Source organism: Spirosoma areae, assembly GCF_054781775.1.
The window spans coordinates 1-115,343 of sequence record NZ_BAAGTT010000043.1; the positions used below are offsets into that span (position 1 = coordinate 1).

Annotated in this window: 114 protein-coding genes, 1 tRNA gene and 2 pseudogenes (1 of these 117 running past the window's edge); 42 read left to right on the forward strand and 75 right to left on the reverse strand. The window is 49.1% G+C overall.

Features of this window, described 5'->3' with window-relative positions; genetic code table 11:
- Positions 1–608: 608 nt before the first annotated feature.
- Positions 609–728 carry a DinB/UmuC family translesion DNA polymerase gene (locus tag ACYVI1_RS26105; RefSeq protein ID WP_460913941.1) on the forward strand — a complete coding sequence of 40 codons (120 nt, stop codon included), beginning with the start codon at positions 609–611 and terminating at the stop codon, positions 726–728.
- 376 nt (positions 729–1,104) lie between these two features.
- On the opposite strand, the gene ACYVI1_RS26110 is transcribed toward ACYVI1_RS26105, so the two are convergent.
- From ACYVI1_RS26110 to ACYVI1_RS26130, 5 genes are all read right to left on the reverse strand, one after another.
- Entirely contained in the window at positions 1,105–1,314 is a 210-nt protein-coding gene (locus ACYVI1_RS26110; RefSeq protein ID WP_460913943.1) for a hypothetical protein, read from the reverse strand.
- A gap of 668 nt (positions 1,315–1,982) precedes the next feature.
- Positions 1,983–2,552, reverse strand: coding sequence for a DNA/RNA non-specific endonuclease (locus tag ACYVI1_RS26115; RefSeq protein ID WP_460913945.1), 570 nt, complete (start codon positions 2,550–2,552; stop codon positions 1,983–1,985).
- A gap of 715 nt (positions 2,553–3,267) precedes the next feature.
- Positions 3,268–3,343 (reverse strand) — tRNA-Gly (locus tag ACYVI1_RS26120).
- Between the two features lie 147 nt (positions 3,344–3,490).
- Positions 3,491–5,215, reverse strand: coding sequence for a hypothetical protein (locus ACYVI1_RS26125; RefSeq protein WP_460913946.1), 1,725 nt, complete (start codon positions 5,213–5,215; stop codon positions 3,491–3,493).
- Between the two features lie 16 nt (positions 5,216–5,231).
- On the reverse strand, positions 5,232–6,485 hold the full coding sequence (locus tag ACYVI1_RS26130; protein ID WP_460913947.1) for a hypothetical protein: 1,254 nt from the start codon (positions 6,483–6,485) through the stop codon (positions 5,232–5,234).
- Between the two features lie 170 nt (positions 6,486–6,655).
- Between ACYVI1_RS26130 and ACYVI1_RS26135 the strand changes: the two genes are divergently transcribed.
- The 3 genes from ACYVI1_RS26135 to ACYVI1_RS26145 are packed head-to-tail and all read left to right on the forward strand — an operon-like array spanning position 6,656 to position 10,024.
- Complete coding sequence (locus tag ACYVI1_RS26135; protein WP_460913949.1) at positions 6,656–7,276, forward strand: hypothetical protein; 621 nt, start codon at positions 6,656–6,658, stop codon at positions 7,274–7,276.
- Between the two features lie 22 nt (positions 7,277–7,298).
- Entirely contained in the window at positions 7,299–8,462 is a 1,164-nt protein-coding gene (locus ACYVI1_RS26140; protein WP_460913951.1) for a helix-turn-helix domain-containing protein, read from the forward strand.
- A 47-nt stretch (positions 8,463–8,509) separates the two neighbouring features.
- A complete protein-coding gene (locus tag ACYVI1_RS26145; protein WP_460913953.1) occupies positions 8,510–10,024 on the forward strand; it encodes a S41 family peptidase in 1,515 nt (504 codons plus the stop codon).
- Positions 10,025–10,195: 171 nt separating this feature from the next.
- Here the strand turns inward: ACYVI1_RS26145 and ACYVI1_RS26150 are convergent, their stop codons facing one another.
- Positions 10,196–10,957: a hypothetical protein gene (locus ACYVI1_RS26150; RefSeq protein WP_460913954.1), complete on the reverse strand. Its 762-nt coding sequence runs from the start codon at positions 10,955–10,957 to the stop codon at positions 10,196–10,198.
- Between the two features lie 140 nt (positions 10,958–11,097).
- On the opposite strand from ACYVI1_RS26150, the gene ACYVI1_RS26155 reads away from it, so the two are divergent.
- The 4 genes from ACYVI1_RS26155 to ACYVI1_RS26170 all read left to right on the forward strand — a co-directional run bounded on the left by ACYVI1_RS26155 (position 11,098) and on the right by ACYVI1_RS26170 (position 12,304).
- Positions 11,098–11,226, forward strand: a complete 129-nt coding sequence (locus ACYVI1_RS26155) for a HepT-like ribonuclease domain-containing protein (protein ID WP_460914222.1) — start codon at positions 11,098–11,100, stop codon at positions 11,224–11,226.
- Between the two features lie 125 nt (positions 11,227–11,351).
- The gene (locus ACYVI1_RS26160) at positions 11,352–11,567 is read left to right on the forward strand and encodes a hypothetical protein (RefSeq protein WP_460913955.1); all 216 of its coding nucleotides are present in this window, start codon (positions 11,352–11,354) and stop codon (positions 11,565–11,567) included.
- A gap of 102 nt (positions 11,568–11,669) precedes the next feature.
- Complete coding sequence (locus ACYVI1_RS26165; protein WP_460913956.1) at positions 11,670–11,900, forward strand: DUF2281 domain-containing protein; 231 nt, start codon at positions 11,670–11,672, stop codon at positions 11,898–11,900.
- The gene (locus tag ACYVI1_RS26170) at positions 11,900–12,304 is read left to right on the forward strand and encodes a type II toxin-antitoxin system VapC family toxin (RefSeq protein WP_460913958.1); all 405 of its coding nucleotides are present in this window, start codon (positions 11,900–11,902) and stop codon (positions 12,302–12,304) included. Before ACYVI1_RS26165 ends, ACYVI1_RS26170 begins: the two co-directional genes overlap by 1 nt.
- Before the next feature lie 84 nt (positions 12,305–12,388).
- Here the strand turns inward: ACYVI1_RS26170 and ACYVI1_RS26175 are convergent, their stop codons facing one another.
- Positions 12,389–14,236, reverse strand: a complete 1,848-nt coding sequence (locus ACYVI1_RS26175) for an outer membrane protein assembly factor BamB family protein (protein WP_460913959.1) — start codon at positions 14,234–14,236, stop codon at positions 12,389–12,391.
- Positions 14,237–14,317: 81 nt separating this feature from the next.
- Entirely contained in the window at positions 14,318–15,562 is a 1,245-nt protein-coding gene (locus ACYVI1_RS26180) for a DUF5018 domain-containing protein (protein ID WP_460913961.1), read from the reverse strand.
- 319 nt (positions 15,563–15,881) lie between these two features.
- On the opposite strand from ACYVI1_RS26180, the gene ACYVI1_RS26185 reads away from it, so the two are divergent.
- From ACYVI1_RS26185 to nfi, 3 genes are all read left to right on the forward strand, one after another.
- Positions 15,882–17,846, forward strand: coding sequence for a sensor histidine kinase (locus tag ACYVI1_RS26185; RefSeq protein ID WP_460913962.1), 1,965 nt, complete (start codon positions 15,882–15,884; stop codon positions 17,844–17,846).
- A 22-nt stretch (positions 17,847–17,868) separates the two neighbouring features.
- The gene (locus ACYVI1_RS26190; RefSeq protein WP_460913963.1) at positions 17,869–18,615 is read left to right on the forward strand and encodes a LytR/AlgR family response regulator transcription factor; all 747 of its coding nucleotides are present in this window, start codon (positions 17,869–17,871) and stop codon (positions 18,613–18,615) included.
- Between the two features lie 63 nt (positions 18,616–18,678).
- A complete protein-coding gene (gene nfi, locus ACYVI1_RS26195) occupies positions 18,679–19,368 on the forward strand; it encodes a deoxyribonuclease V (RefSeq protein ID WP_460913964.1) in 690 nt (229 codons plus the stop codon).
- Between the two features lie 61 nt (positions 19,369–19,429).
- Here nfi and ACYVI1_RS26200 read toward each other — a convergent pair whose 3' ends face one another.
- From ACYVI1_RS26200 to ACYVI1_RS26295, 20 genes are all read right to left on the reverse strand, one after another.
- On the reverse strand, positions 19,430–19,717 hold the full coding sequence (locus ACYVI1_RS26200; protein WP_460913965.1) for a DUF5615 family PIN-like protein: 288 nt from the start codon (positions 19,715–19,717) through the stop codon (positions 19,430–19,432).
- Positions 19,714–19,947, reverse strand: a complete 234-nt coding sequence (locus ACYVI1_RS26205) for a DUF433 domain-containing protein (protein ID WP_460913966.1) — start codon at positions 19,945–19,947, stop codon at positions 19,714–19,716. The genes ACYVI1_RS26200 and ACYVI1_RS26205 overlap by 4 nt, the downstream gene beginning before the upstream one ends.
- A 115-nt stretch (positions 19,948–20,062) precedes the next feature.
- Positions 20,063–22,213, reverse strand: a complete 2,151-nt coding sequence (locus ACYVI1_RS26210) for a 3-hydroxyacyl-CoA dehydrogenase NAD-binding domain-containing protein (RefSeq protein WP_460913968.1) — start codon at positions 22,211–22,213, stop codon at positions 20,063–20,065.
- A 104-nt stretch (positions 22,214–22,317) separates the two neighbouring features.
- Positions 22,318–23,526: an acetyl-CoA C-acetyltransferase gene (locus ACYVI1_RS26215; protein WP_460913970.1), complete on the reverse strand. Its 1,209-nt coding sequence runs from the start codon at positions 23,524–23,526 to the stop codon at positions 22,318–22,320.
- Between the two features lie 173 nt (positions 23,527–23,699).
- Complete coding sequence (locus ACYVI1_RS26220; RefSeq protein ID WP_460914225.1) at positions 23,700–24,695, reverse strand: hypothetical protein; 996 nt, start codon at positions 24,693–24,695, stop codon at positions 23,700–23,702.
- Between the two features lie 26 nt (positions 24,696–24,721).
- Positions 24,722–26,296, reverse strand: a complete 1,575-nt coding sequence (locus tag ACYVI1_RS26225; RefSeq protein WP_460913971.1) for a flavin monoamine oxidase family protein — start codon at positions 26,294–26,296, stop codon at positions 24,722–24,724.
- Positions 26,297–26,384: 88 nt separating this feature from the next.
- Complete coding sequence (locus ACYVI1_RS26230; protein ID WP_460913972.1) at positions 26,385–27,557, reverse strand: pyridoxal phosphate-dependent aminotransferase; 1,173 nt, start codon at positions 27,555–27,557, stop codon at positions 26,385–26,387.
- A 379-nt stretch (positions 27,558–27,936) separates the two neighbouring features.
- Positions 27,937–28,404: a lipocalin family protein gene (locus tag ACYVI1_RS26235; protein WP_460913973.1), complete on the reverse strand. Its 468-nt coding sequence runs from the start codon at positions 28,402–28,404 to the stop codon at positions 27,937–27,939.
- A gap of 307 nt (positions 28,405–28,711) precedes the next feature.
- Complete coding sequence (locus ACYVI1_RS26240) at positions 28,712–29,182, reverse strand: hypothetical protein (RefSeq protein WP_460913975.1); 471 nt, start codon at positions 29,180–29,182, stop codon at positions 28,712–28,714.
- 143 nt (positions 29,183–29,325) lie between these two features.
- Complete coding sequence (locus ACYVI1_RS26245) at positions 29,326–30,714, reverse strand: M20/M25/M40 family metallo-hydrolase (protein ID WP_460913978.1); 1,389 nt, start codon at positions 30,712–30,714, stop codon at positions 29,326–29,328.
- A gap of 87 nt (positions 30,715–30,801) precedes the next feature.
- Complete coding sequence (locus ACYVI1_RS26250) at positions 30,802–31,338, reverse strand: hypothetical protein (protein ID WP_460913979.1); 537 nt, start codon at positions 31,336–31,338, stop codon at positions 30,802–30,804.
- Between the two features lie 6 nt (positions 31,339–31,344).
- On the reverse strand, positions 31,345–31,677 hold the full coding sequence (locus ACYVI1_RS26255; protein ID WP_460913980.1) for a type II toxin-antitoxin system PemK/MazF family toxin: 333 nt from the start codon (positions 31,675–31,677) through the stop codon (positions 31,345–31,347).
- A complete protein-coding gene (locus ACYVI1_RS26260; protein ID WP_460913981.1) occupies positions 31,662–31,904 on the reverse strand; it encodes an AbrB/MazE/SpoVT family DNA-binding domain-containing protein in 243 nt (80 codons plus the stop codon). The genes ACYVI1_RS26255 and ACYVI1_RS26260 overlap by 16 nt, the downstream gene beginning before the upstream one ends.
- A 166-nt stretch (positions 31,905–32,070) precedes the next feature.
- On the reverse strand, positions 32,071–34,146 hold the full coding sequence (locus ACYVI1_RS26265) for a plastocyanin/azurin family copper-binding protein (RefSeq protein WP_460913983.1): 2,076 nt from the start codon (positions 34,144–34,146) through the stop codon (positions 32,071–32,073).
- A gap of 14 nt (positions 34,147–34,160) precedes the next feature.
- Positions 34,161–34,490: a tRNA-binding protein gene (locus ACYVI1_RS26270; RefSeq protein WP_460913985.1), complete on the reverse strand. Its 330-nt coding sequence runs from the start codon at positions 34,488–34,490 to the stop codon at positions 34,161–34,163.
- A gap of 55 nt (positions 34,491–34,545) precedes the next feature.
- Positions 34,546–36,237, reverse strand: a complete 1,692-nt coding sequence (locus tag ACYVI1_RS26275; protein WP_460913986.1) for a PA14 domain-containing protein — start codon at positions 36,235–36,237, stop codon at positions 34,546–34,548.
- A 148-nt stretch (positions 36,238–36,385) separates the two neighbouring features.
- A complete protein-coding gene (locus ACYVI1_RS26280) occupies positions 36,386–36,886 on the reverse strand; it encodes a molybdopterin-dependent oxidoreductase (protein WP_460913987.1) in 501 nt (166 codons plus the stop codon).
- 100 nt (positions 36,887–36,986) lie between these two features.
- Positions 36,987–37,337 carry a winged helix-turn-helix domain-containing protein gene (locus tag ACYVI1_RS26285; RefSeq protein WP_460913989.1) on the reverse strand — a complete coding sequence of 117 codons (351 nt, stop codon included), beginning with the start codon at positions 37,335–37,337 and terminating at the stop codon, positions 36,987–36,989.
- Between the two features lie 28 nt (positions 37,338–37,365).
- Positions 37,366–37,611, reverse strand: coding sequence for a hypothetical protein (locus tag ACYVI1_RS26290; protein ID WP_460913991.1), 246 nt, complete (start codon positions 37,609–37,611; stop codon positions 37,366–37,368).
- A 239-nt stretch (positions 37,612–37,850) separates the two neighbouring features.
- Positions 37,851–38,603 (reverse strand): protein NO VEIN domain-containing protein, encoded by a 753-nt coding sequence (locus tag ACYVI1_RS26295; RefSeq protein WP_460913992.1) that lies wholly within the window; start codon positions 38,601–38,603, stop codon positions 37,851–37,853.
- Positions 38,604–38,873: 270 nt separating this feature from the next.
- Between ACYVI1_RS26295 and ACYVI1_RS26300 the strand changes: the two genes are divergently transcribed.
- Entirely contained in the window at positions 38,874–40,241 is a 1,368-nt protein-coding gene (locus tag ACYVI1_RS26300; protein WP_460913994.1) for a cytochrome ubiquinol oxidase subunit I, read from the forward strand.
- 75 nt (positions 40,242–40,316) lie between these two features.
- Positions 40,317–41,345, forward strand: coding sequence for a cytochrome d ubiquinol oxidase subunit II (gene cydB, locus ACYVI1_RS26305; protein ID WP_460913995.1), 1,029 nt, complete (start codon positions 40,317–40,319; stop codon positions 41,343–41,345).
- Between the two features lie 8 nt (positions 41,346–41,353).
- Here the strand turns inward: cydB and ACYVI1_RS26310 are convergent.
- From ACYVI1_RS26310 to ACYVI1_RS26320, 3 genes and pseudogenes are all read right to left on the reverse strand, one after another.
- Positions 41,354–41,791 (reverse strand): annotated as a pseudogene (locus ACYVI1_RS26310) (putative toxin-antitoxin system toxin component, PIN family).
- A 3-nt stretch (positions 41,792–41,794) separates the two neighbouring features.
- The gene (locus tag ACYVI1_RS26315; RefSeq protein ID WP_460913996.1) at positions 41,795–42,034 is read right to left on the reverse strand and encodes a hypothetical protein; all 240 of its coding nucleotides are present in this window, start codon (positions 42,032–42,034) and stop codon (positions 41,795–41,797) included.
- A 112-nt stretch (positions 42,035–42,146) separates the two neighbouring features.
- Positions 42,147–43,193, reverse strand: a complete 1,047-nt coding sequence (locus ACYVI1_RS26320) for an AraC family transcriptional regulator (protein ID WP_460913997.1) — start codon at positions 43,191–43,193, stop codon at positions 42,147–42,149.
- A 119-nt stretch (positions 43,194–43,312) separates the two neighbouring features.
- On the opposite strand from ACYVI1_RS26320, the gene ACYVI1_RS26325 reads away from it, so the two are divergent.
- Positions 43,313–43,825 carry a nuclear transport factor 2 family protein gene (locus ACYVI1_RS26325; RefSeq protein ID WP_460913999.1) on the forward strand — a complete coding sequence of 171 codons (513 nt, stop codon included), beginning with the start codon at positions 43,313–43,315 and terminating at the stop codon, positions 43,823–43,825.
- A gap of 71 nt (positions 43,826–43,896) precedes the next feature.
- Here ACYVI1_RS26325 and ACYVI1_RS26330 read toward each other — a convergent pair whose 3' ends face one another.
- The 4 genes from ACYVI1_RS26330 to ACYVI1_RS26345 form a co-directional block, all read right to left on the reverse strand.
- A complete protein-coding gene (locus tag ACYVI1_RS26330; protein WP_460914000.1) occupies positions 43,897–44,472 on the reverse strand; it encodes a ribonuclease HII in 576 nt (191 codons plus the stop codon).
- Between the two features lie 84 nt (positions 44,473–44,556).
- Positions 44,557–45,627: a VWA domain-containing protein gene (locus tag ACYVI1_RS26335; protein ID WP_460914228.1), complete on the reverse strand. Its 1,071-nt coding sequence runs from the start codon at positions 45,625–45,627 to the stop codon at positions 44,557–44,559.
- 4 nt (positions 45,628–45,631) lie between these two features.
- Positions 45,632–46,621: a hypothetical protein gene (locus ACYVI1_RS26340; RefSeq protein WP_460914002.1), complete on the reverse strand. Its 990-nt coding sequence runs from the start codon at positions 46,619–46,621 to the stop codon at positions 45,632–45,634.
- On the reverse strand, positions 46,618–47,484 hold the full coding sequence (locus tag ACYVI1_RS26345) for a DUF58 domain-containing protein (protein ID WP_460914003.1): 867 nt from the start codon (positions 47,482–47,484) through the stop codon (positions 46,618–46,620). Before ACYVI1_RS26345 ends, ACYVI1_RS26340 begins: the two co-directional genes overlap by 4 nt.
- A gap of 86 nt (positions 47,485–47,570) precedes the next feature.
- On the opposite strand from ACYVI1_RS26345, the gene ACYVI1_RS26350 reads away from it, so the two are divergent.
- From ACYVI1_RS26350 to ACYVI1_RS26360, 3 genes are all read left to right on the forward strand, one after another.
- Entirely contained in the window at positions 47,571–47,951 is a 381-nt protein-coding gene (locus tag ACYVI1_RS26350) for a DUF4296 domain-containing protein (RefSeq protein WP_460914004.1), read from the forward strand.
- Positions 47,948–49,321, forward strand: coding sequence for a protoporphyrinogen oxidase (gene hemG, locus ACYVI1_RS26355; RefSeq protein ID WP_460914005.1), 1,374 nt, complete (start codon positions 47,948–47,950; stop codon positions 49,319–49,321). The genes ACYVI1_RS26350 and hemG overlap by 4 nt, the downstream gene beginning before the upstream one ends.
- 74 nt (positions 49,322–49,395) lie before the next feature.
- Positions 49,396–50,208 (forward strand): polyprenol monophosphomannose synthase, encoded by an 813-nt coding sequence (locus ACYVI1_RS26360; RefSeq protein ID WP_460914007.1) that lies wholly within the window; start codon positions 49,396–49,398, stop codon positions 50,206–50,208.
- A gap of 344 nt (positions 50,209–50,552) precedes the next feature.
- On the opposite strand, the gene ACYVI1_RS26365 is transcribed toward ACYVI1_RS26360, so the two are convergent.
- The 4 genes from ACYVI1_RS26365 to ACYVI1_RS26380 are packed head-to-tail and all read right to left on the reverse strand — an operon-like array spanning position 50,553 to position 53,110.
- Positions 50,553–50,813 carry a DUF167 domain-containing protein gene (locus ACYVI1_RS26365; RefSeq protein ID WP_460914008.1) on the reverse strand — a complete coding sequence of 87 codons (261 nt, stop codon included), beginning with the start codon at positions 50,811–50,813 and terminating at the stop codon, positions 50,553–50,555.
- A 5-nt stretch (positions 50,814–50,818) separates the two neighbouring features.
- On the reverse strand, positions 50,819–51,718 hold the full coding sequence (locus ACYVI1_RS26370; RefSeq protein WP_460914010.1) for an SDR family oxidoreductase: 900 nt from the start codon (positions 51,716–51,718) through the stop codon (positions 50,819–50,821).
- Between the two features lie 33 nt (positions 51,719–51,751).
- On the reverse strand, positions 51,752–52,459 hold the full coding sequence (locus ACYVI1_RS26375; protein WP_460914012.1) for a peptidylprolyl isomerase: 708 nt from the start codon (positions 52,457–52,459) through the stop codon (positions 51,752–51,754).
- A gap of 24 nt (positions 52,460–52,483) precedes the next feature.
- Positions 52,484–53,110, reverse strand: coding sequence for an ABC transporter ATP-binding protein (locus tag ACYVI1_RS26380; protein ID WP_460914013.1), 627 nt, complete (start codon positions 53,108–53,110; stop codon positions 52,484–52,486).
- A gap of 135 nt (positions 53,111–53,245) precedes the next feature.
- On the opposite strand from ACYVI1_RS26380, the gene purN reads away from it, so the two are divergent.
- Together purN and ACYVI1_RS26390 are read left to right on the forward strand one after the other, a co-directional pair.
- Entirely contained in the window at positions 53,246–53,827 is a 582-nt protein-coding gene (gene purN, locus ACYVI1_RS26385; protein ID WP_460914015.1) for a phosphoribosylglycinamide formyltransferase, read from the forward strand.
- On the forward strand, positions 53,824–54,243 hold the full coding sequence (locus ACYVI1_RS26390) for a hypothetical protein (RefSeq protein ID WP_460914017.1): 420 nt from the start codon (positions 53,824–53,826) through the stop codon (positions 54,241–54,243). The genes purN and ACYVI1_RS26390 overlap by 4 nt, the downstream gene beginning before the upstream one ends.
- 54 nt (positions 54,244–54,297) lie before the next feature.
- Here ACYVI1_RS26390 and ACYVI1_RS26395 read toward each other — a convergent pair whose 3' ends face one another.
- Both ACYVI1_RS26395 and ACYVI1_RS26400 read right to left on the reverse strand, forming a co-directional pair.
- Positions 54,298–54,531 (reverse strand): DUF4834 domain-containing protein, encoded by a 234-nt coding sequence (locus ACYVI1_RS26395; protein ID WP_460914019.1) that lies wholly within the window; start codon positions 54,529–54,531, stop codon positions 54,298–54,300.
- 236 nt (positions 54,532–54,767) lie between these two features.
- Positions 54,768–56,306, reverse strand: coding sequence for a M28 family peptidase (locus tag ACYVI1_RS26400; protein WP_460914021.1), 1,539 nt, complete (start codon positions 56,304–56,306; stop codon positions 54,768–54,770).
- A gap of 143 nt (positions 56,307–56,449) precedes the next feature.
- On the opposite strand from ACYVI1_RS26400, the gene ACYVI1_RS26405 reads away from it, so the two are divergent.
- Positions 56,450–58,210 carry a DUF6044 family protein gene (locus ACYVI1_RS26405; RefSeq protein WP_460914022.1) on the forward strand — a complete coding sequence of 587 codons (1,761 nt, stop codon included), beginning with the start codon at positions 56,450–56,452 and terminating at the stop codon, positions 58,208–58,210.
- Positions 58,211–58,272: 62 nt separating this feature from the next.
- Here the strand turns inward: ACYVI1_RS26405 and ACYVI1_RS26410 are convergent, their stop codons facing one another.
- On the reverse strand, positions 58,273–59,169 hold the full coding sequence (locus ACYVI1_RS26410) for a LysR family transcriptional regulator (RefSeq protein WP_460914023.1): 897 nt from the start codon (positions 59,167–59,169) through the stop codon (positions 58,273–58,275).
- Positions 59,170–59,350: 181 nt separating this feature from the next.
- A complete protein-coding gene (locus tag ACYVI1_RS26415) occupies positions 59,351–59,863 on the reverse strand; it encodes a DUF2480 family protein (protein WP_460914024.1) in 513 nt (170 codons plus the stop codon).
- 193 nt (positions 59,864–60,056) lie between these two features.
- Between ACYVI1_RS26415 and dnaN the strand changes: the two genes are divergently transcribed.
- Both dnaN and ACYVI1_RS26425 read left to right on the forward strand, forming a co-directional pair.
- On the forward strand, positions 60,057–61,178 hold the full coding sequence (gene dnaN, locus ACYVI1_RS26420; RefSeq protein ID WP_460914025.1) for a DNA polymerase III subunit beta: 1,122 nt from the start codon (positions 60,057–60,059) through the stop codon (positions 61,176–61,178).
- Between the two features lie 96 nt (positions 61,179–61,274).
- Positions 61,275–62,522: a TCR/Tet family MFS transporter gene (locus tag ACYVI1_RS26425; protein WP_460914027.1), complete on the forward strand. Its 1,248-nt coding sequence runs from the start codon at positions 61,275–61,277 to the stop codon at positions 62,520–62,522.
- Here ACYVI1_RS26425 and ACYVI1_RS26430 read toward each other — a convergent pair.
- The 7 genes from ACYVI1_RS26430 to ACYVI1_RS26460 all read right to left on the reverse strand — a co-directional run bounded on the left by ACYVI1_RS26430 (position 62,519) and on the right by ACYVI1_RS26460 (position 68,884).
- On the reverse strand, positions 62,519–63,076 hold the full coding sequence (locus tag ACYVI1_RS26430; protein ID WP_460914028.1) for a YceI family protein: 558 nt from the start codon (positions 63,074–63,076) through the stop codon (positions 62,519–62,521). The genes ACYVI1_RS26425 and ACYVI1_RS26430 overlap by 4 nt on opposite strands.
- A 4-nt stretch (positions 63,077–63,080) precedes the next feature.
- Positions 63,081–63,767, reverse strand: a complete 687-nt coding sequence (locus ACYVI1_RS26435; RefSeq protein ID WP_460914030.1) for a hypothetical protein — start codon at positions 63,765–63,767, stop codon at positions 63,081–63,083.
- A gap of 79 nt (positions 63,768–63,846) precedes the next feature.
- Positions 63,847–64,359: a QcrA and Rieske domain-containing protein gene (locus ACYVI1_RS26440; protein WP_460914031.1), complete on the reverse strand. Its 513-nt coding sequence runs from the start codon at positions 64,357–64,359 to the stop codon at positions 63,847–63,849.
- A 206-nt stretch (positions 64,360–64,565) separates the two neighbouring features.
- Positions 64,566–66,152, reverse strand: coding sequence for a porin family protein (locus tag ACYVI1_RS26445; protein ID WP_460914032.1), 1,587 nt, complete (start codon positions 66,150–66,152; stop codon positions 64,566–64,568).
- Complete coding sequence (locus ACYVI1_RS26450; RefSeq protein ID WP_460914034.1) at positions 66,133–66,708, reverse strand: RNA polymerase sigma factor; 576 nt, start codon at positions 66,706–66,708, stop codon at positions 66,133–66,135. The genes ACYVI1_RS26445 and ACYVI1_RS26450 overlap by 20 nt, the downstream gene beginning before the upstream one ends.
- An 88-nt stretch (positions 66,709–66,796) precedes the next feature.
- Complete coding sequence (locus ACYVI1_RS26455; RefSeq protein WP_460914036.1) at positions 66,797–67,636, reverse strand: hypothetical protein; 840 nt, start codon at positions 67,634–67,636, stop codon at positions 66,797–66,799.
- Positions 67,637–67,735: 99 nt separating this feature from the next.
- Complete coding sequence (locus tag ACYVI1_RS26460) at positions 67,736–68,884, reverse strand: App1 family protein (RefSeq protein WP_460914037.1); 1,149 nt, start codon at positions 68,882–68,884, stop codon at positions 67,736–67,738.
- A 65-nt stretch (positions 68,885–68,949) separates the two neighbouring features.
- On the opposite strand from ACYVI1_RS26460, the gene ACYVI1_RS26465 reads away from it, so the two are divergent.
- The 9 genes from ACYVI1_RS26465 to ACYVI1_RS26505 all read left to right on the forward strand — a co-directional run bounded on the left by ACYVI1_RS26465 (position 68,950) and on the right by ACYVI1_RS26505 (position 74,235).
- On the forward strand, positions 68,950–69,318 hold the full coding sequence (locus tag ACYVI1_RS26465; protein ID WP_460914038.1) for a Rid family detoxifying hydrolase: 369 nt from the start codon (positions 68,950–68,952) through the stop codon (positions 69,316–69,318).
- Between the two features lie 92 nt (positions 69,319–69,410).
- Positions 69,411–70,949, forward strand: coding sequence for a glutamate--tRNA ligase (gene gltX / locus ACYVI1_RS26470; protein ID WP_460914039.1), 1,539 nt, complete (start codon positions 69,411–69,413; stop codon positions 70,947–70,949).
- Between the two features lie 179 nt (positions 70,950–71,128).
- Entirely contained in the window at positions 71,129–71,428 is a 300-nt protein-coding gene (locus tag ACYVI1_RS26475; protein WP_460914042.1) for a hypothetical protein, read from the forward strand.
- Between the two features lie 125 nt (positions 71,429–71,553).
- Positions 71,554–72,330, forward strand: a complete 777-nt coding sequence (locus ACYVI1_RS26480) for a TIGR00266 family protein (RefSeq protein WP_460914044.1) — start codon at positions 71,554–71,556, stop codon at positions 72,328–72,330.
- A 45-nt stretch (positions 72,331–72,375) separates the two neighbouring features.
- Entirely contained in the window at positions 72,376–72,504 is a 129-nt protein-coding gene (locus ACYVI1_RS26485; protein ID WP_460914231.1) for a DUF4160 domain-containing protein, read from the forward strand.
- 114 nt (positions 72,505–72,618) lie between these two features.
- Positions 72,619–73,005 carry a hypothetical protein gene (locus tag ACYVI1_RS26490; RefSeq protein WP_460914046.1) on the forward strand — a complete coding sequence of 129 codons (387 nt, stop codon included), beginning with the start codon at positions 72,619–72,621 and terminating at the stop codon, positions 73,003–73,005.
- Positions 72,983–73,273 carry a hypothetical protein gene (locus tag ACYVI1_RS26495; RefSeq protein ID WP_460914047.1) on the forward strand — a complete coding sequence of 97 codons (291 nt, stop codon included), beginning with the start codon at positions 72,983–72,985 and terminating at the stop codon, positions 73,271–73,273. Before ACYVI1_RS26490 ends, ACYVI1_RS26495 begins: the two co-directional genes overlap by 23 nt.
- 92 nt (positions 73,274–73,365) lie before the next feature.
- Complete coding sequence (gene gldD / locus ACYVI1_RS26500) at positions 73,366–73,953, forward strand: gliding motility lipoprotein GldD (protein WP_460914048.1); 588 nt, start codon at positions 73,366–73,368, stop codon at positions 73,951–73,953.
- A 63-nt stretch (positions 73,954–74,016) separates the two neighbouring features.
- A complete protein-coding gene (locus ACYVI1_RS26505; RefSeq protein ID WP_460914050.1) occupies positions 74,017–74,235 on the forward strand; it encodes a Kazal-type serine protease inhibitor family protein in 219 nt (72 codons plus the stop codon).
- Positions 74,236–74,238: 3 nt separating this feature from the next.
- Here the strand turns inward: ACYVI1_RS26505 and ACYVI1_RS26510 are convergent, their stop codons facing one another.
- From ACYVI1_RS26510 to ACYVI1_RS26525, 4 genes are all read right to left on the reverse strand, one after another.
- Positions 74,239–75,849 (reverse strand): acyl-CoA carboxylase subunit beta, encoded by a 1,611-nt coding sequence (locus ACYVI1_RS26510; protein ID WP_460914052.1) that lies wholly within the window; start codon positions 75,847–75,849, stop codon positions 74,239–74,241.
- Positions 75,850–75,903: 54 nt separating this feature from the next.
- Complete coding sequence (locus tag ACYVI1_RS26515) at positions 75,904–76,488, reverse strand: Uma2 family endonuclease (protein WP_460914053.1); 585 nt, start codon at positions 76,486–76,488, stop codon at positions 75,904–75,906.
- A gap of 64 nt (positions 76,489–76,552) precedes the next feature.
- Positions 76,553–77,563 carry an MlaD family protein gene (locus ACYVI1_RS26520; RefSeq protein ID WP_460914054.1) on the reverse strand — a complete coding sequence of 337 codons (1,011 nt, stop codon included), beginning with the start codon at positions 77,561–77,563 and terminating at the stop codon, positions 76,553–76,555.
- A 195-nt stretch (positions 77,564–77,758) separates the two neighbouring features.
- Positions 77,759–78,643 (reverse strand): N-acetylmuramoyl-L-alanine amidase family protein, encoded by an 885-nt coding sequence (locus ACYVI1_RS26525; RefSeq protein WP_460914055.1) that lies wholly within the window; start codon positions 78,641–78,643, stop codon positions 77,759–77,761.
- A 94-nt stretch (positions 78,644–78,737) separates the two neighbouring features.
- Between ACYVI1_RS26525 and ACYVI1_RS26530 the strand changes: the two genes are divergently transcribed.
- The 5 genes from ACYVI1_RS26530 (at position 78,738) to ACYVI1_RS26550 (ending at position 85,346) form a co-directional block, all read left to right on the forward strand.
- Positions 78,738–82,496 (forward strand): putative LPS assembly protein LptD, encoded by a 3,759-nt coding sequence (locus tag ACYVI1_RS26530; protein WP_460914057.1) that lies wholly within the window; start codon positions 78,738–78,740, stop codon positions 82,494–82,496.
- 71 nt (positions 82,497–82,567) lie between these two features.
- Complete coding sequence (locus ACYVI1_RS26535) at positions 82,568–82,816, forward strand: hypothetical protein (protein WP_460914059.1); 249 nt, start codon at positions 82,568–82,570, stop codon at positions 82,814–82,816.
- Positions 82,817–82,870: 54 nt separating this feature from the next.
- Positions 82,871–84,568 carry a gliding motility-associated ABC transporter substrate-binding protein GldG gene (gene gldG, locus ACYVI1_RS26540; protein ID WP_460914060.1) on the forward strand — a complete coding sequence of 566 codons (1,698 nt, stop codon included), beginning with the start codon at positions 82,871–82,873 and terminating at the stop codon, positions 84,566–84,568.
- 66 nt (positions 84,569–84,634) lie between these two features.
- On the forward strand, positions 84,635–84,859 hold the full coding sequence (locus tag ACYVI1_RS26545) for a hypothetical protein (RefSeq protein WP_460914061.1): 225 nt from the start codon (positions 84,635–84,637) through the stop codon (positions 84,857–84,859).
- On the forward strand, positions 84,825–85,346 hold the full coding sequence (locus tag ACYVI1_RS26550; protein ID WP_460914063.1) for a DUF6169 family protein: 522 nt from the start codon (positions 84,825–84,827) through the stop codon (positions 85,344–85,346). Before ACYVI1_RS26545 ends, ACYVI1_RS26550 begins: the two co-directional genes overlap by 35 nt.
- Positions 85,347–85,359: 13 nt before the next feature.
- On the opposite strand, the gene ACYVI1_RS26555 is transcribed toward ACYVI1_RS26550, so the two are convergent.
- The 7 genes from ACYVI1_RS26555 to ACYVI1_RS26585 all read right to left on the reverse strand — a co-directional run bounded on the left by ACYVI1_RS26555 (position 85,360) and on the right by ACYVI1_RS26585 (position 94,270).
- A complete protein-coding gene (locus ACYVI1_RS26555) occupies positions 85,360–87,024 on the reverse strand; it encodes a complex I subunit 4 family protein (protein WP_460914064.1) in 1,665 nt (554 codons plus the stop codon).
- A gap of 65 nt (positions 87,025–87,089) precedes the next feature.
- A complete protein-coding gene (locus ACYVI1_RS26560) occupies positions 87,090–88,994 on the reverse strand; it encodes an NADH-quinone oxidoreductase subunit 5 family protein (protein ID WP_460914066.1) in 1,905 nt (634 codons plus the stop codon).
- Between the two features lie 61 nt (positions 88,995–89,055).
- On the reverse strand, positions 89,056–89,658 hold the full coding sequence (locus tag ACYVI1_RS26565; RefSeq protein WP_460914067.1) for a 2OG-Fe(II) oxygenase: 603 nt from the start codon (positions 89,656–89,658) through the stop codon (positions 89,056–89,058).
- The gene (gene nuoK / locus ACYVI1_RS26570; protein ID WP_460914070.1) at positions 89,655–89,966 is read right to left on the reverse strand and encodes an NADH-quinone oxidoreductase subunit NuoK; all 312 of its coding nucleotides are present in this window, start codon (positions 89,964–89,966) and stop codon (positions 89,655–89,657) included. The genes ACYVI1_RS26565 and nuoK overlap by 4 nt, the downstream gene beginning before the upstream one ends.
- A complete protein-coding gene (locus ACYVI1_RS26575) occupies positions 89,953–90,510 on the reverse strand; it encodes an NADH-quinone oxidoreductase subunit J family protein (RefSeq protein ID WP_460914071.1) in 558 nt (185 codons plus the stop codon). Before ACYVI1_RS26575 ends, nuoK begins: the two co-directional genes overlap by 14 nt.
- A gap of 71 nt (positions 90,511–90,581) precedes the next feature.
- Positions 90,582–91,784 carry a 4Fe-4S dicluster domain-containing protein gene (locus tag ACYVI1_RS26580; protein ID WP_460914074.1) on the reverse strand — a complete coding sequence of 401 codons (1,203 nt, stop codon included), beginning with the start codon at positions 91,782–91,784 and terminating at the stop codon, positions 90,582–90,584.
- Between the two features lie 80 nt (positions 91,785–91,864).
- Positions 91,865–94,270: an alpha-ketoacid dehydrogenase subunit alpha/beta gene (locus ACYVI1_RS26585; protein ID WP_460914076.1), complete on the reverse strand. Its 2,406-nt coding sequence runs from the start codon at positions 94,268–94,270 to the stop codon at positions 91,865–91,867.
- 247 nt (positions 94,271–94,517) lie between these two features.
- Between ACYVI1_RS26585 and ACYVI1_RS26590 the strand changes: the two genes are divergently transcribed.
- The 3 genes from ACYVI1_RS26590 to ACYVI1_RS26600 all read left to right on the forward strand — a co-directional run bounded on the left by ACYVI1_RS26590 (position 94,518) and on the right by ACYVI1_RS26600 (position 97,440).
- Positions 94,518–94,967: a DUF1573 domain-containing protein gene (locus ACYVI1_RS26590; RefSeq protein ID WP_460914078.1), complete on the forward strand. Its 450-nt coding sequence runs from the start codon at positions 94,518–94,520 to the stop codon at positions 94,965–94,967.
- A gap of 302 nt (positions 94,968–95,269) precedes the next feature.
- Positions 95,270–96,175: a prohibitin family protein gene (locus ACYVI1_RS26595; RefSeq protein WP_460914079.1), complete on the forward strand. Its 906-nt coding sequence runs from the start codon at positions 95,270–95,272 to the stop codon at positions 96,173–96,175.
- A 116-nt stretch (positions 96,176–96,291) separates the two neighbouring features.
- Positions 96,292–97,440 carry an acyltransferase family protein gene (locus tag ACYVI1_RS26600; RefSeq protein ID WP_460914081.1) on the forward strand — a complete coding sequence of 383 codons (1,149 nt, stop codon included), beginning with the start codon at positions 96,292–96,294 and terminating at the stop codon, positions 97,438–97,440.
- A gap of 53 nt (positions 97,441–97,493) precedes the next feature.
- Here the strand turns inward: ACYVI1_RS26600 and ACYVI1_RS26605 are convergent, their stop codons facing one another.
- The 7 genes from ACYVI1_RS26605 to ACYVI1_RS26635 all read right to left on the reverse strand — a co-directional run bounded on the left by ACYVI1_RS26605 (position 97,494) and on the right by ACYVI1_RS26635 (position 106,988).
- Positions 97,494–98,414, reverse strand: coding sequence for an alpha/beta hydrolase (locus tag ACYVI1_RS26605; RefSeq protein WP_460914083.1), 921 nt, complete (start codon positions 98,412–98,414; stop codon positions 97,494–97,496).
- Between the two features lie 70 nt (positions 98,415–98,484).
- Positions 98,485–99,723 (reverse strand): serine hydrolase domain-containing protein, encoded by a 1,239-nt coding sequence (locus tag ACYVI1_RS26610; protein WP_460914085.1) that lies wholly within the window; start codon positions 99,721–99,723, stop codon positions 98,485–98,487.
- A 148-nt stretch (positions 99,724–99,871) separates the two neighbouring features.
- The gene (locus tag ACYVI1_RS26615; protein ID WP_460914088.1) at positions 99,872–101,392 is read right to left on the reverse strand and encodes a capsule assembly Wzi family protein; all 1,521 of its coding nucleotides are present in this window, start codon (positions 101,390–101,392) and stop codon (positions 99,872–99,874) included.
- 41 nt (positions 101,393–101,433) lie between these two features.
- Entirely contained in the window at positions 101,434–102,813 is a 1,380-nt protein-coding gene (locus tag ACYVI1_RS26620) for a sugar transferase (protein ID WP_460914090.1), read from the reverse strand.
- A 191-nt stretch (positions 102,814–103,004) separates the two neighbouring features.
- Entirely contained in the window at positions 103,005–104,534 is a 1,530-nt protein-coding gene (locus ACYVI1_RS26625; RefSeq protein ID WP_460914092.1) for a capsule assembly Wzi family protein, read from the reverse strand.
- Between the two features lie 167 nt (positions 104,535–104,701).
- Positions 104,702–105,235: a T9SS type A sorting domain-containing protein gene (locus ACYVI1_RS26630; RefSeq protein ID WP_460914094.1), complete on the reverse strand. Its 534-nt coding sequence runs from the start codon at positions 105,233–105,235 to the stop codon at positions 104,702–104,704.
- A gap of 1 nt (position 105,236) precedes the next feature.
- Positions 105,237–106,988, reverse strand: coding sequence for a TMF family protein (locus ACYVI1_RS26635; protein WP_460914096.1), 1,752 nt, complete (start codon positions 106,986–106,988; stop codon positions 105,237–105,239).
- 350 nt (positions 106,989–107,338) lie between these two features.
- On the opposite strand from ACYVI1_RS26635, the gene ACYVI1_RS26640 reads away from it, so the two are divergent.
- From ACYVI1_RS26640 to ACYVI1_RS26650, 3 genes and pseudogenes are all read left to right on the forward strand, one after another.
- Positions 107,339–107,755, forward strand: a complete 417-nt coding sequence (locus ACYVI1_RS26640) for a hypothetical protein (protein WP_460914099.1) — start codon at positions 107,339–107,341, stop codon at positions 107,753–107,755.
- A 23-nt stretch (positions 107,756–107,778) separates the two neighbouring features.
- On the forward strand, positions 107,779–108,048 hold the full coding sequence (locus ACYVI1_RS26645; protein WP_460914234.1) for an IS1-like element transposase: 270 nt from the start codon (positions 107,779–107,781) through the stop codon (positions 108,046–108,048).
- Positions 108,049–108,319: 271 nt separating this feature from the next.
- Positions 108,320–108,436 (forward strand): annotated as a pseudogene (locus ACYVI1_RS26650) (IS1 family transposase); the annotation flags it as partial.
- A 101-nt stretch (positions 108,437–108,537) separates the two neighbouring features.
- Here the strand turns inward: ACYVI1_RS26650 and ACYVI1_RS26655 are convergent.
- The 7 genes from ACYVI1_RS26655 to ACYVI1_RS26685 all read right to left on the reverse strand — a co-directional run.
- Positions 108,538–110,037 (reverse strand): right-handed parallel beta-helix repeat-containing protein, encoded by a 1,500-nt coding sequence (locus ACYVI1_RS26655; protein ID WP_460914101.1) that lies wholly within the window; start codon positions 110,035–110,037, stop codon positions 108,538–108,540.
- Positions 110,038–110,140: 103 nt separating this feature from the next.
- The gene (locus ACYVI1_RS26660) at positions 110,141–111,370 is read right to left on the reverse strand and encodes a WcaI family glycosyltransferase (protein ID WP_460914102.1); all 1,230 of its coding nucleotides are present in this window, start codon (positions 111,368–111,370) and stop codon (positions 110,141–110,143) included.
- Position 111,371: 1 nt separating this feature from the next.
- Positions 111,372–112,121, reverse strand: a complete 750-nt coding sequence (locus ACYVI1_RS26665) for a glycosyltransferase family 2 protein (RefSeq protein ID WP_460914104.1) — start codon at positions 112,119–112,121, stop codon at positions 111,372–111,374.
- A 4-nt stretch (positions 112,122–112,125) separates the two neighbouring features.
- Positions 112,126–113,328: an O-antigen polymerase gene (locus ACYVI1_RS26670; protein ID WP_460914106.1), complete on the reverse strand. Its 1,203-nt coding sequence runs from the start codon at positions 113,326–113,328 to the stop codon at positions 112,126–112,128.
- Positions 113,329–113,332: 4 nt separating this feature from the next.
- On the reverse strand, positions 113,333–114,199 hold the full coding sequence (locus ACYVI1_RS26675) for a glycosyltransferase (protein ID WP_460914107.1): 867 nt from the start codon (positions 114,197–114,199) through the stop codon (positions 113,333–113,335).
- Positions 114,200–114,240: 41 nt separating this feature from the next.
- Positions 114,241–114,987: a glycosyltransferase family 2 protein gene (locus tag ACYVI1_RS26680; RefSeq protein WP_460914109.1), complete on the reverse strand. Its 747-nt coding sequence runs from the start codon at positions 114,985–114,987 to the stop codon at positions 114,241–114,243.
- A gap of 3 nt (positions 114,988–114,990) precedes the next feature.
- Positions 114,991–115,343: the 3' end of a glycosyltransferase family 4 protein gene (locus tag ACYVI1_RS26685; RefSeq protein ID WP_460914111.1), read on the reverse strand. Its footprint extends 781 nt past the window's final position; only the last 353 of its 1,134 coding nucleotides appear in the window; its start codon lies beyond the right edge, outside the window; it ends in the stop codon at positions 114,991–114,993.

Sequence of the window (115,343 nt, forward strand, 5' to 3'; positions counted from 1 at the left end):
TATTCGTTGAGTGCCATTGATGAGTATTTCGTTATCGTAACACGAAGCCGATAAGCTATGAACTCGAAATCATCAATGATTGGCCCCTGGACACTACTGCTGCTGGTCACTGGCCTGTTGGTAGTAGCTGTGGCCCTACTGGTTATTGGGTGGCTGCTGTAGAGCCATATTTACTAGTGTTCTTTAAACGTTAAGTGGTCGGGTAAAGTTTGTGTAACTTGATTCTTGCCTCTTTATTGGTGAACTGCCAGTTGGCTTTGGCTTGTCTATGATTGCGTTTGGTTTGCCACGCATTGACTTCCCGGACCAACTCGTCTTTGGTAGCGATGTGTCGGTTTAAACAATCTCGTTGCAAGACTGACAATTCGATTTCGGCCATGCCGGTCTCGCAAAAGGGGCTGAGAAGGTAAACTGTTAGGCCAATGCCAAACCGCATAGGCAGTTGCCTCACAGGGATTATGGTGTTTGTGATTGTGTTGTTGCTCACAGTAGGCATACTGCTACTGGATCACCTGACGTAAAAAAATGATTGGACGGCAACGAAGCGACGATAACTCACTGATCTGTACCGCCGTCTTTCTGGTGCTGATGGCATTGGAGGCTTGTAAGTGAAACACAATAAAGCCAGTCTGGGGCGGTCAGTCACGCAAAAGGTGAAGTATACCGACTTTCAGCAGATCACGCGTAGTCACACCGCATTGAGTCCAAAAGCTGACCAAGCGAAGTAGGCCCAGATTAGCATTGATATACTCTCGTCTCTCTTACCCCTACCGAAAGGCGTTCGTCTGTTGGGTATCGCTCTGTCGAGCCTGCAAGTTGTATCAACGACCCCACCAGGAGGGCAGTTAGCATTAGACTTAGAATAGCGACAATCCATCAAAAAGCCTAAAGTGACCTACCCGGCAAAACCGACAGAACCCCTTTTGTCGGTTTTGTCGGGTAGGTACCCTAAGCATTCTGGAAAAAAGTGCTACGATTCACTTACTTTATCCAAACAGCCAGCAGGCAATGTTTGGTCAGGAATGAGATTACGACATGTCTCGAAGCAGACCTTTTCCAAGAAGCTGATAAATGCCAACCACACCAGTTGGCGATTCCCATCGATTAGTTGTAGGAGAGTGAATAAGTTGGCCGAGTAATCAGGTAGGCGTTCGGGCTGGACTCTAATGGCCTCGCTCCATCGGGATTTCCCATCGCCATATTATCGTCACGGGCGGGTAGGGCGTTAGCCGGAACGGGGACTGATGGTTGCTTAAACTGGTCGAGCGCAGTAATCACCAGAAGATAAAAGCAATGCCGAGAAAACGTTTTCATTACGTGAACAAAAAAAGGCTGGGGGAACTACCCAACCGACCCTATGAGCTGGAAATGAGACTTATATAACGCCGACTGACCTGGCAGCGGCTGAAAAAGGCGGAGGGGATTAGCTAAGAAATCCAGTGACTTGCGCTAAATAGTTACTACTATAAGTCAAAAAGCCACTTCATGGACGGGATTTTCTAGTAAGCCTTATTAACTAAAGCGTGCCACCCTGGCGTGGTCAGATTTCACCAGGTCGATGCCTACATATCTATCTGGGCGGTTAGCAGTTGGCAAGCGACTTGGTTGTGACTTACTCATGGGACTCAAGTCCAAAGAGCGTCATCAGGGCCAAAACCACATGACTGGGTAGGCGGCACAGGTTGGTTTTCGCCCTGATCAACGATTTAACTTCTAACCCGGTGCAGGGTATTTAATCACTACTTAACGAATGATAGAAGGGGTATGAATGATGCAGAAGCAAAAAATAGGATAATCAACATTTTATCGACGGAAAGCTTGACAGCTAACCAATTAAAGAGTCACCTTGCCATCCCTAACCCGCTGTTCAATCGCTTAATCAGTGCGTTAATTACAGAGCGCAGAATACGTTATACAGGCAGGGTGGGTGAGGAGAATATCTATGAACTGACCGAGGCTGGCAAGTCACCGTCTCAACCTGGTCATTGAATAAGCCTCAAACAACCTTCAATATCAACCTGACCCCGGTAGCCTGACCAGGCCTGCTCACCTGTGGCATTGGTGTTGGGCATCCAGACTGCAATAACCCGCGTCTGGGCGCTTACCCGGTTCACATCGTCCGAACCTACCGATAGCGCGACAATCACCTTCCAGAGCGCAGCAGGAGCAGGAACGCTTAGTTTGCCAGCGGCTATAGACGTAGCCTTGCCATTATCGCCCTCACCACCTTTGCCCCACGTTCCGGCAATGATGTGGAGTTCATTACCCTGAGCAACCAGCCCCCGACAGTACTCTTCCAAGCGAAACCAGCCTTGCCGGTTATGTTGAGGTGCCTGGGGTATGATGTTGGTTAGCAGAAACGTAGTTCTGTTTTCCTCCGCCGTGCTATCTCGGTCATCTGACGGGCAGAGGTGGCCTCTGTCAAAGCCTGTATTTGTATAATCCGCGTGTCGAGCCTGATACCAGCCAGTAGGCAGCGACTGGTCGGGAATGAAGTTGCCCGTATAGCGCTTGGCTGATCCTTTACAGGCGGCTGAGAGGTGCCAACTCACCAGTTGGCGACACCCGTCAATTGGTTATATGAAAGAGAATACGTAGGCCGGGTAATCAGGTAGGCGTTCGGACTGGATTCTGAGGGTCTCGCACTATCGGGATTGCCCATCGCCATGTTGTCGTCACGAGCAGACGTGGCATTAGCCGGAATGGGAACGGATGGCTGTTTACACTGACTGAATGCAGTAGCTAAGGAGATGATCAGCTAAAGTTTAACAGTCTTCTTCATCAAAAACATAATTTCCGTACACCAGCCCGTACACAGCAGAAATAAGAAATGCCTAACTATCACATAATGAGATAGTTAGGCATTTACTGAGTACCAGGAGCGGGAGTCGAACCCGCACGGGCTTGTGGCCCACAGGATTTTCATACCAACTACAGCTTTCGCTGCTTGCTGCCCAATGCAGCAATTTGTGGTCTGGACTTTCTCTTCACCGTATCCCCTTTTCGAGAACGTAGGTGCCGCCTTTAAAGTCTCTACACCTTCCACACCAACTTTCATTGGCGGGCTTGGCTCGGGATTGCCAATCAATTTCCTGATAAGGTTTCCCCGAATTTAAGCGGTTCTACTGCGAACATTTCCATTCGCGCACTCAAATCTGTCTAAGTCCGGCGTGTCTACCAATTCCACCATCCCGGCATTTGCCTGATTCGACCAATAGTCAAACTTCGGTAGTTACGAAAAAAGCACCGTTGGTCGGTGCCTTATCGTGGAGCGAAAGACGGGGTTCGAACCCGCGACCTCGACCTTGGCAAGGTCGCGCTCTACCAGCTGAGCTACTTTCGCAAACCAATTGCGCCAGCGTTTTGGCGAATTGTGGATGCAAATTTAGGCTATTTTCGGCGTATGTCAAGTTTTGCCCTTAAAAAAAATTTCAGACTGCTTAGGCAAACGCATATTGAAAACTGATTCTGAACAACTTAACGCTGTGATTTAAAGAAGCGAATCATTCACCTGCGTGTCGAACACGCCCGTCAGAACACGCCCGTTTCGCTTTACCTGAACCCAGATGCGGTAATGACCGGCACGTGGGAACGCATACGGAAACTCAACCATGTTGGCCGTTTTCATGGCGTGGTTCATGCCGGGCATTGCTGCTGCCAGCAACCGGTTTTTTTCGGGTTCGGGCATTGTTTTGAGTTTGGCCACATACGCATCAATACTATCGCGGAAGCGAACCGCATCGGGATAATGAAACGTTCGGGCCGTGTCGGCGATGCGGTTCACGAAGGAGCCTTCTGCCGCCATCGAATAGGTTCCAACCGGGTGCAGGTGAATATAAACCGTGCCATCGGAACGTAAAATGACCGCATGGCCGCCCATGCCCAGGTAAGGCTCTACCGGCGCGGCCTTCCCCAACGAATCAGCAACGGCGAATTTCAGCGTATATAGTTTGCCCGATTCGAGAACCTGTGCCGGTTTATCCATCCAGAGCATCGTTGAACCGTCGGCAAGTTTGGTACTGGCTCCGGGTTTTCCGCAAACAACCATGTCATTATCTAAGTGCGGTACGTTTACCGCATTCGCTTTCACGCCCATCGGTTCAACTACAAGCCAACTGTCATCAGGGTCAGATGGCTTGGCGGCTGCAGCGGCCCCGGCGTTAATTTTTAGCGAAGGCACATCAATGGTATCGGTCAGGGTTTCGGTAAAGCCACTTCGATACACCACGTCAGCATAGAGCAAGTATTTACCACCCGGCAGCGGGGGCAGCGTAGCTTCATAATTGAGCGTGTCGCGCCGGTTTGGGTGCAGGTGCGCGAACGCATCCAGGCCGGGTATCCTGACCAAAAAGGCGTGCATCAGTTTGCCGTGGTCGGGCAGCAGGAAGCTAAAAAACGTTCGCCGTTGGGGTCCAAAACCGGTAGTGTCGAATTGAATCGAGACTTGCCGCTGGGCATTGGTGATTTTCACTGATGCGCGAACAGGCGTGGGCTTATATAACTGAATGGTTCGGTATTCCTGGGCGGTATCGTTCCACCATGAGCGCCAGCCGGCCAGTATCAGCGCCACTACAACTAAACCAACACCCATGCCTACGACGCGCCGACGCCGGAGCGTTGCCGGTGCAGGCTGATTGGGGGCAGAAACTCCATCGGCATTGCTGGCGCCTATGATCGTGACTAACATCACGACCAGCAAAAGGCCCATAGCCGCCAGGCCCCAGCCCGTTCCGGCGGGCATATCCCGCAGCGCTGTTGCTACAGCCACCACCGGCACGATAACCTGCTGCTTGCCATCAGGGCCATCGATACTTAATTCAACACTCGACGAGCCGGAACTCATAAGCCATAAATCGGCTTCGTAGCGATTGTCGCCAACCGGCACCAGCACGTCGTGGGTTGGTGCGCCTTTATTGCCCGAACGGAAAAAGATGGGTCTTGCGCCGATGCTACTCACGCGCCCCTGCTCGACAAATACGGTGACTTTAGCGGTTCCCGGCACCACGTCGGGCGGATTTATGCTAATCAGCAATCGGTAGTTACCTGCCTGCTTCTGAACAATCACCCCCGAACTGCCAACGTGGGCGGTTGCAATGAGTGAATGACTGAAGGATAGAATGAGTGAATAAAAAAGCACAAGCCATTTCACCCGAATCTTACTCCTTGTCTTACCAGGTATTGATTGCAAAAACGTTTCACTCTTTCGCTCTTTCATTCTTTCGCTCTTTAACTTATCGCGCTATGCGTTTCATCCAGTTGCCCCAAAACAAGCCAATACGAGCGGAAAGGACAGCATAGAGCAGGGCTTTCCCAAAACCAAGCCAGAAATCAGCCACCGACTCGATGTTCCAGGGCGGAAATGCGTAGCGATATTCCCACTCCGGCGGGCTGTCATACGTCCAGGAAGACGAGAGGAAAAATCCATTGCGGGCGAGGGGCGATGTGGTCAGGAATTCGCCGAAAGGCCATTGGACAGCCAGCAGAATAACCATAAAAGCAATACCATATAGCCCGGCCAGTACCCAATCGTTTAGTTTACGTTTTCCTTCAGCTTTTGGTGTGTCAAACCGGTGCATCAGCCAGTCGAGGGCCAGCCCCGGTATAATCAGCAACAGCGGAAACATAAATGGCTGGTAGTGCGTAATGGGGTTTAGCACGGGTCCAAGCCGGGGTGTTGCCGGAAAGTTCTGAAGCAGCCAGCTTGGCAGCAACATAGACAGCATGTAAACACCGGCAATGATGGTGATAGGCCAGCGCAGTAACGAGGCCCTTCCCACTGCCAGCAGATAAAAGGGGAAAATAATGGCCGATATAGCGTAATAGCTGGAATGGTGTGATTCGCGCATTCCTACCGACTCAGACAATAAAGTATACAGCATCACCAAAAGTAGCCCTGCCGCTACGCCGAACAACCATTTCAGGCGGTTAGACCGCAGGTGGCCCTCAGCCAATTGGTTAATGGTATTAGTGCGATACTGATTCTGGAGCGACAACACACCCACCATGGCCCCAAACTGCACGGTCATAATGCCGATGGCCAGAATCGTGTGTGGGGGAGTAAGAATCTGAACGTCAAGCCCGTAGGTATTGTGCCACCAGTCATCGAATGGGGCCGACGTGAGCATGGCTAAAGCACCCCATACGCAGAACATAGCCCCCAGCGGTCCGTAGAAAACACCCCAAAACGGAACGGCAGACGACCGGCCCGGATGATTTTTGGTGAGCGTGAGGTTCAGTATCTGGTAGGCAGAGAACAAACCCGATATAACCGCCCCAACGTAGATAACCATGTGTGGAGGAGCAAACAGACCATCGCGGCCAATGCTCATGTGCCACATAATATCCCAGAGCAATCCCATCACAATGCAAAAGGACGAGAAAACAACGGCGTAAATGTAGGTGGGTATGCCCAGCCGCCAGTCGATAGTGATTCCATCTGACTGGGCTTGAAGGGGTTGCAGTGAAGAAGGGATGGACGATTGCATAGATAAGCTGACGGGAGAGTTTGATCAAAAAGATGCAGAAAATTACGAAAAGGTTGCTGATTATACCAGTGGCTTTATACGGCCCGCAGCCTGCACCTGAGCCAACGGGACAAGAACCAGCCGATTAATCACGTTATTTGTATAAAATTAGTATCACTTACCCCTCCGATATGCTCCCTTTTGATTCACCGGCACAAGTGTCGTGGTTGGCAACCCGAACGTTGCTTGTTGGGCTTTGTCTGTTCATGAGCGCGTGTGTACCCGACTTTTTGCTATCGGACTCTGACTGGGTGGTTATCGAAGCGGGCGAACATGAACCCAACCCCAAGCGCAAAGTCGGCCTGCTCATTAGCCCCGGCACCATATCGGCAGAGGTCACTTTTGATAGTTCCTGCATTTATGATGTTGGAGCAACCGACGCCGACGACTGGAATAAGGTTATTGGGTTAGGGTTTGTCGGGTCGAAAGATCAGGCATTGGGTGGTGTACCCCCACACCAGGTTGATGGCGCCCGTGTGGGCTGGCGCTGGAACCCAAAGCGGGGCCGCATTGACCTCGGCGCGTATATTTACGTTGAAGGCAAACGCACCGACTTCAAAGTAGCCGAAGTAGCACTGAATACACCGACGCGCATGACCATCAAGATTGATTATGATCGGAAGGTGTATCAGGTCCTGGGCGGTCAGGCGGTGCCGTTCACGCACGATAAATCCTTTGCCTACAGCACCGGGCTGTATTTTGGGGGTAATCAACCGGCCCCGCACCGGGTTCGGGTCAAGATTGTGGATTAGAAGTAATTATCCACGTCTGATTATGACCATTGCTCCACTCGACCTGATCTTACTGCTTGGCTCGCTACAGGGGTTTATTCTGGCTGCATTGTTATGGAGTAATCGCAAAGGCAATTCGTTGTCGAATCGGTTACTGGCTGTATTAATTGGCTTGCTGGCGCTGATGAGTCTGGCGGTCGGTATACCCGTTGCTAATCGCTGGATAAGCTTTGCACTGGATTTTCTGCCCCTGATTATGGTAATGCCCCTGGGGCCGCTCATCTATTTTTATACAAAATCCGTATTGAATCCAGCGTTTACCATTGGCTGGCGTGAACGACGCCATTTCTACCCAGTGGTGCTGGATTGGGGAAGTAAGTTCATTGGCTGGGTTTTCATGGGTGGCGTACTTCTCGGTTTTTTTCGGGAGCAGGAAGGCCCGGCCTGGGGCCATATGATGAATGAATACGATACCTACGTGGACATTCCGCGCTGGCTGTCGGTAACAGTTTATTTAGTGCTGACGAGGCAATTCCTAAACCAGCGTAAACGGGCGGACAACGTTGGGAATGCCGGGAGCCTGCAACCGACGTTACAGTGGCTTCGGCAGTTTGTGAACGTCTTTCTGGTTTTTCAGGGCATATGGTTCGTTTACTTAGTGCCTTATATCATTCCTGCCCTGCGGGGGCCATTGCTGGACAAATTCGGCTGGTACCCGATTTACATTCCCATCGCTGTTTTAATATATTGGCTGGGATTAAAAGGCTATCTGCATTCCCGAAACAGCCTGGTCGATGCAGTGACCGGTAAACCCAGCGCCACGTTCATTCCCGCCGAAACCGTTGAAAAAGTAGCTGGCTTATTGAGCAACGCTATGCGAATCGACAAGCTCTATCTCGACCCGGAGTTAACGGTTGAAAAAGTCGGGCGGCACACGCAGCTACCGCCTAAAACCATTTCGTTCGTGCTGAATCAGCATCGCCAAAAAAGTTTCAATACATTCGTCAATGAGTATCGCATCGACGCCGTGAAACAACAATTGATTAACCCGGCCAATGAGCATCTGACCCTAACGGGCATTGCGTTCGAGTGCGGGTTCAATTCACAGGCTACGTTTCAACGGGCATTCCGGCAGATGACGGGCGTCTCGCCGAAAGAATTTGCGGGTCAACAGGAAAAAACACCGCTCAAATCCAGATTTGAGTAGTCTACCCCGTTATTTTTAGGCTGTTTTGGGCTAAAAAACGGCCCACGATGAAAGCCTTTGCCTGCCTGCTGTTACTTACTTCCCTCTGGGGGTACGCTCAACCCGGAACAGATACGCTACAAACGAAAACCCTCCAGCCTGCCGACATGCAGGCCGATTTCCGCTACCTGCGCCGGTTGCTGGAAGAAACGCATCCGGGCCTGTATCGCTACACGCCCAAAGCGGCCATGCAGGCTAAAATGGACAGTATTGACCGAAACCTGAGCCAACCGATGCCGTTTTATGCGTTCTTCAGGGTTGTGTCCGGGCTGATGGCTGATATTCGCTGCGCCCACACCCATGCGCTACCGCAAAAAAACTGGCGTGAGCAGTTTAACGGTGTGCTGAAAACGATTCCATTTTTTGTGCTGCCCGTTCAGCATCGCTTTTACGTACTGTTCAATGGCACGGCTGACCAGACCATCAAACCCGGCTTTGAACTGCTTCGTATAAACGGCCAGCCGATGGATGGCATCCGTCGGCAACTGTACCGCTATCACTGGGCCGATGGCTATATCGAATCCTCGAAAAGCCAGATACGGGGCGAATTTTTCGCCTTGTTTTACTACTGGTTTGTCGGTCAGCCCGACACGTATTTGCTCACGTTCCGCAGTTTGGCGGGCGATACAGTGCAGGTTACCGCCCCCGCCAAACCGTTCGGCGGTTCGCTGAAAACGATGCTAAAACGCCCCGTCAACCGGCAGATGGTGGCGTGGTATGTAACAAAAAAACAGAAGCATCCGTGGCGATTGTATTTCCCCGACACACTTGCCCAAACGGCCTTCCTGCGGCTGGATGGGTTTGGCGGAGAAGGCGCGAAAAACGCTGACCAGGCGATTACCACGTTTCGGACATTTATGGACAAGGCAATGGCGCAGGTAGAGAAGAAGGCCATTAAGAACCTGATTGTCGATATTAGAGGCAACACCGGCGGCTGGGACAGTCAGGGCATCGAATTGTTTACTTATTTAGCAAAAGCCGATACAGCCGTCTTGTATTATGCCCGGCAGCACAGCGTAACGGATAGTTCTGACTTTGTGAAATTCTCTGACCTCTCCGAAGCTGACCGGAAAAATATAAAGAATGAACTGATTCCCGAAGCCGATGGTACGTTTACGCTGAAACAAGGCAGCGATACGCGCGACCCTAAACGCTATTCGCCCAAACCCAACCGATTCCGGGGCAAGGTCTATATCCTGATGAACGGCGAAAGTGTATCGACTGCGTCGGAGTTTCTGGCCGTTGCCCACGCGAATAAAGTAGGCGTATTTGTGGGAACAGAGTCAGGGGGTGCTTACGAAGGGGGTAACGGCAGCAGTTTTATAAATCTCGAACTACCCCACTCAGGCATACAGGTAACGACGCCGTTGGTGTATTATAACAATGCCGTTGATGAGCCACGCCAAAAGGGACGCGGCACACTCCCGGACTATGCCGTACCGATTACCATTGACAATCTGCTTCAGCACACCGACAGCCAGTTAGATTTTGTCAGGAAATTGATTCGGGATAGAAGCAAATAGGGAAACCCACAAAGAAAAGTCACCGGCTGTACAATAGCAGACAGCCGGTGAACTATGCTACTAACCTAACCTATTATTTACGAATTTATTTTATAATAATGCTGGCTATTTACTTCTTAGACAGCACGTTTGGAAGCTGCTACATTCCTGCCTTCACGCACCATTCGGTATTTAATTTCTCTTTATATAAATTGAAGCGATTGTGTATTTCCGGCCCGCGTAATTTTTTGGGTACCAATTAAAAGACAGTTGTGGTTTAGGTATTATATTCTGTTCTCTATCGACCACAATCAAACCGGACAAACTTGTCCGAGTCACATTAATTGGCCTTCGGGGATCATCATCTGTAGATAACCGAAGAACACCAGCACCAACTACGCCTAATGTATATGTATTTTTCAAGGGATCAACAATGACTGTAATTGTATGGTAACTGCCATAATTTATGGTGCCTACGAGTTCGCGATAGGTGTAATCGGATGGGCTATCGCATATCCTTATTTCACCGGCCTTATTTACTGTTAAGCGAGCGATTGCGTTGGCAAACCCGTCGGAAATTGATACAACCAAATCATTGTCACCTCTGTCAATTTTCCCGGTCCAGGTGAATGTTATTGTTTTGCTCAAATCAGTTGTAACCCCTCGAAACGACAGCCAATCCAAATGGCCCGAAATTTGGCTGTCACGTATGGGCACATCCGAATATTCCAGACACTTATTCGAGCCATCCAGGCTTATTTTTAATTTGTCCTGAATGGCGTAATTATAGGCTACTGAATCGCCAACAGGCGAACCCGGAATGTTATGTAGGGGTGGGCTGGAGACTACATCACCAGAAAAGTTATTCGTCAATAAGTAGATAGGGCGACACGAAAAAAGTGACACCGCCATCAGAAAAACGGTCGATACCGTAACAGAACGGGTAATGTTCATAGTTTAAGTGATTTAGAAAATAGTGTGGATTGAAATTTTTCGACATCATTAAACGTAATTTTGAAATCATCGGCGAAGCCGCCAATCAACTGCCGGTTGACTTTCAAGAACCTCATACGAACATAGCCTAATAAAACGTCATTAGTTTTCGCAACCGGCTTATTCATGGCTACTTCGGCGTCGACTATCAAATACTGTGGTACATCCTTCAAAACGATCTGACTGCTCTGGAATCCCAGCTTTCGGCAATCGCCCACCCGTCTGAATAGTCTTTTCATGTTGATATAGATAGAAGAATTGACGCCTACTCGATTTCAGGTTTTCGGCGGGGCCTTTTGTTGGTTATGCGGTAGTTCAGAAATTGGCTAACTTTGGTAAAAACTATTGCGAACTCATGGCACCGCTCAGCAATCTTCAACTTGAGTTATTGAAACTCTACGCCAACAGCATCGACGACCAAAAACTATTGGAAATCAAGCTGTTGCTTGGCAACTACTTCGCCCAGAAAGCAACCGAAGCGATGGACAACATTTGGGACGAGAAACAACTGACCGAACAGGATATGATTAATTGGACAACCGAACACAATCGTGGTACGCGTCGTTCCTGATACCAATATCCTGTGGCCGAAAATCACCCTTTCGCCATAAGTTGCGCTATTGGTGCTGACAGGTTAACTTTGTTTTCTTGCTTTCATAAAGTCTTGTTCCCTATGTACACATCGATTAGTGGCTTATTTGAAAACGGGCAGCTTACCTTGCTTGAACGCGCTCCTACCAGCAAAAAATCGAAGGTGGTCATTACGTTCCTGGAGGAAATTGATGCAGTTGACCCGGCTCCTTCTAAGCCAGTCAAACGTCGTCTGGGTGGCTTAGAAGGCAAAATCACCATTCCCGACGACTTTAACGAACCCTTAGACGACTTAACTGAATACATGCATTAATGCGTTATCTGATTGATACCCAGATTGCGATTTGGGCCAAAGAGAATAATCCCAGATTAAAAACACCCATCCGTGATATTCTTGAAGACCTTGATAACGAGATTTTCATCAGTCAGTTTAGTCTCCAGGAATTGGTCATCAAACAGCAGATAGGCAAGCTGCCCGGCTTTATCGTTCGGGTCAGCGACTTTGCCCGGCAGCTTTTCGATGATGGCTTTTTGCTACTCCCGATTAGTAACGACCAGCTTTTTTCTTATCAGCATCTCCCTTTCTACGATGACCACCGCGATCCATTCGACAGGTTTCTGGCGGCAACTGCCCTGTCAGAAAACCTGATCTTCATCACCGCCGACGAGAAATTTGAGCGGTATCAACCACTCGTTCAACTTCTTCTCGCTCGCTGAATCTGACCTGCTGTTTTCCAGGATAGCGACCCAAAACAGCAGGGTGAGGAGGAGTGAGAATTTTTTCATGGTCGTGTGGGGTGGTTATTGCTGCATACCGCTGTATGTAGGATAATATGTTTTGTTTTTTACGACTAAAACAAAACCAGCAGCATAGTAACTATAATATTTTGTTGGGTCTGTTGACCCGAAAGGGCCTGAATTATCCTTTAACTGCCACTTTATGCCACCAGTTGAGGCATCTATCGCAGCCTTTCCCGTATAAAGTACTCCATTGGCATATATAATGGCTCTGAACGAATCTGCCGTTTGATTTGAAGTCCATTTAGTATCGCCTGTGTTGGCATCTAAGGCAATAACTTTATTTGTTGAAGAGCCTGTCGAAACTAAAAAAACTAATCCGTTACCAACAGTGACTCCCGTATTTACATCGTTAGTCAGGGTTTCTGTTAGTGTTTTATTCCACTTCTTAGCCCCGGTTTTTGCATCAATAGCAAATACGTCATTTTTTGCACTCCCATAAAGCACACCATCTGCTACGGTCATGCTGGACTTAATTGATGCCGCATTTTCTACCGGGTATTCCCATAGTAATTTTCCTGTTTTTGCGTCAATAGCCGCAATTACATTCGCGTTTCCGCCTGTTTTGGGTGAGCGTACATAATAAACACTACCATCAGTAACAACAGGGTTTACATCACCAACCGATCCGTTCTCTGGCCCTTGTATTGACCATTTCTTTTCAGATGAGGCAGCATCATAACAAAAAATTCCTCTTTTATCCTGTAAAAGCGGATTGATATAATATAGCAGGCCGTTCGATACCACAGGACGATTGCCGTATTCTGCAATGCGCCATTTTTCTTTTGCAGTATTCAGATCATTGGCAACAAAACTACTTGTGTTTGCCACGTTAGATCGATACAGATTACCATTATCAATTACAGAAAAGATATCTACCTGCACTTGCGAATCAAATGCAACTTTAAGTTTGGCATTTGTTGCATCTACTAATTCAACTTTCCTTTTACTTTGGTCATCTGGATAATAACCACCAACCAACAAAGAGCCATTAGTAAAAAACAGTGGAAACGGATAAAAACCTTTATCATCATTGGGAAAAATAGCCAGTTCATTACCCGTATTAGGGTCTATCGCAACTATTCGATGTGTTTGTTTTAAATAAGCAGCGGTATTGCCAGAAGCAGGAACAAGAATATCGTTTGAAGATTTTACTAAATAAATGACATTTTCTGAGTTCACCGTACTACCAACAGTTGATGAAGCCTCCTTCGTCATATTCACCTTATAAACCACCGTACTTGCATCTTCGGCCGTAACGGTATACAGCACCTCCTTAGAGAAATCCTGCGCTGTGCCTGTGGCTGGTGATACCGTCGCTTTATCAGATAGCGTAATAGTTGGTACCAGTTTCGTCACGTCCGTGCCGCTGGCAACGGTGGCCGAAATGGTTTTGGCGGTGGCATCAATCGTGGCATTTACCGCCGGGTTAAGTCCGTTGAAAGAGAAAGTTTTGATGTCTTTGGCCGGACTTTTGGGAGCCGTTCCCACGCCCACTGCAACGGCATACGCCGAGGTGGTGCCATCTTCGGCCGTTACGGTGTAGGTGACGGTTTTGGTAAAGTCCTGCGCCACGCCCGATGCAGGCGAAACGGTGGCTTTGGACGAAAGGGTGATACTTGGTACGAGTTTGGTCACGTCGGTACCGTAGGGGACGGTTGCCATTACGGTTTTGGCGGTGGCATTGACCGCAGCCGATACAGCGGGATTAAGCCCATTGAAGGCAAAGCCACTGATGGCTTTTTCGGAGCTTTTGGCAGGTGTGGGCGTATCTTCGGTTTTCTTGCAGGAGACAACCCAGAGCAACAATAAACAAAAAAGGGTGGAGAGAAGTGAGAATGAAGTTTTCATTGGTTTGTTTGGTTTTGAAAAACGATATTGATAGGGTTTATTCCGAATCATAGTGGCGTAGACCTTTGTCAAAACAGGGGGTTATTTCTGGATTTTAATATCAAAAACGATGAAGTAGCCGGTGCCTTTTTTGCCTAATTGCTTCATCCGCATGACGCCTTTTTTGCCATCCTGGGTAATAAACCGGTAGAGAACTTTGTCGAAAAGTACAGAAGGTGCACAATTCGCTCCTCCAACAGCATCATCAGCCACAACCGTATAATCGGCGGCCCCACCTTCTGCTTTTAGTTTAGTTTTGTCGACAAGGGCGGCAATGTCAGTGCTAAAGGACAGTTCATTCCATTTATCAGATGATGTGTATCCATTATCCGCAGTGACGCTATTTTTGGTAATAAACTCTACACCCCCTTTGCGATAGGTACTCCACTTCTGACCAACAATAATCCCGTTTAGTTTGCCAACGCCACAACTACCCCCACACAGGATAACATTGGCTGGCGTATACATTTCCAGGTTACAATAGCCATTTAACAATCCGTCAATACGGTCAGCGTATTTAGCACCATCTTTCAGTTGGAACACCGTTCCGGTTTTATAGTCGATCAGGCATGAATCCGTCAATCGGTCGGAGGTTTCATTGACGGTCATTCTTACGGTGGCAAAATAGTAGGCATCCGTGGCGGCCGATACGCTGAACACCTTTGTACTCCCATCTTCGGCGGTGACCGTGTACGGAACGGCTTTGCTAAAATCCTGCGCTACACCTGTAGCTGGCGAAATCGTCGCTTTGTCGGATACCATAATGGTGGGTACTAATTTCGTAACGTCGGTTCCAGCCGGTAGCAGGGCAGTAATGGTTTTAGCGGTGGTATCGACGGTGGCTTTTACAGCCGGGCTTGCGCCAGTAAATGATACCGTCAGAATATTCTTAGCGGAGCTTTTTAGGGCTGCGGATTTTGTGACGGTTGTTATATACGTCTGGTTAGTTCCGTCTTCGGCTGTAACGGTATATGTAACAGGGTTGGTGAAGTCCTGTACTGCTCCCGACGCAGGCGAAACCGTCGCCTTTGCCGAGGTGGTGATGGTCGGTACCAGCTTTGTTACGTCGGTTCCAGCCGTTACAGTAACTGAAATAGCTTTTGTAGCGGCATCGACCGTCGCATTCACAGCAGGGTTGAGGGCACTAAAGGCAAACGCCGAGATTGCCTTCTCCGAACTTTTCGTTGGTGTGGGCGTTACGGGCGTATCTTCGGTTTTTTTGCAGGAAACCACCCACAACAGCAGCAGGCAGAAGAGGGTGGATAGAAACGAGAAGGAGGTTTTCATACTTAGTTTGGTTTTAAAAAATGGTGTGAACAGCGCTTCACGTACTGCCCTGTTATCGGGAATACGCCACTAAGTTGAGCCAACAACCGGCGCCAATGCCAGTGCGGGGGGGCGAGTGGTCGGCTTTTCAGGGCGAATCGTCGCTTTTTTTAGGTTAAGCAAGTAAACGGTAAGGCTGCATATGGCACATAATACACTGAATCGTTGCAACCAGTAACCTGCTAAAGTCGACCACTGGCCCACTGGTTTCGGCAACTGGCGGGTGACTGATTGAGAATATCAGCTTTACGTTGTAGGTTAGAGGCATACACCCGTTCTCATGTTTCCTTCCTGCGCCACCTGTACTTTTTTCGTCTGGCTGTATCTGCTCACGGTGTCGGTAGCCGCACAGCCTGCCCGGCCCGGTCAGGTGGCGAGTGAGTTGCCGATTCCGACGACCAAACTACCTGCCGACAATCTGGACCTGCGCCCATTTACTCAATTCTGGTCTGATACCGCGTCAAGGGCCACGTATACCACTGTTGACCAACTGGCAAAGCTATCCCCATTTCCAGCCGGGCCACTAAGAGCCTATGGCAGGCAACCAACCATTTGGCTGCGGTTTCTGATCCGAAACCCTCACCCAACCGATACTCTGCATCGGTTGTTTTTTGGGGGCTATCATCTTTCCTGGGTATTAGGCCAATCGGATATGCAAAACCGGATGGCTGCTCCGCAGGATAACGGCTGGTTGATTGGTCCGCCTGCCCAGGGCAGTGCCGATCCATTTACATTACCCGTCAAGGTGTTACCTGGCCAAACGGCAACAGTCTGGTTTCAGACGACGGGGTATATATTTTACAGTGCCATTACTCCCCGGCTATTTACGCCTGCCGGGTATGCACAATTCCTACAGGCTCGTGTAGCGTCTCAGCGCAATCATTTCGGGTATTGTTGCCTGATAATGGGGATATGCCTGTTTCTAAGCATGTTTGCCGGCGTTCAGGCCGTGTATGCCCTCGATGCTACGTATGGCTACTGGTCGCTTTATCTGGCCGCTACTTTTCTGTTCTTTCTGCTCACTGCCGATTTAGGCTTCGACCTACAGATTGCCGGGCCAACGATTGCGGCCTTCATCATTCCGACTCAGTACCTGATTGTGATCGCCTATTTGCTTTTTTTGCGGTCGTTCCTGCAACTGAATCAATACATGCCCCACCTGAATCGGTTAATTCTGATAGCGGTATACTGTCTGGCCATCATTTGTGGGGTTAGTTATTGGTGTAACCTCACGCTGGCTATACCGATCATTAAACTCACCGACCAGGCATTCGTCGTAACTGAAATTCTGTTGCTCTTTGCGTTAGTAGCCATTGTTCGGGCCAGAGTACCGAATCGAAATTTATTCATTATTGGTTCGCTGGGCTTAGTGGTGATGGCTGGCCTGGGTACGATTCTAAATGAGTTAGGACAAACCGATTTTGACTATTTCTGGACTGACCCAACCGTTTGGTATGGAGTTGGGGTCGTGTTTGAACTCACTTTCTTCAACCTGGCCCTGAGCCAGCGTGCCCGGCTTGCTGAGCGGGGCAAACAACAGCTTGAGTATGAAAAAGCCCTTGAAAACCAACGTGTTCAACGCATCACTGACCAGTTTCAGCAACGCATTGCTGAAACCGAAATGGCCGGGCTTCGTTCGCAGATGAACCCGCATTTTATCTTTAACTGCCTTAACTCGATTCAATATTTTACCGCTCAGAACGACGCCGAAAAAGCGTCCGACTACCTCTCTAAATTCTCCCGGCTCATCCGGCTGGTACTGGAAAATTCCAAGTCGGAGAAGGTCACCTTAGCCAACGAACTGGAAACCCTGCGGCTCTATATTGACCTGGAAGCCATGCGCTTTCCCCAAAAACTCCATTATGCCATTGACGTAGCTGACACGATTGATACTGACCGTATTCAGATTCCGCCCCTGCTGTTGCAGCCTTTTGTGGAAAATGCCATCTGGCACGGGCTGATGCATAAAGACGAAGGGGGTACAGTGCGGGTAGTTGTGCTACAACCCCGAAACGATTTGCTACGGGTGGCTATTACCGACGATGGCATAGGCCGTCAGAAAGCGGCTGACTATAAAAGCAAATCGGCCACCAAACAAAAATCATTCGGCATGAAGATGACCGTCGAACGCATCGACCTCATTAACCAACTGTATCATAGCCAAACGATGGTGCAGGTCGAGGATTTGATTAATGAGCAGGGAATGGCAACTGGCACTAAAGTACTCGTTAATATTCCCATTTAAATTTATCTATCCACAGGAAATCATGATACGAGTCATTCTTATCGACGACGAACCCAATGCCGTAGGCTTGCTGGCCCTTCGCCTGTCGCAACACTGCCCCCAGGTGGAGGTGGTAGCCTCCTGCACCAATAGCCACAAAGGCGTACAGGCCATTCTCGACTACCAGCCCGATGTCGTTTTTTTAGATATTGAAATGCCCCAGATGAATGGATTTCAGGTACTCGAAGCGGTGGCTGGCGTACCGTTTTCGTTAGTCTTTGTAACAGCCTACGACAAGTTTGCGCTCAAAGCGTTTCGCTATAGCGCCGTCGATTACCTGCTCAAGCCCATTGATACGCAGGAACTGATTCAGGCGGTTCAGCGGGTAGAAAAAAGCCAGAAAACGGGGCCCGAACAAATCGGCCATCTCCGGGGACAGTTAACGAACAGTACTAAAACCTTACCTGACCGCCTTGCGCTGCCGTATCAGAACGGGGTGGCCTTTGTGGATATGAAGGACATTCTTTACTGTGAATCAGACGACAACTACACGAAATTCTACCTTGCCGACGGACAGCATTATTTAGCCACAAAGTCGATGCGCGACATTCAGGATTTATTGGAAGAACGGGATTTTCTGCGCATCCACCGGCAGTATTTAATCAATCTGAATCACATCAAAAAATTCGTTAAAGGCGAGGGAAATTATGTCGTTATGACCAATGGGCAGTCCATACCCGTGTCACGGGCGCAGAAAGACCGGCTGATGGAGCGCTTCGGCTGGCTATAAAATCTGTTTAGAACTCTCGGTGGTCCCGGCTCGTTAGGTATTGATATCGTACCTATTTGACGCATGGCTCACTATCAAACCCTCCACGACTGGAACCTCTCCCCCGCCGAAGCTGTCGCGCTGCAACAGCAGTTGCGTTCGCAGATTCGGATTGAGCCATTGCACCAGCCACCCAAAACCATTGCGGGCTGCGATATTTCGTTCAACAAATTTGAAGAAACGGTGTACGCCGGAATCGTGGTGCTGCGGCTCGATACGCTGGAAACCATCGAAGAAGCCGGGGTGGTGAGCACAGCCCCGTTTCCCTATATTCCGGGTCTGTTATCGTTTCGCGAAATTCCGTCACTGCTCGAAGCGTGGCAGAAACTAAAAATCGAACCCGATGTGGTGATGTTCGACGGCCACGGTACGGCCCACCCGCGCCGGATTGGGATTGCCTCCCACGCAGGCCTGTTCCTAAACCGCCCCACCTTTGGCTGCGGCAAATCGGTGTTGGTGGGTAAATACGACGAACCGGCTCTTGAGAGAGGCTCATGGTCGCCCATGCGTCATTACAGCGATGTGATTGGCGCGGCTTTGCGAACGAAAAATAAAGTAAATCCGGTGTATGTCTCGCCCGGCCATTTAATTGATCTGGAAACCGCCATTTCACTGACGCTGCACTGCGACGGAGGCTATCGGATTCCTGAACCCACCCGCCGGGCGCATAACTTAGTCAATGCGCTGCGACGCGGGGAGCGACCCATGAACTAAGCGTGGGCAATGATTTCGTCGTTGGTTAACTCAATCAAATTATAGTGATTGAATAGACGGATTATCTCAGGAATTTTTTGCGAAACAGGTCTAAAAGCTGGCGGTTCTTCAAATTACCAGTCGTGATAAGGAGTAATTTTGCAGGCTGGTTCTGCAATAGATGACTATCGTAAAAGTCTGAATCTTTCGTAATGACAACACGGTCGTCGGTAGCAGCAACCTGTCTTATGTAGTAGTCTTCGGTTTCGTCGCGGTCCGGCAGATCGTTGGTGTGTAACGTATCGAACCCCTTTTCTGACAACCAGATAGCCAGTAACGGTGGCAATTGAGCATCTACCAGAAATTTCATGCCAGCACTTTCTGAATACTTTTAACGCGGGCTAATTTGGCCGCGTATGTCAGACAAGCCAGAATGTCAGCATCCTCCAGGGTAGGATAATCGGCCAGAATTTCTTCATGAGTCATACCCGAAGCCAGTAAATCCAGAATTAGTTCGACCGGGTAGCGTTTATTGCGAATGGTGGGCTTGCCATGACAAACGTTGGGGTTAAGCGTAATACGCGCTAACAGACTCTCCATACTTCGTGTTTTTAGGCCAATTTATCATTTTTGGGCGTTTAAGCCAACGCAAATACGAATAACAAACCCGCCGTAATGTCAAAACGCTACAACGGGCTTTGCTACGTTAAACCTCTTATCCCACCAATTCATTCAATCTTACTCTCTCCCGCAGTTTCGCCGTTGGGCGGAAACGTTCGCCATATTGGTCGGCCAGCCGGTCGCAGGTGTTTATGAAGGTGTCAATACCAACAAAATCCACAAACGACAACGCGCCACCGGTATAGGCCGGGAACCCCCACCCCAAAATTGAGCCGAGGTCGGCATCTAACTTCGTCCGAACGATATTCTCCTCAAAACAACGCACTGCTTCGATAGCCTGTCGGTAGAGTAGTCGCGTTTTCACTTCGTCGAGCGTGGGTTGCTGGTCAGCCTGCGGAAACAAATCCTGCAAACCCGGCCATAGTTTCTTGCTTCGGTCGTCGGAATAGTCGTAAAAACCAGCTTTGGTCTTCTTACCCAGCCGTTTGAGGTCAACAAATTGCTTCGCGATTTGATAACTTGTATCATCTTCCCGCACGGCACCGTCGCTGATACCCTGACCAGTAATCTTATAGACTAAATCCAGCGCAACTTCATCGGTCACGGCCAGCGGACCAACGGGCATACCGGCATCTTTCCCTCCGTTTTCAATCAGTACCGGATTCACGCCATCTTTCAGTAACTCCATGCCCTCGGCGGAGTAGGTTCCAAAGCAACGCGACGTGTAAAACCCACGCGAATCATTCACGACAATGGGCGTTTTCCGAATCTTGCGGGTAAAATCCATCGCAACCGCCAGCGCATAATCGGAGGTTTGTTTGCCCATGATGATTTCCACGAGCATCATCTTGTCTACCGGCGAAAAAAAGTGAATGCCGATGAAGTTCTCCGGTTTAACCGATGCCTGAGCCAGTCCGCTAATAGGAAGTGTAGAGGTATTGGAACCGAAAATTCCAGTATCAATCAGCATTGGTTCGGCTTCCTGTGTGACCTGTGCTTTTAGGTCACGGTTTTCAAATACGGCTTCGATAATGAGGTCGCAGCCCTGCAATTCCTGAACATTGGCCGTTGGTTTAATCAAGTTCAGAATACTGTCTACTTTCTGTGGGTCAACGTTACCGCGTTCAACGCCTTTCTGGAGCAATGCCCGCGAGTAATCTTTGCCTTTCTCAGCGGCTTCCACCGACACGTCTTTCAGCACGACCTCAATACCCGCCTGCGCCGATACATAGGCAATACCCGCACCCATGAGGCCCGCACCCAGAATACCGAGTTTTTTGACATCGGTTTTAGGAACGTCTTTCGGGCGGCTAACGCCTTTGTTGGCTTCGTTCATCCCCAGAAACATCGTCTGAATAAGGTTTTTAGCCACTTTCGACGTGGCTACTTTCACAAAATGCCGCCCTTCGATGGGTAAGGCCCGGTCGATGTTAACCTGCAAACCTTCATACACACAGGCCATAATTGCGATTGGAGCCGGGTAATTACCCTTCGTTTTATCCATCAGCATGGCCGTTCCGGTACCGAACGTTTGTGCGCCTGTCACGCTCTGCACATTGCCGCCGGGAACTTTGAAATTATCCTTCCCAACGATTTTACCGGTCTTCCGGTCTACCTCATCCCAGGGTTGCAACGGGTTCGGATTGGCGGCAATCCAGGCAAAAGCGTTGGCCATCATCCCGGCCGGGCTGTCGGCGATGTCGTCAATCAGACCCAGTTTTTTCGCTTCCTGAACGCCAACTTTTTTGCCTTCAACCAGCAACGGCAGCGCGGCCTGAATGCCAATCATGCGGGGCAATCGTTGGGTTCCTCCCCCGCCCGGCAGCAACCCGATGGTCACTTCGACTAAGCCAATCAGCGTCTTAGGATTGTTCAGCGCCACGCGGTGATGGCAAGCTAAACAGATTTCGTAGCCGCCCCCAAGCGCCGTGCCATTGATGGCGGCAACAACCGGTTTGCCCGACGTTTCGATAGTACGGAATATACGGTTCAACTCCGACGACACTTTCAGCATTTCGGCGGGATCTTTGTCGTTATTCCGCAAAATCATTTTCAGGTCGGCCCCGGCCACAAACTCAGGCTTTTCGGAGGTGATAATTACTCCCTTTACTGACGCGTCGGCAAAGGCCTGCTGTATGGCTGCCTCGAATTGAGGTATGGATTCGTCGTTAAGGACATTCATTGGCGACGAGGTCATCGCCCACGAAATGATGGCCACGTGTTGGTCAACGGTGTAGTTTATCATTTGTTGAATGGATACTGAATACTGTAAAATGACTAATGGCTCCGCTGTCAATGACATCACGCCAGCATCATTATCCATTATTCATTGTACAAGTATTCATTTAGTTAATTGACTCGTTCAAAGATGGTTGCAATGCCCATGCCACCCCCGATACAGAGCGTGGAGAGGCCAAACTGTTTGCCGGATCGTTCGAGTTCGTCGATAAGCGTGGCCGAGATGATGGCGCCGGTAGCGCCGAGTGGATGACCTAACGCAATGGACCCGCCGTTAACGTTAAGCTGACTGTGAGACACATTAAATTCGTCCATGAACAGCAGCGGTACAGCGGCAAAGGCTTCGTTCACCTCGAACAAATCAATATCGCTGATACTCATGCCCGCCCGTTTGAGCACTTTGCGCGTGGCAGGCACCGGACCGGTGAGCATGATGGTTGGCTCTGAACCAACAATGGCGAAGGCTTTGATACGGGCGCGGGGTTTCAGTCCTGATTTTTCACCAAATTCCTTGCTGCCAATCAGAACTCCAGCGGCCCCATCGACAATTTGCGAGGAATTTCCCGCATGATGAACGTGGTTTATTTTGTCATATTGGGCGTATTTAAGCAGAGCGAGGGCATCTAACCCCATCTGCCCCATTGCCTCGAAAGCTGGTTTAAGCCTGCCCAGACTCTCGGCGGTGGTGCCGGGTCGTACGCCTTCATCGCGGTCGAGCAGGGTTACGCCGATTTCATCTTTAAGCGGCACAAGCGTTTTTTGGAATCGGTTAGCAGCCTGGGCATCAACGGCCCGACGGTAGGATTCAGCCGCAAACGCATCCACATCCTGACGCGAGTAGCCGTATTTCGTAGCAATCAAATCGGCAGAAATGCCCTGCGGCACAATGTTATGGCGGGCCACAATCTGCGGATTCATGAAGAGGGCACCGCCATCGGACCCCATCGGTACCCGCGACATCGACTCCACGCCCCCGGCCACAATGGCATCGACCTGCCCCGACATGACATAGGCAGCCGCCATGTTGATGGCTTCCAGCCCCGACGAGCAAAACCGGTTCAGTTGCACGCCCGCCACCGACTCGTCGTAACCCGCTTCGAGAGCAGCCGTGCGGGCAATGTCGGCACCCTGCTCGCCAACGGGTGTTACGCAACCCATAATGACATCATCTACCAGAGCTGTGTCGAGTTGGTTCCGGTCGCGGAGTTCGCGCAGGACGCTCGTGAGCAGTTGAATGGGTTGCACGTCGTGCAGGGAGCCGTCGCTTTTCCCCCGCCCGCGGGGTGTTCTGACGGCATCGTAAATATAGGCTTCGGCCATAGGTTTATCGAAAAATTAGTATGCACGCATACGGTTTTCAGTCGGGTAAAAGTACTGCAAAAGCTGAACGGGGCAATGAGTTGGGGTTAAATTGATAATTTCTTTACCAAAAGAAAGAAGGCTGAAGAAGTATACATACTTCTTCAGCCTTCCCGACAATTAATTTTCCTACCTTATTTATCCAGCACGACCGTTCCGCCAATCAGATAAGCGCCCGATTCTGTCGCCAGATTATAAACTGTTTTCACCGAGCGTACTGCTTTTTCAGTGCGTGCGACCCGGTAAGCTACAAGTTTGCCATTTTCTACCCGATACAAAACTTCGCCAACTTCTACTTCACCCAACGCTTTGCGGCCGGTAGGCGTTAACATTGGATGGTTGGCTGTAGCCTCCAGCAAGGTCGCTGCAGTTGGAGCCTGTCGCGTGTCGGCAGTGAGTTCGCTGACGGGTGTTAGCCATACGCCCGCCAGCATGAATTCCCCTGAGTGGGTATCTATCCGCGTTACGTGCGTGGGCGTGAGGGTTTTCGTTGTCGCATTGTAGCCCATCACTACATCACCTGCGTTTACGTGGCTGATATTTTTTGATGAACCATCAGCCATCGTGACGGGCGCGTCGGGCGCAAAGCAAAAGTTATATTCTTCTTTTTTCTTCGCTCCGCCCTCGTCAGATTTGCCCGCTCCGCCCGACAATAATCCAGCCATCTCGCGCGAGAGCACAAAGGTCAGCGTAGACATCAGACCCGGCTCTTTTTCGCCCACGTACTTGAGGTCGTCGATGTAAGCATCCCAGGCTTTGCGGTCGGCGGATGCGCCGGGAATAACGAACGGTTTTATTTCGTTGGTTTTGCCATTCTGGTAGAGGGCCAGCAAGCCCAGTTCCTTCGTGTTTTCGGCAGCAAAGATTTTGTAGAGATAAATTTTACGGGTGATGCCATCGCTGTAGGTGAACACATAAGCCGGACGTTCTTCGTAACGGTCCAGAATGAAGCCCCCTGATTTAAAGTAGGTGTCTTTGTCGAGGTTAGCGATTTTGATGGCTTTGATAGCCGTTAGCTGTTCAGCGGTCATGCTGCCCGACGTTGATTGCGCCCAGACGCGCTGGCTGAAAAACTGCGTGGCAATTGCACAGCCAACAAACATCAGGAGAGACAGGAGATTGTTTTTCATCATGGTTGTATGTTATAGATCAAGATTTACTTCTTTGTGTATTCGCCCACGCGGGCATGAATGGCTTCGACGGTTCGGCGGGCGGAGGTGAAGGCTCCAGCCATCCAGGCGGTCAGATAGGTGGTGTGTTCCCCGGCAAAATAAATGTTGCCATCGGGTTCGAGCAGGGATGGATAGAATTTACGGCGCGTATTGTCATCGTAGGTTGCCCAGCCGCCCCCGCTATACGGCACCCGGTGCCAGGCCAGCGAAAACGAATTCTCAAACTCAGACGGGTACTGCGGGTGAATTTTAATGCCCTGCGTTAAGGCCAGTTTTTCGCGGTCGGCAACGGGCATGGCACCGACGGCTTCGGCCCGGCTGTAGAAATTATAATAGCCGATGAGCACCCCTTTTTTTCCCTGAAAACCGTATGATGGGTACCAAATCTGATTGATGTCCATGTTGGTGCGCGAGATACCCCCATAAATCCAATCATCCTCCTCCCAGAACCGGCGTTTGAATTGCAACCCAATTTTGCCGGTTTTGATGTAGGGCACAAAATCGGCAGCCCGCTTCACCGTACCCGACAGGTCGGATTCGAGGTTTTTCAACATCGGCAACGGCAACGTACAGACGCAGAACTCACCGGCGATTTCTACCGGTTTGCCTTCTTTCTGATAAACAACCCGAACGCCATTTTCGGTCTTGCGTAGTTCCCAAACGGGCGCGTTGAAAATAATCTTTCCGGTCAGTTTCTTCTCCAGCGCTTTCGGAATGGCATCCATGCCGCCAACGGGTTGCAGAAGCGTTGTTTGCTGCTCGTAGATATAATCACCAACATTATAGAACACAGGCTGCATGAATCCCGACCGCAGCAAATCCGTTAGCCCAAACGGGTCGGTCATGTCGCCGGGGGTTGATCCGGCGCCGGGTTCGGCTTTGGTTTTGTAGCCGCGCCGGTTGGTGCCTTTGTAAAGGTGCGCGGTGTTCAGATCGCCCTCGTTTTTGAGGAAATCAATTAGTTTCTCAACATCCTCTTTGGTTAGTTGCTGGTCCAGCGTCGACTGGTCGAGAGCCTTGGCAAGCAACTCGGCGGTGTGGCCGCGCATGTCGTTATGATACTCTTTAATACGCAGCCGTCGGTTGGCGAAATCGCCCGTACCCCCCTCGTTGTACAGATAGGCGGCTTCGTTATTGCCATTGAAGATTTGCAGCGGCACCTCCAGTTCGCGGCAATACTGTAGGGTCAGTTGGTGATGGTGCGGAATTCGGGCAGCCCCGCCATTGAAATAGAGTCCGTCTTCAAAGGAGCATGTTTGAGCTGTACCGCCGTTTAGTTCGGTCTCTTTAGTGCCACCGCGAATGGTCCAGACGCGCCCTCCCGAACGGGAACGGGCTTCCAGAACCGTGCAGTCGTAGCCAAGCTTGCCGAGTTCATAAGCCGTTGCCATACCGGCCAGGCCAGCACCCAGAATCACCACTTTTCGCCCTTTTCCGTCATTTGACCGGCCATTGGCGGGCAAATTCAGGGCCGACGCGGGAGCGGGTTGCAGCATTCCCCACGCCAGCAGGCTGGCATAACTGGCACTTGTTGAGTTGATAAAGTCGCGTCGAGTCATTCAGTTCATGAACAATGTAGAATAGATAATGTACAATGAGCAGATTAGGACAGGGTAAAACCCTTATTAATTATCCATTAGCCATTTTTCAGCCCACTACCTTTTTAAATCCGTTCATAAATGTGGCCATCTCATCCATTGTGCCGACGCTGACACGGCAGTACGGCTGGCCATTAAAATCGCGGGTTTGAATCCCAATACTTTGTCCAAACATTTGATTCTCAAACGATTTGGTTTTCATGCGAATTGGAAACAGAATGAAGTTTGCCGCTGATGGAATCACCTCATAGCCCATATCGGTCAGGGCTTTGGTTGTATAAGCACGGGCTTTGGCATTTTCGGCCCGGCAGTGGTTCTGCCATTCGGTGTCTTTATAGCTGGCAATGCCAGCCATGAGCGTGGTGATGCTCACCGCAAATCCGGCGTTGGTGTAGGCATTCAGGGATTTCAGCATCTCGGGCTGTGCAATGGCATAACCCAGGCGCAGGCCCGCAAAACCGTGAATTTTTGAAAACGTCCGGGCTAAAATTACATTCAGTCCCTCAGCTACGAGTTTGCCAAGTTTCGGACGGTCGGCGGGTTCGTAGAAATCAAGGTAGGCCTCGTCGATAAATACCGGCACTTTAGGGGCTACCTCGCGGCAGAATGCTTCGAGGTCAGCCGTTGGAACGATGGTACCCGTCGGGTTATTCGGGTTCACGATGTAAACCATTTTGACGTCAGGCGTAAGGGCGGCCTTAATCGCTTTGAGGTCAAATTTGTAGTCTTTCGTCATGGGCAGGGCCACAACTTTGGCACCAAACCGTGTCGAACGTTCGAGCAAATCGTCGTAGGTCATTGCACTGGTCAGGATGGTGCCACCGCCTTTGGCAAAGTAGTTGGCGGCTGCCATCAGGATATCTGATGAACCCGGCGAAATCAGAATGTTCTCCTGCTTCACACCCTCGTCAGCAGCGATCAGCGATTTTAACTGCGCGAACTCCAGGATGGCGTAGCGATTCCCACTATCGACGGCTTTGACGAGGGCTTCTTTCGCATTGGGCGACATACCCAGCGGATTCTCATTGGCGAACAGACGGGTTCGCAGTTTCAGCAGTTTCTCAAACGGATCATCGGCGAAAGCAAACTCATTGGTGAACCCCGAAACGAATGGAGCATTGGGGTGGCTGGCTTGGGCGGGCGTAAATCGGCTCAACCCGAAACCGGCTGTCAGAAGACCACTGGCACGAAGCCAGTCCCGGCGAGTTAGTTGTGAAGACATAGTTTTTGTATTTATTCTGGATTAAATAGGCCTAAAGATAACTATAACTCCTTAGTAGATAGGGTTTTGTGAAAGTACGAATTATTGCCAACAAAAAAGCTGCCTTTAGGGCAAAAATTCCTCAAATTAATTCTGCTATCTTATAAAATCACCAAATTATTCTACTGCATTAACCAACTATTTAGAATAAAATTTCTCGTTTTATACCTAAATTCCCTTTAGCGAATCATTTAGCGAACGGTATATGGGCGTTGGGTGGTCGGCGGGGAGACTAAGCGATCCGTTTCCGATTCAGGAGACGAACGGGTATTTTATCACCCACTAAACTAAAAAAGGTCTGCGCGAACACCGACCTTTTTTAAACGCTTAGATTCTGGCACTACTTGCTATAAACAAATTGTATACTAAATTTCATTAACTCATTTTGCTTCGTTGCTGGGTTCATCAATGAATCTTCTATGTCAATAATATTACCGGTCAAATGGGGTGTAGCCGAGCCATCGTAATTCAGCGTTGTCTGGTCACCATTGTCGTAGGTTAAATTTAACGCAGTGCCGGAATATATCCAGGTGCCGGAATACGTTGAAACAAATGTTCCAGAGCGATCCGTAAATGAAAACGTTTTATCGGGCTTAATCTCATAACTATCGTTAACGCCATAAAGGACAGGGTCGGCTTTCTGGCCGTTGACCGTCGAGAAAGCACCGGTAAGACCACTCCGCAGAACATAATCAGTTGACCAGTTTCCTACGACAAGTTCCTCGGGTTCGGGGTCGCTTTTTTTCTTACAGGAATTCAGCCCGGCAAACGAAACCAGCAGGTACAGGGCATACACGTAACGCTTCATAGTTTGTTGATTTTATGGGTTATGATTAAAAAGAGGATGAGTGCTGGCAAGCTACAAAATAAACTAAGGTAGTTTTTTCAGCAGGGCAACCAGTTATCTAATGGCCCTGGTAGTTAGATAATTTGTGGAATTTTATAGCCTGAAACAAGAATATACGAACGCAGCGAGTTGCTCCGTTCGAGAACTGTAGCTGTTTGTATTTAGACGTATTTTTAGAATTCAGTTACCTGAAATACAAAAATGACCGATGGATGCCCATCGGTCATTGTCAAGTATACCTTATCGCTCTGGTGAGCCAGCTATCTAATTACTGCTTGCTATAAACAAGTTGTACACTAAATTTTACTAATTCGGTTTTTTTCGTTGTTGGGTTTGTTAATGAGTCTGATACGGCGATAACGTCACTCGTTAAATGTGGCGTAGTGGTAGACCCATCATAATTCAATTTGGCCTGGTCACCATCATCATACTTTAAATTTAATACAGTTCCCGTATAATCCCAGGTGCCGGGATAAGGTGTAATTACGGCACCGGACCGATCAGTAAGTATGAATGTTTTATCAGCCTTAATCTCATAATTATCATTAATCCCATAAACGAGCGGATTAACTTTCTGGCCGTTGCCAGCCGCAAAAGCGCCTGTAAGGCCACTCCACAGCACGTAATCAGATGACCACTTACCCACCACCGGTTCAGGCTGGGGGTCGCTTTCTTTCTTACAGGAATTTAGCCCGGCAAACGAAACCAGCAGGCACAGCACATATACATAACGCTTCATAATCAGTTGAATTTTAGCGATTGACATCAAAAATAGGACAAGCGTTCGTAAGCTACGAAAAAAACAAATAGTGTGATACGCACTCTACGCGGAAATTGGTCTGATTGATGCAAATGACTGGCCTTTATGCATAATCAGCGCTTCTACCGCAGGTTTGGCACGGGCAATACCGGCAAACTCTCATTGCCATCATCACTCACCGACTGCACGGCGAAGTAATAATTATCCTTCGAGTAGGGCAGTGTCATACCCAGTTTAGTGGTATAAAATTTCTTTTGCCAGAAGGGCCAGTATGTTTCGCGCATGAGCACGTAATAGCCTTTTGTCTTGCCAAACTTCGGGGCCTGCCAGTAGAGCGCGGTGGAATTAGTCAGGTTCCGAACATCAACCGTTACCTGCTGCGGTATGGCTGGTGATTTAGCCAGATTAGCCAGCGTGGCGAGGTTAACCGCCGTGTTTTTTCGGAGGTAGTCGAAGTCCATAAATTTGGCATAGTCGCCGTATTCGATGCCATCCTGCATTCGCAAATCCTGGTGCTGGTGTTCGTAGTTTTCGTTCATTTCGGTCAGGCGCACGGCGGCAAACCCGCGCTGCACAAACGGCGTATGATCGCCCCCGCGCAGGTAGCGGTCGTTCCGATACACCATCACGACTTCCAGATTCTCGACATAGCGTTCCCCAATTTCTTTCAGGTACCGGGCCAGTGTGCGGGCTTTGCCATCGTTCTCATTGCCAAACTGCCGAATCTGCCCGACGCGCCCGGTGGTGTCTTTCAGCAAAACGGCGGGCAGACCTTCGCTGAAAACGCGCAGCCGGGTATTGTCCATGATGCGGGTTTCATTGGATTGATTACTGCCCATGATGTCGTTATTCAGCACGGCCTCCACGTTCCAGTTTTCTTTTACCGCCCGTTCCGAGAGATGTTCGGCTCCCAGCAAGCCCTGTTCTTCGCCCGTTAGGGTAACAAACAGAATGGTGGCCGGAAATGACGATTTGCTCATCACGCGGCAAAGTTCAATGACGGCGGCTGTGCCAGAACCATCGTCATTGGCGCCGGGTGCGTCCGATTCGCGGTTCATCACGTTCGTTACGCGGCTGTCCATGTGGCCCTGCACAATGAAAACCCGGTTATCCGTCGGGTCGGTGCCTTTCAGCGTTGCCATCACATTGCCCATATTGGCGGGCTTATCGACCCGCCGGCCGTCGGGCTGGAGTGTCCAGGTATCGAGTGCGGCCGTTAGTCGACCGCCCGATTGTTTAGCATATTGCCCAAATTTCCCCAGAATCCACTGCCGGGCCGCGCCGAGTCCTTTTTTAGCGGGTTGTGCACTGGCGTCGGCAGGCACACTCAGGGTGTGGCGTGTACCAAAGCTGACCAATCCGTTGACGTGCGCCCGCAGGCTATCGGCCGAGACCTGATTGATTAACTCAGCAATTTGCGGGTCACGAGTAAGGATGGCTGTTTGTGCGTTTAGCCGTGGCGAAAAGAGAAAGCAAACGATGAGCAGCAGACCGGTAGTTTTCAGTTGCATAGGTTTGGTTGATGATTGAGTTAACGAAGCTACCAAAAAAGCGCAAACCGAGGGCCTGCGCGTTTCTATTTATCAGTCCTAAAGCGCTCAGAACGACCAGGCTATTCCCGCACCCACAGCCGTTCGGCCCGTAAGTGAGACTGGTGCAGCCGAAAAGCCGATGCGTGGTTGCCGGAGCATTTCATTATAGCGCGTTACGGCCTTGTTAACCTGCCTGTTGCCAATAATCGACAGGGTTAACGAAGCGGCAATGGAGCCACCATAAACCGTCCAATAGACGCCGTTGGCCCGATTGCTGCTTAGAATAATGTAGGCTAATGGCACCAACGCTGTCAGGCGGCTGAGCGTTGTCATGGTGCGGAACGCCTTGAAATGGTGGCTTACGGTAGGGTCGTTGAGTTCGTAGAAGGGGATTTCGAGCGAGTAGGGCGACGAGAGTTTTTTCCCACCGTAATAATAAACACCGCCGAGCGACGATGACCCGAAAGCCCGTTCGATGGGCAGCAGGTGCGCCGGAACCGGCACCGTTCGGTAGTGCGAGGTATCATCGTCGCGTCGACGCTGGGCGTGTGCCGATAGCGAAAACGCGGCAAGCAGAATGATAAGTAGTGTGAATGGTTTCAAAATAAATCAGTCGACAAATATCTCTTTGATTACCTGTTTAATCTCCTCAATCTCCTCCGTTAATAGGTGGCCAAGCACTTTTGTAATCCGTAACCGGTCAATTGTTCGTACCTGGTCAAGCATAACCCAACCGCTTCGTCCGCCAGACTGTAGCTGAACACGGGAAGGGTAAATTTTAGACGTTGAGGTCATGGGAGCAATAACTACGGTATTGACTTGCCGGTTCATCTCATCTGGCGAAATGACCACACAAGGGCGGGTTTTTCTGACCTCGCTGCCAACAGTTGGGTCAAGATTTACCAGCACAACATCATATTGGCTGACTACCAGACCTCCCATGTCTCATCATCGAATACATCAGGAATCAATAGGCGATCATCACCATTTTGGTGCATCTGACGGAACGCGTCCTCCCAGCCTTCGCGCGGATTGCGAACGGGTCTGAGCACCAACCCATCCTCCCGCATTTCAACCTCCACCGAATTGCTAATCTGATATTTATCCAGAACCGTTTTGGGAATACGAATGCCTTTTGAATTGCCTATAGAAACGATAGCGAAACGCATACATATAGTGATTACGTTGTAATTACAAACGTACTAAAACTCAGATTAATTTCAAAATCAGAAAAGGCCCGAACGGGCTTTTAACCCGGCCGCGCCTTTTCTGATAATTAAACAAGATTTCCAGGACAGGGGTTGTCCACTGGGCTGGCTTTCCGGCCGCGTTACGTTACTTCACCACTTTCAGCGTTCCCTGCATCAATGACGAGTGGCCGGGGAAGGTGCAAACGAACTGGTAATCACCGGGTTCGGTGGGAGCGACAAAGAAGATCGTTTCGGCGGTTTCGGGTTGCAGAATGTTTGTGTGATACAGCACACTGGGCGTGTTGGGCACATAGTTCATTTTGGGGCCATTCAGGTTGAGCCGCAGGGCCAGATCGCCGACGGGGGTGGCCATGCCAGGTTTCGTAATGACGCAGTTGTGCAGCATGTCGTCGTTGTTGTTGAAAACAAGCTTCACACGGCTTCCGGCTTTTACTTCCAGTTTCTCCACATCGAATTTCAGGCCGGGCTTCGTGCCGATGGTTACGGTTTGGTCGGGGCCGTTGGTCCAGTCGGCGGGTTGCTCGGTTAGGCGTTTCGTGGCTTTGGGGGCAGTTGCCGCCATTTTTCCCATCTTCCCTTTTGCGGTTGTGGGCATCGTTTTGGTCGATGCCGTAGCCATCATCTCGGCGTGGTTATGGTCGGCGGCAGGTTTTGGCCGGGCGGCAACGGTTGCTTTCTCGCCGGGGGCAATGGCGTTAAGCGTGTAGTAGCCGGTTGGGTGAAGTAAGGGCAAACTACCTGATGCCGACCGAACCCCTTCGGCTTTTACCTCATGAATATAGCCTTCGCGCAGGGTCGTATCAGCCACAAGGCGGGCACTTAAGCCATCGGCCGCGACGAGCACTCCCCGGATGGGCACGGGCCGGGCATTTTCAATTGGGCTACCGTATGTTTTGTGGTATTTATAGGTAAAGCTATTCAGGCTGTAACTGTCTGGATTTTCGGCGGTTTTGCGGTCAACCGGCAGGGTAAAGGTGACCTCGAATCCATCGGGTTTCGAGGTAATCGTTTTCATCTCGAAGGGCGTTTTCCCCGTCCAGACCAACCGCTGAATGCCATAGGAATCTTTCCCGGTAGCGGCCCAGCCCCGGCTCGTCATACCCACGAACATGGACCCATCCTGCCCCCAAACGGTGCGGATAATGCCCGACTGAAAACCTTCGCGGAATGGGAAACAAGCCCCCTGCCACTCGCCATTTACCTTTTCCAGGGCCACCCGCATAATTTTGCTGTGCCCCTGATCGCCTACGAATACTTGTCCCGCAAACGGACCGAACGCCCCTTTTGTCGTATCTTCCTTAAAATCAGACGTCGAAATGCCCATCAGTGTGTGCGGGAACCAGATAGCCGGAACTTTCAGATTTTTAATCGTTTTGGCTACTTCGTGCATGGGTTTACCCGTGCTGGGAACATCTTCGGGCTTGAGGGTCAGGGGAGAACCTGCTTCGCCCGACCAGCGAAGTCCCGCCGGATTACCCGCAAAATCACCTTTTTCGAGGTGGGTCATCCGACCCGACCCGACCCAGTCGCCCTGGTTTTCGGTGTAGAAGATGCTGCCATCGTGAAATACACCGAATCCTGCGGGGGAGCGAAGGCCAGTTGCCCAGGGGGTCATCTCCCCTTTCTCGTTTAATTTAAGCATCCAGCCCCGCCACTTGGCCAGACTGGCGCCAAACCCAATCCAGTCGAGGTTGAGCGTGATAACCATATCGCCATCGGGCAGCAGAAGGGGGCCGTAGCTATACTCGTGGTAGTTACCCGACAGCGGCCATTTATAGAACGAGCGATACTCATCGACTACCTCGTCGCCATCGTTATCCACTAATTTAGTCACTTCGCCCCGCTGGGTGCAAAGAAAATAGCCTTTAGGATGCCACATCAGACCCAGCGGCTCATGCAAACCCGACGCAATTTTTTTGTAGGTCGGCACGCGGCTGCCCTGCATGTAGGGGTTGCCAATAAGCCAGACCTCGCCCCGGCGTGTACAGGCCGCCAGCCGCCCGTCGGGAAGTGGGGCCAGGCCGCCTACTTCGAGTTTGATGTCCTCGGGGATGGGCAGGGTAACGATTCGGTAATAATCTTCTTCGGCCGCCGGGCGCTGGGCCAGGGCAGAATTGGCGAAAGAGTAAACGAGTGAGAGAGCGAAAAGAAACGCGGCAGAGGGTAGCAGCGTTTTTAGTCTACATTGTTCATTATTCATTCTACATTAGTTTTTTAGGCAATGCGTAATCCATTTTGGGTTAGGCGTTCGGGTTGGAGCAGTGTTACGGTGCCCTCGTCGGTAACGGCGCCCAGTACCAAACATTCGCTCATAAACGTGGCAATTTGTTTTGGCGGGAAATTAACCACCGCAACGACCTGTTTGCCAATCAATTCGTCAATCTGATATAAGCTGGTTAGTTGGGCCGATGTACGTTTGATGCCCAGTTCGCCAAAATCAATTGTCAGTTTATACGCTGGTTTTCGGGCCTTCGGAAAAGCGTCAACGGCAACTACGGTGCCCGTGCGAATGTCAATCTTCTCAAAGTCAGCCCAGTTGATCATCTCTGTAAAATCATTTTTTGTCATGCTGACAAAAAAAACTATGCCACTCCTATTTTTAAAATACAATCGAATACTGCACCGCCCCCGTACCGTTTTTCAGCTCAACGGGTAGTAACAACTCCTGCTTACCGTTGCTCTGCCGCAATTTCACGCTGGCTTTCGGATCGAAACGCACAAAATAACTACGGTCATTAATGGCATACAGGCCTTTACTTACCTCCTCAACTGATGCTCCGGCGGCAACCCGGCAATAGGGTGTTCCATCGGGGGCGCCGGTTAGCGTCAGTGTGCGATCGAGGCCATCGCTTCCCGGACGAACTGCGTCTGTAACAGCCATGCCAGCCAGCCCGTATTCAACGGTTGGAAAACCTTCTTTATTGATCGTCAGTCCTTTGTATTGAAGCACATTTTCGCCAACACTATCAGGCCAGGGCGTGTTTTCATTCGTCATAATCATCAGCACCGATTGAGCAGGCAGGCGCGTGGTTACACCCAAAGGGGTAAGAACCTGTGGTTCACCCCGCTCATACCACATTTCGGTAACGTCGGCAAAATCGCCTTTCCAGGCTTGCAACAGGGCCATCTGGTTTAAGTCGAGGGTGTAGTGCATGCCCGTTGGGGACCCAACCGACAGGCTGTGAGTACGTTTGCTTTTCTCGCCCGGTAGCTGCACAAACGACCGGATAAGCTGCGGTTTCAGGTCGGCTTTTACGCTCAGAACCCCCACAGGGTCGGGGTCGGGCAACGAAGCCAGGGCGTGGAGGGGTTGTGGGCGCGTGCCAGCCTGCGAGACAAATAACCCTAAGCCCGGCCGGAACCACGACCGGGAGAAATAAACCCGCACGTCGTGTGGCCCGGCGGTTAGCGTAGCCTGACCCGTACTTGCCTGGCCCAGTTCGCGGTGGCTGGCTGGAATAACTTCTTTCCCGTCTATCCAAACGCCGGCTACGCCCCCCTGATTTAATTCAAACTGATATTCCCCGGCCAGCAGGGCGTTTAGTTTGCCCGAAAACAAAATAGTGTACTGGCGAGGCTGTCCATACGACACTTCGTAGTTCAGTTGGGCGGTTGTATCCTGTTTCAGAATTTTCCGGCGGGTAGCTTCCTGCGGGTCCTGAATGTAGCCGCCTTCCACAATGGTATAACTGACGGGGCTGCTCCACTGAGCTACATTGCGGGGCGACATAACCCGATACCCAACATTTCGGATGGCCACTGTGCCCTGCGGAGACAGTACGGTAAGCGGCCCTAACGTATTGTTCGTCAGGGTATAGCCCTCCCGGACCGTCACGCCGTTGAGGGCGAGTTTTTCGAGCATGGATGGACCTTTCCTACCACCGGTTTTGTACCATATCTCAACGGTTTGCCATAAGCCGGGGGATTTCATCAGGCGAGCCAGGTCGGGCGAATTCGCAAATGAAATAGCCTGACCCGTTGGCAAGGTTAGCGTGAGGTTTGCCCTGGGCGATAGCAGGACCTCGAACCGCAGCCGAAAATCGTCGGTTGGCGTCAGCAGGGTTAGCGGCTGGTTGCTGCCGGTTAGTACATTGCTGCCCGGCTGGGAGCGCATTGCCGATCCATCGGCGGTCGGCGATACTGACCCAACCAACTGCCACCCGCCCGGTCGGGTTAGTTGTGAAAGTGAAACGGCCGGTAAGTTACTCTGGGCATAGAGGGATACCGACAGCAGCCAGCCTAACGATAACGTCGCAGTCTGGCGAATAATTGACGCAACAGATTTAGTCATATACCCGAAAAGTAGAAAGACCCGCTTTGATACCCGTCAACAGTCAATAGTTTAGGGTCTGGAGGGTAAATTCCTGCTTAAAACGGTTATTCATACGCCCAGGCAGGCCATACGCTCAGCGCAGGCAACAGGTGCAGGTGCCTATGGCTCAGTTAGCAAACCGAACCTCAATAGCCTGCACGGCCCGCACCCAGCGGGAGGGCTTTTTCTCACCCGGAACGACCAGCCGGTAGGGTCCGACACCGGCGTTCATTGGCATACCATCGGCGCTGTCGGCCAGCAGAATCGTTTGCGTTGTATAGTCCGGGTCAATTTCGGGCAGGGCAAATACCACTTCGTAACCGTCGGCAGCTTTCACAACGACGTACTTCATTAGGTTTTTACCCCGGAGTTCACCGCCCAGCGTGGCCCCCGCCTGTCTGAGCAGGTCGACTAAGGGCACCCCCGAATAGCGATGCGTTTTACCATCGCGGTCAGTAGTTGTCAGGTCGGTATGCGGCAGGGCTTTCAACTCGGCGGCCTGTAGCGTTAGGGGTTTAGCTACTTCGCCGGTAATGGTCAGTACAGGGGATGTATTTTGTTGGGCGGAGGCTGGCTGAGTCTTCGTTAGCCCATTCGCTACCAGTAAAAGAGTAAATAGATATTTCATACATATCGTTATTTCCTGACAAAGATAACGAACGGTTCTGCTTTCAGGAACAACGCCATTTTTTTGTCATGTCTCCTGCATCAGCCTGACAAAAAGGAAACTACGCGGGCAAATAGGCCAGCTCGCTGGCCAGGAATTGCTGGAATCGTTCGTGGAGGGCCTGGTAATGGCTGAGGTACTTTTCGCCTTCTTCGGTCACGGTAGCCCCGCCCCCTTTTTCGCCCCCGGTTTGGGTTGTCACTACCGGTGCATCGGCCAGCGTGTTCATCGAATGTACCAGTTCCCAGGCCCGTTTGTAGGACATACGCATGGCCTTAGCCGCCTGATTGATGGAGCCGGTACGCTGAATATGACCCAGCAGTTCCAGTCGGCCAATGCCCATAAATCGCTCGGTTTTGTCAGGGGTAGTCGTTTCGAGCCAGATACGACCATTGATGCGGAGGTTGTTCATAAAACGAATTGTAGTCTCATAGATAGGGCTAAGTAGTAGGTATCTGCAACAGTTTTAAGAGTTCTATCGGTATATTCCTCTTGCTAATATCGCATTCCCAGATTCTGAAGACTGTCCACCCTCGTTGCTTTAACCGCTCTGTAACTAAAGCATCTCTATTCTTATTGCGTTCAATCTTCTTATCCCAATAGGCTTTATTAGCTGACGGCTTTGTATTTCTACAATCATGCCCGTGCCAAAAGCAGCCATCCGCGAAAATAGCGATGCGCTTCAATTCTTACACAAATAAGGTAAAGTGCAGTTACCAATTTGTATTAAGTCGCCGTAATGGTAATGATAGGTCAATCTTCTATAATCAACCAGATCACCCATCCAAAATATGTAGTTAGCGCAATTATGACATATTGGATGGAAATTGCCTAAATACCCCCCTGGCAAATTCTCAAACAAATCTTCGTGATCACATGAGTGGCATACCCAACTATCCGCTTCCCAACTATCTTCGTTCATTGTTTAAATACTGGCTGTGTAATTTACCTGCGTTATTTGCCGCTCAATCCGTTTAAAATGCATTTGATTAAACAATGGATTGAAGTAGCAATTATGGCGAGGTTTCTTATCAAAATCAAATACGATGAATAAACAGTATTCATCTTTAAGCTCCTCAGCAACAAAGTACTCTTTTTCAGTAAGTGTAATAGTACCAGAATGTTTAGCTAACCCTTTAACCTCAACGCAAAATTTCCTCAATCCATTTTCAGTAATCTCAAAATCATACCCACAAGCCATTAGGGTCGTATCTTTTATAGCATGTTCGCTAAAATCAGGAACAGACCGATAATTTATTTTAAAATATTCTTCTGCCGATTTTCCCGTTATTAACCGTTTAGCCACGCTTTCAGATTGGCTTTCTTTAGCACTATTTGTAAATTCCCGATTCGGATAATTTTCTGACGCTAATATGTATTTTACTAAACCAAAAAATTCGTTAATAGATAAGGCTGAAAATTCATCAAAAACGGGTTGGCAGTATCCTTTCATTTGTCGTCCGTGCCAGCCTCTACGCGGGTTTTGAAAATATGGGTCAAACTCATCTCTATAATTTTTTATCGTCGCTGGCTTCACGCCAATCGCATAAGCGAATGCGTTAAAAGCTTCCCAAAAACCATTAAAACCCAAAATAGTAAGTCCTTCCTTGTCGAATTTTGACAGGAACAAACCCAACAATATAGCTTTTGTACTAACCGATAATAGCCTGGCTTGCATGAATTTCTAACTATAGCCCCTTATCTTATCCGTAGATCGAACTAAAGCCCTGACCCCATTCTACACGGCTTTACCGCATAATAACCCACCAAAGCATATCTATTGGGATAACTACCTACAGCCTATTTAGCCGCTAAAATCTGCTGCGATAGTATCCGCTGTTTCAACTTCCGGTTGTACCTTTCGGGCGATAGTTCTCTCGCCTTGTTCGCCCTCTGTGCACTGCCTGTCTGCGCTACTCGGCGACCCGTTTCGGCTATCGTTCCGGTTATGGATAATGTCGAATTACTCTCCCGAATTCAGTTTGCGTTCACCATTGCATTTCACTACATCTACCCGCCCCTGAGCATCGGTTTGGGGGTTTGTCTGGTAGTAATGGAAGGGCTGTATCTGAAAACCAAAAACAAAGTCTACGAAGAACTGACCCGTTTTTGGGTGAACATCTTCGCGCTCATTTTCGGTATCGGCGTGGCTACGGGCATCGTCATGGAGTTTGAGTTTGGCACCAACTGGGCAACGTATTCGCGGTATGTTGGCGATATTTTCGGTTCTGCATTAGCCGCAGAGGGCATTTTCGCCTTCGCACTGGAGTCGGCTTTTCTGGGTATTCTGCTGTTCGGCTGGAACCGCGTTAGTCCGGGCGTACACTTCATGGCAACGGTTTTGGTGGCGCTCGGCTCCATTTTTTCGGCCCTCTGGATTGTGGTGGCCAACTCGTGGCAGCAAACACCGTCGGGGTATCGCATCGAGGGGCAGGGTATGCAGGCCCGCGCCATCGTGACCAACTTCTGGCAGATGGTGTTCAATCCGTCGTCCATCGAACGCTATTCGCATGTGCTGATTGGGGCTTTTCTGGCGGGTTCGTTCCTGGTGCTGAGCGTTAGTGCGTGGTACATCCTGAAAAAGAGATACCTCGTTCATGCTCAGGCGGCCTTTAGAATTGCGTTATGGGTAGCGGCCGTGTCGGCCCTGGGGCAGTTGTTTACGGGCCATAAATCCGCCGAAGTTGTCACCAAATACCAACCCGCGAAATTGGCTGCCATGGAAGGTCATTTCGAGAAGCTGGCGCCCGCCGATATGTATTTGATAGGCTGGGTCGATGCGAAGAATCAGCGAACAACCGGACTGAAAATTCCCGGCGGGCTGTCGTTTATGGTGCATCAGGATGCCAAAAAAGCCATTCCCGGCCTCAATAGCATTAAACCCGAAAATCGCCCAACGGCCATTAACTTCGTTTTCCAGACCTATCACCTGATGGTAGCCATTGGCATGACGCTCATTGGACTGACGCTGTTCAGTTTGTATTTGCTCTACCGAAAAAAGCTGTTTGAAACGCGCTGGCTGATGGGGGTTTTTGTCTTCTCGGTGTTGCTGCCGCAGATTGGCAATCAGGTTGGCTGGTACACCGCCGAAGTAGGTCGGCAACCCTGGGTCGTGTATGGCCTGCTCCGCACGTCGGATGCCCTGTCGAAGGCGGTCAAAGCGGAACACGTACTGGCTTCCTTAGTGATGTTCACGCTGATTTATGTGATGCTGTTCGGACTGTTTATTTATCTGCTCAACAAGAAAATTCAACATGGCCCGGATGTGGCCCCGGCTGGGGAAACATCCTCGCGCATGAATCCAGTTCTTAATTAAAGGCGAAAGAGTGAGCGAAAAGGCTGGCCCATTACTTTCACACTGTCGTTCGTTTACTCTTTCACTCTTTAACTTATGATCCTTGGAATTGACTTACCTACCTGGTGGTTTCTGCTGATTGGGGCGCTCATTAGCGGATATGGCATTCTGGATGGCTTTGACTTAGGTGCCGGCGCGCTGCACTTGTTTTTTCGGAAAGAACAAAGCCGCCGAATTGCGCTCAACGCCATCGGGCCGGTTTGGGATGGCAACGAAGTCTGGCTCGTTATTGGAGCGGGGTCGTTGTTTGCGGCTTTTCCACTCGTCTACGGCACCATTTTGTCGGTGTTTTATTTGCCGTTCATGCTGTTTCTGGTCGCCATTATTTTCCGGGCCATCTCGATTGAATTTCGGAGCAAAGAGAAAATGAGTTGGTGGCGCCAAACGTGGGACATTAGCTATGCGGTTTCCAGCACGGCGATTGCCTTATTGCTGGGGTTGATTCTGGGCAACCTGATTCAGGGAATTCCGCTGAATGCGAAGCACGAGTTTGTTGGGCGGCTGAGCGACTTTTTCAACCCTTACGCCGGGCTGATTGCCATTACGGTGCTGTCGCTGTTTATGATGCACGGAGCCATGTATCTGCTCATGAAAACCGAGGATCGGCTCTATGCCAAACTCACCATTATTGCCAATAACACAAGTAAATTCTTCATTTTGTGCTTCATGGCAACATCGCTGGCAACCCTGATTTATGTGCCACACATGACAGCCATTTTCAAGAATCACCCTGAATTATTTGTGCTGCCCGTTGCGGCTGTCCTGATTGTGCTGAACATTCGGCGGAGTATCGAAAAGCGGCAATACTGGCGGGGGTTCGTCTCGTCGTCGGCTACAACAGCCCTACTGCTGATCCTGTTTGCGATGGGCCTGTATCCGAATTTAGTGCTGTCGAATGTTGACCCCAACGGCCACATCAGCATCTACGAAGCCGCATCGTCGGATGGTTCCCTGCGAACCATGCTGCTGTTTGCGGCCATCGGCATGCCGTTAGTCGTGACCTACACCCTGTTTATGTTCTGGACGTTTCGCGGCAAGGTGAAGCTGGAGGACCACAGCTATTAACGTATTATCTATTTAAGATTGAGAATCTGCTTAAATGCAGCCGGATTCAATATTTGCAAAGAAGGGAACGCCAGGGATTTAAAGAGGTCGAAATGTTTATCATAAGTCACCAAACAGTGTGCATTAGCAGATAGAGCTAAATCTGAGAATTTATTGTCGTCGGGATCAACTTCTATTAAATTCCAACGATAAAATGGTTCAAGAAACATCGCATTGGTTGCACTGCATAAAATATCAAGCACATAATCAGCCGTATGCCGTGAGTAAAATTACGTTAGCTTTTCGGCATACTCACCCAGGATTTCAGTGCTTAGAATCCAATCAAATTGTTTAGCCTCGAAAGCTTTATAAATAAAAAATTCTTCATTTCGGCGATTAACTGTTGCAATAAGAACATTTGTATCAATCACTACGGACGGACGTACTATTGTTTGCACAGATAGCATTATTTAGGGAGCAGCAGGGGTACGCTGATGGCTATTGTAGCGCAGATTTTCATAATCAGTTTCTGTAATATTCTTATCAAATATAATTTTATCTACTTCCTTAAAAAGTTTTTCGGCATAATACTTAACTAATAAATCCCGGATTTCGACAGACTCTTCATAGCTCATTTGACGATCAAATAGTCGTAACAAGCTGAGTTGTACATCATTTAATCTACCCGAACTGGTTGGAAGCGTTTCCATAGTTCTACTTATTGTTTCGTTAGAACAAATCTACCACTTCTTCAACGTATCCCTATAAAATAAACAATCAAAATTGGACAGAAAATCAGTTGACTGATTTTCTGTCCAACGCTCAGGCCATCTCACGTCGAGCCACCCACTCGCCTTTATGTGTCCTCTTCTGATATGCAACCGGCGTTGTGCCGGTCCACCGCCGGAAGGCCCGATGAAACGCACTCAGTTCATTATACCCAAGAATGTACGATACTTCTTTAATGGGGTGCTGGCCAGCGTCCAAATAATGTAAAGCCAGCGACTTCCGCATTGAATCGGCCAGTTGCTGATACGTTATGCCCTCTTCCTGCAATTTCCGTTGTAGACTGCGGCTGCTTACATTCAGGTTGGCTGCAACAGCATCGAGCGTTGGCACGCCGAGATAGGCATTTGCCAGCAGAAAATTAATAATTCGGTCACTGTATGCTTTTGGGTGGCCGACGGCGTCGTTGAACGCAGCCACTTTTCGCAGCCATGCACCCTGCAGTTCATAATCGGCAGTCAGGATTGGTTCATCCCAATACTGTCCGGCAAATTCCAGTTTATAGTCGGCAATGTTCTGGATTGATTCACAGCGAAATACGCGCTCGTACTCCACCTGGTTGGCTTCATCTATAGGTAGCCAAACGGCTGTAGGCCGCATTTTTTGCAGAATCAGCCCATCAACTTCATGGATGGTAAACGCCATGAAAAAATCCATTATCTGGCGAAACACAAAGGACGACTGATTCTGATGGTGCCCGTCGGGAATAAAGCGAATGGTAAACGATTGGCCCGACCGCGTCACGTCCATTTTGAACAGATCCGTTACCAACTGCGTGAACGTAGCCGCCTGGGTCAGGGCTTCGCCAACGGTGCGGCTGAGCCGGACCAGTTCACCCACAACACCTAATGCAGACACCTGCGACGACTCCCCGAAATGAAGCCCAAACAGGGGGTCGTGGCTCAGTTCCGAAGCATTAAGCCAAAGAGCACCCATCTGCTGAGTTGTTAGGGTGGCGGTGGCCTCCTGCGTCAACGCGTTCATATCTACGCCCGATTGTCGGCAAATCTGCTCTACAGAAAGGTTTTTCTGGACAGCATAGGCCAGCAGATTAAGGGATAACCGTTTCTGATAATCTTGCATTGGGCAAAAGTATCGAAATAGTTGGTCATCTTTTCTCGCTGTCGTGAAGTGATAATGGATTGGCGGTTTGGGATAACACCCCGCCCGGATGCCTCCCCTACTTTTGTCAAAAAAACGCCATGAGAACAATCGTAATCCTGCTGGCAGTCGCTTTAAGCCACTCCACAAACGCCCAGCCAATGGGCGACAAACCAACTCGTCAATCAACGATAACCCAATTAACTCCCCAAACGATGGAAACAAAATCAATGCAGGTCGTTCAGGAATTCTTAACCGCCGTACAGACCCACAACGGCGAAAAGATGGTGGCCCTGCTTCACCCGAACGTGAAGTGGAATCAGCCGGGCAAAAACCGGTTTGCTGGCCAGAAATCATCGAGGGACGATGTTTTACAGATGGCGGGCGGCATGCAGGAGGTAGCCGAAAAGACGCTGACCCTAACGAGTGTAAAAACGGTGTCGGCCAATGGCAACCAGGTAGCGTGCTTAGTTCACTGGAAAGCCGTTCAGCCAAACGGCGGTATCCTGGACGTGGACAACATCGATGTTTACACCGTCGAAAACGGGCAGATCGTCAATGCAATGGTTTTCTCTGCCGATGTCGCGCAGGAAGATAGCTTCTGGCTAAAATAAAGTTAACTGGACGAATTTGTGGAATCGTTGACGCTTGCGCTTAGCTCTGACAAACGCAGGCGTCCATGATTTCACAGTAGTCGAAAGCTCATACGGTGGTATTTCGTCGGGCCGAACTGCCGGATAGCTGCCCGGTGAACTGGTGTTGGATACCCCACATTCTTCGCCCAGCCATAGGCCGGAAACACCCGGCCAAGCTGCTCCATAAGGTCATCGCGATACGTTTTGGCCAGCACCGACGCGGCTGCTATCGACAGAAAATGGGCGTCGCCCTTCACGATGCAGGTGTGCGGAATCATGGGGTATGGCACAAACCGGTTGCCATCGACTAATAGGTGTTCCGGCCTGATTGCCAGCGCATCAACAGCGCGGTGCATGGCCAGAAAGCTGGCTTTCAGAATATTAATCCGATCGATGTCTTCGTGCGAAACCTCGGCAATGGCCCAGGCTATGGCATCGCGTTCGATGTCGATACGAAGCGTTTCACGTTGCAGGCGGGTCAATTGTTTGGAATCGTTGAGGACGGGATGCGTATAATTTTTGGGCAGGATAACTGCGGCCGCCACCACTGGCCCGGCCAGACACCCCCGCCCGACCTCGTCCAGCCCGGCCTCAACAGTGTCGGCGTTGTAATAGGGTTTAAGCATTGTTTCAGGTTCCACGTTTCAGATTCCGGGTTTAGGGTGAAGCTTAGATCGGCACAACCTGAACATTAACCTCTGAAACAACTGTTAATCTTCGAGCACATTACTAAAAATTGTATTTTTCAAAAACAGCGCGACCAGTAAAAACGAGATGCCCCAGTATAAATAAATCCGGTAGTAGTCCTGCACGTCTTCGTAAAGCTGAACCCGCACCGGCGCTTTTTCCAGGCGATTAATCTGAGCAAATACGGCTTGCAGCCGCCGGGCATCCGTTGCCCGAAAAAAACTGCCATTACCAATCGTGGCAATGGTTTTCAGAATGCCTTCATCAACCGTAACGGCCTGCGACGACGAGACGGCCACCCGACCAACGGCAATGGTATAGAGCCGGATGTTAAACGCTTTGGCCAGGCGAGCCGCCGTAATGGGGTCGAGGTTTCCGGCGGTGTTGTCTCCATCGCTGAGCAGAATAATTACCTTACTCCGGCCTGTCCCCCATTGGTCGGCGTCAGGCCGGGATGTATCCGCTGGTGAACGGGTGCGGTCACGCATCCGGTTGATGCAGCGGGCCAGCGCGTCGCCAATGGCAGTGCCGGAGGTCCGTATCATCTGGCCGTTCAGGTCGCTGAGGTACTGCTTCACCAGGGCATAGTCGGTGGTGAGCGGGCAGAGCGAGAAGGCTTCACCCGCAAAAATCACTAAGCCAATCCGGTCATTTTTGCGCCCATTCACGAACGTTTGCGCCACGCGCCGGGCTGCAGCCAACCGGGTGGGTGGCAAATCTGTTTCACTCATCGACGCCGATATATCGATTGCCAGCATGATGTCGATACCTTCTGACTGTTCCTGACGCAGGTCACGCACTATCTGCGGCCGAGCCAGGGCGACCAACACAAAGCTAATCCCCAGAAATACACTCAGCGGCAACAGATACCGCAGCAAACTAAGTAACGACTGGGTCGTTTGAGCGCGGATACGAGTTGATCGAAGCTGCCCCAGCGATATGTTGAGCCGTTGCTGTGCCATTCGATTCAGGTAATACCGGAGTAGAAAGAAAAGCAGAATCGCCGGAATCAGGTAGAGCGCCAACGGCTGGGCGAAGTGAAATGCCTGCCACTGCGTCGGATTGAACCAATAAGGTGAATACCAGGGAGTCATGTGGTCAGACAAATGGGGACGTTTGGGCAGAATCACCGGCATTCGGCCTATGGGCAACCTCATCGGGCAACCGTTTCAGCAAGCTTCGCCGACGCTGATAGGTTTGCGAAGCTACCTCGCTCAAGACCCGCAACGCCGATGCAGATTGGGGAGAAAACGCACCTCCATAAATCATACGGTCGGCCTCGCGCAGTGCATCGGCTATTCGCTCATCGTGCATACGCTCGGCAATTTCAGACGTTGTCAGCGAAGAATAAGGCTGTGGGTCAAGGAGTTCCAGGTAGGCTTTCCAGAGAACAATGGCCTGATTAGCTGTTTCGGCAGCCGTGTAGGCAGTTAGCTGTCCACTGAGCCGGTTATAGGTACGGAGGAAAAAATTATGCTGCCGAGTCAGCCCATACAGCCGCCACTGCCGCCGAAGGGCTCGTCCGAATAAGAAATACAACAGGCCAACAGCAACACTAACACCCAGAAAACCGGTTGCCAGCGCTCTATAATTGAATTGCTGCCGGAGCGGAGCCAGGGTGGTTTCTGTGGCCAGTGTAAGCGACTGACGAGACGAGTCAGCCAGACGCGGGGGCAGTTTAGATTGTAGAAAAACGGTATCCGCACCGGTCCAGTAAACCGTACAATCAGCCTCGTTGATAATCCGAATGGGCACAGTCAGCAATTGCACTGAATCCGTCTCGAACGACGTCAGGGTATACACGGCGCTATCGCGGCTAACAGCCATAGCTTCATTCCCGGTAGTCTGGGTGGCAAAAATAGCCATCTTCACAACCCGATAGGGTGCAAAGTGCCGGGCTGTATCCGGGAAAAGTACATCCGTTGTGGGCGGATGCCGGAAGGTCATCATATACTGAAACGGGCGGCCAATTTCGATAGTGTCGGTTAAAAACTGACCTTTCAGCCTATAGCGAACCGGCGGTTGCGCCGAGGCCAAACCGGCCAGCAACGGGTAAATTACCCAAAAAAAATAGGCGAACGATTTCATTGGTACTTTCTGACTCTGAACAACTCAACGAGTTTGGGAACAAAATCCTCCTGCGAATCGAGCGCAACGTAACTGGCGTTGTATTGCTTGCAAAGTCGTTCCAGGCGGCTCTGATTTTGGCGGAACGTATCGTGCAGGTGATTTCGGAACGATGCCGATGAGGTGTTGACCCAGGTTGTTCGGCCCGTTTCGGTGTCGTGTACCGGAATAATGCCTAATTTAGGCAGCTTCACTTCGCGCTGGTCGTACAGATGAATAACGACTAAATCGTGTTTTTTAGCTAACGCTTTCAGATTATGATCGTAACTCAGGTCGATAAAATCGGACAGCAGAATCACGACGCTCCGGCGTTTAAGCACATTGAGGGTAAACAACAAGGCATCGGCAATGCTGGTCCGGGTCGACTCGGGCTGAAGTTTATACAGACTCATAATGAGTTGATAGCCCGTTTTTAGTCCATTCCCCGGCTTGATATACCGTTCTTTCTGGTCCGAAAAACAATACAACCCAACGTGACTGGCCTCGCGAATGGCCGACAGGGCCAACACGCCACATACCTCTTTTGTAGCCACTAATTTATCGCGGTGGCTGGGGCCAACCTGCTGCGACGCGCTCACATCGACCACAAAAAAAACGGTCTGGTCTTTCTCTTCCCGAAACACTTTCACGAACGTGCCGTGCCCTTTCGACGATACGTTCCAGTCGATGGCCCGCACGTCGTCGCCATATTGATACGTGCGTAAGTCACTGAATTCCAAACCTGTTCCTTTAAAAATAGACCGAAAACTGCCGCGCATCTGGGCATTCACCGCCTTGCGGATGCGAATATCGAAATTACGAAGCCGGGCCAAGAACTCGTCCATACCATGCTGGCGTTATAGTATTTTAACGGCCAATCCCGAACTTTGCCGGGTGGGATTGGCTTACAAAGCTATCCAAATTTTAACGTATGCACCGAAACCGATTTCAGTCGTACCTCTGGCGTCTGCTGCTGAGTGGCTGGCTGATTGCTGCCTGCACGAACCCGGAAGATAAACCACCGGAAGGATTGATTGACGAGGAGCAGATGGCAGAACTTCTGACAGAAATCCACATCGCCGAAGCCCGCGTCAGCCGCTTGGGTTTACGATCCATTGATTCATCGAATCTGGCCTATAAACACATAGAGAGTCAGCTATTTAAAAAATTCAGGGTCGATACGGCCATTTACCGGAAGAGTTATATATTCTACTCCTCGCATCCTGGCGACATGGAGCGTGTGTATAAGAAGGTTACCGAGAAATTGAAGAAAAAAACCGAAGCCCCCACCCCAAAACCGAAACCCTCATGACAATTGGTATCATTGGTGCGGGAATTTCGGGGCTGTCACTGGCCTATGAACTGCAACAGCGTGGTGTCGATTATCATCTGTGGGAAGCGGCTAACCAGCCTGGCGGCTATATCCGGTCAAGGCGGGAAGGCTCCGGCGCTTCAGATGGCTCCGGGCAGTACCTGCGCGAACTGGGACCAAATTCGCTCCTCGGCGATGCCGACCTGCTGGGCTGGCTCGATGCACTCGGCCTAACGCCCGAACTGACTTTTAGCAAGCCCGTCAGCAAAGCCCGCTATATTTTTCGGGACGGGCAATACCGCCCTTTACCGGCTGGTCCCCTGTCGCTGGTGTTCGGCAGTTTTTTTAGCTGGAAAACGAAACTTGCCATCCTGCGCGAGCGAACAAACAAAACCCTGTCTCCGCCGGGCGAAACACTGGCGCAGTTTTTCCGTCGTCGGTTCACCACCGAATTAGTTGATTATGCACTCGGTCCATTTGTGGGAGGCATATACGCGGGTGATCCCGAACAACTGCTTGTAGCCGAGACGTTTCCGGTACTGCTTCAGTATGAACGGGAGCACGGCTCGGTGCTGCGTGGCCTGCTGAAAAACCAGGCAGCCGGTGGTCGGCGGCAATCGTTTAGTTTTCGGGATGGCATGCAAACGCTGACGAATGCTCTGGCTGCTCAACTGTTGCACCTCTCGCTGAATGATGCAGTCAGCCGAATCAGCAAAACCGATAAAGGCTGGCAGGTGGAAGCGAAAAGTGGTTTGAAAATTGTTGATAAACTGGTGCTGACGGTCGATGCCGGGGCAGCCGCTCTGTTGGTGGAGGACTTATATCCTGACTTCGCCAATTCGCTGCGTAGCATCAACTATCCGCCCATGACTGCGGTTCATTCGGCCTACAAACGAGCCGATGTCAGGCACCCACTCAACGGGTTTGGCGGCTTAAATCCAACCGTAGAAGGTCGGTTTGCGGCTGGGCATATCTGGAGCAGTTCAATTTTCGGAACAGCGCTGCCGTCGGCTCGCTGCCCCGCCGATGAAGTGCTGTTCACTACGTTTGTGGGCGGAACGGCAGGCGCACGCAACGCCCGGCTTCCCGATGACGTACTGGCTCAAAACGTCCATCTGGAACTGGCCGACGGATTTGGTATATCGGCCAGCGAGCCGGTTTTTCGGGCTATCTACCGCTGGGAACGGGCCATTCCGCAGTATGATGCCAGCATCGTGGCCGTGAAAAAACCGGCAGAAGCTGCCCAGGCCGATGCGCTGTTTGTGTGCGCGAACTGGTCCGGGGGCGTGTCGCTGTCGGATTGCATTAAGAAGGCGCGGGAATTGGCCCAACAACTCGCCTTGAAATCATCGCTGATTAACAATTTTTAATGATTTTTTTAGATAAATTACAGGTGTTTTGCTGTTCTACAAATAGCTCCCTCTACTAACCCATTCGATGTCCCGTGAAAGAGCGATTAGTCGTTATTCCAACATACAATGAAATTGAGAACATCGAAGCCATTATTCGGAAAGTGTTCAGCCTGCCCGAACCGTTCGATGTGCTCATTGTGGACGACGGCTCGCCTGATGGAACGGCTCAGCGCGTCCGCGATTTACAGGACGAATTTCCAGCTAAGGATACCCTAAAACGTGGTCCGTCGGGGCGGCTTCATCTGCTCGAACGCCGGGGTAAGCTTGGTTTGGGCACGGCTTATATCGACGGGTTCAAGTGGGCCTTATCGCGGGGGTACCAGTATCTGTTCGAGATGGATGCCGACTTCTCGCACAACCCCGACGACCTGATCAAACTCTACCACGCCTGTGCTGTCGAAGGACCTGCCCGCGCTGATGTTGCTGTTGGTTCACGCTACATTAAGGGCGTTAATGTGGTCAACTGGCCAATGGGGCGGGTACTTATGTCTTATTTTGCCGGGGTGTATGTTCGGTTCATCACCGGTATGTCGATTATGGACCCAACGGCGGGGTTCGTTTGCTACCGGGCTGAGGTTCTGGAAGTTATCCTGCACAACCCCATCAAATTCGTGGGTTACGCCTTTCAAATCGAAATGAAGTTTACCTGCTGGAAGTACGGTTTCCGCATTCAGGAAGTGCCCATCATTTTCACCGACCGCACGCGGGGTGTTTCCAAAATGTCCTCCAAAATTTTTAAGGAAGCGGTTTTTGGGGTGCTGCAAATGAAAATCAGCAGTTTCTTCCGGCACTACATCCCCCGCCGTGAAGGCATGAAGAAAGTCGAAGAGCCCGTTGGGGTGTGATACAGTCGGGATAGAATCTGGTCTTTTGTGACAGCTTAACGTATAGCCACGTATATACCCGCGAAAAGATGCGAACAGGTCTCATTTATTCCTCAAGAAGGCAGGGTATACAGTATAGACTGAAAAGGCAGGTGGTTGCTGCCTATAAATTAGAATTGGCGCAGGCAACTGGCTGGAAAAAGGATTGGATTCGATGGAAACGAAGTATAGCCGTTGAAATTCGCTATAATGAACTCCTGTTTCTCTCGCCCCGGTCGGTGTCCTCACCGTCCTGGTGATTCAGTTAGGATTAACGCGAGCGGTCTGCAAGGATATAGCCCCTGGAATTGGGCGCACCAGATCTATTAACCAATCCGATCCCGAAAACGAGCAAACTCTTCTTCCGTTATATTAATCTCAATTCGTTTGTGCGGATTCGTTAATCCGGCTACAATCGTTACACCCGATTTGGCAACGCCTACCTGTTTCGCCAGAAATTCGATCAGGTAAGCGTTGGCTTTGCCATCCTGCGCCGGAGCGCGAATTTTGGCGGTGAGCAGCCCGGCAGCATCATAGAATAGCTGGTCTACTTTGGTGCCGGGCTTCACTTTCAGATGGAGCGTCATTGCGGTTAGTTGAGCTGGCCCGCCAGCACGGCAATTCCCTCCTCAAAACTGTGCGGGTTATACCCCAGTACCGTCCGGGCCTTGTCTAAAATAAAGCCCGTGCGCGGGGGCCGGCGGGCCACCTGCGTAAACGTCGACGCGTCGGCCTGGGCAATCAGGGATTTGTCGAGACCGAAATAGTCGGCTGTTTTGATGGCCATGTCATAGGGCGTCAGCACTTCATTACCCGAAATATTGAAAATTCCTTCGGCCTCTTTGTCAGCAATCAGGTAACAGCCCATGGCCAGGTCTTCGGCCAGGGTTGGGCTGCGCCACTGATCAGTTACCACTTTAATATTTTTGCCGTCTTCGAGCGATTTTTTCACCCACAAAATAATGTTGCTGCGGCTCATGTCGTGGGCGATGCCGTACACGAGTACGGTGCGGGCAATAGCCCACCGTATCGGCGAATGCCGTACCGCCGATTCGCCCGCCTGTTTACTCCACCCGTAAAAACTGATGGGATTGGCTTCGGCCGTTTCGTCATAAGGCCCATCGGCTCCGTCGAAAATAAAGTCTGTCGAAACATGGAGCAGGAAGGCATTAATAGCCCGGCAGGCATCAATGATGGATTCCACGGCCTGCACATTCTGCGCCCAGCAGGCATCTTTCTGGATTTCGCACTTATCCACATCCGTCATGGCGGCTGCGTGGATAACCACATTCGGGCGCACCTCGCCGATTACATCCAGCACCTGCTTCCGGTTGGTGATGTCCATCGAACGGTAACTATAGCCCTCCGAAAACGGCAGGCGATTGTTGCCCCGTGCGGTAGCAACCAACTCGATGTTAGCCTGCTGGGTCAGCAGGGCAACTAATTTCTGGCCAAGCAACCCATTGGCGCCGGTGAGAAGGATTTTTTTCATAGGTTTCATGTAGCGACGCCACGGATTGCGTCGCTACAGGTATTTATAGCCGTACTGTTTTGTAATTTTCTTTTTTCTGATCCATTCACCGGTCAGCGTCATGCGAATGTCCTTATTCGGGCGATCAACTTCGTCGCGGGGTTGTTTGGCTACACTATCCACAATGGCCAGTCCATCGATTACCTCGCCAAAAACGGTGTAGTTGCCATCCAGATGTGGCGTACCGCCGATGGTTTTGTACGTCTGTTTCTGTTCGTCGGTGAATACCCGCTCAGGGGCTCGGGCGCGGCCTCGTTCAATTTGCTTTTGTAGTTCCTCATCCGTCCAGACACGCCCCTCCACCACATAAAACTGACAGCCGCTGGATGCCTTGTCGGGATTATTATCGCGGGCAGCCGCCAGCGAACCCTTTTTATGAAAAAGCGATGGGAGAATTTCTGCCGGGACTTTATAACCCACATCACCGTTGCCGAGTGGTTCGCCCGTTTGGGCTTTACGCGAGTTTGGGTCGCCCCCCTGAATCATGAACATTGGGATGACACGATGAAACAAAAGGCTGTCGTAGAATTTCTGATTGACAAGCTTAATAAAGTTTTCCTTATGCCTGGGGGTCTGGTCATACAACACGAGCCGCATGGTTCCAAACGGAGTCGTCAGTGAGACGAGGTAGTCTTTTTTCTTTCGATTTTGAGCAAGTAAACTACAGGGAATCAGCAGGAAGAGTATCAGGAGTTTTCGCATATGTCTTTATTGACGCAACAGCATTTACAATTCTATCCGATTCAGAAAGGCATCTTTCAGCCGCTGATCATGGGTAACTACGATCAGGCTAGCCCCAATCTGCTCCGATTGTTCACGCAGGAGGGTTATCACACGGTCGGTATTTTCATCGTCGAGGCTGGATGTTGGCTCGTCGGCCAGAATAACACCGGGTTGGTTCATCACAGCACGGGCAATGCTCGCCCGCTGCTGTTCGCCCTGACTAAGCTGGTGTGTTTTTTTGCTTAGCTGCTCACCAAAACCCAACTGACCGGCCAATTCACGAGCGCGATTTTTGTTCTGCAGTTTGTTGGCTAAATAATTTGCCATCAGCAGGTTATCCATCACAGACAGGGAACTAACGAAGTGGGGCTTCTGGTAGATGATGCCCACATGTTTAGCCCGAAACGAAGCCGTTTTAGCCGGGCCGAGTTGGGTGAGGTCAGTTTGGTCAATCACGACCGAGCCGCTTTTGGGCTTGAGCAACAAAGCCAGCAAATGCAGGAGGGTCGTTTTACCGGTGCCGGACCGTCCCAGAATCAGGAGCGCTTCGCGGTTGGCACACTGCACATCGGGAAACGTAAACTGTTTCGCAGGGCCGTATTCAAACGTGAGTTGGTGGGTTGCCAGCATCAGATTCTGTCAAGTAGCCACAAAAATAGGCAAAAGTTGTGGCAGGCTGAATGGGTAATGAATAATGTAGAATGGATAATGAATAATTTTACGACTCGATTAGTTAGTGTAAATTAGGCATTATCCATTATTCATTTGAAACGTATCGTCCTGTTTGCTTCTGGTTCTGGCTCGAACGCCGAGAAAATCGCGGGCTATTTCGCCGGTAATGCCGATGTGGAGATTTCATTAATTCTCTCAAACAACCCAAAAGCAGGCGTTATTGAGCGGGCACGTCGTGGATTCGGCGGGCAGTTGCCGGTTCCGGTATTGCTTTTCGACCGAACAACTTTTTACGACACAAGCCGAATTACGCAACTTCTTCAGAACCAGAACGTTGATTTGATTGTGCTGGCCGGATTTATGTGGTTGTTGCCAGTCGATTTAGTGCGGGCATTTCCAAATAAAATCATTAATATTCATCCCGCTCTGCTGCCTAAATTTGGTGGCAAAGGTATGTATGGGCATTTCGTTCATGAGGCCGTAGTGGCCGCCGGAGAGACGGAGTCGGGCATTACAATTCATTACGTAAACGAACGGTACGACGAAGGGCAGGTCATTTTTCAGGCTCGTTGTTCTGTCTCACCGACCGATTCGCCCGACGACGTGGCCCGGAACGTACAGGCGCTGGAACACGAACATTATCCACGAGTGATAGCCGAAATGTTAATGAAATGATGAATGCAAAAAAATTACTTATCGGAGGTTTTTTAGCGGGCACAAGTTTGCTGGGCCTGACGGGTTGCTTTAAGCCGATTATTTACCTGCAAAATTCGCCCAACTATCCGGTAGATGTATTCTACGACAACCAACGGCCCGACCAGCCGTTTACGCCGTTGCAGGATTTGGAAGTGAAGGGGGAACTGCCACTAACACAGCGGCAGTCGGGGAATCATCGGATGCTGAGCCGGGGAAATGATATGCAACAGAAAGAAATTCTACTGGCCCGCTTAACGATGCAGGCCAAAAAACTCGGTGCTGATGCGTTGGTGGATGTCCGTTATACCTACTACACGTCCACAACCGATAATGGCTATCTGATGAAAGGCCTCGCCGTGAAATATAAAAAAGAGGTCGAGACGGCCGTAAACTAAGGATGGTCGCTTAACTCAACGTTAAGCGACCATCCTTAGTTAGCAACAATAGTATCATTTAACCTCTTCATAATCAACGTATTCTCCTCCTTTGAAGGGAGAATTACCTTCTTTCGTCTGGCGTTTCTCAACCCGAATTTCGCCTTCCCGGCTACCGCCACGAACAGTACCATTCTGTTTTTGCTCTTTCACCAGTTGCCTGCCAACTAAGAGGTAAAATACAAATCGGCGTACCGGTGGCACGAACAGGATAATAAGCGAGAGGATGAACAGATATTTGAAGAGCATGTCTGGCTGTCGTTAATATAAGAATAAACGTTCGGTTAGGCCGTTTAGTTTTCTGTTTTGTCAGGCGGTTTTTATTCGGGTTGACCGGCGAAGGTCCCTTACCTGTAAAAGCATATTCAGGCCAACTCTACTAATCCTCGTCCACTTTAGTTGCTATCGACTCTGCTGATGCTATTGTGGCTGACAATCAGGGCAGTAGAATCCAGAAAGTCGACAGAATCCAATTTGGTGAAGTACTATTGCCCATACAGTGCTTTCGCAGCAGGCTCATATTTGTCACCGGCTGACCATTGTGGTCGGGTCGTGCGGTCGGCAATCAGGCGGGCCGCATGGGCGTAAGCCTGGCAAAATCGCTGAACATAATTAAAATTTAGTGATTCGGGGTTATCGATAGCCTGGTGATAATACCTCTGAATGGCTTCATCGAAGGATTTAAATCCCGCCGAAAAGGTTGGAGCCGGTATGCCCTTGAGGGCAAAGTGAACATTATCGGACCGGTCGAAGAGGCCCTGTTCCGGCGAGGGTTCGGCAAAGACACTCAGGCCAAATGCGTTCGCTCCAGCTTCAATTTCGGCTTTTGCACCCGTCCGTTCCAGTCCAACAACCGACACAAGGGTTGTATCGTTGTAGCCCGCGCCATCGGTATTGAGGTCGAAGATAGTCTGTTTCAACGGTACTAACGGATGCTCGGCATAATAACGACTCCCAAGCGTGCCGACTTCTTCGCCCGTTAGAGCCAGCACCAGAACCGAGCGTTTGGGCCGTTGCAGCGACAGCACTTTGGCCGACTCCAGCAGGGCCACCACACCGATGGCGTTATCGCGGGCGCCGTTGAAAATACTATCGGTAGGCGGGTAGGCACTTCCGCCCTGTTTGCCAACGCCAACATGGTCGAAATGCGCGGATAAGATAACATATTCATTTTTCAAAGTCGGGTCGGAACCTTCGACAACGCCCGCCACATTGGCCGACGACAGGGCCGTTCGTGAGCGGCCCGATGTGCGAAGGGCAACGGTTTGCCCCCCTTCTTTCAGTTGTTTATACTGGTTGTTGGCGTTATTGACCCACAGATGGGCCACCGGCGCATTAGCTCCCATTGCAACCATAGGGGCAATCTGTTCACGGGTGAAATAAGAATTAATAAATCCCCACGGAACGGATTCGCTATAAAGTTCAATGAGTGCAGCCGCTCCTTTTTCAGTTGCCAGTTTACGTTTTTCGGCCGATGCCCGAACCAGTTCGCCTGGCCCTTTCACGTCGGGCGAGCCGCCCTGCGCCACTACGATTCGGCCTTTCACGTCGCGGCCCTTGTAGCCATCGTCGCCATCCGTCAGGCCATACCCAACATAAACGACCTCTCCCGAAACAGTTGTTGGATTACCGGCCATTACCACCAGCTCTTTGCCTAACCGGAGCGTATCTTTTCCGACGAGCATCGTAGCCGTTGTAGCCGCCTGGACCTTTTCGAGGCTGATGCGCTGAAAATAATCACCAGCATCACCGGCAGGTTTCAGGCCAACCTGCCGGAATTGTTCGGCAATGTAGCGGGCCGCCGTCCAGTTGCCCGGCTCACCCGTTCGGCGCCCCTGCAACTCGTCGGATGCTAAAAATCGGGTATGTGCTTCCACCTCAGCACGGGTAAGCATGAACTCAGGCGGTTTCGCTCTGGATGCAGTGGATTTGGTTGCAGCTTTAGCAGGTCGGACTTGCGCCTGTGTCAGTCCTGCGGTCAGCATGAAGGCGGCCAATAGGATTCGTACAAATTTCGTTTGCATGTTGATTAAGTTGACGTGTAAAAGTACGAAAAACCCTAACTGTTCGCTCACCACCGGGTTGGATGACTGAATTTGAGTACTTTCGCTTTGGTAGACCGGGTTGCTTCAGCGACCCAAGCACAAAGTTTCGTTGCTATTTCTGTATGCCTCCTCATTCACGATCAATAACCGCTCAATCCCGTTCAGTCTCCGAAAAAACGTATTTGCTCCTTGCCATTGGACTGTTGGCGCTCTACGTTTTCCCTTACATCTGGCTCGGTCAGGGCGCATACCTCACCATTCACGACAATTTAGACAGCGATTTTATCTACCTGCACCTGCTCAGGGTTACGCGCACTGCCTTCGCTTTCGACCTGGACACCGTCCTTCCGAACATGATGAGCAGTGGTCGGGATGCCATCGTATTATTTCGGGGCATTCCCCGTTCGGCACTCCGCACGGGGTTGAATCTTGAGGTGCTGTCGTTTTGGGTGTTGCCGCCTTACACGGCCCAAATTCTCAACTTCGTGGCTGTGCATGGCATTGGGTTTGTGGGTATGTACCTACTCCTCAGGAAGCACGTTTTGCCGGAGCCGGGCTGGGCATTGACGCGGGTGACACTGGCGTTTTTGTTTGCTTTGGTGCCGTGTTATATCAATCACGGTGCATCGGTGAGTGGGCAACCTCTCGTGTTATTCGCTTTTCTGAATCTGCTGACCCACCGTTCCGACTGGCGCGATTGGTTTATTACCGCCGTGTTTCCATTCTATTCGTTTTTCGTTTGGGCTGGTCTGTTTATCTGCGTAGCCCTGGGCATACTTGGTCTGGCGCACATGCTTCATTGGCGACGCATCAACTGGTCCTACCTGACTGGCCTAAGCCTGTTGTCAGTTCTGTATCTGGGTAGCGAATGGGAATTGATTTACGGATTTATCAATCAAACCTACGTTTCCCACCGCACCGAATACGATTATGCCCGGTTACTGCCAGTTAGTGTCGGTAACAGCCTGCGTAAGAGTTATGATTTTTTCGTCCAGACTCAATATCATGCCGGTGCCTTTATAACCCTATGGATCGTGTTTGTGGTTGGTTTGGCTGGCATACGGGACTATAGAAACAGGCACTGGACAGCCCTAAAACCAATAGTTCTGCTGACAGGCTGTGTGGCTATCACCTGCTTACTAACCGGCTTTTATTGGTTTCCTGCCACCTGGCTGGGGCGGGGTTCATTTCTGCAGGCGTTTCAGTTCGACCGTTTTTATTTTCTATTACCAACGCTTTGGTTTATTCTGTTTGCACTGGCCCTGCGTCAGTTTCAGGCCAATGGCCGCTGGAACCGCTTGTTTCTGGCGGGGCAATTTGTTGTGATGATCACTGCCAATAAAGAGTGGCGAATTAATGTCGGAAAATTGACGGGCTACAATACTGAAGCTCAATATCCGTCGTTTCGGGCATTTTTTGCCGAGAAACAGTTCGCCCAAATCCGTGACTATATCCATGAACCACAGGCCGATTACCGGGTAATCTGTCTCGGTATGCACCCAGCCGTTGCTCAATTCAACGGGTTCTATACGCTGGATAGTTACCAGAATAATTATCCTCTTCTCTACAAACACGCCTTCCGAAAAATTATTGAGACCGAACTGGCCAAAGGCAGTGATCGGATGCGGGTTTATTACGATGCCTACGCCTGCCGGGCATATCTCTACACGGCTGAGTTAGGCATGAGTTATCTGTTCGGAAAAACGCAGAAGCGGGCAGTCAATCATCTGCAAATTAATACAAATGCCCTGGCCTCGCTGGGTGGTGAATACATCATTTCAGCCGTACCGATTCGTAATGCTGCCGAGAATAAACTTCGCTTAGAAAAAATATTCGATGAGCCGGAAAGCTACTGGCGCGTGTGGTTGTATCGGGTGAATTAGGCTGGGGCGCGGAGCAGGGATGCGCTAATTAATCCCTGCTCCGCGCCCCAGCCCCCTGCGTTTTACCCTCGTTTATAATGTTGCCGGGCAAAGCGCATAAATGTATCGGCCAGTCCTTCGCTAACGCCCTGTAATTGAATGGAGTAGAAATCGCGTTGAATTGACAGGCCCTGCACGTCGAGTATTTTAAGGCTCCCCGCCTGGAGTTCATGCTGCACCGCAAAGACGGATACAAACGCCATACACCGCGAACTGCTAAGGTAGGATTTGATGCTTTCCGTACTGCCCAACTGCATCTCAATCGTCAGGTCTGTAAGCCGCAACCCTACGCCCCGAAGCGCATGCTCGATTACTTCGAGCGAACCGGAACCGCGTTCACGGAGCACGATGGGTACCGTTCTCAGTTCGGCTAACGTAATTTCATCGCGGTCGGCCAGGGGGTGATCAGCGCGGCAGATAAGCACGAGTTCGTCTTTTACAAAAGAGGTGTAGCGGATGTCGCTGTGGTGAGTTCGGCCTTCTACCAAACCCAAATCAATATCGTTATGAAGCAAGGCTTGCTCAATATGTTCGGTGTTGCCGCTCAGGAGCGCGATGGTCACATCGGCAGATTGCTCATGGAAGCGGGCCAGCACGGGCGGAATTACGTACTGCGCCACGGTTGTGCTGGCACCAACCCGCAATGCGCCCCCCGGCTTCCCCTTGAGGGCGTTCATATCGAACTCCAACTGGCGGTAGGTTGCCATGATAGTTTCGGCATGTTGGAGGAGTGTACTTCCGGCAGTGGTCAGACTTATCTGGTTGCCCCGGCGGTCGAACAGGGCGGTGCCAAAATGGTGTTCGAGTTCCTGAATGTGCTTCGTCACGGCGGGCTGGGTAACATACAACTCAGCGGCTGCTTTGGTGAAGCTAAGCCGTTTGGCGACGGTGTAGAAAACATTCAGACGGAAGTCGAGCATCAGGATTAGAAATTGAAAAGCAAATAAATGCTAATCTACTATAAAACAGTCCACGGTATCCCCCGGTCTGTGTCTTCACATACCCCGCCCGCGTCAGCATAGTTGAATCAAAAGGGGGACTTTCCGGTCTGTGAGGACACAGACCGGGGTGAAAGAGGCAACTATTGCGTTTACGGCACTCTTACCCCTTCGGGCGTTTGTACAGCGGCACGGTGCTGCACGGTTCACCAAAGAGCAGGCTTTGCACAACGGGCCGCAACACCCGCGTGATTTCGACGTAGGCCGCTGTGGGTACGGGCACTTTGGAGCAGCCTTTCACGACCACGCGGGCAGCACGATACTCGTCAATGTTAATGCGGGCGATGGCATCGAAATAGAGTTTCTCTTCGAGGTCGGCCAGGTTGCCAAAGACAACTGTATTCGCATAGGGCTGAAGCTGGAGCGTTAGCAACATATAGGCCCAGGTCGGCACAATGGCGTCCTCAGTGCAGGTGATGGCTACGTTTTTGCCCGCATACTGGCTCCAGTCGTGTTCTTTCAAAAATGCCCGAAAGTCTTTCTCTTTCAGAATCAGCCCCATGTAGAGGTTCTCTTTGAGGTCATAGACGACCCGCTCACCGGTATGGTAATAGTCCTCTAAATCAAGGGTAATCAGGCCACTGCCGGCTACGCGGTTAATCAGTTCAGCTTCCATCGTTTCATTGTATAATGGCTACTGAATAATGAACAATGTATAAGGCGGATAACTGCTCAGGGTTCATTATTCAGTATGCATTACAACGGCGATTTGCCCCCGAAAGGTTCTTACCAGCCATGCACAGGCTGTCGGCTTTTTTTGCTACTTTTGTTGGTATATCTGATTACGAACCGCCTTAGACACTTGGCCCATGAAATTCATTGTTTCCTCATCCGTCCTCCTAAAAAACCTTCAGCATATCAACGGGGTTGTGGCAACCAACCCGATTGTGCCAATCCTCGAAAACTTCCTGTTTCGCATTGAAGATGGGAACCTGACGGTGACAGCCTCGGACCTGCAAACGACCATGACCACCCAGGTTCCGGTGGAAGCGAGCGAAAATGGGGCCATTGCCATTCCGGCAAAATTGCTGCTCGATACGCTTCGTAGTTTGCCCGAACAGCCCGTTACGGTCAATATCGACACCGAAACGTTCGGTACCGAAATCCTGACCGACAATGGCCGGTATAAACTTTCCGGCGAAAACCCGATTGATTTCCCGAAGCTGCCAACCGTTACAAAAACGATGTCGGTGGAGATGACCTCCGATGTGCTGCTCAGCGCCATCAACAACACCGTTTTCGCCACCAGCACCGACGACCTGCGTCCGGCAATGACGGGGGTCCTGCTGCAACTGAACGACGAAAATGCGACGTTCGTAGCGACCGACGGCCACCGGCTCATCCGCTACCGCCGGACTGACCTCGGCGGGTCGGGTAGCACCTCCATCATTATCCCGCGTAAGGCGCTGCAATTGCTGAAAGCATCGCTGCCCGAAAACGTACCGGTCATCTCGGAGTTCAGCCAGTCGAATGCGTCGTTTACGTTCGGCCCAACGCAACTGATTTGCCGGTTGATTGATGAGCGCTTCCCCGACTACGAAAATGCGATTCCGACGAACAACCCGAATGTGATGACCATTGGCCGGACCGACCTGCTCAACTCGCTGAAGCGGATCATGATTTATGCCAACCGGACTACGCATCAGATTCGGCTATCGCTGAAACCAAACTCGCTGACCATCTCGGCCGAGGATTTGGACTACTCCAACGAAGCCAATGAGAAACTCCTCTGCGAATACGACGGGGAGCCGATGGAGATTGGGTTTAATGCCAAACTGATGGCTGAAGTGTTGAGCAATTTAACCGCCAAAATGATTTCGCTCGAAATGTCGGCACCAAACCGCGCCGGTCTGCTTATTCCGGCTGATAAAGAAGAAAACGAAGACATCCTGATGCTGGTCATGCCGGTGATGTTGAATACCTACGCTTAAAAAAGAATAATGACGGGGCCGCCCGCGCGATGATGGATGATGACTGATTGCCTGAGTACGGTGTCATTCATCATTTATCATTCATCATTCATCATTATGAGCAAACGAACTGCGCCCGCCCTCGTTTTCATTTTTATTACGCTGCTGATTGACGTTACGGGGCTGGGGATTATTATTCCGGTTTTCCCGAAACTGATTGAACAACTGATTCATGGTAACATTAGCCAGGCGGCCAGTTGGGGCGGTTGGCTGACATTCTCGTATGCGGCCATGCAATTCATTTTCTCGCCCATACTGGGTGGGTTAAGCGACCGCTACGGGCGCAGACCGGTGCTGCTTTTCTCACTCTTTGGCTTTGGTCTCGACTACGTGCTTCAGGGATTTGCGCCCACCATTGAATGGCTCTTTGTTGGGCGGTTGCTGGCCGGTGTTACGGGGGCCAGTTTCACCACCGCTACCGCGTACATTGCCGACATTAGCCCCCCCGAAAAGCGAGCGCAAAACTTTGGCCTGGTTGGTGCGGCATTCGGCGTAGGCTTTATTCTGGGACCCGCCGTTGGTGGCTTTCTGGGGCAATATGGTCCGCGGGTGCCGTTTTTCGTAGCAGCCGGGCTAACGATGGTTAATTTTCTGTACGGCTTTTTTATCCTGCCCGAATCCCTCGCCCCCGAAAACCGTCGCCCCTTCGACTGGCGCCGTGCCAATCCCGTCGGGTCGCTGATGCGCTTAGGCAAATACCCGGTTATTCTGGGCTTAGTGGCCTCATTAGTGCTGGTGTATATTGCCAGCTTCGCCGTGCAGGGAACCTGGACGTTCTACACAATGGAGAAATTTAAATGGGATGAGAAAACGGTCGGGCTGTCGCTTGCCGCCATTGGTTTATCCTTCGCCGTTGTGCAGGGCGGCCTGAGCCGGGTTATTATTCCGAAATTAGGGCAGCAACGATCGGTCTACGTCGGGTTGATGTTCAGTGCAATTGGCTTTGCCCTGTTCGGGTTTGCCAATCAGGGCTGGATGATGTTTGCGTTCATGGCCGTTTACGCCATGGGGGGCATTGCCGGACCATCCATTCAAGGCATCATTTCAAACCAGGTGCCAGCCAATGAGCAGGGCGAACTACAGGGCGCCCTAACCAGTCTGACCAGCACAACGGCCATTTTCGGCCCGCTTATTATGACCAACCTGTTCTCGTATTTCACCTCGCCCAAAGCGCCGGTTTATTTACCGGGAGCGCCCTATTTTTTAGGATCAATCTTAGTGGTAATTAGTGCCGCCCTGGCCCGGCGTGGGTTTAAACGACGTGGAATTCGTCAGCCGGAACCTGTTTCTACGGAGCCAATTTAAAGCGTGAACACCACATTAAATCGAAGGATCATCCCGTCCTCGGTTTTTAGCCCCATCAAGGACGGGCGTTCGATGTTGTGGTCGGCCATGCTCACCGGAAATTCGCCTGTTATCGTCATTTTACCGCCTGCATCTTTGCGGGTAGCCTGCAAGGTAGCAGGCTTTGCCACGCCATGAAACGTGAGGGTTCCTTTGGCCGTTAGTGCTCCATTTTCGCCCGCTTTAATGTCCGAGCTAACGAAGGTTACGTTTGGGTATTTCAGCCCATCGAGTACTTCGATGGCGTGTGAATCGCGGTTATTGTTGTCACTATCGAACGAGGCCACTTTCAGGGAAACAGCTACATTTTCGGGTTGCTTCGTATCGTCGTTGTAGATGATGGCGCAGTTAACTTCTTTACTGACGCCCTCCCAGTTATGCAGCGGGTGTTTGGCCGCATACGAAACGGTCGACAAGGCTTTGTCGGCCACCAGCTTGCGCTTAGCCATCGGCGACGTAAAGGCAAACAGAATCCAGACTGCCAGCCAGCAGCCAGAGTAGATGACGTATTTCATGGCGTTAAAATGTTAGAGCAAGTACCGAAGCCGCATAGGCCCCAAATGTGGTGTAGGCAGCCGCCCGGTGGTATGGTTTCAGCGAAGAGTTATCCTCAATCTTACGAGCCAGGATATTCGTTACGACCATGCCCGTCAGGTGAACAATGGCGAGGTACTTGTGCAGTTTTATGGTTGTAAATCCTTTCCTGGTCCCCACTATCGGCGGTGGCGTTGTGAGTGAGAGGGCCAGCGTGGTGCCATAGGCAATGTTGATAAACGTAGCCGACCGCTCATGCCAGACTTTCGTGTCGACATAATCCTGACCTTTGGCATTGTACAATTTCGCGCCGAGTAACCCCTGCACGACAAATCCCGCCAAGGTTACAAATCCACCAATCTGGTGGGTCACCAGCATCGTTCGCCGGACTTTCAACTCGTGAGCGCGGCCTTCAGAAGTCAGGGGGGCTATCTTCATCGTCCGCAGCAACCCTTTTGGACCCCAGAAGGCCCGCTGGGTAAACAGCATTTTATGCGGCAGCAACGAAATCGTTTCGGTCGAGTCGGTTAGACCAGCCAGCAGATCGGCAGTGGAGGTATCTGAAGCCGTGACCGGCGTAATGGTAGTATCCCGACGCACGGCAGTAGAATCCTGAGCATGCAGCGAACCCATACTAATCCACAGCAGTAGGGCAGAACAAACGTATTTCATCTGGCAAAATTTAGCGATTAGGTGTATAGGTGCTCCCAACTACCCTGATTAGTTAGGAGCACCCCGTCATGCCCTGTGATTAGGCGGTGACGGTCAGGGTATTTCCATCTGCACTGAGCGCCGTTTTATATTGAGTCAATGCTTTGGCAGCCGGACCCAATTTTACGGAGCCTGTCGTCGTGTATTCAGAGCCATGATTCGGACAGAATATATCATTCGTTCCGGAACGATACTGGACCTCCGTGCCCTCATGCGTACAGGTTTTAGAAAGAGCGATGTATTGCCCGCCCGTTGTTTTGGCAACCAGCAAACTGCCGACCAGGACGTATTGTCCCGCCGTCTTCAACTTACTGAAGTTTGAATCAGCCAGATTAAGTGTGAAACTAATCGCTCCTTTCGAGGTATCGGCATTGCCCGTAATCCCCGTACTGGGCGTGGGGGTAGGCGTTGCAGGTGTCGGATCATCGCTTTTTGAGCAGGCGGTCAGGCCCGTGCCCATGCAGTAAAAAGCCATCAGAGCCGCGCTGCTCATGCCTAAGCTGCGGAGGAATTCTCCGCGTTTCATCTGGTCGGTAGTTGGATTGGTTTTCATCGTTCGGTTATTACGTGTATTTACAACAATTAGCCCAGAATCAGGCCAGTGAGTAGGCCTGTTTTACAGTTTTCTGGCGTTTTACCCCCAACCCCCTGAAGGGGGCTAAAGCTTGACTATTCTCAACCTAAGCCCCCTTCAGGGGGTTGGGGGTAGAAGCAGAAATATCAAAAGACTTCCATTACAGAGTATCAAGTACGCCTGTTTTAAAGTTTGTACCGCAACGAAAAGAATGCGCCAGTGCTTAACAGATTTACCTTAAAATAGCCAACCCCCCGCAGTGGTGCCTTTAGGAAGGGCTCGACCTGCCAAGATAACCGGCGGCTCAACGCCCGTTCATAGCCTGCTGAAATGTTTAACTGGCTAAAGCCATACCCACCCGTGCTGGCGCTTTTTTCTAAGGGCGTATCTGGATAAATATTTGCGTCATTCAAGTACTTATACTTATAATCTTCCTGCTTAATGATGTAGGACGTTACACCACCACTGATAAACCAGCGACTTGGTGCCTCTCCATTCAATCGGGACCGAAGGAAAACGTCATAACGCACGTTAATTGGAATATCGAACATGTTGCATCGCCCGTCAATCCGTTCGAGTTTTGCATGTTGATTTAGCAAATAAGCGGGTACTTCTCCGTAGTCTGCCGTCTGAGCCTTATATACTTTCGTACTTTGAATCACCCCCGCCTGCACACTCCAGCGCGATGCAAGCCGGTACTCCAGCATAAGGCCTACATTGGTGCCGGGCCGGGAAAAGTTTTTCAACCCAATTGAACTCAAGTCTGGCGATACAACGAATCGAACACTAAGGCCCCGCATGGCGGCTGGCTTCGAAACGGCTCTCTGTGCCACCGTATCCGGTTGAGCAACAACGTCCCGCCCGCTGAACAGCAAGGGATCAGGCCAGTGACCCGGCCTGATAACCAGTTCATTAATAGGCAAAAATTCGTCCGGGGCGGTCCTGACTGAATTCGGCAACGTTGTGTTCATGGATGCCGTCAGGCCATCGGCCTGCAACGCCTGCTGCTCAGTTGTCACCCGGCGTTTACTTAACAAAGACCCGCCTGGTATCGCATTAGCCGTCGGTGAAAAAGTTAACCGACCAACGTTTCGGACCACCTTACGGAGTTTCTGCGTTGATAGATTACGCGCCAGACGACTCACTCGCGCCGGACGATTCCTGACCGCGTCGGACTTACGGACTTCAGTCGATGTAGCCTCAACTCGCACAGGATTGGTTCGGTCACGTTCAGATGGTGGTCTGTACGCTGTTGCCGGTCGTTTCGTGGTGGCTGCTTCAGTGGGTCTGCCCGTTGCATCTGCCGTTCCTACTGACTTGCCAGCGGTCTTTTCAGGTTCACTGACGGTACCCAATGATTCGGGCAGATTCGCTGGTTTCGTTTCGTTATCAGATTCAGCACTCAGCGAACTTTTGTCGGTTGGTCTTCCTGTTCTACGATCGGATAAGCGGGCTAACGGCTGCCGTTGGTTTTCGTTTTGGGCGACGGCCTTTTCCCTACCGGGTACAACGCCTGATTCGGTCTTGCCAGTAGTAGAGCGGCCTGTTGTGTACGTATACCACGCCCCACCGGTTAGCAGCAAAAGCAGCACAACAGGCAGTCCCCAGCGGAGCAGCTTATTCCAGATCGGTATTCCGCCGGTTGTCGGGCGATCGTGGGCGTCTAAGCGGGCTTCCATGTCCTGCCAGGCCGCCGGATCGAGCGGAGGATCAAACTCTTCAGCCGACTTTCTGAAGAGCCCGTCCAATTGGTCATCGGTTAGCTCTGACATACTCATCGTTGTTTAAGTGCCTCAATAACAGGCGTAGATTCTCCCGTGCCCGAGCCAGATTGGATTTGGATGCACCGACCGAAATACCGAGTTGCCCGGCAATTTCCTCATGCGTGAATCCATCCATAACATACAAATTAAAGACCAGCCGATAGGCGGGCGACAGGCGCTGAATTAGTCCCAGCAAATCCTCGTGCGCCAATTGACTAAATCCATCCGCTGCGGCTGTAACCGCCGTTTGTTCGACCTGCTCAATGTCGTCGTGTCGATGCCGAACCTCCTGCCGATAGTGGTCGATAGCTGCATTAATCATAATTCGCCGAAGCCAGCCCTTAAATGGCTGAGCCGCATCATACTGATCCAGGCGGGTAAATACTTTCAGAAAACCGTCGTTCAGTACCTCCACCGCCCCATCGCGCGTGGGCGCATAGCGCAGACAAACACTCATGGCATACCCGTAGAATTGCCGGTAAAGCAAGGCCTGACTTTGCCGGTGGTTGCGTAGACAACCCGCCAGAATGTCGGATAAAGCCGGTATGTTAGGCGCGTTGGACAACGTAATTCAATCTAGGATTAAAGCTGATTGCCTGTAGGTTGAGGCTACGTGCACGTAGCCTCACGTTGTAAACCTAACCACAAACTAACTAATTGGGTGCTATCGGCGACGTGTTATTCACAACTGGCCAGACGCCCGGTTTGGGTACGCTTACGCCTTTTGTACTACCCCGCTGGTTATTATCTGGCCCGAAAAAATACAGCGGCCAGCCTTTATAGGTAAGCTGCGTTTTACCAACCGCCGTAATTGTCGCAAAATCTGACCGCTTCAGGGCTGATGGAATTTCGCCAATAGTTGACGACGTCTCGGCTATTGGCCAGGTCGGGTTGTTACTCAAATCGGCTTTGGTGTATGTGTTTTTGTTGAATTTATCGGGCGCAAATGCATAGAGCGTTCGCCCGATACTATCAACCAAAAATAGGGAATTTCCCGTACCTTCTTTGGTATCAAACGTATAGTTCTTCCCATCATTGCCAACCAACTGACGCGACGCCAGCATAACCGTATAATTCGCTTTAGCAACCGACCAGACATTATTAACGTTCTCGCCAGCCACATCTCCCGCCTTTGTGTCATTCTGGTAGTAATAGAGCGGCCAGCCTTTGAATGTTGTTTGTTTGCTGCCATCGGCGCGGGCAATGGTACCAAAATCGGTCGCTTTCAGCCCACCGCCAATCGTAAGATTTTCTTTGTAGAAGACTGGCCATACTGTTGTACAGTTGCCGGTGCAGCTCGACACGCCCGCTACATCGGGAGCAAAGAAATAGAGTGTTTTACCGCCATCGCCGGTGATTACCTTACCCAGTGAAGTTGTCGCTACCGATACATCCGTTACGGTAGTGGGGTTTTCCTCGTTGCAGCTAACCAATACAATGGCCAGCAAAGCTGCCACTACAGGCAGGCGCGTGGCCCAAAAGGACGATTTCATTATCAACTGTGTTTTTAGGGTGAAAAAGAGAACAGTTGAACCGGTTCGTTCGTCAATACGGAGCGCTTTGATAAAGGGTTGCGTGAGGTCTGAAATTTTTCAGGTTTCCTTATCAGCCCGCCGGTCAGCCCGGATTTCGGGGATTGTATCGGGGTCAATCAGGCCCAGCGAGGCCGCGTGTTCTGCCGCAGCCACGGTGTCGGCCACGAGCAGCATGGGCACTTTATAGGCGTCCGTTGTGCGAATAAGCTCCCGGATGGCTTCGTCGCGCCGGTCTTCGGATACATCGCGGATATAGACGGCCCGAATCCGGCCGGGGTTATCCCGCACAACCTGCGCGTAGATTTCGGGGTCCTGCTGACCGCTGTCGCCGATGAGCACAAAGGGCAACTGCGGATTCACATCCAGCACTTTCCGAATCATGGCTAATTTATGGGTGTGATGCCCCTGCGATGACAACAGTTCACGGTTCAGGCCAAGATCGCGGAGTAGAATGGGTCCTTTTGGAATGCCCTGAATGCGAAAAAAATCGATTAACAAATCATATAAATTCCAGGGGCTGCTCGATACAAAATAAATTGGGTTGAACAGGGTCGTGACCGGGCCACTCTGCAAGGCCCGATAAAAAGCGGCTATTCCGGCAAACGGCAGGCGGGTATAGGCATTGCCCAGAAACGTCAGCCGGGCCGTTTGCAGCAGATTCGTAGCGCCCGTCACCAGCACCGTGTCGTCAATGTCGGAGACAACCCCAAACTGGCTAAAGGGTGGTGAAATCATCAGATAGCCATCTTTCACAACCGGCTGATTCGCACTGGTTTCCTCCGTATCGGGCTGGCCAATACCATCGAGCGAATAGCGGACCGGAAACCACGCCCGCCCTGGCGACAACTCAGACGGCGGTTTGATGGTCACCTCAAAATATCCTTCCTCATCCGTCACAGCCGTATGGGACTGGCCAAAGGCGTCAACGCGCACCGTTACGCCCGGCACTTCGTCGCTCTCGAATCGTTCGTAAGTTGCCAGCAGATTCTGCCAGAATGTATCCCGGTCGCTGGGGGTGCTTAGGTCACGCTGACGCAATACGCGCCCTTTGAGCCAAACTTCAGCCATACTGCCAAAACCGCGATAATAAATAATCCGATACGGTTTTCGGGCATCGAGCCGCCCAAACAGTCGTTCTTTAAGGTGGTCAAACTGAGTTTCGGCACCGGCTGAGGCATTGATGAGTAGTTCCTTCCAGGAGGTCATCGTAAATAGTGAAACGGTTTAGTGGTAACTTTGGGAGTCGATAGTGCAAACCACAAGTAAAAACCATGCACAAACAAATTGTTTATACAGAAGAGGCTCCCGGACCCATCGGACCCTATAGCCAGGCGGTTAAAGTTAATAACATGCTCTTCGTTTCGGGTCAGGTCGCGATTGATTTGGCCCCGCAAGGCGACATAAAAGCCGAAACCCAAAAAGTAATGGAAAACATCGGGGCAATTTTGAACGCTGCCGGTTTAGAGTATGCCAACGTAGTGAAAGCCAGCATTTTCGTGAAAGACATGAATAATTTCGCGGCTATCAACGACGTGTATGGCCAATTTTTCACCAGCGAGCCACCCGCCCGCGAAACCGTTGAGGTAGCCCGCTTACCCAAAGATGTTAACGTTGAAATTTCAGTTATAGCCATTCAATGATAGAATGATAGAATGAGTGAATGAGTAAATAGTTGCATGCGTCAGCTATTCGCTCATTCGCTCATTCTATCATTCAGAATTATTACTCTCTCATGCCAACTCCCGTTCGCGTTCGTTTCGCGCCCAGCCCCACCGGCCCGCTGCATATTGGCGGAGTGCGTACCGCGCTCTATAATTACCTGTTCGCCCGAAAGATGGGCGGCAAGATGCTTCTGCGTATCGAGGATACTGACCAGAACCGGTTTGTACCGGGAGCCGAAGCCTACATTCTCGAGAGCCTGCGCTGGGTCGGCATCGAGATCGACGAAGGTCAGGGTGTCGGCGGGCCGCATGCGCCCTATCGCCAGTCGGAGCGTAAGGAAATTTACCAGAAAGAAGCCCGGCGATTAGTCGAAGAAGGCAAAGCATATTACGCGTTCGATACCGCCGATGAATTAGACGCCATGCGGAAACGGCTCGAAGAAGCCAACGCGCCAGCGGCTCAATACAACGCTATCACCCGGATGCAGATGCGTAACTCATTGACCATGAAGGCTGATGATGTTCGCGCCCGTATGGATGCCGGTGAACCGTATGTGATTCGGTTGAAAACACCCCGAAAAGAGGAAGTTCGTCTGAATGACCTCATCCGGGGTTGGGTCAACGTGCATTCGTCGGCCATCGACGACAAGGTGCTGCTGAAATCTGATGGTCTGCCAACGTATCACCTTGCTAACATTGTGGATGACCACCTGATGGGCATTACACACGTCATTCGGGGCGAAGAATGGTTACCCTCGGCACCGCTGCATGTGCTGCTGTATCGCTACTTAGGTTGGGAGGATACTATGCCGCAGTTCGCTCATCTGCCGCTGTTGCTTAAACCCGAAGGCAACGGCAAACTTAGCAAACGCGATGCCGATTTAGGTGGTTTCCCGGTGTTTCCGCTGCAATGGACTGACCCCTTCACGGGTGCGGTGGCGCGGGGCTTCCGCGAAGATGGCTATCTGCCCGAAGCGACCGTTAATTTTCTGGCGCTGCTGGGCTGGAATCCCGGCACCGAGCAGGAATTATTTACGATGGATGAATTGATTGCCAGTTTCGACCTCACGCAGGTTCACAAGGCTGGAGCGCGGTTCGATATTCAGAAAGCGCAGTGGTTCAACCACCAGTATATTCGGCAGCGGTCGGATGCTGAACTGGCCCCGGCCGTGCAGCAACAGGCCGAAGCTGCCGGGCTTGTCTGTTCAGTAGAGAAAGCCGAAAAAATTGTCGCGCTGCTGAAAGGCCGCGTTAATTTCGCCCACGAAATCTTCACCGAAGCCGGAACAATTTTCAACGCACCAGCGACGTATGATGAAGCCATTGCGATCGCCAAATGGAACGACGATGCCGCGCGGGCTGTGACAGCTTTCCGCGATGCGCTTCAATCAGCCAGCGGTGATTTTGTGGCCGAGACCATCAAACATACCTTGTCGGACGCGATGCAGCAGGCGGGTATCAAGCAGGGCAAAATCATGCAGGCGATGCGCTTAGCCCTAACGGGTTCTGGTGCTGGCCCCGACCTGATGCTGACCATGGAAATCATTGGTAAAGAAGAGACAGTCCGGCGGTTGGAGCAAGCTTTATCGACATTAAAAATTCCAGCCTAAACATTTTGTCGCTATCGCGGCTTAACGGGTATCTATGCTTGGCAAAAAGCTTGTTTTTGTTATTCCGACGAAGCGGGGCGGCCTGGGCCGCCCCGCTTCGTCGGAATAACAAAAAAATTCCTAAATCGCTATTCTCAAGAGGGAAATTAAACACCCAAACAGCTTCAAACGCGAACCTTATGGCAAAGAAAAAACCAAACCCCGATGAAAACGACAAGCCCCGTGTTCATAAGGAACTCGAAGGGTTTGACATTCAGATTAATTCGTTCGGCGAAATCACGACGAGTTTTGATATTGACCGCATCAACCAGTTTCTGAACAAAACCGTTGACGACAAAAAACTTCGCCATCGCACCGACCTGAATCTAAAAGGCGAATCCACGCCGGATGAATCCACGGCTGACGAAACGGACGAGCCGACCGACGATGAGTTGAATCTGGACGATGATTTACCTCTGGACGAAGAAGAAAAACGCTAAAAGCTCGACCCAACAAAATGCCCGGTCAGGCTTTTTTTGTGCCGTTCGTCAGAAAAATCATTCCTCAAATGCCTGAGTTTCCGTAGTTTTCGCTCACTAAACACGAACGATTAACGACTCTTAGCATGTATTCTCACGAAATCGACTACAAAATTATTGGTGAAGACATCCAGATTGTGGAAATCGAACTGGACCCCAGCGAAACCGTCATTGCCGAAGCCGGTTCCATGCTGTTTATGGAAGATGGCGTCACCTTTGAGACCAAAATGGGCGACGGCTCTCAACCCAATCAGGGATTTCTGGGAACGTTGCTTAACGCCGGATCGCGCATGATTATGGGCGAATCGCTGTTCATGACGCACTTCACCAACCGGGGGGTTGGCAAGCGCAAGGTGGCCTTCGCAGCCCCGTATCCGGGTACGATTATGGCCGTTAATCTGGCGACTATAGTGGGCAATACGCTTATTGTTCAGAAAGATGCTTTCCTGTGTGCGGCCCTGGGCACAAAACTAAGCATCCATTTCAATCAGCGTTTGGGAGCCGGTTTCTTCGGTGGCGAAGGGTTCATTCTTGAAAAAGTACAGGGCGATGGCATGGCCTTTATTCATGCCGGGGGCGTGGTGATTGAGCGAACCCTAAACAACGAAACCCTGCGGGTCGATACGGGCTGCGTGGTTGGTTTTGAACCCAGTATCAACTTCGACATTCAGCGGTCGGGTGGCCTGAGGAGCATGGTGTTTGGTGGTGAAGGGCTTTTTCTGGCCACGCTTAGTGGCTCCGGTAAAGTCTGGATTCAGTCGATGCCGATTTCCAAGCTGGTACAACGGCTGGCCCCTTACAGTGCCCAGAGTCATAAAGAAAGCGGCTCCGTGCTGGGTAAGTTAGGTAATCTGCTGGAATGATAGTTTATTCCCAAACTGGCTGTTTACGGAAATCTCGTCTTTTATATTTTTGCTTACGACCTTGTTGAGCGAATGCACGTTCACGTATCGAATACGAAAAGTCGTTCGGGTAAACCAGCCAAAATATGGTTAGACACGCTTGATGCATTTGAAAGTGGAAATTTGACAAAGTAGGAAATTTCTTCAGCGTTAAACTTGTTGGCCAATCATAAAGACAGTATCGAAAAGTCAATTCATATCTTTGCCGTTGAAGGGAAACCACAAACGCTGCATTTGCGATGAGAAACGTTGGCTATAATTCATTCGTTTCGAAAGGCGGGAGCTGTTACGCTCCATCTTGAAGATGGCCGAAGCGTAATAGCCCCTCTTAACCAATTTCCGGGTATTGTACAGTTGTCCCCAGCCCAGCGACGTCATTATCATATCGCTGATGGAAACATCATTCTGTTCCACGATGACGATGAGGTTTATCATATTCAGGATTTCCTCGGAACTTATGAAACGAATGCGTACCAATCGCCAGGTAAACAGCACAACAAGCAAATTAAAAAGTTGACTGACAACACTATACAAGTTGGTGAAGAAGTTAATACTATTAAAAATACTGCTAAACAGGCTAGCCAACATTCTGAACAATTAAGAGAAGCAACTGATGGAAGTTATTTGCACGAATGACAATTTCCCGGCTCCCGTACTGGCGTTTTATGCCGAATTTGGTGTGCAAACGCCCAAGCGCGACACACTCTACACCGTTCGGCAGGTGAAACGTCATACAACCGGCGAAACGGGCGTATTGCTGAACGAACTGAAAAATCCAGATGTACCCGTGAAGCACCCGGTCATGGGCGAAGTTTGGTTTGAACCGACGTTCAACATCAACCGATTCGCTACGCTGATGGGCCAACCCGTGCGGCAGGAAGAACTCGAAAATGTGAACGTTTAGCTGAATTTATAGCGTACAGCAAAAGCCTGGCACCAAACCGCCGGGCTTTTTCGTTGTTTTCTTTGTCCAGTTGACGGTAAGACTAATCTACTTTGCTAAAGTATTCCACCCTTCTGTTTGTGAGCCTTTTGCTGGCTGCCTGCGGCAACAGCTCATCGGATAACTATGTTCCGAAACCAAAGGGATTTCCTCGTCTCGACTTACCTACGCCCCGCTATACGCTTCTCGAACCGACGCACCCGTACCAGTTCGAGTACAATACAATTGCCCGAATTCTGCGGGATACCTTCGCCCGAGCCGAGCCAGACTGGATTTTTATCAACTATCCGGCCTATCAGGCCAGCGTTCAGTTGACCTACAAACCGATTCGGAACGATGTGAACCGCCTGCGGGCCATGCTCGAAGATTCGTATAAACTGGCCGCCCGGCACAACATCAAAGCCTACGCCATTGAGCAGCGAAAAATCCGGTTAAAGTCGGGCCTGGAAGCCAGCCTGATCGATCTTTCCGGCGAAGTGCCCAGCCAGGTGCAGTTCGTTACGACGGACTCAACGACGCATTTTCTGCGGGGGGCATTGTACTTCAATACAGCCACCGAAAACGACTCCTTACAGCCTGTCATTCAGTACATTCGTAAAGATATTTTGCATTTGTTAACTACGCTGAAGTGGCGAAAATAAATAGGTCTTTTTCTTTTCCAACGGTTGCCTGCTACTCTGGGTCATCGCTAAAAACTTAAAACGATGCGTAAACTAATTGTCTTGATGGTTTGGCTCGGTATAGGCGCCGGATGCTCTAAAGAAGTTGAGCCGGATTGTTCGGAGAAGCCGTATTTGCAGGATCATATCTGTAACAAAATCTACCAGCCTGTATGCGGCTGTAATGGGAAGACCTATGGCAATTCGTGCGAGGCCGAAGGCTATGGTATTCTGACGTATACACAGGGTGAATGTGGCAAATAAAAATTATGTTTGAATTACGCCCACTGAAAAGGGTTTCGTGATCGGGGCGTGGTTAGCAGCAGCGATTCCTTCCGACAGAATTTGTCGGGTCTGCAACGGGCCGATGATGGCATCGGTCCAGAGCCGGGCGGCTGCATAATAGGGCGATAATTGCGCGTTATACTGGTCCGTTATTTTCTTCAAGTGCGCCTGCTCTTCCTCCGGTGTCATGGGTTGCCCTTTTGCTTTTTGGGCCGCCACCTGAATCTGGAGCAGCGTTTTGGCGGCTGAGGCCCCGCTCATAACGGCCATTTGCGCCGTTGGCCAGGCAAGCATCAGGCGGGGGTCATACGCTTTTCCGCACATGGCGTAGTTGCCCGCGCCATAACTATTTCCCACCACAACCGTAAATTTTGGTACGACCGAATTAGCCATTGCGCTGACCATTTTGGCTCCGTCCTTAATGATTCCGCCCTGTTCGGCCCGGCTCCCGACCATAAAGCCCGATACATCCTGCAAAAACACCAGCGGAATCCGCTTCTGATTGCAATTCATAATAAAGCGGGCGGCTTTATCGGCGGCATCGCCATAAATAACACCGCCCATTTGCATTTCAGTCGGTTGTCCCGTCCTGCCTTTCGCTTTTACCACCTTGCGTTGATTGGCCACAATCCCCACCGCCCAACCGTCGATGCGGGCGTAGCCGCATAGCAGCGACTGCCCGTAGCCGGGTTTATAGGCGTCGAATTGGGAGTTATCCACAAGCCTGTCCACAATTTCCTGCATATCGTAGGGCTTAACCCGGTCGGCAGGGAGTATCTGGTAGATATCGTCGGGGTTTTTGGCGGGAGGAGCCGGTTCGGTGCGGTCGAAGCCAGCCGTTTCTGGCTGACCAACTTTATCAAAAATACGCTTTATGGCGTCCAAACAGCTTTTATCGTCGGGGTATTTGTTATCGACCACGCCCGAAATATCGGTATGCGTCGTGGCCCCGCCGAGCGTTTCTGCATCGACATCCTCGCCGATGGAGGCTTTGACCAAATACGGTCCCGCCAGAAAAATAGAACCCGTGCCTTCCACAATCAGGCTCTCGTCGGACATGATGGGCAGGTAAGCGCCACCGGCTACGCAACTGCCCATAATGGCGGCCACCTGCAAAATGCCCATTGCTGAAAGCTGCGCGTTGTTGCGGAATGTTCGACCAAAATGTTCTTTATCGGCAAATACCTCGTCCTGCAGGGGCAGATAAACCCCCGCGCTGTCGACTAAGTAAATGATAGGCAGGCGGTTCTCCATCGCAATCTCCTGCGCCCGGAGGTTTTTCTTGGCTGTTATGGGAAACCAGGCCCCAGCCTTCACGGTAGCATCGTTGGCCACAATCACGCACTGCCGCCCCGACACATACCCAATGCCAACCACAACGCCACCCGACGGACAGCCGCCATGTTCGGCATACATACCTTCGCCCGTGAACAACCCGATTTCAACAAACGGCTTCCCGGCATCAGTTAGGTACGCGATGCGTTCGCGGGCGGTCAGTTTGCCTTTGCGGTGCTGATCCTCAATTTTTTTCGGGCCACCACCAAGCTGAGTTTGCGTGGTTCGCCGGGTAAGTTCGTCAAGAAGTGGTTGCATGGAGGAGTGGGTGGAGTGTGGTTGTATGGTGTTAGCCGATGAAAAAAACTAACGTCAATTCTCCACTAACCCCGTTGTGCGAATATAAACTTTAGCCAACGAAAGCGTTAGGCCAATGGTCTGAATGGTGAATTGGCCGGACGGCTCGGCAAGTTGCTCCATCAGGGTCCACTGGCCGAGGTCGTTTTTACGCCAGACCTCTACGGCTACCTGCTGCGAGTCGATGAGTACATATTCCTGAAAAGATGGAATGCTTCGGTAGCGCAGGAATTTCCGCCCCCGGTCGTAGTCTTCGGTACCCTCAGAAATTACTTCGATCAGTACAGCCGGATTGAGCAGATTATCGAAGCCACCGGGCAGTAGTTCGGGTTCACCGCATACAATCACAATGTCAGGATACGCATACAGACCGGTAGCGGGCAGATGAACGCGCATATCCGACGAAAAAGACTGACAATCAGTCTCCTCAATATGCATAATAATTCTGCCATTAATATTATCGCGAATGCGATTGTGGTTGCGGGTTGCGCCAGCCATAGGAATGATTTCGCCGTCGAAAAATTCGCTTTTGTCGAGGGCCTGCCGTTCAGCGGCTAAGTACTCTTCCGGGCTAATCATGCGCTTTTCGACCGCTATCATGTTCTGGCGAGTTTGCTTTCCTGAAAATACGCTATTGGTGGCTTAAAAACAATCCGTTTCCCGGCTACTTTTTCGTTGAATCTGGCGAAGCTGGAATAACGGCTGAGGCCGTGATGGTTGTGCTGGCGGGTTGAGCTGTTGTGGAACCTGGTTTATCTTTCCGGCCAAAGAGCGAGAAATGCACGTAGCGTTTCGGATTTTCGCGCAAATCGGTGAGCAGCTTTTCGAGACTGGCCGTCGTTTTATTGACGTTGGTGTAGAGGGCTTCGTCGGAGGTTAGTTTACCCAGCGACCCGCGCCCGTTGTTGACGTCGGCCAGAATGCGCTGCAGATTATCCACCGTTTTATTGACCGTCAGCAGTGTTTGCTTTAGCTGAAGTCCCTGCAGCGAGTCGGCAAAGGTATCGGCCTTAGCCAGAATGGGCTTGAGTTGCTGTTCGGTTTCGACCAGCGAAGTCGCCAGGTGGTTCACGCTGGCAAGAGTTGCCTTCAACCCCGCGCGGTTTTCGGCAATGGTCAAATCGAGGGTCTTAACGCCGGAGTTAGCGCTCTGAAGCGTTTGTTTGAGCATTACTCCCGTTTGATCGAACTGGGCCACAACCCGATTAAGCTGATAAGTCAGCGAGTCCACATTATTGAGCACCGGCAACGTTTTCTCCCGAATCAGGGCCGACAAACCCGTTTCTTTCACGGATACCAACATACCGCCTTCTTCGAGTTGCGGCTGTCTGGCGTTTATACTTAGCTGAATCTCTTTCCCGCCCAGCAGACCATCATCGGACAGAACCGCCCGGGACCCCTTCGTCACCAGAATGTCGTTGTTGAGTTCCAGGGTAACCAGCAGTTTATTTTCCTGATTCTGTAAAATCTGGATATCCTTTACCCGGCCAACTGATAAGCCATTGATTCTAACCGGATTAGAAGCCACTAAGCCATCAATATTGTCATAAACAACCTGATACTTATGCGTGCTGGAGAAGAAATCAGATCCTTTGAGAAATCGAAATCCAAAATAGAGCATCAGCAGCGCAACGACAGCCAACAGACCTACTTTTACTTCCTTTGAAACGTTCATGCGTGTGTGAAGGTGAACAGCCTGGCAGGCCGCGCCAACCAATTTAGTTGACTGTGTAACCAATATTCGGGGCCATTTGTCCCAAAGCCCGGTGAATTTAGTGGCGTTAGTGACGTTGGAACGTGTGTTGAACAGGTGTGATTTATTAACTTCTCTATTCAACGTTGTCCACTCACACAACTCACTGCGCTCATTTCACCCTTCGGCTTCTATTTCCTGTTTATACTGCACAAAGGCTTTGTAAATGGCCGTCGACATTTCCTCCTGCCCTTCATCCGACCTCAGATAGTCCTCTTCTGTTGGATTAGTCAAATACCCGGTTTCGATTAGAACGCTGGGCATGGTGGCTTTCCAAAGCACAATAAAACCGGCCTGTTTAACCCCATTGCTTTTTCGGTCGGCATTGTAGCGAAAACTACGCTCAATTTTTTGGGCAAAATTAATGCTGCTTCCCATGAAGGCGTGCTGGTAGTTGGCCAGCATGATCGTAGCTAAGGGTGAGTTGGGGTCAAACCCTTTGTAGGTCTGCTGGTAATTCTTTTCCTGTAAAATTACGGCATTTTCGCGCCGGGCTACGTCGAGGTTCCGTTCCGTTTTGTGAAGCCCCAGCGTATAGGTTTCGGTGCCATAGACCCGGCTGCTCGATGGACTGGCATTGCAGTGGATGGAAATAAACAGGTCGGCCCGGTTACGGTTGGCAATGGCCCCCCGTTCATATAAATCAACAAAGCGGTCGGAAGCCCGCGTATAAATCACCCGAATGTTTGGGTGCTTCGCCTTAATTTTACGACCCAGTTGCAGAATTAAGTCCAGATTGATCGTTTTCTCTTTGGCATACCGACCGTGTGTACCGGGGTCTTTGCCGCCATGACCCGCATCGAGCACAACCGTGCGAACCTGATTGGGAGCCTCATTATCCGGCGCGGAGGTTTCAGTCTCCTGCGACCCGGCCCGGCGAACCGTATCCTGAATTAAGTCGGGTGATAGTATGGTGGGCGTAGTTAGGGCGAGGAGTGGCAGCACCACTACGGCCAGTGTTGTCACTATTCCGGGAGCCGAAGATGAAATTCGAAGACCCATGGGTTTAATAATTTTTAACAGCCAAAAACGTTTCAAAGCGATAGTGGGATAACTGTTCGTGAATACCTTTGTAAGTCATAGACTTAACGGTCTTTTGGCAAATATAATTTTTTTAATAATCCTGAAAAAAGAACACTTTATTTTGCGGCTCTCGCTTCTACGACTGATACGGCTACAAGCTTTATTTAGCCTTATCTGCTTACTCTGGACGTTCAGCGCGTTGGGACAAAGCCCGTCGTTACCTAAGCAACCCGCAAAAGGCGGCTTACCTCCGGCTACCGTTCCCGCCCAGCGCGTGCCGAATGCGCCATCAGGCACCCGCTCCGACAGTGTACCGCCATCGCAACGAAAAAAAATTATTGGCCCTTCGTCGGGAACCATCACGCTGCCTAACTCGCAGACAAGACCAACCGCAGCCGGTCAGGAAAGTGAACTGGAGCGGGAGCTTAATCAGAAATATTCAGCCCCGAACCGTTTAGGGCCAACACCATCACGACGAAATACAGTACCGCTCAATACACCTCAACCCGATACGGTCCGTTCGCGGCAGGCAGTTGCCGGACGCGATTCCGGTCAAACCGAATTCGTCCGGCCAAAGTTGATTGCCCGATTGCAGCCTACATCCATCCGGCTGGGAAAACCAGTGCCACGTAGTCTTCCGCTGGCTATCGTCCGGCCCTTGCGTATTCCTGTTAGTAACGCTGATTCGGCCCGAATTGCTATCCGTGATTCTGTGCAGACCGAATTTGTTAAACCTATATCGCTGACGCGGCTGCAACCTAAACGTGTTCTGCTACGCAGAACGCAACCAATCGCTCTATCACCGACGATCATTCGACCGCTCAACTTACCGAGACCTTTGGCACCAGTGCGACGCATCAGCCCGCCTGATTCGGCTCGTGTTGCCGGTAAAGACTCCGCTCAGGCTACGCCAGTGCAACCCGTTCGACCCAATCCGGTTGCTAAAGTACAGCCCAAACCGGTGCAACCCAGCCAAACAAAGCCGGGCATTGTGTCGCCTAAAATTGTGCAGCCACAAACGCAGGTCAGGCCGGGCCGGGCCGATTCCGTGCGGGTAGCAGCTACTGATTCGGCCCGAACAGACTCGGCCCAAACTGCCGATACCTTTACAACAACGGTCAAATACCAGGCGAGAGATTCAACCATCTATGCGGCTGATGGTCAGACAGTAGAATTATTTGGTGAGGCCAGCGTTATCTATGGCGACATTTCCCTGAAAGCCGAATACATCCGACTCAATTACCTGACCGATGAGGTGTATGCAAAAGGGCGGTATGACTCAACCACCCAGAAACTCATTGGGCGACCCGTCTTTCAGGACGGCGAAGGGAATTATGACGCAAAAGAGATTCGCTACAATTTCAAATCGAAAAAAGGGCGGATTCAGGGCGTCATCACGCAGCAGGGCGAAGGCAATATTCGCGGACAAACCGTTAAGAAGGATGCCGAAGACAACCTCTATATCGGCAAAGCCATTTATACGACCTGCAATCTGGCTACGCCCCACTTCCACATCAATGCCAGTAAGCTGAAAATTATTCACAACAAACAGGTTGTGGCCGGCCCCTTCAATCTGGTTATCAACCAAATACCGTTACCAATTGGATTGCCCTTCGGTTTTTTCCCATTTCCGAAGCGGAAAGAAATTGGCGTGTCGGGGATTATTGTGCCGCAATATGGCGAAGAACCTAACGGGCGGGGCTTTTATTTGCGCGATGGCGGCTATTACTGGGCTGTTAGCGAAAATCTTGGCCTGCAATTTAAGGGGCAAATCTACTCACGAGGTAGCTGGGGCGTAGGCTTATCGTCGGCGTATAACAAACGGTATCGGTTTAGCGGGGGCGTTAATTTACAGTTCAACCGCAACCGCTCCGGCGACCGTGTCGATACGACCCAAACGCCCCGGAATGACTTTTCATTTACCTGGTCCCACTCGCCGGTTCCGCGCGGTCGGGGAAGTTTCTCGGCAAATGTGAACGTCAGCAGCAACAGCTACAATCAGTTCAACTCCTTCAACACACAGCAATATATTTCCAACGTGGCGGGGTCGTCGGTGCAGTATAGCCGTACCTTTGGGCAGTATGTTCGGGCTGGGGCTAATATCCGGGTCAATCAGCAATTCGGTCAGGTCAATCAGAGTACAGGTGTTCGCGAAAACGGCAAAACCGACGTATCCTCAGATTTCAACCTGGGTATCAACCAGATTTCGCCCTTCGCGCTTAAAGGCGGCACGGGCCGCTGGTTTGAAAGTTTCCGGGTGGGTTTAGACATCAGTGGGTCTATTAGCGTGAGCAACACCATTCGCCGTCAGGTCGATACAACTGGGTTAGGTTTCCCCGTTCTGACGGGCATACAGACCATCAGCACACTTCAACGGATTGAAGACAGCCTTCGGCGGTCGAACAATTTGCGGCTGGGCATTGTCGAATCGGACCCGAACCTGATTGCGTTCAGCGTTGCTAACTCGGACCGCATCTGGCGAAACCGGGTGGTGCAGGCTCGCTACAGTATCCCTATTTCCCTACCGAACATCAAACTGCTGCGTTACATTAATGTGACACCAGGCTTCTCGCTGCAAGGGGATATTTATACAAAGAAGCTCAACTACGAATACATTGCCAGCCAACAGGCAGTGAAAGTCGATACGATGCCGGGCTTTTTTCCCTCGTATAATTTCTCGGTCAATGCCAGCATGAACACGCGCTTCTATGGAACGTTTTTCATTCGCAGCAAACGCATCGAGGCCATACGGCACACCGTCGCCCCGTCGATCTCGTTCAGTTACGTTCCCGATTTCACCAATCCGGCCTTTGGTCAGTTTCAGGTATTGCCCGCCGAAGGCCCCTTAGCCAATTTGCCGTTGTACCGCCGAACCCTGTCGGTATTCAGGGGGCTGGGTGGCAGCGGAGGGAGCGCATCGAGTACGGAGTCGGCTTTTATCTCGTTCGGTATTGTGAACCAGTTGGAAATGAAAGTTCGTACCCGCAACGACTCGTCGGGGCAGGAGTTCAAGAAGATTCCGATTTTCGACAATTTGAGTATCAACGGAAGTTATAACCTGCTGGCCCCAGACTACCAGCTATCGCCCATTGCGCTGAGCGCCAACACGCAGATTTTCAAGAATATAAGCTTCAATTTCTCGTCCACCTTCGACCCTTATGCCTACCGGCCGTATGGCGGAACGGCCCAGTATTACTTTGCCACAACGGCATCGACACTCACGCCACTCGCCTATTCGCCCCTGATTCAGGCGCTGCGAGCCGACGATCCCTATACTGACCAGGAGTTTATCCGGGTGCCAAACCTGTATGCACTTCAGGCCGGACAAGGATTACTGCGATTAACGAACGTGCAGGCTTACGTGAGTGCCCGGTTTGCCCCTAAACAGGCCGACAAACCCAAAACCAGCCCGAACGCAACGGACGCTACCCTCAAGGCTATTAACAACAACCCGGAGTTGTACGTAGACTTCACTATTCCCTGGTCGATGAACGTCAGTTACACATTCGGGCTCACCAAACTAACCCCCGAACGCTCGCAGGTGGTGCAGGCCCTAACCCTAACGGGCGACCTGAGCCTGACACCCAAGTGGAAAATTACGCTCAGTACGGGCTATGATTTCCAGTTTCATAGCCCCACGTTAACCACCATTGGCATCAACCGCGACCTGCACTGCTGGGAAATGGCCTTTAACTGGACGCCCTATGCTGGTAACAACTTCCGTTCCGGCAACTATTCGTTCGACCTCCGGGCACGATCATCCATTCTTCAGGAGCTTAAACTGAGCCGTCGCCGGAGTTTCTATGATAGTGGCGGCTTCTATGGGCGTTAGGCGTTCATAAACCGCTGGCGCAATGATAAAAAAAGAGTATCTTGCCGCCCCGATTCTCCTTGTCAACTCCTATGACCGACCGCGATAAACAACGTCTTGACGAACTGGAAGTAAAAACGGCTTATCTGCTGGCCCGGCAGGACGAACAGGATGCCAAAATGAATCAGATAATGGCCCGGCTGACCTACATTGAAGCCCGGCAGTATCGGCTCATGAAAGAAATCGGCATCGAGCCAGCGAACATAGACACGCCCCAGGCCGCGCAGGACGACGCGAAGGCTATCAACCTGACCCATATTCCCGAACAGCGGTTGAATTAAGCGAACATGTTCTGTATGGACACAGTGCATGGCGATTTTTCGTTATAGTCCCGTATGAAATCGGCTACCCTGCGTACCCTCCTTTATCTCGCTGCTTTAATTGCCATCAATGTATTGTCGGCGTTTGTGTTTTTCCGGCTCGACCTGACTCAGGAAAAACGGTATACTCTCACTGAAGCGACGCAAACCCTGCTGACCAGCCTGCCCGATGATGTGCATGTCGATGTATACCTGACGGGCGACCTGCCCCCCGGTTTCAAACGACTCGAAAACGCCGTGCGCGAAACGCTGGATGAGTTCCAGGCGGAAGCCGGTAACTCCGTCACGTATCGGTTTATAAACCCTGACGAGACGACCAATCCCGACGAGAAAAATAAACTAATTGACAAATTGCAGCAACGGGGTCTGCTGCCTACTAACCTGTTTGCGAATGAGGGCGGTAAACGCACGGAAAAATTAGTATTTCCGGGAGCTATCGTTTCCTATAAAGGGCAGGAAACCGCCGTTCAACTCCTGAAGGGAAATAAAGCGTCTTCGCCCGAAGAACAATTAAATCAGTCTTACGAAGGCGTTGAGTTTCAATTAGCTTCGGCCATTCGGAAACTGACCCAACCGAAAGATAACCGCAGGCGGGTGGGGTTACTCTACGACCATACGCAGGTGCCCCCTTCCCGCTTCGCCGATTTGCTGGCCTCCGTCCAGCAGAATTACGACCTGTTTTTTATTGATATGACCAAGCCCGGCCCCATTGCCGGGCTTGATCTCGTGCTGGTGCCCAAACCCGACAAGCCCTTTTCGGAAGAGGAAATTTTTAAACTCGATCAGTTTGTGATCAATGGTGGACGCGCCCTGTTTTTTGTGGATGGTCAGCGCGTCGACAGCGTTAGTAACGAAGGCACGTATGCTCAACCCCTTAGCCTGAACCTCGACGACTTGTTTTTTCGGTGGGGTATCCGTGTCAATCGCGATGTGCTGAAGGATTTGTATTGTGCTTCAATCCCGCTCAACGTGGGCAACCTCGGCGACAAACCAAATATTCAACTGCTTCCGTGGCGGTTTTATCCCCTGTTCAATAACTTTGGGTCTGGGTCGGCGTTCCGGGCGGGTAATCCCATTGTGCGTAACCTGGATCGGGTGTTGGGACGATTTGTGAGTACACTCGATACCGTTCGGGCAACGGGTGCCGATGGGCAACCGATTCAAAAAACTCCGCTGCTGCTAACCTCACCCTACACGCAACTATTGAAAACTCCGGCTCTGATTTCGTACAACGAAGCCCGGCAGCAACCCGATCCGCAAACGTATACGGGTGGTGTTCGCCTGATTGGCTGCCTGCTCGAAGGGAAATTTCAGTCGCTGTTTGCCAATCGGATTTTGCCCGGCGACCCCCGCGCCAAAGGCTTCAGGGCTGGGGGCGTGGCGTCGCGGGTGCTGATCTGCTCGGATGGCGATTTGATTGTGAACGATGTCGATTACAAACGGAATACACCCTATCCGCTCGGCTTCGACCGCTTCACACGCATCACCTACGCTAACAAAGATTTTGCGTTAAACGCCATTGATTATTTAGTTGACCCCGCTGGCGTCATTGCCGCCCGCAACCGCACTGTAACATTACGCCCATTGGACAAAATTCGGGTCGATGCCAACAGAACCGGCTGGCAATTGCTCAACCTGGTAGGACCGCTGGCGTTGGTCGGACTTGTCGGACTTGTGTGGCAGGTAGTTAGGCGCAGTCGGTATGGGCGTTGAACGAAGACAAAGCACTACCTGTTTTCGAATTGATTAATGTATCTTTACTTTATAATTGGTCAACTAATGAAAACGAACCAGCCACCGACTGCTGCATCAATAGCTCCTGAGCTTACTGCACAGGAGCGACACGAGCGAGCCGTAGCCATCATGAAGCGATTAGTCGACGATAAGCGACAGGCGGAGAAAGACATGGTTGAGAATTTCCGTAAAGACCCGCTGATTCAGGCGGCTGTTGCTAAACTTAAAGAAGAAAATGAGCGAAGAGGAACACCCGTTGTCCGCCTATAACTTCAATTTTGCGGGCGGCATTCACAATAGTTACTTCTTCGTTACTTTAAAAGGTATTACTTACGAAATTCAATTCAAGCCAACGCCTTATCTATTTGGCGAGGATTTTGTGTTGGCTGACGAAATCGTTGAATTAGTTATCAAAATCCTTGATAATCCGACGGGTCGCCGTCCTCCGCTCGACTCGCTTATTGCCCCAACTGTCGCTGCCATTATTAATGATTTCTACCAGAAGAGCAGCCTGACAATCACCATTTTCATTTGCGACACCGCCGACCGAAAACACGAAGCCCGATGGCGAAAATTTAATCGCTGGTACGACCACTTTGCGGCTACAGATTACATGCGAATGGATGACTCTTTCCGAGACACGAATGAAGAGCTACTCTATCACTGTGCGCTGATTACCAAAAACGGCAACCCATATCTACGCGAAGTTGGCTTAGCTTTTTTAGACCTGATGGCTAATTTTAAAGCAGGTAAGTAGCCAGTAATGTAGGTTACTCCACCGCAAATTTCACTAACCACTGCCCTACCGTCGCGCTGGTGAGGTTGAAAATCAGATTTGGGAATAAGCCGAGAATTAATGACATGGCTCCTAAAGGAATCAGCAGGAGTTTTTCGCGGACTGTTAAGTCGGGGAGTGTAGTCGTTGCTTCATGACGCGACCAGTATGGCCCGAAAAACATGCGCTGGAGCGTCCAGAGGAAATAAGCGGCCGCCAGCAAAATACCCGTTGTGGCCAACGCTGTGAGCCAGCCCGGTAGCCACTCCGACTGGAAACTACCCATGAGCGTAAATAACTCACCCACAAAGCCCGACAAGCCCGGTAAGCCCAGCGAGGCAAAGAACGCGATGGCTGTCAGCGTTGTATAGAGCGGCATGGGCTGCATTAGCCCCCGGTAAGAATCGATTCGGCGGTCGTGGGTGCGATCATACAAAACCCCCGCAATCAGGAACAGCATAGCCGACAAAATACCATGGCTAACCATTTGATAAACAGCGCCATTAATTCCTTCGGCAGTTAGGGAAGCCACACCCAGCAGCACAAAGCCCATATGCGACACCGACGAATAGGCAATCATTTTTTTAAGATCAGTTTGTGCCAGGGCATTCAGTCCGCCATACACAATGGATAAGACGCCAAGACCGGCCAGCGTTTGGGCGTATTCGGCTGCGCCATCGGGAAAGAAATTCCAGGCGATTCGAAGGAAGCCATAGCCGCCGATTTTGAGCAACACGCCCGCCAGCACGACCGATACCGGCGTGGGTGCTTCAACGTGGGCATCGGGTAGCCACGTATGTAGAGGCACGATGGGTAGCTTGATGGCAAACCCAATAAATACTGCCCAAAAGGCCAGCAATCGCGCCGGAAGGCCCAGAATAATCGGTTCGGAGGCTGGGTTCAGGAACGCATCGGGCAGATAATTGCCGCCGTCGGCTAAATAGCGCATATCGAACGTGTGGACCATTTGCGCCGGGTTTATCTGCCCATTCTGAAGGTACGCCTGAACACTGCGAATTACGCCGTCAGTCGCTTCTAAGGGATTGGTGATTAAGCCAGCCGCAACCGCCGTGCTTACCGGGTCCATGACGGACAGATACAGACCAATCATCACTAACAGAATTAGCAATGAACCCAGCAGGGTATAGAGGAAAAATTTAATCGACGCATATTCCCGGCGGGGGCCACCCCACAAACCAATCAGGAAGTACATCGGCAGGAGCATGAACTCGAAAAACAGAAAAAACAGGAAGAAGTCGAGGGCCACGAAGCAGCCCATTATCGTCCCCGTCAGCAACAGATAGAGTGAGTAATAAGCGTTGAGCCGATGATTTAGCCGCCATGATGCGACAACACCAACCAGCATCACTACAGCCGACAACACAACCAATGGCAGGCTAATGCCATCGACGCCAACCAAATAATCAATGGACGCAATGCCTAAGCCACCCAGTGGTAGTGTAATCCAGTTGGCCTGTTCGAGCAATTGATAGCCTGCAACCGTTCGCTCAAACTCCGCGCAGGCCGTTGCGGCCAGAACAACTTCAGTGATGGTGACGCCTAAAGCAATCCATCGAAATCGAGCTGCCTGACTCCGGGGCAGTAAGGCCACGACAATCGAACCGAGTAACGGAAGAAATATAAGTAACGAAAGAATCATAGTCTATAGGAACCGGGCTTCCGCCCAACCCGCGTTTATCAAAGGCTCGTGTTCATACCTGGCTGTCAAAGCAACCACCAAAGTACGGCTAACAATCCAACCACCGCAGCCGTAATGTACGACTGCACCCGGCCATTCTGCACAGAGCGGGTAAGTTGACCCAACTGCCCAGCCAGCCAGGCAATCCCGTTCACCAACCCATCAATACCCAGGCGGTCAAGCACACGGGCGAAGTTCGCCAGTACGACGGTAACAATCCCTGCGCCATTGACGAAGCCATCAATAACTCGCTGGTCAGCCCGATTGAGCATAGCAGCCAGTTTAAGCGTTGGATTGATGGACAGAACCCGGTAAAAAAAATCCAGAAAACCATACTCAACCGAAAGACGAACAAAGCTGGATTTAGCCCGTGGTTCGGGCATCCGGAAGCCCAGCCAGCCACCGATCAACACCAGAGCGATGGAAACCGGAACTAACCACCCCAGCGAATTTTCTTCAGGTACTGGGAGTATGGTGAAAAACCAGCTTTCATGAGCTGAAAGTGGGTTTAAGGCGAACCAAAACCAAATCGACAACATGGCCAGCATGACGATTGGCCCACGCATCAGCCAGTTGGGTTCGTGCGCCTGCGTTACCAGAGCAGCCTGGTTTCGATACGTTCCAAAGAAAGTAAGCCGCCACTGCCGGGCCATGTAAAGCGCGGTTAGCCCCGATGAGCCTAAAAGCAGCCCTGGAACGAGATAAGAAATGCCGCTACTCTGGTTATTCGCCCACTTGAATGCTCCGCCCAGAATAGCTTCCTTCGAGAGAAATCCGGATAGAAAGGGCAGGCCAGCCAACGAAGCCGCGCAGATAGTATAGGTTATAAATGTAGTGGGCAGCCATTTCCGCAACCCGCCCATGTGTCGCATATCCTGCGTATGTACGGCGTGAATTACGGCTCCGGCGCTTAAAAACAGGCCCGCTTTGAAAAAGGCGTGCGTTAGCAGATGAAACATAGCTCCACTCACGTTTCCGGTACCCATAGCGGCCACCATCAGACCCAACTGGGAAACCGTTGAGAAAGCCAGTACCTTCTTAATGTCGGTCTGATAAAGAGCTGAATAACCGCCCCAAAGTGTTGTGATGGTACCAATTAAGGCAATCACGACTAAAGCATCGGGCGAGAATAAGGGGTGAATGCGGGCGAGCAGAAAAATACCGGCGGCTACCATCGTGGCCGCATGAAGCAGAGCCGAAACGGGTGTGGGGCCTTCCATGGCATCGGGGAGCCAGGTCAGCAACGGAAACTGCGCCGATTTGCCCACGCACCCCATAAACAGGCATAAACCCAGGATCGTCGTCGTAGGCATGTCGGCTTTATTCAGAGTCAATGCGGCAAAATCGAGGGTGTCGACCTGATAATACGTCAGGAAAATACCGATTAGAAAGCCAATATCGCCGACGCGGTTCATCAAAAATGCTTTTTTGGCAGCCTTCGAGGCCGCCGGGCGTTCGGCATAAAAACCAATAAGCAGATAGGATGTCAGTCCAACCAGTTCCCAGAAGCCATACATTACCAGCAAATTACCAGCCAGGATAATGCCCAGCATAGACCCGATAAATAATTGCATATAGGCAAAATACCGGCGTAACTTCGGTTCATCGTGCAGGTAGGAAAGCGAATAAACCTGAACGAGTAACGACACAAAATGCACCAGCACAAGCATCAGTGCGGCAAGGGCATCAAGACGAAAGCTAATGGGAAACGAAACGCCTGACACGCTGGCCCAGTTGGCCTGCAGGGTTATTGGCTGTTCGGGTAAACGCATGGCCAGACCTACTGATAGCACTAACCCGACCCCCGTTAGGAGCACCGCTATCCTTCCCGCTGTCCGGCGATTTGCACTGGTCAGGACCAGAAATCCGGCAAAGGGCAACCCTAAAACGGTGGCAGTCAGGTAGTGAATAAGCTGGGGAGCAACGGGCATTCGTGGTCGGTCAGAATAGGCCGCAAATATCCCCATTCTCCGCTGGGGAAACAAACGGCTTTCAGGCTGTTTTTAGCCAGCCCGTTACGCTCAGTCGTTCGCGGGTAGCAGGCAGGACTTCGTGTTCCAACTGGCCACTCTCAAAACAAACCAATCGACCGCCCGTTGGCGTAATGAGTACCTGTCGCTCAGCTTCAGCATCAGGCAGGTAGAGCGCCAACTGCCCTCCGTCGGTTTCCTGCCAATCGGTGTTGAGATAGCAGATTACGGACAACTTCCGACGCGAATCCGTGCGAAACTGGTCAAGATGGCGTTTGTAGAAGGCACCGGGTGGGTACAGCGCATAGTGAAATTCGTACTCCCGCAACCCCAGATAACAGGTCTGATTCACGTACTGAACAAATTCACCGATGCGTTGTAAAAAATTGGCTTCGTCGGGTGTGGCCGTCGCTTCGTCTATCCACAAAATCTCATCACCCCGAATGGCACTTTCAAGCGTAACATTCTGGTTACCAATAGCCGACAGCCGGAATTGACCTGCCTGCCGACGCTCGTGCAAGCGAGTGGCAAGGGCCATTACGTCAGCGGGACTTAGAAAATTGTCGATAAGACCATATCCTTCGGCCAGGATGCCCTCAATGATGGGTTCCACTAAATGGGTCACTGTTTTAATTCGGTCAACTCATCCAACTGCGCCGTGCGGAAATGGCGATATACCTGCAACACAATAGCCAGCGCTACCGCCGATTCAGCGGCAGCTACGACCATAACAAAAAGAGCCAGCATCTGACCCTGTAAACGGACGGGGTCGTACTGACTGAACGCGACCAAGTTGATGTTAGCCCCATTGAGCATCAACTCAACGCCCATCAGCACAACAATGGCATGACGCTTGAGCAACACCACTGCCAGCCCGATGCTGAACAGGGCAGCACCGACAAGGAGAAATAAGTGAGTATCAACGGGTTGCATGACGAGACGATTTAGCCAATGGCGACGCTAAATACGTGGCGCCCACAAGGGCAGCCAGCAGAAGAATACCAACTAATTCAAACGGGACAATGTATTCGGTCATGAGTTGCCTGCCAATTGTGTTTACCGTACTTTGCCAACCAGCGGGCTGCATTAACAGGGCGAAGTTAGCGCGGGCCAGTACTGAATAAAAGACAATGAACAAACTCCCCGCCACGACTACAGGCACGACCCACCCCACCCATGACGACGTTCGGTTGAGCAGTAAAATAGGGTTTGGCTGCTGACTACCGAACTCGGTAGATTGGTTAGGTTTGTGGGTGAGCATTACGCCGAAAATGACCAACACTAATACGCCACCCACGTAAATCATAAGTTGAGCAATAGCCAGAAAATCAGCGCTTGCCAGCACAAACAAGCCCGCTACGCCAAGTAGTGTAAGCAACAGAAAGAACGCTGCATAAAGCACATGGCGGGTGAGCAGGACAGCCAGTGCCCCAAAAAGGCTAAGTGCAGCAAAGGCGTAAAAAGCAGCTTGAATCATACGTGTATTGGTGAATTAGGGCAGTTTTTTGTCATGCTGACGAAGGAAACATTAAAAAAACGATAGTCAATTCATGATTTCTCCTCATCAGGTTTCGCCTTCGGACGCATCGCAGGCCGAAAACCGGCTGGTTTGGGCGCTGGCGTTTCGGCAGCAGGACTTTCCGTTTTTTCAACGGTCTCAGCAGCCGAAGTCTCTATTTCTGCTTTGGCGTCTGTATCTGTTGGTTTAGGCGGTGCAGCCGGTTTCATGGTTGGCCGAAAACCGGCTGGTTTCGGTTTAGGTACTTCGGCTGGAACAACCGGCTCGTCTGATTCGACCGCTTTTGGCGGTTTCATCGTGGGCCGGAATGGTGCGGGATTTGGTTTGGTTGGCTCAACTGCCGGGGCTGCCAGGTCTGACAATAGTGGTTGTTCAGGTCGCTTCGCTTCGATTGGCGCATCCGGCACCCGCGTTATGGGCTTCTGAGTCGGCCTGAAAACCGGCTTTTTGGTTGTTTCCAAACCTCCCTGAGCAATCTGCTGCATTTCGTCGGGCGTAGCATCTGTTAGCGGATGGTCAATGGCTGAGCCTTCCGAATTGGCTGGTTCGGCCGGAGATGGCGTCGCACTCGGTTTTGGTGTCGGACGGAACAGGGGCCGTTTAGGGGGCACACTGGCGATATCGGCACTGGTTTCAATGGGTGTGGCCGTCGCTTCCGCAACTAATTGAGCCGCTTTTGCCTCTTCTTTCTCACGCAGAAACTGTTCATACAAAACCCGCTTTTCGTCGGCCTGCTCTGGCGTCAGATTTGAAAAATTGTAGGTTAACTTGCCCAGTTCAAACTCGCTGTAGTCAAATTTTTTGTCCATCGTTAGGCATTCGGTCGGACATACTACCGTACAAAGGCCGCAATAGCAGCACTTAGCCATGTCGATGTCAAATTTGGCGGCATACAACCGAATCGGCGAACCGTCGGATGCCCGTCCGACCTCTTCGGTGGCTCTGATGGCGTCAATCGTGATGCAGTCAACGGGGCAAACTTTAGCACACTTGTCGCAAACGATGCAGTCATCGATCTCATTCCGCAGCCGGTAGCGGCCGTTGTCGGGAATGGGTAGCTGCTCGTGCGGATACTGAAGCGTGACCAAGCCATTCTGAAGATCAAAATAAGTTTCGTCCGCTATACCTTCCGGCGTCCGGCGTTTGGTCGCCTTTCGAAGATGCCGAAACGTTAGACTCAACCCTTTCAGCGTCGTTCGGATACCCGATTGTATATTCTGGAAGTAGGTCATTTGTGAATGATAGAATGAGCGAATGAGTGAATGGATTCGCGTCAGCTATTCGCCCATTCTATCATTCGCTCATTCACTAATTAAATTTGGGGGAACCGCGCTGGCTCGACTTCGCTCATGAGCGAATAGGCCATTTCGATTACATCGTCAACATTCGGTTTTGAGAAATAGTCCCCGTCAGAACCATAGGGCGGGCGGTGCGGCTTAGCTGATAAGGTACGTGGTGCGGAATCTAAATAACGATAGGCATTTTGATATTCAATAACTTGCTGCATCATGTAGGCCGAAGCGCTCCCCGGTACATCTTCATCCGCAAAAATTACCCGATTCGTTTTTTTGATGGATTCCACGATGGCATGATGAACATCAAACGGCAGAAGTGTCTGTACGTCAATGACTTCGATACTGATTCTCATCGGGGCCAATTGGCTGGCAGCCTCCATGACAATCCGACACATAGAACCATAGGTGACAATGGTTATGTCAGAGCCAGAGCGGAGTGTTTCGGGTATGCCCAGCGGCACGCAAAATTCACTTAGGTTGTTGGGTACCAGTTCTTTCAGGCGATACCCGTTCAGAGATTCAATTAACAGGGCCGGGTCGTCGCCTTTCATCAATGTATTGTAGAATCCGGCAGCCTGAGTCATATTTCTCGGCACCAGTATGTGCAAACCACGCAGGCTGCTCAGCATGGTTCCCATGGGTGAACCCGAATGCCAGATGCCTTCGAGTCGGTGGCCGCGCGTCCGAATAATGACCGGGGCCTTCTGCCCACCTTTGGTTCGATACAGTAGGGTCGCCAAATCGTCGGTCAGTGTAGCTAATGTATAATAAACATAGTCGAAATACTGAATCTCGACAATGGGGCGCAGGCCACGCATCGCCAGGCCGATACCCTGCCCAATAATCGTCGTTTCGCGAATACCCGTATCGGTTATGCGTATCTCACCAAATTTTTCCTGCAAGCCCGCAAACCCCTGATTTACATCACCAATCTGGCCCACATCTTCGCCCAGGGCTACAACGCGCGGGTCGCGGGTGAACAAATTATCAAAATAGCGTTGCAGCAAGAGATAACCATCCAATGTAGGGCTGTCATCGGTAACTTCGGCCGGAATGGCTTCCACCCGCATCGGTGAATCGGGCGATTGGCTATACAGGTGTGAACTAAACCGATCGTTATTTTCAGTATTCGTGCGTTCCAGCCAGGTTTTTAACCGCTGCCGCCCAGCGCCGGAGTCCGTCCGCAGCAACCGTAACGCTTTCCGTACAGCCGCCACAGCATCCCGACGTGAGGGCGTAAAGGTTTTCCGCAATTCTTCCCGAATGGCCATCAGTTCAGCCGATTTAGGATTATGTCGGGCGGCTTGCTGAAGCAACTCCAGAGCTTCCTCAAAATCACCTTTCATTGAATTCTGATAGGCATTCCAGGCGTCAATACGGGCTTTTTTTGCCGCTTCTTTGGCCTCGGCTTCAATCTGCTCCAGTTCCTGGTTCGTGGCATAGCCGTTTTCCAGAATCCAGAGTCTGAACATCCGGTTGCAGTCGTGTTCGGCTTCCCAGGCTAACCGCTCCCTCGATTTGTAGCGTTCATGCGAACCGGACGTCGAATGGCCCTGTGGCTGAGTAAGTTCCTGTACATGAACCAATACCGGAACGTGTTCCTCCCGACAGAGTTGAGCCGCCTGCTGATACGTTTCCAGCAAGGCCGCGTAATCCCACCCTTTAACGGCAAAAATTTCCAGTCCTTTGTCGTCGGAGTCGCGTTGAAAACCGGCTAACGCTTTCGATATACTTCCTTTCGTTGTTTGATACTCAACCGGCACCGATATGCCATAGCCATCGTCCCAAACCGACATCAGCAACGGCACCTGCAATACACCGGCAGCATTCATGGTTTCCCAGAACATGCCCTGCGAGGTCGAGGCATCGCCAATGGTCGCAAAAACGATTTCATTCCCATTCCGGGAGAAATTGGTCAGTCCACTTAAGCCGGGATTATTTCGAAAGAGTTTGGAGGCATAGGCCAGCCCCAGCGAGCGTGGAATTTGTCCGGCTGTGGGAGCAATATCGCAAACCGAATTATACGATTCGGTTTGGTTTCGCCATAATCCCTGTTCGTCGAGCCAGCGGGTGGCGTAGTGACCATTCATGGAACGCCCGGCGGTATTTGGCTCGTAGGTCAGGTCGGTATGAGCGTAGAGTTGTGCAAAAAACTCCTGCCACCGGAGTTCGCCCAGCGCAGCCACAAAGGTCTGGTCGCGGTAGTAGCCCGACCGAAAATCACCGCGGTCAAAGGCACGCGCGGCTGCCATTTGGGCCAGTTCTTTACCGTCGCCAAAGATGCCGAATTTAGCCCGCCCACCCATGACATCACGTCGGCCCAGCAAACTTACCTGCCGACTTTCGCAGGCCAGCCGGTAATCTGACAGGATTTTTTCGCGACTTAAAATATCAGTCGAGCGGAGTTGTTCGTTTGCTATCACAACAGAGCTACGTATTGAAATCGTCCAACAATTAATTTATCGATGAAGTGGCTGCACGGGTCAAACTCTTACCAGACGCAAGCAAAAGTAAAAGTAAGGCAAAACAAGTCAGCTTTCAAAAAAACGATTTTTTGAGTTTCTTTGTTAATCCAAAACCAAACGCCAACTATTTGGCAAAGTGTTTGCTGTAGTTGACCTTTGTAAGGGTAAGCATCTTAATAACCAAATCATAATTCCGTTTAGTCCAATGAAAAAGATTTTTTCACTTTTCGTAGCTTTATTTGTGTTTGTCGCAGTTGGCTACGCCCAGAAAGGAGTTCTGAAATTTGCGAAAGAGACGCATGATTTTGGAAAAGTTGAGCAAGGCAAACCGGTTACTTACGTATTCGAGTTCAAGAATACAGGGGCTGACCCGGTTGTGATTAACGATGCTCAGGCGTCCTGCGGCTGCACGAAACCAAACTGGACTCGTGAAGCAATCCTGCCGGGCAAAACGGGAATGGTATCGGCCACGTTCAACGCAGCGGCTGCCGGTCCGTTCAACAAATCGGTTACGGTAACCAGCAACGCCGAAGCCGGTCAGACTATTCTGTACCTGAAAGGCGAAGTGGTAAGCCAGAAAGAAGCTGAAACAGCGGCTGCTCCGGCTACTGCTCCGGCTAAAGACAAGAAGAAAGTCGTAAAAACTTCACGCTAATTCACTGAAGGGTTAATAGTGTGGTCAAGAAAGGCATCTGGTTGTTTACCGGATGCCTTTTTTTGTGCTTTTTTCGTCATCTATACCCGTGACCGACTGACAAACCCTATGTCCGTCCTTCCCATAGTTCGTTGTTCCGCACGGATTATCCTGTACGTTTGCGCTGTCTTCTGACCAACATCTGTCTATGGCTCCGCCCCAGCGCCTGTAAAATCAGGCAATTTTCTGCCCCGCTTTTGTTTTCTTAACCACTACATTCTCAACAGCCGTTTCGTTAACGCCGGCTCTTTTCCACGTATACCATGTTTTTCATTATTCTCGGCATTCTGTTGTTAGTCGCCGGATTTGCCATCAATACGCCCGCGCTGACATTTGCGCGCTTCTCCCGCCCGGCCAAAGTGGTCGGGATTATATTACTTATACTGGGTTTTCTCACAGCCAGCGTCCGGCAAATCGACGCCGGGCATGTAGGAGTAATCTCGCTTTTTGGTAATGTTAGCGACCGCACGCTGAATTCCGGCCTGAACTTCGTTAATCCGTTGGCCACCGTGACGGAATTCGATGTAAAAACGTTGAATTACACCATGTCGGCTACGCATGATGAAGGCGATAAAGCGGGCGACGATGCCATTCGGGTACTCACGGCCGACGGCCTGGAGGTTGTAATTGATCTGACTGTGTTATACCGCGTAATACCGAATGATGCGCCGAAGATTTATCGTCAAATTGGTACTGATTATACCGACAAAGTCGTTCGCCCAATCACCCGCACCCGCATCCGGGATAATGCCGTGTATTACGATGCTGTTGCCTTGTACTCAACCCGGCGCGACGAATTTCAAACCCGTATTTACAAAACCATCGAAGCCGACTTTCAGAAGCGGGGGCTCCTGCTGGAGCAATTGCTGATTCGGAATATTGACCTGCCCGCATCGGTCAAAAAAACCATCGAATCAAAAATTAACGCTGAACAGGATGCTCAAAAAATGCAGTTCGTTTTGCAGAAAGAACGGCAGGAAGCCGAACGGAAACGAGTTGAAGCCCAGGGTATTGCCGATTACCAGAAAATCCTGTCGACTGGTCTGTCAGACAAACAGTTGCAATATGAGCAGATTAAAGCCCAGCGCGAACTGGCCGAATCGCCGAATGCTAAAATTATCATAATGGGTGGGCGCGGAAACGTACCGTTGCTTCTGAACGATAAGTAGAAAAATAGTTTTCGTAATCACGAAGTTTTAAAGGTAAAAACACAGTTTGTCAGGTCATTATGATTTGATAGGCTGTGTTTTTTCTATATCATTGTTTTTTGCAAATCAACTGGCCTATGCAAACGTCTACCTCTTCTGTTCAGGAACCGGCTCTGGCCCAACCCGCACCCGTCCGGCGGCTGCTTTCCCTCGATGCATTGCGGGGCTTCGATATGTTTTGGATTATTGGGGGAGAAGAAATTTTTCATGCGCTGGCCAGAACAACCGGCTGGACCTGGGCAATTTTTATGGCCGACCAGTTCACGCACGTCGCCTGGAATGGCTTCCGGCCTTATGACTGTATTTTCCCGTTATTTCTATTTTTAGCGGGTGTTTCAACCCCTTATTCGATTGGTAGTCGATTAGCAAAAGGAGATGATCGGACGGCACTCGCAAAAAAAATCATTATTCGCGGACTAACTTTGGTCGTATTGGGGATTATTTACAACAATGGGTTATTTACGAAACCGCTTGCCGACATGCGCTTTGGAAGCGTATTGGGGCGCATTGGCCTGGCGGGTATGTTTGCCCAACTAATTTACCTGTATGTGCAGAACGCGAAAGCGCGCTACGGAATTTTTGCCGGGATTCTGCTAAGTTACTGGGGTTTACTCATGCTGGTTCCTGTACCAGGCTTTGGGGCTGGAAACCTGACAATGGAAGGTAGCTTAACGGGGTATATAGACCGTATTCTCATGCCGGGTCGGCTCTACAAAGGAGTCCATGACCCCGAAGGCCTGCTTTCCACCTTGCCCGCCATTGGTACAGGCTTATTGGGCGTTTTTGCCGGAACAATTCTCCGTCGGCATGGGGTTGGCGACGGGCCGAAACTCCGGCAACTTGTTGTAGCCGGGGTTGCATGTCTGGTAGTGGGGTGGGTTTGGAATTTAGTTTTTCCTGTTAATAAAAACCTCTGGACCAGTTCATTCGTCCTGGTAGCCGGGGGCTGGAGTTTTTTGATGCTGAGCCTTTTCTACTGGATTATTGACCTGCAAAACCTTCGCCGATGGGCATTTTTCTTCGTCGTAATCGGTATGAATTCAATCTTGATCTACCTCGCGGGTGAAGTTATTGATTTTGACCATGCCGCTCATTATTTAGTTGGCGGTCTGGTGCATTTCTTTAACGAACCGATTCGGGCAGTAGGGGGTGTGTTGGCATTCTTAGCCGTAAAATGGGCTTTTTTGTATTTCCTCTACAAGAAAAATACGTTCCTGCGAGTGTAAACCCGCGATTTTTTAGCCCGAAATCGCGGGTTTACACTCGCATTACAACAAGTTTATTTTTTAGCAGTCAGTGCCATGAGCCAGGCTTTGCAGGCTTCGGGCCAGGTGTTGAGCGAACCGAACTTTGCCGTTCGGAGGCCAAAGCCATGTCCGCCGGTTGGATACAGGTGCATTTCGGCGGGAACACCGTTTTTCAGGCACGCTAAGTAATAGTTAATGCTATTTTCAACCGGGACTGCCTTATCATCTTCTGAATGCACTAAAAACGCCGGTGGTGTTTGGCTTGTCACCTGCAACTCGTTGGAATAATAGGCTATCATTTCTGGCGAGACAGTTAATTTCCCCAATAGTTTATCCCGTGAGCCAGTATGCGCTTTATCGCCGAAGGTTATTACCGGATACAGCAAAATGGCAAAATTAGGTTTAGCCTGTTCATTGGCTTTAGCTCCCCGGTGGTAGTGCGTTGCGAGGGTTGCTGCCAGATGCCCCCCCGCCGAGAAGCCCATGACGCCGAGTTTAGCTGGGTCGATGCCATAGCGGGTTGCATTTTGCCGAATCAGCACCATACCCTGCATGGCATCCATAAGGGGAACTTCCTGCTGATTGGTCATAATTTCGGGGTTGGGCAGTCGATATTTTAGCACAAAAGCCGCTACGCCCATCTCATTGAACCACCGTGCCACATCGGACCCCTCATGACTCGCTGCCAGAATCCCGTATCCTCCGCCGGGACAAATCAGAACAGCCGCCCCAGTAGCTTTTTCTTTAGATGGCAGATAAGCCGTAAGGGTTGGCACCGATACATTACTGATTCGCAGAATATTAGCAGCATCAGTCTCTGACTTTTCTGTAATGCTGACTCCGGCAATAGCGTTTGGGATAGCATTATCCGGCCAAAGTTTGAGAACTTCCTGCGGTAGAGCAATCTGGGGCAATGCCGTGGCGAGAAACATACTAAGCAGAAAAGAGCGCATAATGAACTGGAGTGATAAAGTCAGCAAGAAGCGTTGGAAACAGAAAAGCCGACCTGATAGCTGCCTCTACTCATATTTCTACCTCACCATCTGCATCAGATAGCTTAGTATTGGAACTACCGTGAAGCACGTCAATCAGTTCTTTGACGCGATAAACAGTTTTGTTGTATCGGTTTCCGAGAATAATAATCACGTACTCATCTTTAGGGCTGAACCAGAACATAGTATTATACCCTTTCCACCAGCCGGAGTGGTAAATATATTCAGGTTGGTTCAGGTCATTCAGCATCATTCGGAAGCCGTACCCATAATTTTTCGCCCCTTTTCGCTCGAAACTACGTGGTACAAACGCTTCGGCAAGAGTTTTTTTCGTTAACAAACAATCGCCATTCAGGGCGCGATACCATCGAAACAAATCGCCCGTCGTTGAATAAATTCCCTTATCGCCAACGACATCATCATAATAATCTTTCGGAATGCGTCTATTCCACTGATAGCCCGCTGTTCGATGATGATTGATGGAGTCGTTTTTGGTTGTCGCCACAAAAGTCTGGTGCATGCCCAGCGGTTCAAAGATGTTTTTACGAATAAACGTCTCGTAGCTCTGCCCGGTTGTTTTTTCAATAATCGACGCCAGCACCATGTAATTCGTGTTGCTATAACTAAATCCCCGGCCAGGAATATTGTATGCTTTCGGCGTAGGCTTCACGGTGGCAAACCACTGCATGATTGTAGCATTCGACGGATAAGGCTTTTCTTTTTTATAGAAATTCACCTTCATACTGTCATCGAAGGCGTACTGGTAATTTGGCAAACCGCTGCGGTGGCTTAGCAACTCGCGGATGGTAATGCCATGATACGGAAAATCGGGGTAGAATTTCTGAATGGTATCCTCAAAACGAAGCTTCCCGGCCTCAATTAGCTTCAGGGTCCCAATGGCCGTAAACGTTTTTGAGAGTGATGCTAACTGGAATTTCGAATCGTCGACCAATGTATCCCGTTGATTGCGTTCAAAATGACCCAACCCAAAACATTGCCTGTATAAAACCATGCCTTTCTGAGCCACCAGCACGTTTCCATTCAAACCCCCACGCACTTTCTGACGAAAAATCTCGTCAATCTGACGTGTTTTTTCGTCAGCATTAATCTGCTGCCGGATGGTTTTTTGCTTATCTGAGGTAAGCGTCTGTTCATCAGCGCAGTTACGTAAGGCCTGGGCAGACGTATTCAGATTTTTTTGCGAATCAAGTCCACACGAGGTTACTAACCCAATTAATAAACTCGCTAACCCACTCCTGATATTATTCATCCACACCATCCTCTCTCACTCTTTTTATTTCTTGACGGCACTACTTACCGTAAAAATAGCACTCAATGGGGACCCGCAAGGCCATACTTTGGTAAAAATCTGCAAAAAGTTTGTGAATGGTCCCAGACAGACCTGCAACTGCACTCAGTCAGAATCCTCTTCGTGGGGAAGCAAGGGCAGGACGAGTTCCCCCAAGGATTCCCATTTTCCGCAAACCCACATACGCACCCACGCTGCTGGGCAACAAACCACCGGCATCAATAGCAAATGAGCCATTTAGTATCGCTCCACCGAACACATTCAACGGTATGGACGCAGTGAGCAAGCCGGAGAATTGCTTAGGAATAGCTACGTAAGGTACTGAGTATGTACCGGCATTCTGGCCATATGACAAGCGAGCTGTCATGTTTACTTTATCAAGCACCAATGCACTCACCCCTAAGTGGTAAACGCTAATACGGTTGTTTACAATGCCTATTCGGGACGATAACGATGGCACTACTTCCTGCTGGGGCGTTAGAAATGGTGATCCAATCGCACGACCAAAGTACGTCCAGCCATCAACAAATTGACTATGGTTAAAATAATCGTCTCTTCCCCGGCGTTGAGGATTATCGATTATGAATTCATCGCCCCCCTGACTTCCAGTAAATAAGTATTCAACTGTAATCTGGCGCAAAAAAATAACAGACCCATCTGGCTTCTCTATATTCTTAAGGCGGATGCCGTTCAACCCATCGGCAAGATTTGTACCATAAAAAAGTGAACCATCGTCGTATACGAACTGGCGATAAGCCAGCAAATTCCATTGATTCAACGCTATTTCCACGGCTACATCAAGGGACCCTAAGTGGTTACCAATACGATTGTCTTCAAATGAAGTCACGTTTTTGTCGTTCGGGTCAAACAAACCACGCGTTCCCAGGATAACCGCCGGATAATAACGAAGGCTTGACGGCAATCGGCCGTCTACCGCAACAACAGGACCCAATACGTTAGGATCTGCATACCCTGCCCAGATAACCTGATGGTTGAAACCCGTATAGAATTTGAATCGCCAGGCTGGTTTACCTAAACGCATGTATAAGTATTTGTGGTGCAAATAAGAGCCTTTGACCAGGCGATCAGCACGCTCAAACCAGCCGTGAGCAAAAGCGCCCAGCACTGCTATTAATCCCTTTGTAAAGGGAATAGGTGTAAATGCAGGTAAACCAATCTGAATTTTAGGAATTGGAAGCGCATTACCCGACCAGGCATAGGCTCCGGTTGTAAGGAGTGTATCGACTAAACCAACAATCTCTTTCCGGCGACCGGCGTAAAATTCAAAGGCGCCAAAGCGGCCTTTCAAATAAGCTTCCGGCAGTAAAAACTGGTTGGCTGTGCCCACATTGGCAACAACATTAACGCCGTATCCCCAGTCGAATTTTGGTCTGTAGCCCGTGCTATCTGTTGGCCGATAATCAGCTTGCAGGCCAGCGTTAAGATGTATTGCTGAATTTTGAAGCGGAATAACTCCGTACTTATTTGCACGCAACCAGAAAGGAGTTTGAGCTGTGGCGATTAAGCCTCCTGCTTCCAAATGGTATTGGCTAACTCGCTGTCCATAAACGCCTACAGAAGCGATGATGAGTTGCAATAAACACCAGATTCCTAAGAATACAACCTTCATAGTTGAGTAGACCAACAATCCTATTGGTCTGAGGTCGGAAATCATTTTCCTCTTCCCTGGGCCATTACCCGGAGCGTTTGGGCGATTATCCACATATCGAAGAAGAACGAGCGATGTTTGGGATAAAGCAAATCGTAACGTAGCCGTTGCACCATCTCCTCAACATTGGCAGCGTAACCGTATTTAATCTGTCCAATAGATGTAATACCAGGTTTTACTTTTAACAGGGATTTATACTCTGGAGCGATTTCAATAATCTGATTAATGAAAAACTGTCGTTCTGGCCGGGGGCCTACTACCGACATATCGCCAATTAATACATTGTAAAACTGTGGAATTTCATCGAGTCGGGTTTGACGCATAAAACGGCCCCAGGGCGTGATACGATTGTCGGCCAGCCCCCCTGACAACACGGGTCCTGATTTTTCGGCATCGACATACATGCTTCGAAATTTGTATATCTTAAACGGCTTTCCTTCTTGGCCAATGCGCTCCTGTAGATAGAATATTGGCCCCGACGATGTCATGCGTGTTATTAAGGCTAAAATCAGAAATATTGGCATTCCCAAACCAAGAGCGGCCGCCGAAAACAATATGTCAAAGGAGCGTTTTAGCATATTGACCTGAAAATCGGCCAGCATATGCGACGACAAATTTAAGACCGGCAAAAAATCGTGGTACTCAACCGATGCCCCGCGTGCGAGGAAGCCTCTAAAATCAACCAATAGCTTTACCTGATAATCAAACGTCTCAGCATTGTCGACAATGGTTTTTAACTGGCTGTTGTCAATATAAGGCATACAACAGTAAACACAATCGACTCCTTCGCGTTCGATGTAGCCCGGTAGTTCCTTGTAGCTCCCTTTCAGCACGCCCTCGTTGTCAGATGCGGGTTGATCGAAGTAACCAAGAAAGCGAAAACCCATTTCAGGATGTGTTTCATAAAAGCTATGAATTGCCGCAGCTAATTTGCCATAGCCCACAATAATATAGCGTCGATTATTATAGCCTCTGGCTCGATATTCCCTCAAGAATATTAATCCACCGATTCGGGAGGCTACTCCGAGGCTGGTAAAAAGTATATAGGTAATCAGTAAATGCTCCCGTGAGTAGTAATACGCTTTTACGCCTACCCAAAAGACTGAAATAACGGCTATATGAATAACCATTAAAATCAATAATTTTTTTACTAAATGGTCCGCCTTGAATAGTTGCCGGGGAAACACATAAGGCTTTATGACTAAAATCTGTAATAGCCAGATTAAATTGAACAACCACCAAAGCGATGCATAAGGCGGCTCCGAAACGCCCTCCACTGTCCGAAATTTAATCCAGAAAGCCCCTACAAAAGCCGCGTTGAGGCTTAGGAAATCAATGATTACGTGCAGTGGGAAAAACAGTATGGAATAACGATGTCTCATCCCTGTTAAGTTTACTCATCTACTAGTTTGACAAACTTGTACCAAACCTGATCGCTAAAGTAGCACATCAGGCTGATGAGTCTAATGAATATTATCCTACGGCTTGGTAACCGGCCCGCAAATTAGGCATAAACGTTATATTAAAAAAATCCAATATAGTACATCAATGTATTCCTTAATCAATATATGACTTATTGTCCCCATACTTTGCGAAGACTGATAAACGTACCAAAGCTATTTTGATACAGTGCGCCTGTATCGACAGCAAGGCTGCCTGTTAGCTGAATTCCCCCCAATATATCCAGAGGAGCCACTATACTGGCAAAAGCTGAGAACTGATTCTGAACAGTTTTATAAGGATTATTATAGGTGCCCAGGTTCCGGCTAAACGATAGCTTTGCCTGATAAGAAAGAGGTCCCGAAAACAGCGAAAAACGAACGGGTAAACTCCCGGCTAACCCCAGATGGAATACATAGACCCGGTTATTCGCCGTAAAGGTACCCTGCGGATACTGATCGCGGGGCCCCAAAGCGGGTGGAATAAAGGGCGTACCCATTGTATGCTGGCGGTAAGCCCAGCCGTCGCGAAACTGCTGGTGATTAAAATAATCATCTTTACCTCGTTTTTTATCGTCATCAATAATAAATTCGGGGCCACCCTGACTGGTTGTATTCAAAAATTCAAACAAGATGTCGCGAACAATGGCTTTGGGATCGTTCCGCCGGAGTCGTATTCCATTAAGGCCGTCAGCAATATTTATTAAATAAAACAGCGAACCATCTTCATATATACTCTGCCGATAGATATACAGCATATGCCGTACCAGATCAATTTCGATGGCTACATCTATTGAACCGAGATGATTACCAATCCGATTGGTTAGATCAAAGTAATTATATTGGCTTGTATCCGCTCGGCGGGGACTCAGGGTTGAAACTACATAAAAATAGTTTAGCAAGCCCGACGGTAATTTGCCATTATTCTGAATAGAAGGCGGCACCTTTGCAGGGTCAGCAATTTGACCGCCCCAAACAACCTGGTGATTTATGCCACCGTACACACGCAACACATCTCTCTGCCTGCCCAGCCGCACATACAGCGACTTTTGGTGTAGCATTGGGTTTCGTATGTAACCGTTTGCATCTAAGTAACCATGAGCAAACATACCTTGAACGGACACCCACCCTTTTGTGAACCCAATTGGTGTGAACGTTGGGATACCGATCTGAATCTTAGGTACGGGCATGGCATTTCCCGACCAGGCGTATGAACCTGTTGATAAGACTGAATCAGCAAGGCCAAATTTCTCTCGCCGACGGCCTACATACGCTTCAAAAATGCCCCTCCGTATTTTTACATAGGCTTCGGGCAGTAAAACATTTCGTTCGTAGGGCAACCGATTTTGATTGACATTGGCAGTTATGTTGATCCCATAGCCAATATCATAGTCAGAATCACGCCAACGCCCGGTGTTATAGCGACTGGTATCATAATCGCTATATAGACCCGCACGAAGCGTTACTACAGGTGATTGATTGGGAACAATGCCATATTGATTGGCTCTAAGCCAAAACGGTGTTTCCGTTGAGGAAGAAAGGTAGGTGCCTACTTCAGCCGTATATTGAGTAGGCTGGCGAATGGGTTGAGCTATTAATGCTGAGAACGTTGTAATCCCTATAATCAATGCACATAGGCTATGGGCTGTTGATACGATTCGCATTGATTAGTGGTGAAGAGTAAAGATACCTGCAATATTAATGCCCGATGGGTTAATTTATTACTAGTTACTTCACTTTTTGACTTTATGCACCAATCTCTATACTAAATTTAAATAGAAAAGACCCGTCTTCTCTAAACGGGTCTTTTTCAAGAATAATCAGCCAGTGTCTATTCCTTCAATATACGACTAGCCGCCTTCTGTTGATTTGCTTCGACTATGGGAATATATACACCAGCCTCTAAAGCATCTGGGTACCACTCTATTTGATGTTTCCCGGAAGACTGGTCTTCTTCCTTTACCAATTGTGCTACAATTTTCCCCTGAACGTCAGTTATCCACAAATTTACCGTTCCATCCGCAGGTAGATAATAGGTAATTACAGTTGATTTGTCAAACGGATTTGGAGACACCTGCAATTTTAATACGAATTCCTTCTGACTTACTATTGGCTTAATATTAGCAGCAAATACACTGCCTGTTTGGGTCTGAAAACCAGGCAGTAAAACAATTGAGTGGCCTGCTTCATAATCAACGACTATGCCCGTACCCACTGTATTAATAGCTTCTATAGTTTCCGTGGCTTGCTCCAGATAGTGCCCTTCTTTTTCGTAGCTTGTCCGAATCCGTAGTGACTGCGGGGTAGTCTGCGCTACGGCAAACACGGTTATACAACATCCGAATAGTATTAGTAATAGTCGCATATCATCTACGGGTTTTCGTTTGCATTTGATTAATGCGACGTTCTAACTGATTACTTTTTTGTTTTAATGTATCATTCTGCTTTTTAAGTTCGATAATGTATAAAGTCAGTTCCTCTATTTTTTCAAGCAATTTAGCTTGCATTTGTCCAAGATCGACACCTTCTTTGACCACTTCTTCAGCAGATGGCACACTGGGAAGGTGTTTTTCCCGGCTAATATATGATTCTATGTCTCGTAAGTCACGTAACTTATAACCAGGCTCAAATACCCGGTCCGACCAATCATTCGTGCTTTTTACGGCAACTTTCACTTTTTCGGTTAATATACCATCAGATACGTATAGCCGGTATCCAACTGGTGTCTTGCCAATTCCCATTCCTATGACAACACCACCAGAGTTAATATTCTGAATATTCTCCCCCTTAACTTGCCATAGTTCATTAGCTATACTATCTTCAGCAGCCACTCTAAAGTTAGGAGTTCCATAATTCGCTAAAATCACGTTTCCAGTAGCGTCTACTGTAAGAAATTTATTAGTAGTAGCAGTTGGATTAAATGTTTTTGTCAGGTTTGTAAAGCGCAGACCGCTATTTCCAGTCGTTCCATGAGTAATTTCGAGTTTATTCTGAGGTGCTGAGGTGCCAATTCCTACATTAACATTGTTACCCAGAATAAAACTATTATTTTGGCTTACTATAGCACCAGTTCCAATTGCTATCGCATTACTTAATCCGGGTTTGTCTGAAGCATTTCCAGCGCCAGTACCAATAAATACATTTTGATAGCCAATCGTGTTGCTCACACCGGCATCAGTTCCAATTATTATATTATAGAATCCTGAAGTTGTACTAAAACCAGCATGAGTTCCTAAAAACATATTAAAGTTGGAATTAGTGTTATAACCTGCTCCATCTCCTATAAAGGTATTAAAACTGCCATTTATATTTCCAGCTCCAGCAGAATTCCCTATAAATGTATTATAATTGCCTATTGTAGTGTTATAACCTGACCTAAAGCCAAGGAAAACGCTATTTGAAGCTGAAATGCTATTAACACCTGAACTGGCCCCCACAAACACATTTTGCAAACCGGTTGTAATGGATTCTCCTGATTGAGAACCTAAAAATGTATTATTTCCACCAATTGTATTATTGCTACCAGACCTTGAACCCACAAAGACATTACTTGCTCCCGTAGTATTGCTATTACCAGCTAAAGATCCCAAAAATGCATTATAAGTACCCGTTGTGTTGCTACTTCCCGCATCCGCTCCAATAAAAGCATTCTCACTACCTTGAGTATTAGCATATCCAGCACCTGTTCCATAAAATGAATTATTATTACCGCTTGTATTAAAATATCCTGACCGATAACCAGTATAAACATTGTTATATCCGTTATTATTCTGGTAGCCCGCTTCAGCGCCAATAAACGTATTATTGTTACCTGTTACATTATTGTAACCTGCACTAAAACCGATAAACGAATTTTCCTGGCCTGAAGAATTTTGATTACCGGCCGATGCTCCCAAAAAAACATTTTTAGTGCCAGCCATATTTAGTGTGCCCGTAGCTCGTCCACTAAACAAGTTGCTGGCACCACTCATATTTAGATTACCAGCCCCTACACCTATAAGTGTATTATCAGTGCCTGGTGTAACGGAAGAAGGTATGGTAGCCACATAATTAGTTTGGGCGTACATATTTACCACTATAAATAATGGCATGGTGGTCCAAAGTAATTTTTTTTTCATAAACTTTAGGAAGATAATTATGCGACTTTAGTTATACATATTAGCAATAATGATGCCATAAACACCCCAAAGGCAGATACTGTCCAAAATACCTCGGCTTGATTGCAAACTCCAAATATCACTAAAATAATGTTCTAATTAAGTTATTGTAATAGGCAAATTTTATAGTGTTATTGAATCGCATATAAAGCGGGAGCGTAGCCGATTGAAGGGTAAACGCCTGAAGGTGGCCACTGATAAGACTACCTCCTATCAGGAACTGACTGTATCCGATTGGTACAGTGGGCAGCCACAAGTCGTTGAGTACAGTAGCGGCACAGAGCCATCAGGTACCATACGGGTAAGCCCCTGTGCCAATCCGTTGGGTGCTGGTGCGCCGGAAGAACAAGCTAACCAGCCTGGTCAGTACCGATATAGACCTGAGAGCCGACCAACTAATTGGCTATTTTGTCCGACGTTGGTCGATTGAGACAACCTTTGTGTTAGTGCGAACGCATCTGGGTGTAGAAACGCAGCGGCAATGGAGCGACTTGGCCGTTGGACGTACCACACCCGTGTTGATGAGCTTATTTTCGCTGGTCACATTGGTAGCCAACTTGCTCCAGAAACAAGGCTTGTTAATTTGCCTGATAAGTAGTTGGTACGTAAAAAAGCACCCAACCTTTAGTGACACATTGGCCTGTGTCAGAGGGCATTTGTGGCAGGAAATGAATTTTTGCACCTCTGAAAAAGATGTGATACGCGTAAAAATGAGTCAACAGCAGTAGCAGCTTTGGCAAAATGCTTTAGCATGGGCTGCTTAAGGCTAAACTCAGAAGCAATAGCCTGCAAACATTATGGTCAAACTCAATACGTCAAACACTATGGTACCACCCGCGCTGGTACACAACGATACCGGTGTTTTGATTGTGGCAGAATCTTTCTTCAAACGTATACCCACAAAGCTCTTGATCCACTGGTGAAAAAGCAGATGACTCAAATGATGCTCAATGGATCAGGTGTTCGCTATACAGCTCGTGTTCTGAGAGTAAACTGCAATACAATTAGTAGTCAGTTTTAAAAAATGCGGTGAGGTCATTCACGTTAATCCACTAGTCTATATTAATAAAGGGCTGAAATCAGCCTTAAAGTTGACCAGATGTGGTCTTACGTGTGTACTAAAAAACAGCCGCGCTGGCTTTGGTGAATCAAGACGCCGTGAAAGGTGAGGTGGTAGCGTTTGTTTTTTGGTCGCCGAACGCACCAAACATTTCGTCGGTTGATAAGCCTATTGGCGCAATCTAAAATTGGGGTAAGCAGGTGAATAGCCGACTCTTAGGTCTTATTTTAATTGTTTGGATCAAGTCTTGCGCTTAAAGAGCAAAGCGTTATTACAAAGTCTTGAGGGCAAGCACCTGACGCTTCGGACGTGGATCAAGCGATTGGCACGCCGAACGATCTGCTTTTAAAAGTCGGTAAAAATCCATGACACTATAATCGGCCTATTCATTAACCAGTTTTTCTTTGCTGATAAACGCAATTAAGCCTCTACCAAGCAATTTTATAACCTTTAATTAACGGGGCGTTTCGATAGCAATCGTAATGATTTTGATCCTGTTAATATCTTTTCTCCTGCTACAACGCCTTTTATATTCCACTTACCCATTTGACCAGATACATTATTAAAGGCATAACCATGTTGATGTAAAGTCTTGGCACGTGTATCAATAATTGTATTAGCATCAGCCCATAAGCCCGTACAGTTCCAAATCTCAATGACATCACCATTAAGGCTTTGTTTGGGTACTGCACCGGAGCAATTTGTAAATTTATTATTGGTCAATTGTAAACCATCAACAAGGTTTGCAAAAAAACCATTTGCGCCTGACCCTGTAACAGTATTACCAGTAACAATAACATCAGTCAGTCGTTTACTTTCACCTTGATTAAGTTGATTATTTGCGCCCAGTGAAAGAATGCAAATGCCTGCCCGACCAGTAGAAGCTTGTCCATTGTTATCATATGGCACTCCATTTATGTTCACTTTTGTGCAGGGATTAATAATAGTATTATTTTGAATTTTACTTTTTTTAGCCACAACTGTACCACCTATATACATATCCTGTGCATTAAAAATAGATATTCCAGCAATTACAGTATTCTTAAACTTATTATTAAAAACGGCAATATTTCTACTCCCGATTGAACCAAACCCTTGATAAGAATTTTCTACCGTATTTCCTTGTACCGTTAGATTCGTTGCTTGTGAGTACCCAAATTTGAGTAATTGCTTTTTTTGATTATCAATCCCATAATCATGGAATGACATGGCATCATCCTTAATATATTTGTATGTATTATTCAAATACTTAACATTAGCAGAATAATGAGAATATGTGCCATCACGAAAAGTGTGTTCAATTAATGAGTTTTTTACTATTACTTTATTGCTATTTGTGATGGCAATGCCCATTTCTGGAGAGTTTAGTATATGCACATTACTTATAATTATGTTTTGGCTCCCATCAAACTGAAAAACATGTTGACTTCCATTCCCATTAGTTATAGGTGGAGTTGCATATCCAAATTTCCCGCCTTTAATCTCAATATTCGAGCAGTTCTGAAAAAAGAACATAGCCGTTCGTATATCACTATTTAGAAATGTAGCACCTACTGCTATTAATTTCTTCTTTTTTAATGCATTAACAATAATTTTATCAGATATTTTGTAGAAAGCTTTTGTTTTTCGGGCATATATAACAGGAGTAGATGAATTAAGAGCTTTATTAATAGCTTGTGTATCATCAGTTACTCCATCTCCTTTAGCTCCGAATTGCTCTAATGTTCTTTCACTACTTTTAAGAGGTTTTTCTGTACTCAATCTTTGTGAGATTCCACTGCAAGCAATAATAGCAGTTTCTTTAAAAAAAACTTCCTTATCTAAAAGCACAGTCTGCATCGTATACCTGAGCCAATCTTTATCAAATAGTAATTCATAATTTAAAATTATCATCATACAATCATATCTACATAATGACAGAAACAACAGCATAATTATGAGCTTATTCATAGATTGTCATAAAAATTAAATTGGGTATTTATTTGTGTTAAAAGCGAATAGCATAAAAAACAGAATTAATATAGCAACAAATAAGTGAATATTTATTTTAATTCTAACTAAGCTTACTAATTTTTCTCAATGTATCTTCATATTTTTTTAGTACTACTTCTTTACTAAAATGCTTAATAGCATAGGAACGGGCACGCAAACGAGTGTTGGTTAGATCTTCCAAACATAAGACTTTTCTAATTACTTCCGCAAGTGCTACTCCATCCTCAGGATCAACTGTATAACCAATGTTATTACGATTAATAGCATTAGCTAGTGAGGTATGATTTTCAGCCGATACAATAGCAACACCGCCAGCGGACAGTACACTGGTTAACTTAGATGGCATGACAATATCACCAGCTGCTCTTTTCTGAATTATCAAATGAACATTTGCCATTGCCAATAACTTGGGAAATTCACTGTAAGGCTGAAGTGGCAGAAAATGCAAATTTGTTAAATGAGCCGCCTTCCGCTGTAATTCAGTGCGAAAAGAACCATCACCAGACAACACAAATTGTATAGATGAGTTATCTACTAATTGTTTTGCCGCCTGTAGCACAACCTCCAAGCCCTGTTTCTCACCCATATTGCCTGAATAAAGTACAATTTGAGCCGAATAACTAAATCCATATTTATCTCGGAATGATTCTTCAAGCGGCAACGGTCGAATATGCTCTGTGTCCACCCAATTATCCAACATTATGTATTGATCGGAACTCACACCTTTATTTAGTATATTTTGTTTCATTCCTTCACTAATACTAGATACACAATCTGCATTTTTAAGAAGGAAAGTTTCGAATTTCTCTAAACATGATAACAAGTAGTCATTAGTTATCATATTTAGTTTTCGAGCTGCGTCAACCTGAAGATCATGCACATGGAACAAGAAAGGAGTTTTTTTTAAAAAACGATATAACCAAGGATAAATACCTATTTGTAGAGGAGGGCAGACGCAAAAAATAACATCATACTGCCGGAACATTGCACCAAACCAGTAAGGTATTGAAGAGATAGCAAACGAGATTTCGAACAACATCCGTGTTTTTCCAGTCACAATTCGAGGTACATAAATAGGAGATCTTCGCACTATTAAATTTATGCTACGCTCAATTGTCCATTTTAAGCCACTGTAAGGTTTCTGCACTTGCCATTGTGGATAATGGGGTGGTGTAGTAATTACATCTACACAATGGCCACGTTGTGCCAGCCAATGTGCAAGTTCACCATTATATTTACCAGAACCCGTAAGTTCAGGAGAAAAATTAGCTGTGTAAAGTAATATTCTCACGTTATGTAGAAGGATAGTTAAAAAAAGCACGGCGTATAAAGCCTCTCATGAGCCACCAACGCCCTACAACTTTTCGCCAAATTGTATTAGAACTTTTTGCTGCACTATTGGTAGGACTTGAATTAGTAAAATGCCTTCTAAAATATGACAATTTATCAGGCAAAAACTGCACATCATAATAGATATTCGCCATCAACCCAATCCACATATCATGATAAATATGAAACTCGCTGGCACGTATCAATTCCTCAGGGAAAGGTAATATGTTTTTAAGAACAACTTTTTTGAAAGCCATACAGTTGCCCAAATATGTATTTTTCAAAAAATTCTTTAAAACTCCTTCTCCTGATCGATATGCACTATAGAACGATTCATTCACAACTTGATCAGTTTCATCAATGAAGTAACAATCACTTACAACCAAATCTACCTGTTCTAAAGCAGCTACCATAATTCGTACTTTATCAGGATGCCATACATCATCTTGGTCAGATAAAAAAACAAAATCTCCTGTTGCTTTGCTAATAGCGTTTTCAAAGTTACGCACCAAAGATTTCGGTGATTTATTTTCAATAAAACAAATTCTATTATCAGCAATAGTATCTATTATAACTTTTGTATGATCTGTAGAACCATCATCAGATATAATTACTTCGTCTTCAGAGGACAATTGGACAAGGATAGACAATAGTTGCTGACGGATATATTTCTCGCCGTTAAAAGTAGCCATGCAAACACTTATCTTATCCATATCTTCAAAAACGTATAAATACCTTACGTTTTAACAAATATAACTTAGTACGCTTCGTTCGAAAGCCAACCAATTTAAATTTTTCTAATTTACTAAAAACCAAAGGAAAAATTAACTGAAAACTTAAACCACTAAAGTAGATCATATTATCAAATATACTATATAATATTACTGTACATAATATAGCTACAGCCGTAGTATAATAGGGGCTATTAGAACTTACAAAGCGGATATAAAAGGTAGATATAAGTAGTAGTTCAGTAAAAATTATTATACACCCTAGCCAACCCATCCGGCGATATGGATTATAATAAGTACTTCCAACGGTTAAAAATCTCGCGATAAGATAACGATCCGCTTCCTTCGAGTCAGGGTCATTGATATCCAAAATGCGCTTACTAATAAAATCCGGCAACATCTCACTAACTATAAAATTCACGCCATTGTAACGCACATGTTTCACTTCATTAACGGCATTTTGAAACGTAGCAATAGGCGATGATGCGTATAAATAAAACCAAAAATATTCTTTTGGAACGATACTATCCTGAAATGAATCAGTAGCTTCAGCAATTTTCAAAAAATAAGTTTCATTATCTTTAAATGATCGAACAAAACCAATATAACCAAATGCATAAAAAACCAACAAAAAGGTAGTAACTAACTTTAGTATAGTTTTCACTTTCACAATACGAATCTCCAATACATAGATGATTAAACAGGAAGTAATAGTCATGATAATAGAACCTCTATTAATAATAAACACACTCATTAATACTAAAGTAGTTATATAGAAAAATAATATTTTATTTTTACTACATATAAATTGATGAAAAAGATATATAGTGTAAAATGGAGAAAAAGTTTGTAAGAAAACATGGAATGATGGTATACCAAATTCACGGTAATCATAATATGAACTATTTATTGATAAAAAAAGTGGAATGCCTCCATTATGTACAAATTCCGCGAGATAGCCAAATAAAATTAGGCTTACTATTAATCCGTTTCTTTTTGAGTTATTAATGTACTTAAAGTGAAATTTATCTCTATTTAAATAGCCTAAAGTAAAAGCAATTAAAAAAGTTAAACTAAAAAATAATAGCACAGGTAACGTAAGATTTGGGTATAAATCTGACCATTGCCATAGGTAAATAAAGATTGATATACCAAAACTTATAATATACCAATAAAATGGATTACCCAAAGGTTTAGTCCTGAACATACGTATACTCCCCCATTTTACCTGTTAGCGCATCTTTTATTCCCCGCCATGTTAATATTACACGTTTAACTTTCATATCTTCAAAAATTATCACTTTTATCAATTCTTTAGCTAAAAGAAAAATCAATTGTAGACCTATTTTAGGGTACGGCAAAGCATATCTACTAATTACTTTAAAGCCGTTTCTAAAAAAATAGTAATTTCTAATTGGCGAATGTGATATATAGTTAATTTTAATATAATAAAGAATAACTATTTGCTTTGTTTTCCCTAAAGTATGGTTTAATTTCTGATCTATCAATTCAATTACATCTAAGCCATGAGCATTAAGTCTTATACCATAGTCATGATCAACATGATCTATAAAAAAAGACTCATTAAAAGGCCCTACTTTTAAATATGCATTGAGATTAAGTAAGTTTCCAGAAGTCATTGTATAATATACTTTCCTGTAATCTTTTTGTTCAGATTTTAACGTATGAACGGCAGAAACTATACCTATATTACTAGGGTTTTGATAGTTTTTAATAAATACTTGCATTGCATTTATCATGCCTAGAGGAGCTTTACTATCATCATCCATCGTTAATAGATATGTGAAGCCATCATTTATTGCCATTTGAGCAGCTATATTCAATGCGTATGCAATTCCTTTATTACCATCATTAAAATGGTATTTTACTTTAGTAAATTTACAAAGTTCATTAACTAACTTATTATTCGATTGATCAGAATTATCAATAACATATATAGTTGTTATATCGTGAATATAAGTATAAATATTATCTATTACTTCTATACTGCTATTATAGAGAATAATTGTACCCGCAATTCGTTCAAGAGATTCTTTCATTTTAATATGGAATATACTTTATGGTACTTCATTTAGCCCAATCACACTCGATGCCCATATAGCCAAAATCTTAATCTCTTTTGTGCATAATAGAAGGTTAGAATTACCGAACATATTGCATTTTTCAACGGCTCTTTTACATAACGTTCCCTTACGATGTTAGTTTCTTTAAGTGAATCGGTTAGGCGACTGCTAGCTCCACCCGTAGCACAGTCGGCGATAATATGAGGAATGTGTAAAACAGGTTTTCTGGCCAAGTATATTATTAAATTGAGTTCATAATCAGCCGCAATACTAAGGCTATAATCATACCTAAAATTAGTAAAGTTTGATCGATGATAAAACGCACTCTGATGATGTAATGTGTTTTGCAATATCGTTCGTGGCCCTAAAGATGATTGCATACGAGACTTAGAATCGAAACTTACATCTCCAAATACTATTGCGTAAGCCGGTGACAGCATAGGAGTTACTAAGTCGAGTATATTAGAACTAAGTGTATCATCTGCTCCAAGAAAATACAACCAATCTCCTTTTGCCCGATTAATTGCTTTATTCATTGCATCATATATTCCTTTGTCAGGCTCACTAACTAAAATGTTGATTTTATTTCCATAATGTCTTAATCGTTCCATTGTATCGTCTATACTAGCACCATCGATCAAAATCAATTCAAAACAAGCATTCTGGCTCAATACGCTCTTTATTGCCCGATCAATTGTAAGCTTGGCATTAAAAGTGACAATAATAATTGAAAATATAGGATTATCAGCAGTTACTATATTCATATATTAGCTCAAATATGACTTATTAATCAAACAATCTTGATAAACTCTAAGAGTCTCCCGCACTGTACGCTCCCAAGAGAATTGGTTTAATCGATTATATCCCATCTGAGTCAAATTTTCACGTAACTCACTATCAAGGATTATTTTCTCAATAACAGAAGCCATTGAGCTTTCATCTCTTGGATTAAAATATAAGGCTGCATCACCAGCGACTTCAGGCAACGAACTTCGGTCACTTATTACACACGGACAACCAGAGGCAAATGCTTCTAAAATAGGTATTCCAAAACCTTCATATAAAGTTGGAAATACGAACGCTATTGCATTTTTATATAATTCCTGTAGGTTTTGATCAT

Excerpts from the sequence above, each read along its gene's own strand:
- ACYVI1_RS26110 (WP_460913943.1), bottom strand. The coding sequence starts at position 1,314 with ATGAAAACGTTTTCTCGGCATTGCTTTTATCTTCTGGTGATTACTGCG.
- ACYVI1_RS26125 (WP_460913946.1), bottom strand. The coding sequence starts at position 5,215 with ATGAAAGAGCGAAAGAGTGAAACGTTTTTGCAATCAATACCTGGTAAG.
- ACYVI1_RS26130 (WP_460913947.1), bottom strand. The coding sequence starts at position 6,485 with ATGCAATCGTCCATCCCTTCTTCACTGCAACCCCTTCAAGCCCAGTCA.
- ACYVI1_RS26135 (WP_460913949.1), top strand. The coding sequence starts at position 6,656 with ATGCTCCCTTTTGATTCACCGGCACAAGTGTCGTGGTTGGCAACCCGA.
- ACYVI1_RS26140 (WP_460913951.1), top strand. The coding sequence starts at position 7,299 with ATGACCATTGCTCCACTCGACCTGATCTTACTGCTTGGCTCGCTACAG.
- ACYVI1_RS26145 (WP_460913953.1), top strand. The coding sequence starts at position 8,510 with ATGAAAGCCTTTGCCTGCCTGCTGTTACTTACTTCCCTCTGGGGGTAC.
- ACYVI1_RS26150 (WP_460913954.1), bottom strand. The coding sequence starts at position 10,957 with ATGAACATTACCCGTTCTGTTACGGTATCGACCGTTTTTCTGATGGCG.
- ACYVI1_RS26160 (WP_460913955.1), top strand. The coding sequence starts at position 11,352 with ATGGCACCGCTCAGCAATCTTCAACTTGAGTTATTGAAACTCTACGCC.
- ACYVI1_RS26165 (WP_460913956.1), top strand. The coding sequence starts at position 11,670 with ATGTACACATCGATTAGTGGCTTATTTGAAAACGGGCAGCTTACCTTG.
- ACYVI1_RS26170 (WP_460913958.1), top strand. The coding sequence starts at position 11,900 with ATGCGTTATCTGATTGATACCCAGATTGCGATTTGGGCCAAAGAGAAT.
- ACYVI1_RS26175 (WP_460913959.1), bottom strand. The coding sequence starts at position 14,236 with ATGAAAACTTCATTCTCACTTCTCTCCACCCTTTTTTGTTTATTGTTG.
- ACYVI1_RS26180 (WP_460913961.1), bottom strand. The coding sequence starts at position 15,562 with ATGAAAACCTCCTTCTCGTTTCTATCCACCCTCTTCTGCCTGCTGCTG.
- ACYVI1_RS26185 (WP_460913962.1), top strand. The coding sequence starts at position 15,882 with ATGTTTCCTTCCTGCGCCACCTGTACTTTTTTCGTCTGGCTGTATCTG.
- ACYVI1_RS26190 (WP_460913963.1), top strand. The coding sequence starts at position 17,869 with ATGATACGAGTCATTCTTATCGACGACGAACCCAATGCCGTAGGCTTG.
- nfi (WP_460913964.1), top strand. The coding sequence starts at position 18,679 with ATGGCTCACTATCAAACCCTCCACGACTGGAACCTCTCCCCCGCCGAA.
- ACYVI1_RS26200 (WP_460913965.1), bottom strand. The coding sequence starts at position 19,717 with ATGAAATTTCTGGTAGATGCTCAATTGCCACCGTTACTGGCTATCTGG.
- ACYVI1_RS26205 (WP_460913966.1), bottom strand. The coding sequence starts at position 19,947 with ATGGAGAGTCTGTTAGCGCGTATTACGCTTAACCCCAACGTTTGTCAT.
- ACYVI1_RS26210 (WP_460913968.1), bottom strand. The coding sequence starts at position 22,213 with ATGATAAACTACACCGTTGACCAACACGTGGCCATCATTTCGTGGGCG.
- ACYVI1_RS26215 (WP_460913970.1), bottom strand. The coding sequence starts at position 23,526 with ATGGCCGAAGCCTATATTTACGATGCCGTCAGAACACCCCGCGGGCGG.
- ACYVI1_RS26220 (WP_460914225.1), bottom strand. The coding sequence starts at position 24,695 with ATGAAAAACAATCTCCTGTCTCTCCTGATGTTTGTTGGCTGTGCAATT.
- ACYVI1_RS26225 (WP_460913971.1), bottom strand. The coding sequence starts at position 26,296 with ATGACTCGACGCGACTTTATCAACTCAACAAGTGCCAGTTATGCCAGC.
- ACYVI1_RS26230 (WP_460913972.1), bottom strand. The coding sequence starts at position 27,557 with ATGTCTTCACAACTAACTCGCCGGGACTGGCTTCGTGCCAGTGGTCTT.
- ACYVI1_RS26235 (WP_460913973.1), bottom strand. The coding sequence starts at position 28,404 with ATGAAGCGTTACGTGTATGCCCTGTACCTGCTGGTTTCGTTTGCCGGG.
- ACYVI1_RS26240 (WP_460913975.1), bottom strand. The coding sequence starts at position 29,182 with ATGAAGCGTTATGTATATGTGCTGTGCCTGCTGGTTTCGTTTGCCGGG.
- ACYVI1_RS26245 (WP_460913978.1), bottom strand. The coding sequence starts at position 30,714 with ATGCAACTGAAAACTACCGGTCTGCTGCTCATCGTTTGCTTTCTCTTT.
- ACYVI1_RS26255 (WP_460913980.1), bottom strand. The coding sequence starts at position 31,677 with ATGGGAGGTCTGGTAGTCAGCCAATATGATGTTGTGCTGGTAAATCTT.
- ACYVI1_RS26260 (WP_460913981.1), bottom strand. The coding sequence starts at position 31,904 with ATGCGTTTCGCTATCGTTTCTATAGGCAATTCAAAAGGCATTCGTATT.
- ACYVI1_RS26265 (WP_460913983.1), bottom strand. The coding sequence starts at position 34,146 with ATGAATAATGAACAATGTAGACTAAAAACGCTGCTACCCTCTGCCGCG.
- ACYVI1_RS26270 (WP_460913985.1), bottom strand. The coding sequence starts at position 34,490 with ATGATCAACTGGGCTGACTTTGAGAAGATTGACATTCGCACGGGCACC.
- ACYVI1_RS26275 (WP_460913986.1), bottom strand. The coding sequence starts at position 36,237 with ATGACTAAATCTGTTGCGTCAATTATTCGCCAGACTGCGACGTTATCG.
- ACYVI1_RS26280 (WP_460913987.1), bottom strand. The coding sequence starts at position 36,886 with ATGAAATATCTATTTACTCTTTTACTGGTAGCGAATGGGCTAACGAAG.
- ACYVI1_RS26285 (WP_460913989.1), bottom strand. The coding sequence starts at position 37,337 with ATGAACAACCTCCGCATCAATGGTCGTATCTGGCTCGAAACGACTACC.
- ACYVI1_RS26295 (WP_460913992.1), bottom strand. The coding sequence starts at position 38,603 with ATGCAAGCCAGGCTATTATCGGTTAGTACAAAAGCTATATTGTTGGGT.
- ACYVI1_RS26300 (WP_460913994.1), top strand. The coding sequence starts at position 38,874 with ATGGATAATGTCGAATTACTCTCCCGAATTCAGTTTGCGTTCACCATT.
- cydB (WP_460913995.1), top strand. The coding sequence starts at position 40,317 with ATGATCCTTGGAATTGACTTACCTACCTGGTGGTTTCTGCTGATTGGG.
- ACYVI1_RS26315 (WP_460913996.1), bottom strand. The coding sequence starts at position 42,034 with ATGGAAACGCTTCCAACCAGTTCGGGTAGATTAAATGATGTACAACTC.
- ACYVI1_RS26320 (WP_460913997.1), bottom strand. The coding sequence starts at position 43,193 with ATGCAAGATTATCAGAAACGGTTATCCCTTAATCTGCTGGCCTATGCT.
- ACYVI1_RS26325 (WP_460913999.1), top strand. The coding sequence starts at position 43,313 with ATGAGAACAATCGTAATCCTGCTGGCAGTCGCTTTAAGCCACTCCACA.
- ACYVI1_RS26330 (WP_460914000.1), bottom strand. The coding sequence starts at position 44,472 with ATGCTTAAACCCTATTACAACGCCGACACTGTTGAGGCCGGGCTGGAC.
- ACYVI1_RS26335 (WP_460914228.1), bottom strand. The coding sequence starts at position 45,627 with ATGACTCCCTGGTATTCACCTTATTGGTTCAATCCGACGCAGTGGCAG.
- ACYVI1_RS26340 (WP_460914002.1), bottom strand. The coding sequence starts at position 46,621 with ATGAAATCGTTCGCCTATTTTTTTTGGGTAATTTACCCGTTGCTGGCC.
- ACYVI1_RS26345 (WP_460914003.1), bottom strand. The coding sequence starts at position 47,484 with ATGGACGAGTTCTTGGCCCGGCTTCGTAATTTCGATATTCGCATCCGC.
- ACYVI1_RS26350 (WP_460914004.1), top strand. The coding sequence starts at position 47,571 with ATGCACCGAAACCGATTTCAGTCGTACCTCTGGCGTCTGCTGCTGAGT.
- hemG (WP_460914005.1), top strand. The coding sequence starts at position 47,948 with ATGACAATTGGTATCATTGGTGCGGGAATTTCGGGGCTGTCACTGGCC.
- ACYVI1_RS26365 (WP_460914008.1), bottom strand. The coding sequence starts at position 50,813 with ATGACGCTCCATCTGAAAGTGAAGCCCGGCACCAAAGTAGACCAGCTA.
- ACYVI1_RS26370 (WP_460914010.1), bottom strand. The coding sequence starts at position 51,718 with ATGAAAAAAATCCTTCTCACCGGCGCCAATGGGTTGCTTGGCCAGAAA.
- ACYVI1_RS26375 (WP_460914012.1), bottom strand. The coding sequence starts at position 52,459 with ATGCGAAAACTCCTGATACTCTTCCTGCTGATTCCCTGTAGTTTACTT.
- ACYVI1_RS26380 (WP_460914013.1), bottom strand. The coding sequence starts at position 53,110 with ATGCTGGCAACCCACCAACTCACGTTTGAATACGGCCCTGCGAAACAG.
- ACYVI1_RS26390 (WP_460914017.1), top strand. The coding sequence starts at position 53,824 with ATGATGAATGCAAAAAAATTACTTATCGGAGGTTTTTTAGCGGGCACA.
- ACYVI1_RS26395 (WP_460914019.1), bottom strand. The coding sequence starts at position 54,531 with ATGCTCTTCAAATATCTGTTCATCCTCTCGCTTATTATCCTGTTCGTG.
- ACYVI1_RS26400 (WP_460914021.1), bottom strand. The coding sequence starts at position 56,306 with ATGCAAACGAAATTTGTACGAATCCTATTGGCCGCCTTCATGCTGACC.
- ACYVI1_RS26405 (WP_460914022.1), top strand. The coding sequence starts at position 56,450 with ATGCCTCCTCATTCACGATCAATAACCGCTCAATCCCGTTCAGTCTCC.
- ACYVI1_RS26410 (WP_460914023.1), bottom strand. The coding sequence starts at position 59,169 with ATGCTCGACTTCCGTCTGAATGTTTTCTACACCGTCGCCAAACGGCTT.
- ACYVI1_RS26415 (WP_460914024.1), bottom strand. The coding sequence starts at position 59,863 with ATGGAAGCTGAACTGATTAACCGCGTAGCCGGCAGTGGCCTGATTACC.
- dnaN (WP_460914025.1), top strand. The coding sequence starts at position 60,057 with ATGAAATTCATTGTTTCCTCATCCGTCCTCCTAAAAAACCTTCAGCAT.
- ACYVI1_RS26425 (WP_460914027.1), top strand. The coding sequence starts at position 61,275 with ATGAGCAAACGAACTGCGCCCGCCCTCGTTTTCATTTTTATTACGCTG.
- ACYVI1_RS26430 (WP_460914028.1), bottom strand. The coding sequence starts at position 63,076 with ATGAAATACGTCATCTACTCTGGCTGCTGGCTGGCAGTCTGGATTCTG.
- ACYVI1_RS26435 (WP_460914030.1), bottom strand. The coding sequence starts at position 63,767 with ATGAAATACGTTTGTTCTGCCCTACTGCTGTGGATTAGTATGGGTTCG.
- ACYVI1_RS26440 (WP_460914031.1), bottom strand. The coding sequence starts at position 64,359 with ATGAAAACCAATCCAACTACCGACCAGATGAAACGCGGAGAATTCCTC.
- ACYVI1_RS26445 (WP_460914032.1), bottom strand. The coding sequence starts at position 66,152 with ATGTCAGAGCTAACCGATGACCAATTGGACGGGCTCTTCAGAAAGTCG.
- ACYVI1_RS26455 (WP_460914036.1), bottom strand. The coding sequence starts at position 67,636 with ATGAAATCGTCCTTTTGGGCCACGCGCCTGCCTGTAGTGGCAGCTTTG.
- ACYVI1_RS26460 (WP_460914037.1), bottom strand. The coding sequence starts at position 68,884 with ATGACCTCCTGGAAGGAACTACTCATCAATGCCTCAGCCGGTGCCGAA.
- ACYVI1_RS26465 (WP_460914038.1), top strand. The coding sequence starts at position 68,950 with ATGCACAAACAAATTGTTTATACAGAAGAGGCTCCCGGACCCATCGGA.
- gltX (WP_460914039.1), top strand. The coding sequence starts at position 69,411 with ATGCCAACTCCCGTTCGCGTTCGTTTCGCGCCCAGCCCCACCGGCCCG.
- ACYVI1_RS26475 (WP_460914042.1), top strand. The coding sequence starts at position 71,129 with ATGGCAAAGAAAAAACCAAACCCCGATGAAAACGACAAGCCCCGTGTT.
- ACYVI1_RS26480 (WP_460914044.1), top strand. The coding sequence starts at position 71,554 with ATGTATTCTCACGAAATCGACTACAAAATTATTGGTGAAGACATCCAG.
- ACYVI1_RS26495 (WP_460914047.1), top strand. The coding sequence starts at position 72,983 with ATGGAAGTTATTTGCACGAATGACAATTTCCCGGCTCCCGTACTGGCG.
- ACYVI1_RS26505 (WP_460914050.1), top strand. The coding sequence starts at position 74,017 with ATGCGTAAACTAATTGTCTTGATGGTTTGGCTCGGTATAGGCGCCGGA.
- ACYVI1_RS26510 (WP_460914052.1), bottom strand. The coding sequence starts at position 75,849 with ATGCAACCACTTCTTGACGAACTTACCCGGCGAACCACGCAAACTCAG.
- ACYVI1_RS26515 (WP_460914053.1), bottom strand. The coding sequence starts at position 76,488 with ATGATAGCGGTCGAAAAGCGCATGATTAGCCCGGAAGAGTACTTAGCC.
- ACYVI1_RS26520 (WP_460914054.1), bottom strand. The coding sequence starts at position 77,563 with ATGAACGTTTCAAAGGAAGTAAAAGTAGGTCTGTTGGCTGTCGTTGCG.
- ACYVI1_RS26525 (WP_460914055.1), bottom strand. The coding sequence starts at position 78,643 with ATGGGTCTTCGAATTTCATCTTCGGCTCCCGGAATAGTGACAACACTG.
- ACYVI1_RS26535 (WP_460914059.1), top strand. The coding sequence starts at position 82,568 with ATGACCGACCGCGATAAACAACGTCTTGACGAACTGGAAGTAAAAACG.
- gldG (WP_460914060.1), top strand. The coding sequence starts at position 82,871 with ATGAAATCGGCTACCCTGCGTACCCTCCTTTATCTCGCTGCTTTAATT.
- ACYVI1_RS26545 (WP_460914061.1), top strand. The coding sequence starts at position 84,635 with ATGAAAACGAACCAGCCACCGACTGCTGCATCAATAGCTCCTGAGCTT.
- ACYVI1_RS26550 (WP_460914063.1), top strand. The coding sequence starts at position 84,825 with ATGAGCGAAGAGGAACACCCGTTGTCCGCCTATAACTTCAATTTTGCG.
- ACYVI1_RS26555 (WP_460914064.1), bottom strand. The coding sequence starts at position 87,024 with ATGATTCTTTCGTTACTTATATTTCTTCCGTTACTCGGTTCGATTGTC.
- ACYVI1_RS26560 (WP_460914066.1), bottom strand. The coding sequence starts at position 88,994 with ATGCCCGTTGCTCCCCAGCTTATTCACTACCTGACTGCCACCGTTTTA.
- nuoK (WP_460914070.1), bottom strand. The coding sequence starts at position 89,966 with ATGCAACCCGTTGATACTCACTTATTTCTCCTTGTCGGTGCTGCCCTG.
- ACYVI1_RS26575 (WP_460914071.1), bottom strand. The coding sequence starts at position 90,510 with ATGATTCAAGCTGCTTTTTACGCCTTTGCTGCACTTAGCCTTTTTGGG.
- ACYVI1_RS26580 (WP_460914074.1), bottom strand. The coding sequence starts at position 91,784 with ATGACCTACTTCCAGAATATACAATCGGGTATCCGAACGACGCTGAAA.
- ACYVI1_RS26590 (WP_460914078.1), top strand. The coding sequence starts at position 94,518 with ATGAAAAAGATTTTTTCACTTTTCGTAGCTTTATTTGTGTTTGTCGCA.
- ACYVI1_RS26595 (WP_460914079.1), top strand. The coding sequence starts at position 95,270 with ATGTTTTTCATTATTCTCGGCATTCTGTTGTTAGTCGCCGGATTTGCC.
- ACYVI1_RS26600 (WP_460914081.1), top strand. The coding sequence starts at position 96,292 with ATGCAAACGTCTACCTCTTCTGTTCAGGAACCGGCTCTGGCCCAACCC.
- ACYVI1_RS26605 (WP_460914083.1), bottom strand. The coding sequence starts at position 98,414 with ATGCGCTCTTTTCTGCTTAGTATGTTTCTCGCCACGGCATTGCCCCAG.
- ACYVI1_RS26610 (WP_460914085.1), bottom strand. The coding sequence starts at position 99,723 with ATGAATAATATCAGGAGTGGGTTAGCGAGTTTATTAATTGGGTTAGTA.
- ACYVI1_RS26615 (WP_460914088.1), bottom strand. The coding sequence starts at position 101,392 with ATGAAGGTTGTATTCTTAGGAATCTGGTGTTTATTGCAACTCATCATC.
- ACYVI1_RS26620 (WP_460914090.1), bottom strand. The coding sequence starts at position 102,813 with ATGAGACATCGTTATTCCATACTGTTTTTCCCACTGCACGTAATCATT.
- ACYVI1_RS26625 (WP_460914092.1), bottom strand. The coding sequence starts at position 104,534 with ATGCGAATCGTATCAACAGCCCATAGCCTATGTGCATTGATTATAGGG.
- ACYVI1_RS26630 (WP_460914094.1), bottom strand. The coding sequence starts at position 105,235 with ATGCGACTATTACTAATACTATTCGGATGTTGTATAACCGTGTTTGCC.
- ACYVI1_RS26635 (WP_460914096.1), bottom strand. The coding sequence starts at position 106,988 with ATGAAAAAAAAATTACTTTGGACCACCATGCCATTATTTATAGTGGTA.
- ACYVI1_RS26645 (WP_460914234.1), top strand. The coding sequence starts at position 107,779 with ATGGGCTGCTTAAGGCTAAACTCAGAAGCAATAGCCTGCAAACATTAT.
- ACYVI1_RS26655 (WP_460914101.1), bottom strand. The coding sequence starts at position 110,037 with ATGAATAAGCTCATAATTATGCTGTTGTTTCTGTCATTATGTAGATAT.
- ACYVI1_RS26665 (WP_460914104.1), bottom strand. The coding sequence starts at position 112,121 with ATGGATAAGATAAGTGTTTGCATGGCTACTTTTAACGGCGAGAAATAT.
- ACYVI1_RS26675 (WP_460914107.1), bottom strand. The coding sequence starts at position 114,199 with ATGAAAGAATCTCTTGAACGAATTGCGGGTACAATTATTCTCTATAAT.
- ACYVI1_RS26680 (WP_460914109.1), bottom strand. The coding sequence starts at position 114,987 with ATGAATATAGTAACTGCTGATAATCCTATATTTTCAATTATTATTGTC.